This is a genomic window from Streptomyces morookaense, from assembly GCF_013030945.1.
Classification (GTDB): Bacteria; Actinomycetota; Actinomycetes; order Streptomycetales; family Streptomycetaceae; genus Streptomyces; species Streptomyces morookaensis.
On sequence record NZ_JABBXF010000027.1, the window covers coordinates 57672 to 159056 of the forward strand.

The 101385-nt window shown below is 72.1% G+C and carries 83 protein-coding genes, 3 tRNA genes and 2 pseudogenes; 48 read left to right on the top strand and 40 right to left on the bottom strand.

Annotation, left to right across the window (positions count from 1 at the left end; genetic code table 11):
- Window positions 1–103: 103 nt before the first annotated feature.
- Both HG542_RS13315 and HG542_RS13320 read right to left on the bottom strand, forming a co-directional pair.
- Window positions 104–2230, bottom strand: coding sequence for a GTPase (locus HG542_RS13315; RefSeq protein ID WP_373313195.1), 2127 nt, complete (start codon window positions 2228–2230; stop codon window positions 104–106).
- Window positions 2227–3879 carry a dynamin family protein gene (locus HG542_RS13320; RefSeq protein WP_171081103.1) on the bottom strand — a complete coding sequence of 551 codons (1653 nt, stop codon included), beginning with the start codon at window positions 3877–3879 and terminating at the stop codon, window positions 2227–2229. Before HG542_RS13320 ends, HG542_RS13315 begins: the two co-directional genes overlap by 4 nt.
- 303 nt (window positions 3880–4182) lie before the next feature.
- Between HG542_RS13320 and HG542_RS13325 the strand changes: the two genes are divergently transcribed.
- Window positions 4183–4255, top strand: a tRNA-Arg gene (locus HG542_RS13325).
- A 195-nt stretch (window positions 4256–4450) separates the two neighbouring features.
- Here HG542_RS13325 and HG542_RS13330 read toward each other — a convergent pair.
- A complete protein-coding gene (locus HG542_RS13330) occupies window positions 4451–4852 on the bottom strand; it encodes a site-specific integrase (protein WP_171080954.1) in 402 nt (133 codons plus the stop codon).
- A 38-nt stretch (window positions 4853–4890) separates the two neighbouring features.
- On the opposite strand from HG542_RS13330, the pseudogene HG542_RS34975 reads away from it, so the two are divergent.
- Window positions 4891–5058 (top strand): annotated as a pseudogene (locus HG542_RS34975) (integrase core domain-containing protein); the annotation flags it as partial.
- Window positions 5059–5375: 317 nt separating this feature from the next.
- Here the strand turns inward: HG542_RS34975 and HG542_RS13340 are convergent.
- The 5 genes from HG542_RS13340 to HG542_RS13360 form a co-directional block, all read right to left on the bottom strand.
- A complete protein-coding gene (locus HG542_RS13340; RefSeq protein WP_171080956.1) occupies window positions 5376–6371 on the bottom strand; it encodes a hypothetical protein in 996 nt (331 codons plus the stop codon).
- 551 nt (window positions 6372–6922) lie between these two features.
- Window positions 6923–7960, bottom strand: coding sequence for an ABC transporter ATP-binding protein (locus tag HG542_RS13345; RefSeq protein ID WP_171080958.1), 1038 nt, complete (start codon window positions 7958–7960; stop codon window positions 6923–6925).
- Window positions 7957–9531: an ABC transporter permease gene (locus tag HG542_RS13350; protein ID WP_171080960.1), complete on the bottom strand. Its 1575-nt coding sequence runs from the start codon at window positions 9529–9531 to the stop codon at window positions 7957–7959. Before HG542_RS13350 ends, HG542_RS13345 begins: the two co-directional genes overlap by 4 nt.
- Complete coding sequence (locus HG542_RS13355) at window positions 9528–10598, bottom strand: iron ABC transporter substrate-binding protein (protein ID WP_171080962.1); 1071 nt, start codon at window positions 10596–10598, stop codon at window positions 9528–9530. Before HG542_RS13355 ends, HG542_RS13350 begins: the two co-directional genes overlap by 4 nt.
- Before the next feature lie 487 nt (window positions 10599–11085).
- Window positions 11086–13173, bottom strand: coding sequence for a nuclease-related domain-containing DEAD/DEAH box helicase (locus HG542_RS13360; RefSeq protein WP_171080964.1), 2088 nt, complete (start codon window positions 13171–13173; stop codon window positions 11086–11088).
- A 196-nt stretch (window positions 13174–13369) separates the two neighbouring features.
- Here HG542_RS13360 and HG542_RS13365 point away from each other — a divergent pair, with 196 nt between their 5' ends.
- Window positions 13370–15100 (top strand): hypothetical protein, encoded by a 1731-nt coding sequence (locus HG542_RS13365; protein ID WP_171080966.1) that lies wholly within the window; start codon window positions 13370–13372, stop codon window positions 15098–15100.
- Here the strand turns inward: HG542_RS13365 and HG542_RS13370 are convergent.
- On the bottom strand, window positions 15090–17168 hold the full coding sequence (locus HG542_RS13370) for a tetratricopeptide repeat protein (protein WP_171080968.1): 2079 nt from the start codon (window positions 17166–17168) through the stop codon (window positions 15090–15092). The genes HG542_RS13365 and HG542_RS13370 overlap by 11 nt on opposite strands.
- A 152-nt stretch (window positions 17169–17320) precedes the next feature.
- Window positions 17321–17563 carry a chaplin gene (locus HG542_RS13375; protein ID WP_171080969.1) on the bottom strand — a complete coding sequence of 81 codons (243 nt, stop codon included), beginning with the start codon at window positions 17561–17563 and terminating at the stop codon, window positions 17321–17323.
- 249 nt (window positions 17564–17812) lie between these two features.
- On the opposite strand from HG542_RS13375, the gene HG542_RS13380 reads away from it, so the two are divergent.
- From HG542_RS13380 to HG542_RS13405, 6 genes are all read left to right on the top strand, one after another.
- Entirely contained in the window at window positions 17813–19051 is a 1239-nt protein-coding gene (locus HG542_RS13380; protein WP_171080971.1) for a styrene monooxygenase/indole monooxygenase family protein, read from the top strand.
- 48 nt (window positions 19052–19099) lie between these two features.
- Window positions 19100–19564 (top strand): fluoride efflux transporter CrcB, encoded by a 465-nt coding sequence (gene crcB, locus HG542_RS13385; protein WP_171080974.1) that lies wholly within the window; start codon window positions 19100–19102, stop codon window positions 19562–19564.
- Entirely contained in the window at window positions 19561–19905 is a 345-nt protein-coding gene (locus tag HG542_RS13390) for a DUF190 domain-containing protein (protein ID WP_171080976.1), read from the top strand. The genes crcB (HG542_RS13385) and HG542_RS13390 overlap by 4 nt, the downstream gene beginning before the upstream one ends.
- Entirely contained in the window at window positions 19902–20261 is a 360-nt protein-coding gene (gene crcB, locus HG542_RS13395) for a fluoride efflux transporter CrcB (RefSeq protein WP_171080979.1), read from the top strand. Before HG542_RS13390 ends, crcB (HG542_RS13395) begins: the two co-directional genes overlap by 4 nt.
- Window positions 20262–20326: 65 nt before the next feature.
- Window positions 20327–20773: a hypothetical protein gene (locus HG542_RS13400; RefSeq protein ID WP_171080981.1), complete on the top strand. Its 447-nt coding sequence runs from the start codon at window positions 20327–20329 to the stop codon at window positions 20771–20773.
- On the top strand, window positions 20770–21078 hold the full coding sequence (locus HG542_RS13405; protein WP_227723752.1) for a transcriptional regulator: 309 nt from the start codon (window positions 20770–20772) through the stop codon (window positions 21076–21078). The genes HG542_RS13400 and HG542_RS13405 overlap by 4 nt, the downstream gene beginning before the upstream one ends.
- Here HG542_RS13405 and HG542_RS13410 read toward each other — a convergent pair.
- Window positions 21075–21992, bottom strand: coding sequence for a LysR family transcriptional regulator (locus HG542_RS13410; RefSeq protein ID WP_171080985.1), 918 nt, complete (start codon window positions 21990–21992; stop codon window positions 21075–21077). The genes HG542_RS13405 and HG542_RS13410 overlap by 4 nt on opposite strands.
- Before the next feature lie 95 nt (window positions 21993–22087).
- Here HG542_RS13410 and HG542_RS13415 point away from each other — a divergent pair, with 95 nt between their 5' ends.
- Genes HG542_RS13415 through HG542_RS13425 form a run of 3 tightly spaced genes read left to right on the top strand, consistent with a single transcriptional unit; the run spans window position 22088 to window position 25493 of the window.
- On the top strand, window positions 22088–22795 hold the full coding sequence (locus tag HG542_RS13415; RefSeq protein ID WP_171080987.1) for a succinate dehydrogenase cytochrome b subunit: 708 nt from the start codon (window positions 22088–22090) through the stop codon (window positions 22793–22795).
- A 2-nt stretch (window positions 22796–22797) separates the two neighbouring features.
- Entirely contained in the window at window positions 22798–24744 is a 1947-nt protein-coding gene (locus HG542_RS13420; RefSeq protein ID WP_171080988.1) for a fumarate reductase/succinate dehydrogenase flavoprotein subunit, read from the top strand.
- Window positions 24741–25493, top strand: coding sequence for a succinate dehydrogenase/fumarate reductase iron-sulfur subunit (locus HG542_RS13425; RefSeq protein WP_171080990.1), 753 nt, complete (start codon window positions 24741–24743; stop codon window positions 25491–25493). Before HG542_RS13420 ends, HG542_RS13425 begins: the two co-directional genes overlap by 4 nt.
- A 25-nt stretch (window positions 25494–25518) precedes the next feature.
- Here HG542_RS13425 and HG542_RS13430 read toward each other — a convergent pair whose 3' ends face one another.
- From HG542_RS13430 to HG542_RS13440, 3 genes are all read right to left on the bottom strand, one after another.
- Window positions 25519–27120 (bottom strand): sigma-70 family RNA polymerase sigma factor, encoded by a 1602-nt coding sequence (locus HG542_RS13430; RefSeq protein ID WP_171080991.1) that lies wholly within the window; start codon window positions 27118–27120, stop codon window positions 25519–25521.
- 94 nt (window positions 27121–27214) lie between these two features.
- A complete protein-coding gene (locus tag HG542_RS13435) occupies window positions 27215–28744 on the bottom strand; it encodes a PH domain-containing protein (RefSeq protein WP_171080993.1) in 1530 nt (509 codons plus the stop codon).
- Window positions 28741–29247 carry a PH domain-containing protein gene (locus HG542_RS13440; RefSeq protein WP_171080995.1) on the bottom strand — a complete coding sequence of 169 codons (507 nt, stop codon included), beginning with the start codon at window positions 29245–29247 and terminating at the stop codon, window positions 28741–28743. The genes HG542_RS13435 and HG542_RS13440 overlap by 4 nt, the downstream gene beginning before the upstream one ends.
- A gap of 113 nt (window positions 29248–29360) precedes the next feature.
- On the opposite strand from HG542_RS13440, the gene HG542_RS13445 reads away from it, so the two are divergent.
- Complete coding sequence (locus tag HG542_RS13445) at window positions 29361–29966, top strand: TetR/AcrR family transcriptional regulator (RefSeq protein ID WP_171080997.1); 606 nt, start codon at window positions 29361–29363, stop codon at window positions 29964–29966.
- 3 nt (window positions 29967–29969) lie between these two features.
- Here HG542_RS13445 and HG542_RS13450 read toward each other — a convergent pair whose 3' ends face one another.
- The gene (locus HG542_RS13450) at window positions 29970–32066 is read right to left on the bottom strand and encodes an FUSC family protein (protein ID WP_171080999.1); all 2097 of its coding nucleotides are present in this window, start codon (window positions 32064–32066) and stop codon (window positions 29970–29972) included.
- 187 nt (window positions 32067–32253) lie between these two features.
- Between HG542_RS13450 and HG542_RS13455 the strand changes: the two genes are divergently transcribed.
- Window positions 32254–33078 carry an SGNH/GDSL hydrolase family protein gene (locus HG542_RS13455; RefSeq protein ID WP_171081002.1) on the top strand — a complete coding sequence of 275 codons (825 nt, stop codon included), beginning with the start codon at window positions 32254–32256 and terminating at the stop codon, window positions 33076–33078.
- A 35-nt stretch (window positions 33079–33113) separates the two neighbouring features.
- Here the strand turns inward: HG542_RS13455 and HG542_RS13460 are convergent, their stop codons facing one another.
- From HG542_RS13460 to iolC, 5 genes are read right to left on the bottom strand one after another with little or no spacing between them, the layout of a single operon-like run.
- On the bottom strand, window positions 33114–34607 hold the full coding sequence (locus HG542_RS13460; RefSeq protein WP_171081004.1) for a CoA-acylating methylmalonate-semialdehyde dehydrogenase: 1494 nt from the start codon (window positions 34605–34607) through the stop codon (window positions 33114–33116).
- Window positions 34608–34621: 14 nt separating this feature from the next.
- The gene (iolD, locus tag HG542_RS13465) at window positions 34622–36511 is read right to left on the bottom strand and encodes a 3D-(3,5/4)-trihydroxycyclohexane-1,2-dione acylhydrolase (decyclizing) (RefSeq protein ID WP_171081005.1); all 1890 of its coding nucleotides are present in this window, start codon (window positions 36509–36511) and stop codon (window positions 34622–34624) included.
- On the bottom strand, window positions 36508–37344 hold the full coding sequence (gene iolB, locus HG542_RS13470; RefSeq protein WP_227723757.1) for a 5-deoxy-glucuronate isomerase: 837 nt from the start codon (window positions 37342–37344) through the stop codon (window positions 36508–36510). Before iolB ends, iolD begins: the two co-directional genes overlap by 4 nt.
- Before the next feature lie 20 nt (window positions 37345–37364).
- On the bottom strand, window positions 37365–38249 hold the full coding sequence (locus HG542_RS13475) for a Cgl0159 family (beta/alpha)8-fold protein (protein WP_171081009.1): 885 nt from the start codon (window positions 38247–38249) through the stop codon (window positions 37365–37367).
- Window positions 38246–39169: a 5-dehydro-2-deoxygluconokinase gene (iolC, locus tag HG542_RS13480; RefSeq protein ID WP_227723867.1), complete on the bottom strand. Its 924-nt coding sequence runs from the start codon at window positions 39167–39169 to the stop codon at window positions 38246–38248. The genes HG542_RS13475 and iolC overlap by 4 nt, the downstream gene beginning before the upstream one ends.
- A gap of 254 nt (window positions 39170–39423) precedes the next feature.
- Between iolC and HG542_RS13485 the strand changes: the two genes are divergently transcribed.
- From HG542_RS13485 to HG542_RS13505, 5 genes are all read left to right on the top strand, one after another.
- Window positions 39424–40353: a sugar phosphate isomerase/epimerase family protein gene (locus tag HG542_RS13485; RefSeq protein WP_171081013.1), complete on the top strand. Its 930-nt coding sequence runs from the start codon at window positions 39424–39426 to the stop codon at window positions 40351–40353.
- Window positions 40354–40364: 11 nt separating this feature from the next.
- The gene (locus tag HG542_RS13490) at window positions 40365–41387 is read left to right on the top strand and encodes a Gfo/Idh/MocA family protein (protein ID WP_171081016.1); all 1023 of its coding nucleotides are present in this window, start codon (window positions 40365–40367) and stop codon (window positions 41385–41387) included.
- A 2-nt stretch (window positions 41388–41389) separates the two neighbouring features.
- Window positions 41390–42415, top strand: a complete 1026-nt coding sequence (locus HG542_RS13495; RefSeq protein ID WP_171081108.1) for a Gfo/Idh/MocA family protein — start codon at window positions 41390–41392, stop codon at window positions 42413–42415.
- 188 nt (window positions 42416–42603) lie between these two features.
- Window positions 42604–42810, top strand: a complete 207-nt coding sequence (locus HG542_RS13500; protein WP_171081018.1) for a helix-turn-helix transcriptional regulator — start codon at window positions 42604–42606, stop codon at window positions 42808–42810.
- A gap of 89 nt (window positions 42811–42899) precedes the next feature.
- On the top strand, window positions 42900–43127 hold the full coding sequence (locus HG542_RS13505) for a heavy-metal-associated domain-containing protein (protein ID WP_229922834.1): 228 nt from the start codon (window positions 42900–42902) through the stop codon (window positions 43125–43127).
- 411 nt (window positions 43128–43538) lie between these two features.
- Here HG542_RS13505 and HG542_RS13510 read toward each other — a convergent pair whose 3' ends face one another.
- The 5 genes from HG542_RS13510 to HG542_RS13530 form a co-directional block, all read right to left on the bottom strand.
- A complete protein-coding gene (locus HG542_RS13510) occupies window positions 43539–44828 on the bottom strand; it encodes a citrate synthase (RefSeq protein ID WP_171081022.1) in 1290 nt (429 codons plus the stop codon).
- A gap of 174 nt (window positions 44829–45002) precedes the next feature.
- Complete coding sequence (recD2, locus tag HG542_RS13515; RefSeq protein WP_171081023.1) at window positions 45003–47246, bottom strand: SF1B family DNA helicase RecD2; 2244 nt, start codon at window positions 47244–47246, stop codon at window positions 45003–45005.
- A 290-nt stretch (window positions 47247–47536) separates the two neighbouring features.
- Entirely contained in the window at window positions 47537–48370 is an 834-nt protein-coding gene (locus tag HG542_RS13520) for a sugar phosphate isomerase/epimerase family protein (RefSeq protein WP_171081024.1), read from the bottom strand.
- Window positions 48367–49485, bottom strand: coding sequence for a dihydrodipicolinate synthase family protein (locus tag HG542_RS13525; protein WP_229922843.1), 1119 nt, complete (start codon window positions 49483–49485; stop codon window positions 48367–48369). Before HG542_RS13525 ends, HG542_RS13520 begins: the two co-directional genes overlap by 4 nt.
- A 38-nt stretch (window positions 49486–49523) precedes the next feature.
- Window positions 49524–50693 carry a Gfo/Idh/MocA family protein gene (locus tag HG542_RS13530; RefSeq protein WP_171081026.1) on the bottom strand — a complete coding sequence of 390 codons (1170 nt, stop codon included), beginning with the start codon at window positions 50691–50693 and terminating at the stop codon, window positions 49524–49526.
- Between the two features lie 71 nt (window positions 50694–50764).
- Between HG542_RS13530 and HG542_RS13535 the strand changes: the two are divergent.
- A pseudogene (locus HG542_RS13535) lies at window positions 50765–51547 on the top strand (sugar phosphate isomerase/epimerase family protein); the annotation flags it as partial.
- Here the strand turns inward: HG542_RS13535 and HG542_RS13540 are convergent.
- Complete coding sequence (locus HG542_RS13540) at window positions 51429–52403, bottom strand: EamA family transporter (protein ID WP_438816694.1); 975 nt, start codon at window positions 52401–52403, stop codon at window positions 51429–51431. The pseudogene HG542_RS13535 and the gene HG542_RS13540 sit on opposite strands and share 119 nt — an antisense overlap.
- 100 nt (window positions 52404–52503) lie before the next feature.
- On the opposite strand from HG542_RS13540, the gene HG542_RS13545 reads away from it, so the two are divergent.
- From HG542_RS13545 to HG542_RS13555, 3 genes are all read left to right on the top strand, one after another.
- Window positions 52504–53409 (top strand): LysR family transcriptional regulator, encoded by a 906-nt coding sequence (locus HG542_RS13545; protein WP_171081030.1) that lies wholly within the window; start codon window positions 52504–52506, stop codon window positions 53407–53409.
- Window positions 53410–53468: 59 nt separating this feature from the next.
- Window positions 53469–54095 (top strand): TetR/AcrR family transcriptional regulator, encoded by a 627-nt coding sequence (locus HG542_RS13550; RefSeq protein ID WP_171081032.1) that lies wholly within the window; start codon window positions 53469–53471, stop codon window positions 54093–54095.
- A gap of 351 nt (window positions 54096–54446) precedes the next feature.
- Window positions 54447–55019 carry a hypothetical protein gene (locus HG542_RS13555; protein ID WP_229922835.1) on the top strand — a complete coding sequence of 191 codons (573 nt, stop codon included), beginning with the start codon at window positions 54447–54449 and terminating at the stop codon, window positions 55017–55019.
- 16 nt (window positions 55020–55035) lie between these two features.
- Here the strand turns inward: HG542_RS13555 and HG542_RS13560 are convergent, their stop codons facing one another.
- The 4 genes from HG542_RS13560 to speB all read right to left on the bottom strand — a co-directional run bounded on the left by HG542_RS13560 (window position 55036) and on the right by speB (window position 63839).
- On the bottom strand, window positions 55036–56496 hold the full coding sequence (locus HG542_RS13560; RefSeq protein WP_171081035.1) for a S28 family serine protease: 1461 nt from the start codon (window positions 56494–56496) through the stop codon (window positions 55036–55038).
- A gap of 132 nt (window positions 56497–56628) precedes the next feature.
- Window positions 56629–60423, bottom strand: a complete 3795-nt coding sequence (locus HG542_RS13565) for an ABC transporter ATP-binding protein (RefSeq protein WP_229922836.1) — start codon at window positions 60421–60423, stop codon at window positions 56629–56631.
- A 143-nt stretch (window positions 60424–60566) separates the two neighbouring features.
- Entirely contained in the window at window positions 60567–62717 is a 2151-nt protein-coding gene (gene kdpB, locus HG542_RS13570; protein ID WP_171081039.1) for a potassium-transporting ATPase subunit KdpB, read from the bottom strand.
- A 150-nt stretch (window positions 62718–62867) separates the two neighbouring features.
- Window positions 62868–63839: an agmatinase gene (gene speB, locus HG542_RS13575; protein ID WP_171081041.1), complete on the bottom strand. Its 972-nt coding sequence runs from the start codon at window positions 63837–63839 to the stop codon at window positions 62868–62870.
- 211 nt (window positions 63840–64050) lie between these two features.
- Between speB and HG542_RS13580 the strand changes: the two genes are divergently transcribed.
- On the top strand, window positions 64051–64830 hold the full coding sequence (locus tag HG542_RS13580) for a phosphatase (protein WP_171081112.1): 780 nt from the start codon (window positions 64051–64053) through the stop codon (window positions 64828–64830).
- A gap of 22 nt (window positions 64831–64852) precedes the next feature.
- On the opposite strand, the gene tesB is transcribed toward HG542_RS13580, so the two are convergent.
- The 3 genes from tesB to HG542_RS13595 form a co-directional block, all read right to left on the bottom strand.
- Window positions 64853–65740 carry an acyl-CoA thioesterase II gene (tesB, locus tag HG542_RS13585; RefSeq protein WP_171081043.1) on the bottom strand — a complete coding sequence of 296 codons (888 nt, stop codon included), beginning with the start codon at window positions 65738–65740 and terminating at the stop codon, window positions 64853–64855.
- Window positions 65741–65772: 32 nt separating this feature from the next.
- Window positions 65773–66930: an acyl-CoA dehydrogenase family protein gene (locus HG542_RS13590; RefSeq protein ID WP_171081045.1), complete on the bottom strand. Its 1158-nt coding sequence runs from the start codon at window positions 66928–66930 to the stop codon at window positions 65773–65775.
- Between the two features lie 168 nt (window positions 66931–67098).
- The gene (locus HG542_RS13595; protein ID WP_171081047.1) at window positions 67099–67719 is read right to left on the bottom strand and encodes an SACE_7040 family transcriptional regulator; all 621 of its coding nucleotides are present in this window, start codon (window positions 67717–67719) and stop codon (window positions 67099–67101) included.
- Between the two features lie 91 nt (window positions 67720–67810).
- Here HG542_RS13595 and HG542_RS13600 point away from each other — a divergent pair, with 91 nt between their 5' ends.
- The 7 genes from HG542_RS13600 (at window position 67811) to glmS (ending at window position 76860) form a co-directional block, all read left to right on the top strand.
- Window positions 67811–69442, top strand: coding sequence for a carboxyl transferase domain-containing protein (locus tag HG542_RS13600; RefSeq protein ID WP_171081049.1), 1632 nt, complete (start codon window positions 67811–67813; stop codon window positions 69440–69442).
- Window positions 69443–69459: 17 nt separating this feature from the next.
- Window positions 69460–71496, top strand: a complete 2037-nt coding sequence (locus tag HG542_RS13605; protein ID WP_171081051.1) for an acetyl/propionyl/methylcrotonyl-CoA carboxylase subunit alpha — start codon at window positions 69460–69462, stop codon at window positions 71494–71496.
- On the top strand, window positions 71493–72431 hold the full coding sequence (locus tag HG542_RS13610; RefSeq protein ID WP_171081053.1) for a hydroxymethylglutaryl-CoA lyase: 939 nt from the start codon (window positions 71493–71495) through the stop codon (window positions 72429–72431). Before HG542_RS13605 ends, HG542_RS13610 begins: the two co-directional genes overlap by 4 nt.
- A gap of 9 nt (window positions 72432–72440) precedes the next feature.
- On the top strand, window positions 72441–73601 hold the full coding sequence (locus HG542_RS13615) for an acyl-CoA dehydrogenase family protein (RefSeq protein WP_171081114.1): 1161 nt from the start codon (window positions 72441–72443) through the stop codon (window positions 73599–73601).
- A gap of 58 nt (window positions 73602–73659) precedes the next feature.
- Window positions 73660–74562 carry a DUF4429 domain-containing protein gene (locus tag HG542_RS13620; RefSeq protein WP_171081055.1) on the top strand — a complete coding sequence of 301 codons (903 nt, stop codon included), beginning with the start codon at window positions 73660–73662 and terminating at the stop codon, window positions 74560–74562.
- 97 nt (window positions 74563–74659) lie between these two features.
- Window positions 74660–74935, top strand: coding sequence for a hypothetical protein (locus HG542_RS13625; RefSeq protein ID WP_171081057.1), 276 nt, complete (start codon window positions 74660–74662; stop codon window positions 74933–74935).
- Between the two features lie 104 nt (window positions 74936–75039).
- Window positions 75040–76860, top strand: coding sequence for a glutamine--fructose-6-phosphate transaminase (isomerizing) (gene glmS / locus HG542_RS13630; RefSeq protein WP_171081059.1), 1821 nt, complete (start codon window positions 75040–75042; stop codon window positions 76858–76860).
- A gap of 353 nt (window positions 76861–77213) precedes the next feature.
- Here glmS and HG542_RS13635 read toward each other — a convergent pair whose 3' ends face one another.
- Window positions 77214–77735, bottom strand: coding sequence for a universal stress protein (locus HG542_RS13635; protein ID WP_171081062.1), 522 nt, complete (start codon window positions 77733–77735; stop codon window positions 77214–77216).
- Window positions 77736–78147: 412 nt separating this feature from the next.
- On the opposite strand from HG542_RS13635, the gene HG542_RS13640 reads away from it, so the two are divergent.
- The 4 genes from HG542_RS13640 (at window position 78148) to HG542_RS13655 (ending at window position 81004) form a co-directional block, all read left to right on the top strand.
- The gene (locus HG542_RS13640) at window positions 78148–78480 is read left to right on the top strand and encodes a hypothetical protein (protein ID WP_373313196.1); all 333 of its coding nucleotides are present in this window, start codon (window positions 78148–78150) and stop codon (window positions 78478–78480) included.
- Window positions 78481–78848: 368 nt separating this feature from the next.
- On the top strand, window positions 78849–80201 hold the full coding sequence (locus HG542_RS13645) for a helix-turn-helix domain-containing protein (RefSeq protein WP_171081065.1): 1353 nt from the start codon (window positions 78849–78851) through the stop codon (window positions 80199–80201).
- A gap of 5 nt (window positions 80202–80206) precedes the next feature.
- The gene (gene orn / locus HG542_RS13650) at window positions 80207–80812 is read left to right on the top strand and encodes an oligoribonuclease (protein WP_171081067.1); all 606 of its coding nucleotides are present in this window, start codon (window positions 80207–80209) and stop codon (window positions 80810–80812) included.
- A gap of 119 nt (window positions 80813–80931) precedes the next feature.
- Window positions 80932–81004 (top strand) — tRNA-His (locus tag HG542_RS13655).
- A gap of 81 nt (window positions 81005–81085) precedes the next feature.
- Here HG542_RS13655 and HG542_RS13660 read toward each other — a convergent pair.
- Both HG542_RS13660 and HG542_RS13665 read right to left on the bottom strand, forming a co-directional pair.
- The gene (locus HG542_RS13660) at window positions 81086–81646 is read right to left on the bottom strand and encodes a CAP family protein (protein ID WP_171081069.1); all 561 of its coding nucleotides are present in this window, start codon (window positions 81644–81646) and stop codon (window positions 81086–81088) included.
- A gap of 85 nt (window positions 81647–81731) precedes the next feature.
- Complete coding sequence (locus HG542_RS13665) at window positions 81732–82790, bottom strand: LacI family DNA-binding transcriptional regulator (protein ID WP_171081071.1); 1059 nt, start codon at window positions 82788–82790, stop codon at window positions 81732–81734.
- A gap of 157 nt (window positions 82791–82947) precedes the next feature.
- Between HG542_RS13665 and HG542_RS13670 the strand changes: the two genes are divergently transcribed.
- The 4 genes from HG542_RS13670 (at window position 82948) to HG542_RS13685 (ending at window position 87585) form a co-directional block, all read left to right on the top strand.
- Window positions 82948–84252 (top strand): ABC transporter substrate-binding protein, encoded by a 1305-nt coding sequence (locus tag HG542_RS13670; RefSeq protein WP_171081074.1) that lies wholly within the window; start codon window positions 82948–82950, stop codon window positions 84250–84252.
- Entirely contained in the window at window positions 84249–85256 is a 1008-nt protein-coding gene (locus HG542_RS13675; protein WP_171081076.1) for a carbohydrate ABC transporter permease, read from the top strand. The genes HG542_RS13670 and HG542_RS13675 overlap by 4 nt, the downstream gene beginning before the upstream one ends.
- A gap of 3 nt (window positions 85257–85259) precedes the next feature.
- Complete coding sequence (locus HG542_RS13680; protein WP_171081078.1) at window positions 85260–86123, top strand: carbohydrate ABC transporter permease; 864 nt, start codon at window positions 85260–85262, stop codon at window positions 86121–86123.
- A 64-nt stretch (window positions 86124–86187) separates the two neighbouring features.
- Window positions 86188–87585, top strand: a complete 1398-nt coding sequence (locus tag HG542_RS13685; protein ID WP_171081117.1) for a GH1 family beta-glucosidase — start codon at window positions 86188–86190, stop codon at window positions 87583–87585.
- Window positions 87586–87597: 12 nt separating this feature from the next.
- On the opposite strand, the gene HG542_RS13690 is transcribed toward HG542_RS13685, so the two are convergent.
- Window positions 87598–88467, bottom strand: a complete 870-nt coding sequence (locus HG542_RS13690) for a spermidine synthase (RefSeq protein ID WP_171081080.1) — start codon at window positions 88465–88467, stop codon at window positions 87598–87600.
- 31 nt (window positions 88468–88498) lie between these two features.
- On the bottom strand, window positions 88499–88963 hold the full coding sequence (locus HG542_RS13695) for a hypothetical protein (RefSeq protein ID WP_373313199.1): 465 nt from the start codon (window positions 88961–88963) through the stop codon (window positions 88499–88501).
- Window positions 88964–89267: 304 nt separating this feature from the next.
- On the opposite strand from HG542_RS13695, the gene HG542_RS13700 reads away from it, so the two are divergent.
- Entirely contained in the window at window positions 89268–90659 is a 1392-nt protein-coding gene (locus HG542_RS13700; protein ID WP_171081084.1) for an NsdA family TPR-like regulatory protein, read from the top strand.
- 139 nt (window positions 90660–90798) lie between these two features.
- On the opposite strand, the gene HG542_RS13705 is transcribed toward HG542_RS13700, so the two are convergent.
- Window positions 90799–91392 (bottom strand): histidine phosphatase family protein, encoded by a 594-nt coding sequence (locus tag HG542_RS13705; RefSeq protein ID WP_171081087.1) that lies wholly within the window; start codon window positions 91390–91392, stop codon window positions 90799–90801.
- A gap of 177 nt (window positions 91393–91569) precedes the next feature.
- On the opposite strand from HG542_RS13705, the gene HG542_RS13710 reads away from it, so the two are divergent.
- From HG542_RS13710 to HG542_RS13740, 7 genes are all read left to right on the top strand, one after another.
- Window positions 91570–92526: a phosphatase PAP2 family protein gene (locus HG542_RS13710; RefSeq protein WP_171081089.1), complete on the top strand. Its 957-nt coding sequence runs from the start codon at window positions 91570–91572 to the stop codon at window positions 92524–92526.
- On the top strand, window positions 92447–93586 hold the full coding sequence (locus tag HG542_RS13715) for a hypothetical protein (protein ID WP_171081091.1): 1140 nt from the start codon (window positions 92447–92449) through the stop codon (window positions 93584–93586). Before HG542_RS13710 ends, HG542_RS13715 begins: the two co-directional genes overlap by 80 nt.
- Window positions 93583–95091 carry a hypothetical protein gene (locus HG542_RS13720; protein ID WP_171081093.1) on the top strand — a complete coding sequence of 503 codons (1509 nt, stop codon included), beginning with the start codon at window positions 93583–93585 and terminating at the stop codon, window positions 95089–95091. Before HG542_RS13715 ends, HG542_RS13720 begins: the two co-directional genes overlap by 4 nt.
- 8 nt (window positions 95092–95099) lie before the next feature.
- A complete protein-coding gene (locus HG542_RS13725) occupies window positions 95100–96452 on the top strand; it encodes an AAA domain-containing protein (RefSeq protein WP_171081119.1) in 1353 nt (450 codons plus the stop codon).
- A gap of 200 nt (window positions 96453–96652) precedes the next feature.
- Complete coding sequence (locus HG542_RS13730; protein WP_171081095.1) at window positions 96653–97021, top strand: DUF8844 domain-containing protein; 369 nt, start codon at window positions 96653–96655, stop codon at window positions 97019–97021.
- A 139-nt stretch (window positions 97022–97160) separates the two neighbouring features.
- Window positions 97161–97706 carry a bifunctional DNA primase/polymerase gene (locus tag HG542_RS13735; protein ID WP_171081097.1) on the top strand — a complete coding sequence of 182 codons (546 nt, stop codon included), beginning with the start codon at window positions 97161–97163 and terminating at the stop codon, window positions 97704–97706.
- A 55-nt stretch (window positions 97707–97761) separates the two neighbouring features.
- Window positions 97762–97835: transfer RNA gene (locus HG542_RS13740), tRNA-Lys, on the top strand.
- A gap of 63 nt (window positions 97836–97898) precedes the next feature.
- Here HG542_RS13740 and HG542_RS13745 read toward each other — a convergent pair.
- Window positions 97899–99119, bottom strand: coding sequence for a M6 family metalloprotease domain-containing protein (locus HG542_RS13745; protein WP_171081121.1), 1221 nt, complete (start codon window positions 99117–99119; stop codon window positions 97899–97901).
- A 431-nt stretch (window positions 99120–99550) separates the two neighbouring features.
- Here HG542_RS13745 and HG542_RS13750 point away from each other — a divergent pair, with 431 nt between their 5' ends.
- A complete protein-coding gene (locus HG542_RS13750) occupies window positions 99551–101284 on the top strand; it encodes a putative bifunctional diguanylate cyclase/phosphodiesterase (RefSeq protein ID WP_373313197.1) in 1734 nt (577 codons plus the stop codon).
- Window positions 101285–101385 lie beyond the last annotated feature (101 nt).

Consider the following 101385-nt stretch of genomic DNA (forward strand, 5'->3'; position numbering starts at 1 on the left):
GTGTCGACAAGCGCCCACCAGCCTCTGTCGTCCCGTCAGCCCCTCACGTCCGGCCACCCCGATCCGGCCCGTCTCCAATTCGGCCCGTCCGCCTGGGCCGTCCTCACGCCTCGCCCGCCGCGATCACGAACTGCGCCCGCACCTCCTGGTACCGCAGCAGTTCCGCCGCCACCGGTTCGAGCACCCGCGCCCGTCCGCACCCCGCCGCGGCCTCGCGCAGCCGCCGCTCGATCTCCAGCCCGTACCGGCGGGCCGGCCCCCGCGCCGCCACCCGGCAGCACCACGCAAGGAGCGGCCCGCCGGCCGCAGCCCCCGCCAGCAGCAGCCCCGGCCCCCACCACGGCACCGCGAAATCCCCTGTCAGCACCCCCACCAGTCCGGCCACCCCGAGCAGTTGCAGCCCCAGCAGAGCCACCTGCCCCACGGCCACCACCGTCCACCACCGCGGCCGGGCCGCCCGTACGGCGCCGCCCCCGTGCGTACGCCATGCGGCGGCGCGTCCCACGCCCGTCCGCCAGCCCCGGGAGATACCCCGCACCCCACCCTCGTCCGCCCTCGTCAGCCAGCCCGCCGCGCGCCAGCTGCCGCCGGTGTGCCAGCCTCCCGGGCGCCGCACGACCGGGGCGGACGCCGCGGCGGCGGTCGCCTCGTCGAGCGCGTCGGCCAGCCCGTCGGCCCCGCGCACCGCGGCCTCGCGCACGGCCTGCGCCCAGGGGCCGGGCAGCCCGGTGGCCGCCTCGTGCGCCAGCGTCCGTACGGCCTGTTCGACCAGGGGCCGGGAGGCGGTGCGCCGCGCCGCCGCGGGCATCCCGGCCGCATCGACGGAGGCCTCTGCCCCGAGCGGATCGGAGGCGACGAGGGCGTCGACGTCGTGCCCGCCCCCCTCGTCGTACTCGTCCGCCGGAGCGAACTCGCTCGTGTCGCTGACGCCGCCCACGCCGTCGATCTCGTCCTCGTCCACGCCCGAGAACCCCAGCCACGGCCCCATCGCGCGCAGCCACAGCCACACCCGCGCGATCACGGCCCGGTACCAGCGCCGCGCCCGCCGCCACATCGTCGTGCACGCCCGCTCGGCGTCCCGCCGCCAGGCCCTTTCCGCCGCGAGGCCGGCTGCCTGCGCGCCCACCGACTCGGCCAGCCGGTCCTCGAACTCGAGCCGCGCCTGCTCGGTCAGCCCGGGCCGCCCGTCCGCCACGTAGGCCTGCCGCAGCCGCGCGGACACGCCGTCGACATCGGCCGTCAGCCGCAGCTCCGCCGCGGTCCGCCGGGCCGTGAACTGGCCGAGCAGTTCGCGCAGTTCCCCGATCCCCTCGCCCGTCAGTGCCGAGATCGCCATCACCACGGCCCCCGGCTCGCCGTGCTCGCCGAGGGCCAGCCCGTCCTCGTCCAGCAGCCGCCGCAGATCGTCGAGCACCTGGTCGGCGGCGTCCCTGGACAGCCGGTCGACCTGATTGAGGACCACGAAGGTCACCTCCGCGTACCCGGCGAGCGGCTGCAGATAGCGCTCGTGCAGCACCGCGTCCGCGTACTTCTCCGGATCCACGACCCAGATCACCGCGTCCACCAGCCGCAGCAGCCGGTCCACCTGCTCCCGGTGCCCGGCCGCGGCCGAGTCGTGGTCCGGCAGGTCCAGCAGGACGAGACCGTTCAGCGACCGGTCGTACGGGCGCACCGGCTGCCGACGCGCCCGCGCGGGGATGCCCAGGCGGTCCAGCAGCCCCTCGGCGCGGTCCGACCAGGCACAGGAGACGGGCAGCGCGGTGGTCGGCCGCCGCACCCCGGCCTCCGAAAGCTGCGCCCGGGCCAGGGCGTTGAAGAGGGTCGACTTGCCACTGCCCGTGGAGCCCGCGATGGCGACGACGGTGAGGTCGAGCGAGTAGCGCTGGCGGGCCGCGGCCTCCTCCAGCACGCGTCGCGCCTCGGCGAGCGTGCGCCGGTCCAGCCGCGCCCCGGACAGCCCCACCAGCTCGCGCAGGGCGTCCAGCCGGGGCCGCAGGGCGTGCCCCACGGAGGTCGGCGCGCTCCGGGGCGGAGCGGGGGGCATGGGGCTCACAGGAGGAGACGTGCGCTCCGGCGGAAGCGCCACAGCGGTCAGCGGGGACTGTGCGGGGCGCTCGGGCCGCGCCCGGCGCGCGATCAGACCGTCGTCCCAGACCCGGTCCTCGGAGTCGCCGTGGGAGCGGCCCTCGCCCCGTGCGTCGCAGCTGCCGGTGGTCTGCACAGCGGTCACCTCTCCTTCTGCAGGACGGACAACGCGGCGATCAGGTCGACCTGGTGCTCCGGCGTGACTTCGAGCGCCTCCAAGGGGGCCGCCCTGCGGTCCCGTTCGGCGTCTAGCACCTGCTCCAGGCAACCGGACAGCAGGTCCCCACCCCGGTCGTGCAGCCGCAGCGCGCCCTGCGCACCCAGCAGGTCGGCCAGCGTCTCACCCGCCGTACGCGCCCGGCGGCCGCCCAGCAGCGCTGCTGCGAGCAGTGCGGCGACATGTTCCGCGTCGAGGCTCGCGGCCCGCTCGGCGGCGCGCACTTCTTCTTCCGCGATCTCCTCCAGGCACCGCCGCCAGCGCCGTGCGGCCACGCCGATCCGCCCGGCGGCCCCGTCGGGGTCGCTCGGCGCGAGCACCGAACCGGTGGCCGGGTCGTCGCTGCAGGCCGCGGCGATCTCCTCGTCGGCGGCGTCGGCCGCACAGCTCAGCAGTGCGACGAGAGAGCCGGTGAGGGCGGTGAGCAGTTCATCCGGCGTACTGTCCTGCGGGTGTCCGCGCCAGTGCGTCAGAGCGTCTCCGGCGAGCATCTCGCCGGACTCGACGGCGAGCCGTACGCGCTCCACCGCACGCCCGTACGCGTCCTCCACTCGCTGCAGCAGACGGACGGCCGCAGCGTGCTGCACGGCCGACGCCCCGGCGAGCCCGGGCAGCCGTGCGCCCAAAGAGGAGAGCACTCCGGCGGCGGTCCGGGCGGTGGCCACCGTCCGGGCCGCCGGGTCCTGTGCCCGCTGGGCGAGCCAGGCGCGCAGCCCGGCGACGGCGGTGGCGGGCAGCAGTCCGCTGCCGCCGCCCGCGGACTCCGGGAGTTCGGGAATGGTGAAGCGGGGCACGTCGCCCAGGCCCGCATGTTCGAGCAGCGCGTCGTACTGGCGGGACACCTCGGCGGCAACCTGGTGCGGCACCCGGTCCAGCACGGTGACGAGCGTGACGTCGTACTCCTTGGCGGTGCGGAGCAGGTGCCAGGGCACGGCATCGGCGTAGCGGGTGGCGGTGGTGACGAGCACCCAGACGTCGGCGGCGCAGATCAGTGCGGCGGCGAGCTCGCGGTTGCGGGCGACGAGGGAGTCGATGTCGGGCGCGTCCAGCAGCGCGAGCCCGCGCGGCAGGGAACGGTCGGTCTCGATCCGCAGCGAGCTGAGCTCGTCGTCCGGCCCCTCCCCCTCGGAACCGTCGGACGCTTCCGGAGCCCCGGGATCCACTGCGTCGTCCATGCCGTCCGCCTCGTACGCGGCACCCTCCTGGGCCGGCACCCAGACCCGGTGCAGCCGCGGCAGCACCCGGGGCCCCGCGAACCAGTGGTGATCGTCCGGATGACAGACGAGAACTGGCGTGCGGGTTGTCGGCCGCAGCACCCCCGCCTCAGTGACCCTCCGCCCCACCAGCGAGTTGACCAGCGTGGACTTGCCCGCCCCGGTGGACCCCCCGACGACCGCGAGCAACGGCGCTTCGGGGGCGCACAGGCGGGGCACCAGATAGTCGTCGAGCTGCGCCAGGAGCTCGGCCCGGTTTCGACGGGCGCGGGCCGCGCCGGGGAGGGGGAGCGGAAAGCGTGCGGCGTCGACACGGTCACGCAGTGCGGACAGTGCATCGAGCAGCCGGGGCCGTACGTCCAAGGTCGCCACACGTGCAGAATGCCCAATTCTGGGGTGTTTTTGAAGCAAATCACCCCTGGCGCGCGAGGCGTGGCGCAAGGGGCCCAGGCATAACGAGTGCACAACACCCGTTGCACAGGGCGTCAAAAACGATGCGAAAATCGCACCTGCCTGCGATTATCAGGACCGCTTCACCGAACCTCCACATCGTGTCACGGAGGTGAAGCAACCGGGACGAGGTACGCGGAGCCCTATCCTTGTCCCGGCAAGGTCACGGCACCACCGAGCCCGGGGCTTCAGCCGTCCGACCGCAGCACAAGACCGGCCCCCGTAGCTCAGTGGATAGAGCAGGCGCCTTCTAAGCGCTTGGCCGCAGGTTCGAGTCCTGCCGGGGGCGCTCGCGCTCCACCCTTCGCCTCTCCCCTCCGGGAGGGGCGTTTTTGCTGGTCAGGGGCAAGTTAGTCGGGGCGGCGTAGCGGGGGCGTAAGGGTCGGGCCCGGCCCCGGCGACTGCGGGGAGGACCCGACCATGTCCGGCTGTCACCGGGTATCTGCGGGTAGCCACGGTGGATACACGGTGGCGTTTTCCTGACTCAGTCCGGCTCGGGCAGTTCGAGGAGATCCTCCTCGGCTTCCATCTCGGCTTCCATCCGGCGTTTCAGGTCCGGCAGCTGCCCTTCGATGCACCCGGCGTAGAAGGCCAGCAGGACGGCGACGCTGTTGCCGGCCCAGTAGGCGATCTGCGCGGGCGGCAGGCCCTGATTGAGCCACTCGGTCAGCCGGGTGTGCCGGATGTCGTAGATCCGCCTTCCCAACGGGGACTGGTACCCACATCCCGTCAGCTCCGCCTGGCGGGCGCCCCGCCAGGCCCTGCGCGTGACCGAGCCGGAGAGGATGCCCCCGTACTTGCCGGAGAACATCCGGTCACCGGGACTCAGGCCTTCGGCCCTGATGTACTCCCGCAGCCTCCGCGTCAGCGGCGGAGGACCCGGCACGACGCGCGTGTCCTGCTCGGCCCGCCCCTTGAAGCAATCTGGACCCGCCGTCCGGTGAGCAGCTGCGCGAGGTCATCCGCTACGAACACGAGCGCGTCGGCGACACCTCCGAGCACGAACGGCGCGTCGCACTCGCGGACTTCGTGAACTGCTACAACCACGACCGTCCGCACACCGCGCTCGGCGGCCGATCACCCATCAGCCGGACCGCCGGAAGCGACTACCCGCTCATCTTCGACCAGCCGCCCGAACCGCTCGTCGACAGCAGCTCAGCTTCGAGGACTTCGTGTAACCAATGTCCCGAGACACCACAACTAGCAGGATCTGACTTTCCACGTCAACGATCAAACCGCTTAGCACCCCAAGGCAACCACGTGGCCAACGCGCGAAGCGCCGCAGGTATGTCTTTCCGCTCGGCTCTGCAGATCGCTGTCAGGCCGATGACCAACAGCGACAAAATGAACAGGATTGAAACCCAAGCAGCCCCCGCAGAGAGCAGCTGAGCGACCTTACGCGCCACAGTTCACCGCTCCGACGGGATAGAGGCTTGAGCAGCCTGTACCGTTTCAGCCCCGAAGGCCTTCTCCATGGCTCTTTGAGCCTGTGCCCTTTCCTCTGGCGGCAGCCAATACAGCGGCGGGAACTCCTCATCATCGTCGTGTTCCACTGCTGTCAGAGCATTGATATACGACACGGCAGGAAGTCGGCGCGAGTCAAGCAGCCGGCCATCGGCACCCATCCAACGCAACCCCTGCAGCGCCATATCCAAGGCGGCCAGCATCTGCAACACACGCCATTCATGCGAGTCAGCCTTCGGATCATTCCTCCGACGGGCACGCGACTGGCCAATCACGTACCACGCTGAGCCCTTGTTAGGCATCAGAAGGCCTAGCAGACCCGCGCGGTAACTGAAGTCCTCGGCGTCTGGCATGTCGCGCCTTGAACGTTGCTGGAAGAGGTGCTGGTAGCGCGCCAGTGTCTCGCGGTTCAGAACATCAGCATTTACGACCGCGATCGCTCGGTTGAGACAACCCAACTCATCCATCATTTCTGACAAGCTATACAGGCAATGGCGGTACCAATCAGGATTCTTCTCTTGATGCCCCACGACGATGACTTGATTGAGACGGAGGAGTACATGGCCTACAGACCTCTGAACCTGTTCATGCAGCCACTGGGGAATGTATTCCAGGTCATCACTGGAGTATGAGGCGCCGTCAACGCGAGCCAGATCTGATGTTCGCAGTCGCTCAACATCGGAGCGGAGCAATCGTTGCACGCCCCGTGGATCCCGTCCCCCAGCGACCAACTCGGCAGCAATCACTCCTGTGAGGCGCCCAAGAGTGTCCATGGCGTCACTCGACCGATACATGCACATCCTGGCCCAGCCGTGCTCAGCTCGGTCTGGAGCACAGTAGCGCAGCACCTCCTCCAGGAGATTGATGACCTCCACCGCACAGGGCAATACGGCCTGGCGCAGATGTGCGGGCATGGCATCGCCGTGGTCACGCTGACCCATCACGTCATCCCTTCGCCTACCAAGATCCCGTGCCTCCGGGCAGGCGCAAAAGGGCGCAGCTGACCGCAGTGATCGCGATGAGTCCACTTCCGGCTGCTGGTGGTGTCATGGGCACGGGCCATGCCACAGCCGCGGCCGTCGCCACGGCCTCGCCGCAAGACTATAGGACCGCGCGGACGCGCATGCAGCGAATGAAGGAACCCGTCGAGCAGGCATGACCGGAGGACACGAACTCCGACCCCTCGATTTGGCGGGCCCCTAGGCTTGCCTCCGTCTCCGTGCGCGCCTACGGAAGAACCACTTCCGGTGAATACGCGGCGGGGCAGCAGACTTGAACCCCAGCAGCTCAGCGAAGCACCAGGTCAGGTGCTTGATCCAGTGTGAGCGCCGCAGCCTCTTCTAAGCGCTTGGCCGCAGGTTCGAGTCCTGCCGGGGGCGCTCGCGCACCGCCCTTCGCCTCTCCCTCCGGGAGGGGCGTTTTTGCCGGCACCGTCCCGGCGCATCTGCCACCCGCCCGGCCGCAGCCGAGCGCGCCCAACGGCCGGCCGCCCCTACGGCCCCTCCACCACATGCACCGCCCCCCGCGCCTCCACATACACCTCGCCCGTCGGCCACGGGGCGTCGGTGTACGCGATCAGGGTGGCCGGCAGGCCGTTCGGAGAATCCGCGGGAAGGAGTTCGACCCTGTGGTCGTGGCCGCGGAAGCGGCACGTCTGTACCCGGGCGCGGACCGCGCCCGGCGCCGGGGTGGCGTGGAGGCGGAGTTGACGTGGCCTCAGCAGCACCACGCCGTCCCCCTTGCCGTTCCGGGCCGTGGTCAACGGGAGCGTGCCGAAGACGGTCTCGGCCTTGCCGTCCGCCACGGTGGCCGGGATCAGGTTGGCCTCGCCGAGGAAGCGGGCGATGGCGGTGTCGGCGGGCTCGCGGTAGAGGTGTTGCGGGGCGGCCTGCTGCGCCGTGCGGCCGGCGTGCAGGACGGCAATGGTGTCGGCAAAGGACAGGGCCTCCTCCTGATCGTGGGTGACCAGGATCGCGGTCGCGCCGGCACGCCGCAGCGTCGCCGCGACCTCGGCCCGCAGGTCGGTGCGCAGGGCTGCATCCAGGGCCGCGAACGGTTCGTCCAGCAGGAGCAGTTCGGGCTCGGTCGCCAGCGCGCGGGCGAGGGCGACGCGCTGTTGCTGGCCTCCGGAGAGCTCGTGCGGGTGGCGCTTGGCCAGGCCGTCCAGGCCGACCAGGGCCAGGAGTTCGGCGACCCTCTCGCGGCGGCGGCCACGCGGCAGGCCGAAGCCGATGTTTCCGGCCACGGTCAGATGCGGGAACAGCGCACCGTCCTGCGGCACATAGCCGATCCTGCGGTGCTCGGCGGGCAGCCGTCGCCGCCCGTCGTCCAGCAGCCGACCGCCCAGGGTGACTTCACCCTCCGCGGCCGGATGGAAGCCGGCTATGACACGCAGCAGGGTGCTCTTGCCACAGCCGGACGGTCCGAGCACACAGGCCAGTGCCCCGTCCTCGACCGTCAGGTCGACTCCGGTGAGGATCTCGTTCCGGCCGTGTGCAGCACGCAACCCTTTGATCGACAGGCCACTCATCGCGTTGTCTCCGTACGGGGATCGGCGCCGAGCGTGCGGCGGGTGAGCAGGAGGACGGGCGGTACGGACAGGACCACCATCAGTGCGGCGTACGGTGCTGCGGCCCCGTAGGCGAGTCCGCTGGTGTACGTCCAGAAACGGGTGGCGAGGGTCTCGGTACCGGTCGGGCGGAGCAGCAGGGTGGCGGTCAGTTCGGTGCTGGCGGTGAGAGCGACCATGGCGGCGGCCGCGCCGAGGCCGGGCAGTACGAGCGGCAGGGTGATCCTCGCCAGCACCGCGACCGGACGGGTGCCGAGCGAGCGGGCCACCTCCTCGACGCCGGGCGGAACTTGGGCCAGGGCGGCCCGCACGGCCGTCAGAGCGAGCGGGAAGTAGAGCACCGCGTACCCGGCGACGAGCATCGGAGGCTGCTGATAGAGCGGTTGCGCGTAACGGATCGCGAAGTAGACGACGGCGAGCGCGACCGCGATGCCGGGGAGCGCCCGGGGGAGGTAGGCGGCGCGTTCGGCGGCCCGGGCGAGCCGACTGTCACGCCGCCAGGCGTACAGCGCGACGGGGACCGCTGCCGCGGTGGCGACGAGGGCGGCCGCGGCGGCGTAGCCGAGCGTGGTGAGGGCGGCGGTGAGCACCGAGGCCTGCGGGAGCGTGGTGGAGCTGCCGCGCACCAGCCAGTAGCCGAGGGCATAGACCGGCACGCCGAGCGCGGTGGCGACGAGGGCGGTCAGTGACGCCAGGGCCGGCAGCGTCCAGCGGCCGAGCCGGGCGGGGGTGGCACGCCGGCCCGCGGTGGCACGGCGGACGGTGCGGCCGCGGCGGCCCGTGGTCGCCTCCAGGAGGACGAGCAGCAGGGCGAGGGCGACGAGCACCAGGGTGAGCAGTGCGGCCGAAGCCGCGTCGAAGCCCAGCTTGTACTGGCTGAAGATGGCGGTGGCGAACGTGGTGAATCGCAGCATCGCGAACGCCCCGTACTCGCCGAGCAGATAGAGCGACACCAGCAGTGCACCACCGGCCAGCGCGGGACGGGTGAGCGGCAGGGTGACGCGCCAGAGGGTCGCGAACGGTCCCCGTCCGAGGCTGCGGGAGACCTCTTCGGCCGCGGTGTCGGCGCGGCGCAGGGTCGCGGCGACCGGTAGGAACACCAGCGGGTACAGCGAACAGGTCATCACGAGCACCGCTCCCCAGTAGCCGCGGACCGATCCGGTCAGCGAGACCCAGGAGTAACCGCGGACGAACTCGGGCACGGCGAGCGGGAGGGCGAGCGCGACGGTCCACCAGCGGCGGCCCGGCAGACCGGTGCGCTCCACCAGATACGCCGCGCCGAAGCCGAGGACGGCGGTGGCGAAGGTGACCGCGAGGGCCAGCGTGGCGGTGTTCCACAGCAGGGTGGCGACCAGCGGACGGCCGAACAGGCGGTGTGCCTGGTCCCAGCCCGCCTGGGCGGCCTGGACACCGACGAACACGAGCGGCGAGGCCACCGCGGCGACGACGGCGAAGGCGGCAGCGGGCAGCAGGCCGGCAGCCCGCCACCGCAGCAGCGGCGACGGACGACCGGGCGAACGGAGAGTGCTCACGCCAGGAGACCGGTGTCCTGGAGGAGCTTGAGGGCCTCCTTGCCGTCACCGAGATCGGCGACGTTTGCAACGGTGCCGATGGTGTCGAGTGCAGGCAGCTCGCTCTTGCCCTTGACGCCCGGCACGAGCGGGTACTCGTAGCTCTCCGAGGTGGCGATCACCTTCTGTGCGGGCGCACTGGCCAGGTAGGCGAGAAACGCCTGAGCGGCCTGAGCGTGCTTGCCGTGCTTGAGAGGAGCCGCACCCGAGACGTCGACCAACGCACCCGGGTCGCCCTTGGCGAAGTAGTGCAGTTTGGCGTGGGCCTTGGCGGCGGTCTGCTCGTCACGCAGGCGGTAGAAGTAGTAGTGGTCGATGACACCGCCCTCGACCTCGCCCTTGTTGACGGCAGCGGAGAGGTCCTCGTTGCTGTCGTAGGTCTTGGCGTTGGCCTTCAGGCCCTCCAGCCACTTCCTGGCCGCGTCCTCGCCGTCGGTCTTGATCATGCGGGTGACGACGGGCGCGAAGTCGGTCTCGCCGGGGGCGATGCCGAGGCGTCCCTTCCACTCCGGCTTGGCCAGGTCACGTACGGAGGACGGCGGTGCGGTGTCGGCGTGCTTGCCCTCGGCGGCAAGGAAGGCGGCGGTACGGGCGGAGATGCCGACCCAGTCGCTCTTGGGCGAACTGTCCTGGGCGGGGACGGCCTTGAGGGTCTCCGGCTTCACCGGGGCCAGCAGGCCCTTCTCCTCCAGGGTGGTCAGTGCGGGCGGGTTCTCGGCGTAGAAGACGTCGGCAGGGGAGGCCGCGCCCTCCTGGAGGATCTGGTTGGCGAGCTCTGCCTCGTCGCCGGAGCGCAGCTCGACCTTGATGCCGGTGCGCTTCTCGAAGTCGGCGGCCAGTGCCTTGACGGTCTGCTCGTGCTGACCGCTGTAAACCGTGACCGACTGACCCTTGAGGGACGTGCCATTCGACGCCGACGACGCGTTGCTGCCGTCTTCGCTGCCGGACGAACCACCGCATGCGGTCAGTCCGAGGAGGCATGCGGTCGTGAGCGAGAGTGCGGTGAAGGGCCTGAGGGATCGGAGCATGGTGGGGGGACCTCCGCAGTGGGCAGGGTTCGGCCGGTCGGCTCCACCCGGAAGGGCTGGATCCAGCCGGTGACGGGCAGTGCCGCGCGCCCGGGGAACGCGGCTCGTGGGGCGCCCGACCCCGGCGTGGTGCGCCAGAACCTAGGACAGGGAAGGTTTACCTAACAAGTTTTGAGCCGTCAGATTTCAGCCACGCATCGGCATGGCCAAACTTCGCCCGTCGAAGCCTCAAGTCCGCGCAAACGCCCGGGGGCACTCGTCCGGATGATTACGATTCACCCGTCATGCCCGTCTGGTGACCACCAGACGGTGCCTGCCGGCGCCCGCAGCCCGCGAGCCGGTCCCGAGGCGGTACACGCGGCAGTCCCGTCAGACGTCCTCGCCGAGGCCCACCAGGTCGTGGGGGAAGAAGTCGCTCGGCCGTCTGCGCCCCGCATGCTCGACGGCCTCGGAGCCGCATGCCCGCCAGTCCGTATCGGCCGGCTGTCTATCGCCGGCCGTCAGCTGCGACCGATCCCAGCCACAGCGTGTCCCGGGCACGCGTCATGGCGACGAAGAGCTGGGTCCGCCAGAGCTCCTGGCGCTCACGCATGACGTCCGCATCGGGTGCGTTGCTGTCGGCTGAGCCGTCGGTCCGGATGTCGTGGTCCGGCAGGTGGACGTGCTTGAACTCCAACCCCTTGGCACGGCGGTACGTACCCAGCTTCACGGCCGCCACCGGGTGACCGTCGTAGCGGTCCAGCGGGCACAGAGGAATGCCCGACCGGTTGAGCAGATCCCTGTAGTGGCTCGTCTCCCGGTGCGACCGGCAGAGGATGGCGGAGTCCGGCCAGCCGGACGGTCCGAGCGCGCGGAGAGCCTCCAGGAGCGCCTCGTCCTGCGCTGCTGCGGTACGGAAGACCGCCCTGGTGACCTTGCCGTCGTGATAGGTCAGATCGACGTCCCGGTGCCCGGCGGTGCGTGTGCCGTCGATGTCGTCGAACGCGTCCTCGGCGACGACCGCCAGTGCCGCGTCGAGGATTTCCTTGGCATTGCGGTAGTTGGTGCGCAGCACCTGGCCCCGGTCGCCCCGTACGTCGATTCCGGCGTCGGACAGGCGGAACCCGCCCGGGTAGACGGACTGCTGGCCGTCGCCGACCAGCAGCAGGCCGTTGGGCGTGTCGCCGACCAGGGCGTGCAGCAGGCGCACCCCCACCAGGGTCAGGTCTTGCACCTCGTCGGCTATCACCGCTGCATACGGCGAACAGCCGGGATTCTCCAGGCACTCGGCCAGGGCGAGGCTGAGGATGTCGTTGAAGTCGTGGACGCCGCGTTCGGTGCGGATGCGCTCGTATTCCTCGTACAGCTCCCAGACCGCTTCCCGGTGGGCGCGGCGGAGGTTGGTGCGGCGGCGGATGCGGCGCAGCGTCGCGTAGTCCTCGAAGCGCGTGATGCCGCGCCCTTTTATGACGTAGTCGATTTCCTCGCGCCAGTAGCCCGGCGAACGGTCGATTCCGGCCAGGACGCTGGGCCGGCCACGGCGCATCCAGGCGTGGCTGAACGCGGTCTCCGCCCGTTCGCCGTTCAACCGGTGGGCTGTGCCGCGCTCTTCGAGGAAGCCGCGGGCCCAGGAATGCAGGCTCCGGAATTCGACACGCTCGGCGACGGCGGGAGCCATCGTGCCGAGGAACGTGCTCTGCACCCGGGGAAGGTTGTTGGCGAACGTCACGTACAGAATGCGGCCGGTGGACCGCTGGGCGAGATGGGCTGCACGATGCAGGGCCACGACCGTCTTGCCCGTGCCGGCCGGGCCGCTGATGCGGGCCGGGCCCGACCAGTTGCGCCGCACCAGAGGGACCTGGTCGGCTGCGAGGAAGGTCATCCAACCCTCGATGGGGCCGTTGCGGGCCGCTTCCATGGCCGCGTCACGCAGGCCGGTGACGTCGAAGAGGGCTTCGGTGCCGGGTGCCTGCGGTTGCAGCGGTGTGCTGCTGCGCACCACCGACGAAGTCTCGTACGCGGGGAAGACCTCCTCCAAATGGTTGGCAAGCGCCTTCACTTGGGACGGCGTGAGCCGTACCCGCCAGGCCATCAGCGCCGGAGCCACCTCCTGATCGCCCAGCAGGCGCACACGGCCGACGCTCTCGGCGAGCGAGTGCCCTGCGAAGACCATCAACGGCTGCACCGCCACGGGCGACAGGCCCAGCGCGGCAACCGCGCCCTCCGCGACGTGCGTGACAGCCAGCAGCTTGCGCACCTCGCCGTCACAGCTCCGGCCGCCGGCCGTCAGACGGCCGTGCACGGCTTCCGGCGCGGATCTCCAGTTCTTGACGTCGATCACGAAAACGCCACCGGGGCCGACGAGCAGCATGTCGACATTGGCCGCGCGCGTGCCCGGCCAGCGGCGGTCCACGAGCAGCCGCCAGCCACGCTGCGCGAGCACCAACAGCTGGGTGTGCACGCGCTGTTCACCCTCGCCCGCCGCTTCCCAACGCCGGGCCTCCCGCTGCGCCGCCCACAGCTGTTCACGCAGCTCACGCTCATGCCGCCGGGCCTCCTGCGCCCTGTTCAGTGCCGAGCCGCCGGCCACCGTCATGCCCGCCCCCTCTTACGCTCCCCCTGTACGTAAAGTAATGATCATAGTGCGGATCGGAGTCACCGCACAGGGGTGCGGCAGGGAGGCCACGGGGGCGCAGCAGCAGCGGAAAGGCGCACGCGGGGCGCGCCGGAGCCGCCGGGTATCGTCTGCCGGAGCCGCCGGAGCGCGGCCGGAGCCGTGAGGGAGGAAGACCGTGCCGGACGCGGGACCGTCGCACATCCTGCTGCGCGAGGATGCCGCCGACTGGGAAACCGTCAAACCCGAACGCTTCGTGCTCGGCGTCATCCACAACGTCACGTCCGCGACCCGGCTGCTCGACCTTCTGAAGCCCTTCGAGGGTGATAGCCGCGTCCAGGTCCTCTTCGCCTGCACGGGGTCCTCGGCATTCACAGAGGGTCTGCGGGAATTCATCACCGAGCGCAAACTCCCCTGCATATCCTGGGAAGAAGCGAAGCGCGAGAAGTTCGACCTTGCGGTGAGCAGCAGCCGGGGCGGGGATCTGCACCAGCTCAACGCCCCGCTCGTCGGCGCCCCGCACGGCGCTGGATACAATAAATACTTGAGCCGGAAGCCGGAAGCCGGAAGCCGGAAGCCGGAAGCCGGAAGCCGGAAGCCGGAAGCCTTCGGCCTCGGTGCCGAATGGCTCGTGCACGACGGCGAGTTGATCCCCTCCGCCATCGTTCTCTCCCATGACGAGCAGCGCGAACGCCTGCGCCGCGGCTGCCCCGAGGCCGTCCCTTTCTCCGTCGTCGCGGGCGACCCCTGCATGGACCAGCTGCTCGCCGGCGTTCCCTTCCGCGACGAGTACCGCGCAGCCCTCGGCGTGCGCCCCGGCCAGAAGCTGCTCGTGCTGACCTCCACGTGGAAGGACCAGTCGCTCCTGGGAGCCCACCGCGCCGACCTGGAGATCATCCGCCGTTCCCTCGCCGAACTGCCCGCCGACGAGTATCGCGTGCTCCACGCCGTCCACCCCAACGCCTGGTTCACACACGGCGGCCATCAGATACGCGAATGGTTCGAGCCGTTCCTCCGCGCCGGGCTCCTCCTGCCCTCCCCCGAAACCGACATCTGGAAGGCAGCGCTCGTCGCAGCCGACGCCTTCATCGGCGACCACGGTTCGCTCACCCTGTACGCGGCGGCGCTCGGCGTGCCGGGTCTGCTGGGTGCGTTCGACGAGGACACGGTGGCCGAGGGCTCGCCCATGGACCTGCTGGGCCGGGAACTGCCGCGTGTCACACGGCACGAGCCCCTCGGGCGGCAATTGCAACGGGCCGCCGCGGCCCAGGCCGGGCCGCAGCGCGAGCGCCTCGCGGAGATCGGCGCCCTCGTGACCTCCCGCCCTCTCCAGGCGGCCGGGCTGCTGCGCAGTCTCTACTACGAGCGGATGAAGCTCGACGAGCCGCAGCACCCGGCCATCTCCCGCCCCGTCGCCCTCCCCCTGCCACTCCCGGCCGAACGCCGCCAGCCAGGCGCCGCAGCCGTGTACGCGGACATGCAAGGCGGCCGCCTGCGGCGCTACCCGGCCGAGCTCCAGGGCTCGCTCACCCACCACCTGCCCGACCCTTATCTGGTGGCCGCCTACGGCGAACCCGACCCGCGATGGGCACACGCGGCGGACGTGATCCTCGCGCGGTCGCTGCACTCCGGTGAGTCATGGGAGGACGCCGCCCGGCGCGTCTTCCGGCGCCATCCGGGCTGCGAGCTCGTCGCATTCCCCCAAGAGGCAACGGGCTGCCTGGCGTTCACCCGTGACAGACTTCAACGTCTGACCGCGCAGTGGCAGGACGGCGCACCGTCCTGGCCGTACGACTTCTCAGTGGCCGCATCGGCGCTCTACTCCACTTTGACCAGTCGGTCGGCTTCTTCCGTACGCGTCAGTGTCGTCGACGGGCTGCCGCCGGCCGTTCTCACCATCAGCCGGTGAGTCCACGGCCGCGTGCGGCCTGTTCCTGTTCGCCATGGCCCACGCATTTGTACAGCGCAGCCGCCTCGCGCCAGTCGGCGCCGGCCGCCTCCTGGTCCCCCAGTTCTGCTCGTACATCGCCGCGCAGCAGCAGTACGCCGGCCAGCTCCTTCGGGGCATCGCACGGGCGCAACAGGCCTACTGACGTGTCAAGCGGTTCCAGTGCTTCGTCCAACCGGTCTGCGCGCCGCCGCGCTTGAGCGTATTGCCACAGTGCCTTGGCCTCGTTGAAGGCATCGGGCAGCGCGGCGAACAAGGAACGGGCTTCCAGGAGCAGTTCGGCCGCTTCCTGGTGACGGCGCTCGGCACTGCGGGCACGCCCCAGGTGAAAGGTCAGCAGCGCTCTGCCCCGAGGATGGTCGATGCCCTCCAGCGCTTCGACAGCACGCCCGAAGTGGTCTGCCGCAACGGACGCTTCGCCGGCACGCAGGGCGAGCAGTCCGAGGCCTTCCAGGGCAGAGGAGACGGTGCGCCCGTGACAGGCCACCGTGGCCTCGCGCAGGGCGTGTTCGTAGTGTTCCCGGGCGTCGGCGCAGTCGTCGCCCTCACCCCGGTCGGAGAGCGCGAAGGCGAGCTCGTAGTGCATGCGCGCCACGGCGACCGGGTCGCCCGTCCGCTCGGCGGCGTCCAAACCCCGCCGGCACACCTCGATCCAGTCGGTGTGGTACTTGCGGCGGTAGAAGAAGCCGCGCAAGGCCTCGCACAGCTGCCATGCGGCTTCGTAGTGCCTTGTGGTGCAGGCGAGTTCGACGACGGCGACAGCATTGGCGCGGTCCTGTTCCAGCGCCCGGAGCGCCGCGCCGACGTCCCCGAAGGCGGGCAGGTCGGTGCGGGCGAAGACCTGTCCGTACCGCCAGCGGTCGGAAACAGCCCGCTCGACGGCGGCGGCCAGCATCAGGTACCAGTCGATGCAGCGGTCCACGGCGCCGTCCACCGCGTGTGCGTCGGCTGCTGCCCGCGCGTGGTCGTGCACAAGGCGGTGCATGCGCAGCCGTCCCTCCCCTGCGGGGTCGAGGAGCTTCTCCCGGACCAGCGTCCGTACGTCGCCCGGCCTCTGTGCGAGCCGTTCCGCGAGGCTGCGGGAGAACTCCGGTGTGGGGTGCAGGCCCAGTGCGCGGTAGAGGGCTGCTGCGTCCTTGTCGAGGGAGCCGTAGACGGCGTCGAATACCTGTGCAACCGAAAGGTCGTCCGGCACGGTGAGCGCCTCCAATCGGGTGCTCCGGTCGATGAGTTCACGGGCCAGTCCCGCCGGATCCTCCCCCATGTCGAGCAGCTCATTCGCTCTGGCTCCCGCGATCCGCACGGCCAGGGGAAGTCCGGCACATGCGTGCAGCACACCATCGAGCGAGGGCCGGTCCAGCACGCCCGCACCCGCGACGGCCTCGAACAGTTCCTCGCTGGCCTTGAGCTTCAGCGAGTCCAGGGGAACACGCACCAGGTCGTGCGAGGCCCGCAGGCCGGCGAGAGGCGAGCGGCTGGTGACGACGACCACGCTGCCGGGGTGCCCGGGCAGTAACGCGCGTACTTGTCCGGCGTTCACCACGTCGTCGAGCAGAACGAGCACAGGCTGGTCCGACGTGAGCGTTCTGTAGTGAGCGGCCAGTTCGTCCGGGTCGGTGGGCAGGGGCGCGTCCGGTTGATGCGATGTCAGCGAGCGGACGAAGCCCTGCAGGACGGCGACGGTGTCACGGGGGCGCAGGGGTCCCTGGGGGCTCATGTCGGCCTGGAGGTGGCCGCCGGGGAAGCCGTCGCTCACTCCGTGCAGCAGGCGCAGTGCAGTGGCGGTCTTCCCGACTCCTGCCATGCCGGTCAGCAGGACCACGAGAGGTGCGGTCCCTTCGGGCCGCTCCGTGACGGCCTGGGTGAGCGAGGCGAAGGTGCTGCGGTGGTTGACGTACACGTGTGGCGCCGGGGCGAGCTGACGTGGCGTCGGTGATTCGGAGGTGGCGTGGTACTCGACGTTCCGCCCCTGGATCACCACGCCCCGGATCGTCGTCCCGCCCGTGATGGTGTTCTCGGTGCTGTCCATGTGTCCCACACCCCCAGGTCCGTCACCGCCCGTCGCGGCGGCGGCAGGTGATCCTACGTGCGCGTGGCGCCCGCCGACACTGTCGGGGGCGCCACGCGCAGGACGGATCCCGGCTGAGGACCGTCCGGGGGACGACGCGGACTAGCCGTGCATCAGCCGTTGACGCAGGTGTTGCCGGAGGCCGCGTTGAGCAGGGCGATGATGTCGATGGAGTTGCCGCACAGGTTGATCGGCACGTGCAGCGGAATCTGGATGACGTTGCCCGAGATCACACCCGGGGAACCGGCGGCAACACCCTTCGCGCCGGCGTCGGCGACCGCGCTGCCGGCGGCGGCGCCGGCGAGAGTGGCGCCCACTGTGGCGGTGATGACTGCTGCCTTGGCGATTCGTGACATGGGGAGACACCTTTGCTTGGTCGTACGGGACAGGCTCCCCGGCCGATGAGGCCAGGAGTCCGGTAAAACGCCCATAAGCCACAAAGGTTTCGTCCATGAAGCGTCCGGGTGATCGACCCGTGGGCCGAATGGAGGTGCGAACAGGACGGCCCCCGCGACGGCTGCGCCGCCCGTATGCCGTCTGTACACGATGTGCTCTGTGCGCCTACAACGGGTGAGGGTGCCAACCGTTCGATGGGGGAGGCGGCAATGCGCAGGATCGCCATCGTGGGCGCGGGACAGGCAGGCCTGCAACTGGCCCTGGGGCTGCGGGCGGCCGGGTACGAAGTGACAGTGGTGGCCGCGCGGAAGCCCGAGGAGATCAGGGCCGGGCGCGTGACGTCCACCCAGCAGATGTTCGCTCCGGCGCTCGCCCTGGAGCGCGAGGCCGGGCTGAACCTGTGGGACGGCGAGGTGCCCTGGATCCACGGCGCCGCGCTGACCACGGTCGACCCGGAGCACGGCCGGAGGCCACCCGTCGCCGGTCCGCTCGTCGCGCCCGCCCAGTCCGTCGACCAGCGGGTCAAGACCGCCCGGTGGCTCGAGTTGCTCGAGGAACAGGGCGGCCGTGTGGAGTACCGCGAGGCATCCGCGGACGATCTGGCGGAGCTGGCCTACGCCCACGATCTGACGGTTGTCGCCACGGGGCGCGGGACGCTCGGGGAGGTGTTCGGGCGGGACGAGCGGCACAGCCCCTACGACCGACCTCAGCGCGTGGTCGCCGTCGTGTACGCACACGGGGTCGCCCCGGCGCCCGGTGATCCGTATCTGCGCATGGCCGGCTTCCCGGGCGTCGGCGAGTTCTTCGTGATGCCGGCGCTGACGCTGTCCGGGCCGTGCCATGCGGTGCTGTGGGAAGGAGTACCGGGCGGTCCGCTGGACTGCTGGCAGGAACTGCGCGGCGATCCGCAGGCCGTGCTCGCGCGCACGCTGGAGGTGCTGCGGGAGCGGGCACCCTGGGAGTACGAGCTGTGCGCGGACGCCGAGCCGACGGATGCGGGAGCCGCGCTGTCCGGTGCCGTCACCCCGGTGGTGCGGCATCCCGTGGCGGAGGTCGCACCGGACACGTATGTGCTCGGCATGGCGGACGCGGTCGTCGTCAACGACCCGATCACCGGGCAGGGCTGCAACAACGCGGCCCGGGCTGCGGCCCGTTACCTGACGGCGATCCGCGAGCGGGGCGAGCTGCCGTTCGACCGGGCGTGGATGCACGGCGTCTTCGCCGCGTACTGGGAGCACGCGCGGCACGGGACGTCCTTCACCAACCTGGTGCTGAGTGCGCCGCTGCCCGAGCACGTGCGGCGGCTGCTGACCGCGGCGGGCGAGCACCGGGAGATCGCCCACCGGTACGTCAACGGCTTCGCCGACCCCGCCGACTATCAGGACTGGCTGATGGACGAGGACCGGGCGGAGGCGTACCTCAAGGCCGTCACGGGAAGCGGGCGATAGCCTGGACCTCTGCAAGGAGTACGGCAGAGGCGGAGGCACAGAGCGCACGTGGGCACGTCACAGGCCGAGGCGGTCGCCTCGGCACAGAGCGGGCGCACACGCCGCGCCCGCCCCGCCGGACAGTGGCCGGTCGTGGCCGTCGTCTCCGTCGGAGGAGCCATCGGCGCAGTCGCCCGCTACGCCGCCGGGCTGCTCTGGCCGACGCCGGCCGGGGCCTTCCCCTGGACCACACTCCTCATCAATGCGGTCGGCTGCGCCCTGATCGGCGTACTGCTGGTCACCGTCTCCGAACTGGGCTCGGCGCACCGCCTGGTGCGGCCCTTCCTGGGGACCGGGGTACTGGGCGGCTTCACCACGTTCTCGACGTACACGGTGGACGCGCAGCAGCTGCTGCAGGCCGGCCGCGTGGCGAGCGCTCTGGCATATCTGGCCGCAACGCTGCTCCTGGCGATGGCCGCCGTGTGGGCGGCAGCGGCGACGACCCGCCGGTTCGTCCTCAGGAGGTCCCGTTGAGACTCCACGGCAATGCGCTGCGGGTGACGGCCTACGTCGGCGAGTCCGACACGGTCCACGGCCGCCCCCTCTACTCCGAGATCGTCCACCGCGCCCATGCCGCGGGCCTGGCGGGCGCCAGCGTCTTCCGCGGCATCGAGGGCTTCGGCGCCTCGTCCCTGATCCACACCACCCGGCTGCTGTCCCTCAGCGAGGACCTGCCGGTGGCGGTCGTGATCGTGGACACGGAGGAGCGGGTACGGGCCTTCCTGCCCGTCCTCGACGAGCTGGTGGGCGAGGGCCTGGTCACCCTGGACGAGGTCGCGGTCCTGCACTACCGGGGCCGGGAGGCGTCCGCGTGAACTGGGTCCTTGTCGTCGCGGGTGCGCTGGTCGGCGCCCCGCTGCGCTACCTGACGGACCGCGCGGTCCAGTCGCGGCACGACTCGGTCTTCCCCTGGGGCACCTTCGTGGTGAACGTCGTGGGCTGCCTCCTCCTTGGGATCCTGACCGCGGCCGCCCCGGCCGACGTGCGCCTGCTCCTGGGGACGGGCCTCTGCGGGGCATTGACGACATATTCGACGTTCTCCTACGAAACCCTCCGCCTGGCGGAGACCGGGGCCCGCGGCTACGCCGTGGCGAACGCCGCGGCAAGCGTGACCTGCGGGCTCGCGGCCGCTTTTGCGGGGGTCGCGGTGGGGGGCTGGGCCTGGGGGTGACGAGGCTTTCCACAACGGAAACTCTACTGTTGCCATGACGGAAAGTCCGTGCCAGACTTTCCGTCATGGCAACTGATGAGAACTCACGTCTGTCTCGCGAGAGCGCCGCGGAATCGCTGGCGCTCGCCGAGCAGGCGCAGGCGGCGGTGGATTCGATCAAGCCCCCGCGCCGGCACGAACTGACACTCGCCGCGTGCGTGGCCGCGGCCTTCCTCGCCAACCTGCTGCCCCGGCCGTACGACCTGGTCGCCATCGCGGTCTCGTTCGTGTGCATGATCACGATCGTCGTCCGGCAGGTGCAGGTCAGCGGCGTCAAGCACCGCTACACCCCGAAGGTGGGGCGGCAGATGCTCGGCGGCGCCGTGCTCGGGCTGCTGGGATTCGTGGGGGCGGACCTGCTGGACCGGCTCGCGGGCATGTCGTGGATATGGGTACCGGCCGCACTGCTGGTCGCAGGTGGCACCCTGGTCACGGACCGACTCCCCCGCAAGAAGGGCATACCCGCACCGTGACCGCCCCCGAAGACGGCTTCAACGAGACGATCCACGCGCCGAATCGGCTGCGGATCTGCGCCGCGCTCGACGCCGTCGAGGAGATCGAGTTCGGGACGATACGGGACACGCTGGGGGTCAGCCCCTCGGTGCTCAGCAAGCACGTGACGGTCCTGACGGACGCGGGCTACGTCGAGCAGCGGAGGGCCGTGCGCGAGACGCGCCAGCGGGTCTGGCTGCGCCTCACCAAGGACGGGCGTGCGGCCTACCGGGCACACCTCGCCGCGCTGCGGGCGATCGTCAACGCCGACCTGGGGGACGGCTAGGACACGCCCTGGAGGGGATCCGCAGCGGCGCCGGCGCCCAGGTGCTCCAGCAGCACCTTGCGCAACTCCCGTGCGGCGCGCGGCGGCGGGGCATCCTTGCGGTGGGCGACGGCCACCGTGCGGCGCATGCGGTCGCCCTCGAACGGGGTGACGCGCAGGCCGGACCGGGAGGCCACCATGCCGGGGACCACGGCCAGGCCCAGACCCGCGCGCACGAAGCCCAGCACCGCGTCCATCTCCCCGCCCTCCACCGTGAAGGACGGTTCGAAACCGGCCTCGCGGCAGGCGGAGATGGTGATCTCCCGCAGGTCGTAGCCCCGGCGGAACATGACCATGGGGAGGTCGCGGAGGTCCTCCACGCGGATGCGGCGCCGGCGAACAGGGGGCGGATCGGAGGGGGAGGTGACGACGACCAGGTCCTCGTGCAGGAGTTCCGTGGTGGCGAGGGCGGGGGCCGCGGCGCCGAGCGGGGTGATGATCAGGGCCAGATCGAGCTCGCCCGCGGCGAGGATGCGGACGAGATCCCGGGAGCCGCCTTCGTCGACGAGGAGGTCGATGCCGGGGTAGCGGGCGTGGTAGGTCCGCAGCACGTCCGGGACGAGGCTCGCGCAGAGGCTGGGCGGAGCGCCCAGGCGCACTCTGCCCCGGCGCAGTTGCGCGACCTCCTGGACCTCGCGGTGTGCGGTCTCCGCGTCGGCCAGGATGCGCCGGGCCAGCGGCAGGAGGGCCTCGCCCGCGTCGGTGAGGGCGATGTTGCCGCGGGCGCGATGGAAGAGCTCGGCGCCCAACTCCCGTTCCAGCGCCCGGATCTGCTGGGACAGCGAGGGCTGGGCGACGTGCAGCGCCTCCGCGGCCCGGGTGAAGTGGCGGAGTCCGGCGACGGTGGCGAAGTAGCGGAGCTGCTGGAGTTGCACAGCGACATGGTAGTGCGTGCATAGGAGATGCCTATCGAAACAAGGCTCATCATGTCTTGGACGGATCACCGAGGGGCGGCCTAGCGTCTCGGGTCATGGCACTGGCGACGACCCGGAGGGCACCTGCGTCCTCCTTCATCGGCTCCGTGTGGCGGTCGACCGTCGGCAAGAAGGCGGTCATGGCGGTCACCGGCCTGATCATGCTGGCGTACCTGGTCGCCCACATGCTGGGCAATCTGAAGGTGTTCTTCGGAGCCGGGGAGTTCAACCACTACGGGCAGTGGATCCGCACCATCGGCGAGCCGTTCCTGCACCACGAATGGTTCCTGTGGATCGCGCGGGTGGGCCTGACCGTCTCGGTCGGGCTGCACGGCGTGGCCGCGTACCAGCTCAGCCGCCGCGACCTCGCGGCGCGCCCCGCGAAGTACGTGCGCAAGCGGGCCCGCGCGAGTTATGCGACGCGCACGATGCGCTGGGGCGGGGTGATCCTCGGCCTGTTCATCGTGTGGCACATCCTCGACCTGACCACCCTCACCGTGAACCCCAATGCCCAGGAGGGGCACCCCTACGAGAACCTGGTGGCGTCCTTCGGCCGCTGGTATGTGGACGTGTTCTACATCGCCGCCATGCTGGCCCTCGGCCTGCACATCCGGCACGGCTTCTGGAGCGCGGCCCAGACGCTGGGCGCCAACTCCCCACGCCGCGACCGGGCGTTCAAGATCGTCGCGAATGCCCTTGCCGCCCTGTTGACCTGCGGATTCATTGCCATACCCATCGGTGTCATGACGGGAGTCGTGAGCTGACCATGAGCGAGTACCTCCAGTACGGGACCGGCGGTCCCGTCAGCGACACGAAGGCGCCCGGCGGGCCGATCGCCGAGCGGTGGGACCGACGGCGGTTCGAGGCGAAGCTGGTCAATCCGGCGAACCGGCGCAAGCACACCGTCATCGTCGTCGGGACGGGCCTGGCGGGCGGTGCCGCCGGGGCCACGCTCGCCGAACAGGGCTACCACGTCGTGCAGTTCTGCTACCAGGACTCCCCGCGCCGCGCCCACTCCATCGCCGCACAGGGCGGTATCAACGCCGCCAAGAACTACCGCAACGACGGCGACTCCGTGCACCGGCTCTTCTACGACACGGTCAAGGGCGGCGACTTCCGTGCCCGGGAGTCGAACGTGCACCGGCTGGCCCAGATCTCCGTCGAGATCATCGACCAGTGCGTGGCCCAGGGCGTGCCCTTCGCCCGCGAGTACGGAGGGCTGCTGGACACCCGCTCCTTCGGCGGCGTTCAGGTCTCGCGGACGTTCTACGCCCGCGGCCAGACCGGGCAGCAGCTGCTGCTCGGCGCGTACCAGGCGCTCAGCCGGCAGATCGATGCCGGAGCCGTCGAGATGCACGCCCGCACGGAGATGCTCGACCTGATCGTCGTCGACGGGCGGGCCCGCGGGATCGTCGCGCGCGATCTGATCACCGGGCGGATCGACACGTACGTCGCGGATGCGGTCGTGCTCGCCAGCGGCGGCTACGGGAATGTGTTCTACCTGTCGACCAACGCCAAGAACTCCAACGCCACGGCGATCTGGCGGGCCCACCGGCGTGGTGCGTACTTCGCCAACCCCTGTTTCACCCAGATCCATCCGACCTGCATCCCGCGGTCCGGCGATCACCAGTCGAAGCTGACGCTGATGAGCGAGTCGCTGCGCAACGACGGCCGGATCTGGGTGCCCAGGGCCCAGGGCGACACACGGCCGCCGGCCGAGATCCCCGAGGACGAGCGGGACTACTACCTGGAGCGGATCTATCCGTCCTTCGGCAACCTCGTCCCGCGCGACATCGCCTCCCGTGCCGCGAAGAACGTGTGCGACGAGGGGCGCGGCGTCGGTCCCGGCGGGCAGGGGGTGTACCTGGACTTCGCGGACGCGATCCGGCGCATGGGACGCAAGGCGGTCGAGGCCAAGTACGGGAACCTCTTCGAGATGTACGAGCGGATCACCGCCGAGGATCCGTACGAGGTGCCCATGCGCATCTATCCCGCCATCCACTACACGATGGGCGGCCTGTGGGTGGACTACGACCTGCAGACCACCGTCCCCGGTCTGTTCGCGATCGGCGAGGCCAACTTCTCCGACCACGGCGCCAACCGGCTGGGCGCCTCGGCCCTGATGCAGGGGCTGGCCGACGGCTACTTCGTACTGCCGTCCACCATCAACGACTATCTGGCCCGCCATCCGCACGACGACGTGCCGGGTGACCACCCGGCGGTCACGGAGGCGGTGAACGGTGTGAGCGACCGGTTGCGCCGTCTGCTGGAGAACGACGGTGACCGGACGCCGGATTCGTTCCATCGCGAGCTCGGCGAGCTGCTCTGGGACGAGTGCGGCATGGCCCGCACCGAGAGCGGGCTGCGCAAGGCGCTGGGCCGGATCCCGGAGATACGGGAGGAGTTCTGGCGCCGGATCACGGTGCCGGGCAGCGGTCAGGAGCTCAACCAGTCGCTGGAGAAGGCCAACCGCATCGTCGACTACCTCGAGCTCGCCGAGTTGATGTGCCTCGACGCACTGCACCGGGCCGAGTCCTGCGGCGGCCATTTCCGCGAGGAGAGCCAGACGCCGGACGGCGAAGCGGCGCGCAGGGACGAGGAGTTCGGCTACGTGGCCGCCTGGGAGTTCACGGGCACCGGTACGGCGCCCGTCCTCCACAAGGAAGACCTGCACTTCGAGTACGTCCACCCCACCCAGCGGAGCTACGCATGAACCTCACCCTGCGCATCTGGCGCCAGCGCACGGCCGATGCCTCCGGCGGTTCCGGCAGCATGGTCACGTACGAGGTGACGGGCATCAGCCCGGACATGTCCTTCCTGGAGATGCTCGACCACCTCAACGAGGAGCTCATCCTGCGCGGCGAGGAGCCCGTGGCCTTCGACCACGACTGCCGTGAGGGCATCTGCGGCGCATGCGGCATGGTCATCAACGGGCAGGCGCACGGGCCCGAGCGGACCACCACATGCCAGCTCCACATGCGGCACTTCGACGACGGTGACGTCGTCGACGTCGAGCCGTGGCGGGCCGGCGCCTTCCCCGTGGTCAAAGACCTGGTCGTCGACCGGTCCGCGTTCGACCGGATCATCGGCGCCGGCGGCTACGTGTCCGTCCCCACCGGCTCGGCGCCCGACGCGCACGCGACGCCGGTGCCGAAGCCCGTCGCCGACCTCGCGTTCGAGCATGCGGAGTGCATCGGGTGCGGTGCGTGCGTCGCCGCCTGCCCCAACGGGTCGGCGATGCTCTTCACTTCGGCGAAGGTGGTGCACCTGAACGTGCTCCCGCAGGGGGCGCCCGAGCGGGAGTCGCGGGTGCTCGGAATGGTCGGGGCGATGGACGCCGAAGGGTTCGGCGGCTGCACGAACACGGGCGAGTGCGCAGTCGCCTGCCCGAAGGGGATCCCCCTGTCGGCGATAGGCAGGATGAACCGCGAGTACCTCCGGGCGGCGACCCGGCCCCGGTGACGGCAGGCCGGGTCGCCGGCCCCGCCTACTTCGCGCCGAAGTCCTGTGTCCAGCGCGGGCCGCCGGGCGCCTGGTTGACGCCGACGCCGAGCTCCTTGAAGGAGCAGTTCAGGATGTTGCGGCGGTGGCCGTCGCTGTGCATCCAGGTGTCCATCACCGACGCCGGGTCGGGCTGGCCGTAGGCGATGTTCTCGCCGTACGTGCTCCAGTGGTAGCCGGCGGCGGTGATGCGCTCGCCCGGGCCCTGGCCGGAGGGGTTGGTGTGGTCGAAGAAGTGGCGGGCGGCCATGTCGTCGGAGTGGCCCTGCGCGGCGGCGTCCAGCTGGCTGTTCTCGGTGACGGGCGAGCAACCGGCCTTGGCGCGCTCCACGTTCACCAGGCTGATCACCTGCTGGACGAGGCCCCCGTCCACGGGGGCGGATTTCGGCTGCGGGGCCGGGCGGGCCGGGGCCTTGGGCGCCGGGGGCTCGGGGGCCTCGCTGGAGGGCTCGGCCTTCGGGGAGGCCGTCGTCGCACTGGGCGACGGCGAGGCGCTCGCCGACGGGGAAGCGGAAGCCGAGGCGGAGGCCGAGGCCGAGACGGAGGGGCTCGGCACGGCGGAGGTCTTGGAGTCCAGGGCCTTCACACTGGCCGGCACGTCGCCGGCGGCCTGCGTGCGGACCGTCTTGCCGTCGGACGAATCGGTGTAGAGGTACAGACCGCCCAGCACACCGGCGGCCACGAGCGCGGCGGCCGCGGCTCCGGCCACGGTGCGGCGGCGCCCGTCCTTCATGGCGCGGCGGCGGCCGGAGCCGGCCCGGTGGCCCCGCACCACGTGGCCGACCGGCTGGGCGTCGCGCAGGACGGCGCCGCTCCCCCACCACGCGAGCAGCCCGGCACCGAGCGGCACGAGACCGAGGCCGACGAGGAGCCGTTCGGCGGGGACGAGGGAGGACCAGGCGCCGCCGCAGGTGCCGCAGGCGCGCGCGTGGCGCGCGATCCGCTTGCGCCAGAGGGCGGACGGGGTGCCGTCCCAGTGCGAGACGAGCTCGGCGAGCTGCGCGCAGCGCGGCTGGGCGGCGAGGGCGCGTACGACGCCGCGGGCGACGTCGAGTTGCTCCTTGGTGCGCTGGACGCGCACGGCCGTGTGCTGCGGGGTGAGCTCCAGCGCGGCGGCGACCTCGGCGCGGGTCAGTTCGCCGGCGGCTTCGAGCCACCAGAGCGAGAGGACGGTCTGCTCGCCGTCGTCGAGCCAGCGGGTGGCCTCGGCCACCTCCTTGCGCTGGCCCTCCAGGCCGAGCCGGACGATGGTGAGGTCGACGAAGTCCGCCTCGGGATCCGGGACTTCGGCGACCTCCTGCAGACCACTGACGGGCGCCTCGGGGCGCTGCCGCCAGTGGGTGCGTATCTGGTTGGTCGTGATGGCGACGAGCCATGAGCGGAACCCGGCGGGGTCGCGCAGGCCGTCGAGGCCGTTGATGACGCGCAGCATGCTCTCCTGGACGACGTCGTCGACGTCGGCGTGGCCGTTGAGGGCCCGTCCGACGATGTTGTAGACGAGCGGCAGGTACGTGGCGACGAGCTCGTCCTGTGCCGCCGCGTCTCCGGCTCGCGCCGCCTCGACCACGGCCACGCTCTGACTCTTCACGCCCCGACCACCTCTTTCCGTTCGGTCCGACACATAGGAGACGCAGGGCGGACCGGTGGATAACAAAAACCGGGGACCAATTTTCGGACGGCTGTCAGATGTCCAGAAACTCCCTCAACATCCCTGACACAGCGGCGTCTGCGAAGCCTGCGGCCTCCGTGGCCGCCATGTCCCGAATGCGGTATCCGTCCTCGCCCGCCGCGACGGCCGCGGTCGCCGTGACGACTCCGGCGCGCCGGGAGAACGGGGTGTCCGTGAACGTCCAGGCAAGGACGGACGACCGGTCGAGGGTCACCGTTTCGCGCTGGAAGGTGCCGGAGCGGATGACGAGCCAGTTGCCGCGCAGTGCGTGTCCGAGTGAGCGGTAGGCGTCGCGGGCGAGGGCGTGGACGACCGGTGTGGCGAGTACGGCGTAGGCGGCTGCGCAGTAGAGGAGGACGGGGGTGAGGAGGGCGCCGAGGACGGCGAGTGCAACGGTCACGGGGGCCACGACCCACAGCAGGCCTCGGACGAAACGGCGGCGCAGTGCGGCGCGCGGGTGAGCAGTCAGCGGCACCTCCATCTGACCTGTCTGACCCGTCTGACCTGTCTGACCCATCCGACCCGTCCGACCGCCCTGTTGGCCGAGTACGTGCGTACAGACGCGCTCCGCCTCGGACTTGGGGGCGGGCGGGAGGATGACGCTGCGCTTGCGGTTCTCCTCGCGGTTGCCGAGCCCGCCGGCCACGGCGCGTACGCTCGCGCCGCCGCCTGCCCGCAGCAGCATCGGTTCGCGCAGGACGACGCCGCGCAGCCGGGCGCGTTCGATGGAGACGGAGCGGGTCGTGAACATGCCGCGGCGGACGCGGAGGGTGGCCTCGTCGGTCCATTCCAGGCGGTACTTCCACCAGTTCTCGGCGTAGAGGGCCATGGCGCCGACCACGCCGAGCGCGGTGACCACGAGGAGGGCGAGCGGGATCGTCAGCCAGAGAGCGCTCCGACCGAACCCCTCGAAGGCGTGGCGGACGAAGCCGATCCGCCAGGGCTTGATGCCGACACCGTCGAGAACACGCCAGATCGCGCCCACTGCGGCGAACACCCCTCCGAAGATCCAGAAAGTCAGCGGTGCGTAGCGCAGCCAGCGGGGATCGGCGGTGGAGACGACGGGGTCCTCGGCGTCCACGGCCCCTGCGCGGGCGAGGAGTTCGACGCGAAGCCGTTCCGCCGCGGGACGGGTGAGGGCTTCGAGGGAGAGTTCCGCGCTGCGGGTGCCGCCGCCCGTTCCGGCGCGCAGGACGGCGAGGCCGAGGACGCGCTGCACGGGGTTGGCGGTGAGGTCGACGTTGCGGATGCGGTGGAGGGGGACGGAGCGGACACGGCGGGTGAAGAGGCCCGTGTGCAGTTCGAAGGCGTCGGGGGTGACGCGGTAGCGCGTGCGGCGGTACGTGACGAGGCCGGCGGCGGTGATGACCAGGAAGACGACGGTGACGGTGCCGAGGGTGCTCCAGGCGCGGGCGCCGGGGTGCCCGCCGGTGGCCAGGAGCGTGAGGCCGAAGGAGCCGAGCGGGGCGCCGAGCCAGGCGCAGTGGGCCAGGAGTGTGCGCGGGGAGAGGGTGCGCCAGGGAGTTTCGGCATGGGTTGTCACGTTGCGTCCCCCGGCATCAACTGGGCCGCCTCACCGATCCGTTCGGCGAGGATGCGGGCATCGGCCTCGGATATGCCGGCGATCTTCACGTCGCCCGCCGTGGAGGCGGTGGTGACGACGACCGTGGCGAGCCCGAAGCGCTGCTGGAGCGGGCCGCGGTGGGTGTCGACCGTCTGCACGCGGGAGAGCGGGACGATGCGGCGCTTCTGCCAGAACCAGCCGCTGGCCGCGTAGACCGCGAACCCGCCGAGTTCCCAGGCGTGGACGCGGTAGCGCCAGGCCGGCATGACCAGTGCGTAGAGCAGCGCGGGCAGCACCAGGACGACGAGCGCCAGGGGTGCCAGCCAGGGCAGGGCGCCGGGGAAGAAGAGGGCGGAGAGGACGAGGAGTGCGGCGGCCGCCAGGAGGGCCGGGCCGCTGAGGGTCGTCCAGGCCTGGACGGCCCACCAGGTGCGGGCGCGGGGGTCCATGCGGTGGCGGGGCGGGCGGAGTACTGGCGGCATCGGTTCCCCGGTCCTTTGCAGGTCAGTTGTATGGCGAAGTGATGCCGCTAAGCTATAGCAATACGAACGACCTGTAAAACAGAACCGACTGTGAGACAAAGGGGCTGCTGCCCGTGCCCAAGCGCGTGGACCATGGAGAGCGCCGCCGGCGCATCGCCGAGGCGTTGTGGCGGATCGCGTCCAGGCAGGGGCTGGACGGAGCGAGCCTGCGGGACGTGGCGGCGGAGGCCGGGATCTCGCTGGGGCAGCTCCAGCACTACTTCTCGTCCAAGGACGCGATGCTGGTGTTCGCGCTGGAGCACATCAACGAGATGGCGACCGAGCGGATCCGGGACCGCATCACCGCGCTGAGCGACGAGCCGCCCGCGCCGCGGACCATCCTGCGGGAGATCGCGGCGGAGATGCTGCCGCTGAACGACGAGAGCCGGACGGGGATGCTCGTCCAGATCGCGTACTTCATCCGGGCCGTGCACGACCAGCAGTTGCAGAAGCATGCGCGGGAAGGGGCACCTGCGCTGCGGGAGTTCTACGCGGGGCTGCTGCGCTCGGCCGTCGAGCGGGGCGAGGTGGCTCCGGACCGGGATCCGGACGTGGAGGCGGCGTTGTTCATCGCGCTGGTCGACGGGCTGGGCAGCTATGCGCTGCTGGGGGTGCACACCCCCGAGGAGGCGATGGGGCTGGTGGACGCACACCTGGAGCGGCTGTTCGGGGGCCGCTGACGGTCACCCCCGCCGCTTCGCCCGGTTCTTCCCCTTCGTACCCGGCGACAGCGCCTCCCCCAGTTCCTCCAGTGCGTCCATCAGCAGCTCCGACGCACGCACCGCCACCCCCGCGTCGCCCTCCTTCTCCTGCCATGTGGTCAGGGCCGCGCGGGGTTTCGACCAGTCCAGGGCGTCCCGGACCCGTACCGCCTCCACCGCCGCGGGCAGGGCGATCCGCAAGGCGTTCGCGAACTGCTCGGCCGACGGGGAGGGTTCGGCCTCGCGGTCCGGGAGGTGGGCCTCCATCAGCATGGTCACGCGGCCCATCGTGATCAGGGCCGCCTCGGACGCGCGCTCGGCGCTGCGGGAGATGCCGCGGTGACGGACCGGTTCCTTCTGGGCCCGCGCCGCCGCCTCCTCCCATTCCAGGCGGGCGGCACGGCAGTCGAGCAGGGCCTCGCGCACCCGGCGCGGCCTGCGGTCGGCGGGGCGGGCGTGGGCTGCGAGGACGGCGAGCGTGTAGTCGCCGGTGGTGCGCAGCCAGTCGCCGAGGCGGTCGCGCAGCTTCGTCGTCTCCCAGACGGGGAAGAGCGCGTACGCGGCCATCGCCAGCAGCCCGCCCAGCAGGGTCAGGGCCAGCCGCGCCTGGACCGTCTGCGACCACGCCTCGCCGACGATGCCCAGCAGGAAGACGACGTACGCGCCGATGCACGCCGACACCACGAAGTAGCCGCTCTGCATCAGCAGATACAGCAGCCCCACGCACAGCACCGCCAGTCCGGCGCAGACATAGCGGCCGGGGTGGGCGAGGGCCGCGATCCCGGCGCCGATGAAGACGCCGACGAGGGTTCCGGCGAAGCGGGCGATGCCGCGCTGGTAGGTCTGGGCGAAGTCCGGGCGCATCACCATCACCGAGGTCATCGGCGCCCAGTAGCCGTGCCCGAGCGGGAGGGCGGTGCCGAGGACGTAGCCGGTGCAGGCGACCGCCGAGACGCGGACCGCGTGCCGGGCGATGGCGGAGGACCAGGTGGCCTCGCGCCTCAGGGCGCGCAGGGCGACGGGGACGAGCCGGGGGACGGTGGGGCGCAGCAGGTGGCGGCGCTCCTCCGGGGTGGTGGGCCGGGTGGGTTTCACGGGCTCGTCGCTGGCATCGACCACGTCCGCGAGGAGGGCCATCAGGCGGAGCGCGGACCGGCGGGCGGCGCCGTTCAGCCGGGGACCGTCGGCCGGTACTTCCAGCGTGGCCATGGTCTCCGGCGAGAGCCGTACCGGTTTTCCGGTGCGGATGGCGCGGGCGACGGCGTCGAGGACGCTGGCTGCGGCGCCCAGCAGTTCGCGGGCGCGGTCGCGTTCGGGGCCCTCGGGGGGTGCGCCGAGGACGGGGTCGGCGAGGGCGGCGAGCACGGGACGCAGCCGTTCGGCGACGCCGCGCGGGCCGGCCAGCTGGCGCGGCCGGCTGCGTGCCTGACGGGGCGTCAGCTCGGCGGCGTGCCGGGCGTCCATCAGGGGCTGGGGGTCGAAGGGGGCCACCGGGTCGTGCCGCAGCCTGCGGGCGTAGTCGGCCTCTGCGGCCAGCGCGTCGGCGAGCACGTCGCGCTGCCGGCCCCAGGGGCGGATGGGGAACAGGACGATGAGCGCGGCCTGGACGAGGCCGCCGAAGACGATCAGCGCGCCGTGCTGCGCGGCACCGGCGACGGAGGTGGGCAGGGTGACCGTGACGAGCATGACCGCCACCGTCTGGGTGGCGATGAGGCCGGAGACGGGTCCGATGGCCCAGGCCATACCGGCGAGCAGCGTCCAGACGGCCAGCAGCGTGACGAACACCGGGTGGCTGAAAGCGGCCAGGTAGCCCAGGAACGTGCTGACGCCGAGGCCCGCCGCGACCGCGAGGGCCAGGATGGGGCGCGGCCGCCAGCTGCGCTGGAACGTGGCGAGACCGGAGGCGAAGGCCCCGAAGGCGGAGGAGACGGCGAGCGCGGGCGAGCCGAAGGCCAGCAGGACGCCGATGACGATCGCGACACCGCAGGCGCCGCGGACGGCGACGAGGGGTTCGAGCGTGGTCCGCTCGACCGTCAGCCCGGCCCGGGCGGTGTCTTTCAGGGCGCTCGACCAGGTCATATGGCTGAGCGTAGTGTCCTGGCGAACGATAAGCGGAGCAGGGCCCGCCGATTTGGCGTGCTCTTGGCGGTTCGACGGTCTTGACCGGCGATCACGGGCGCTCCAGACTCCCCACGGTGCTCCCCCCACGGGCAGAGGCAGACGGGTGTGACCGTCACACCTGCGCGTGCAGAGGAGGGGATCCCCGATGAGGTTCCGCCGAACGGCCGTGTGCGCCGCCACCGCGACGGCGCTCGTGGCCGCCACCGCCGGCACCGCCCACGCCACCCCGCCCATTCCGACGCGGATGGCCGCGCTGGGCGACTCGCTGACCCGCGCCGCCGGCTCGTGCACGGTGGGCGGCGGCACACTGTGCGCCCGGAATTCATGGTCCACGGGCGCCAACCCGGCCGTCGGCAGCCACTATTCGCGCATCAGGGAGCTCAACCCGGAGGTGCTCCCCTACAACGAGGCCCGCGCCGGGGCCACCTCCGCCGACCTCGGGCGGCAGGTGCGGGCCGCCGTCGCGGAGGGCGGGATCGACTACGTCACCGTCATGATCGGCGAGGGTGACGCATGCGCGGCGTCCGAGGCGCGGATGACCTCGGTCGGTTCGTTCCGGAACCGGATCCGGGCGGCGCTGCGGACCCTGCACTCCGCGGCTCCCGAGGCATCCGTGTTCGTCGCGAGCGTGCCGGACCCGGTGCAGCTGTGGCAGCTGGGCAAGGACGACCCGGCGGCGGTCAAGGCGTGGAAGGACGGCGGGGTGTGCCAGGCGCTGCTGGCCGACCCGACGTCGCTGTCGGCGGGCGCCACGGAGCGGAGGGAGCGGGTCCGGGAGCGGGTGATGGACTACAACGCGGCGCTGGACCGGGCGTGCAGGGAGATTGCGGGGTGCCGCTATGACGGGGACGCGGTCTTCGACCACCGCTTCTCCGCGGCGGACATCAGCTCGGCCGACCACTTCCACCCCAGCCTGGCGGGGCAGCGGACGCTGGCCGAGGTGACGTACGAGGCCGGGTTCGACTGGTAGGGGGCGGGGCGCCAGGCCCCGCCCCGCACCGGGTGCTACCGGTGGCTCGGGAAGCCCAGGTCCACTCCCCCGTCCTCCGGGTCCGGCCACCTCGTCGTCACGACCTTGCCACGCGTGTAGAAGTGCACGCCGTCGTTGCCGTAGATGTGGTGGTCGCCGAAGAGCGAGTCCTTCCAGCCGCCGAAGGAGTGGTAGCCGACCGGGACCGGGATGGGGACGTTGACGCCCACCATGCCCGCCTGGACCTCCAGTTGGAAGCGGCGGGCCGCACCGCCGTCGCGGGTGAAGACGGCGGTGCCGTTGCCCCACGGCGAGGCGTTGATGAGGGCCACGCCCTCCTCGTACGTCTCGGCGCGGAGCACGCACAGCACGGGGCCGAAGATCTCGTCGCGGTAGGCGTCGGCGTCGGTGGGGACCTTGTCGAGCAGGGACAGGCCGATCCAGTGGCCGTTCTCGTAGCCCTCGACCGTGAACCCCGTGCCGTCGAGGACGACCTCGGCGCCCTGGGCGGCGGCGCCGTGCACGTACGAGGCGACCTTGTCGCGGTGGGCCTTGGTGATCAGCGGGCCCATCTCGGAGGCGGGGTCGTCGCCCGGGCCGATCCTGATCTTCTCGGCGCGCTCGCGGATCTTGGCGACCAGCTTGTCGCCGGTGTCGCCCACGGCCACGACCGCCGAGATCGCCATGCAGCGCTCGCCGGCGGAGCCGTAGGCCGCGGAGACGGCGGCGTCGGCGGCCGCGTCGAGGTCGGCGTCGGGGAGCACCAGCATGTGGTTCTTGGCGCCGCCCAGCGCCTGGACGCGCTTGCCGTTGGCGGTGGCGGTGGTATGGATGTGGCGGGCGATGGGGGTGGAGCCGACGAAGGAGACGGCGGCGATGTCCGGGTGCTCCAGGATCCGGTCGACAGCGGTCTTGTCACCGTTGACGACGTTGAGGACACCGTCCGGAAGCCCGGCCTCCGTGGCCAGTTCGGCGAGCAGGAGGGCAGCCGACGGGTCCTTCTCGCTCGGCTTGAGGACAAAGGTGTTGCCGCAGGCGATCGCGAGCGGGAACATCCACAGCGGCACCATGGCCGGGAAGTTGAACGGCGTGATGCCCGCGACGACGCCCAGCGGCTGGCGGATGGCGGCCACGTCCACGCGGCTGGACACCTGGGTGGACAGCTCGCCCTTGAGCTGGGTGGTGATCCCGCAGGCCAGTTCCACGATCTCCAGGCCGCGGGCGACCTCGCCGAGTGCGTCGGCGTGCACCTTGCCGTGCTCGGCGGTGATCAGCCGGGCGATCTCCTCGCGGTGCCGGTCCAGCAGCGCGCGGTAGGCGAACAGGACGGAGGTGCGGGTGGCGAGCGAGGAGGTGCCCCACGTCGCGAACGCGGCCTTTGCCGCCGCGACCGCGGCGTCCACCTCACCGGCCGAGGCGAAGGCGACCTGCGTGGTCCGCGCACCGGTGGCAGGGTCCGTGACCGGACCGTGGACGCCCGAGGTGCCCTCGACGGCCTTGCCACCGATCCAGTGGTTGACGGTCTTCATGACGTGCGCCTCTCTCACGTTCCAAGGTAGCGGTGACGGGCGGCGGCGTTGCGCTCGTACTCCTCCCGGGCCCGGACGGCCGCGGGGCGGGTCGCGGTCTCGGCGACAGGCACATCCCACCACGCCTGTGCGGGGGGCGCGCCGGACACTGTGTCGGCTGTTTCGGTCTCCACATAGACACATGTGGGACGGTCCGACGCCCGCGCCTCGGCCAGCGCCGCGCGCAGTTCCGTGACCGTCCCGGCGCGCAGGACCGTCATCCCGAGCGAGGCGGCGTTGGCCGCGAGGTCGACGGGCAGCGGGTCGCCGGTGTACGAGCCGTCGGGGGCCCGGAAGCGGTAGGCCGTGCCGAAGCGTTCGCCGCCGACGGCCTCCGAGAGGCCGCCGATGGAGGCGTAGCCGTGGTTCTGCAGCAGGACGACCTTGATGGCGATCCCCTCCTGCACGGCCGTGACCAGCTCGGTCGGCATCATCAGATACGTCCCGTCGCCGACCAGCGCCCACACCGGCCGGTCGGGCGCGGCCAGCCGCACGCCGATCGCCGCGGGGATCTCGTAGCCCATGCAGGAGTAGCCGTACTCCAGGTGGTACTGGCGCCGGGAGCGGGCGCGCCACAGCTTGTGCAGGTCGCCGGGAAGGGAGCCGGCGGCGTTGACGACGATGTCCTCGTCGCCGGTGACGGCCTGCAGGGCGCCGATCACCTGGACCTGGGTGGGGCGGGTGCCGTCGCCGTCCGGGCGGCGGGAATACGCGTAGTCGACGGCGGCCTCCCACTCGGCCTTGCCGGCGGTGTACGCGCTGGCGTAGTCGTCGGCGACGCGGTGACCGGTGAGGGCCTCGGTCAGGGCGTCGAGGCCGGTGCGGGCGTCGGCGACCAGGGGCAGGGCGGACTGCTTGTGGGCGTCGGATGCGGCGATGTTGAGGTTGACGAAGCGAACGCCCGGGTCCTCGAAGAGAGTTGCCGAGGCGGTGGTGAAGTCGCTGTAGCGGGTGCCGACGCCGATGACGACGTCCGCGGTACGGGCCAGGGCGTTGGCCACGGCCGTGCCGGTGTGGCCGATGCCGCCGACGTCCGCGGGGTGGGCGTGGTGCAGGGCGCCCTTGCCGGCCTGGGTGGAGGCGACCGGGATGCCGGTTGCATCGGCAAAGGCGCGCAGCGCTTCCTCGGCCTCGCTGTGGACGACGCCGCCGCCCGCGATCAGCAGCGGCCGGCGGGCCTGCCGCACCGCCCGTGCGGCGGCGGCGAGTTCGGCCGGGTCGGGGGCGGGGCGGCGTACGTGCCACACGCGGTCGGCGAAGAACTCCTCCGGCCAGTCGTACGCCTCGGCCTGCACGTCCTGCGGGAGCGCCAGGGTGACGGCGCCCGTCTCGACGGGGTCGGCGAGGACCCGCATGGCCTGGAGGGCGGCGGGGATCAGCGCCTCGGGGCGCACGATGCGGTCGAAGTACCGGGAGACCGGGCGGAGGCAGTCGTTGACCGACACATCGCCCGCGGCGGGGTGTTCGAGCTGCTGGAGCACCGGGTCGGCGGGGCGGGTGGCGAAGGTGTCGCCGGGGAGGAGGAGCACGGGGATGCGGTTGACCGTGGCCAGAGCGGCGCCGGTGACGAGGTTGGTGGCGCCGGGACCGATGGACGTGGTCACCGCGTGCGCGGAGAGCCGGTCGCTCTGGCGGGCGTAGCCGACGGCGGCATGCACCATGGCCTGTTCGTTGCGGCCCTGGTGGAAGGGCAGCGCACCGCCGGTCTCCAGCAGGGCCTGGCCGATGCCGGCGACGTTGCCGTGGCCGAAGATCCCCCAGCAGGCGGCGATCAGGCGCCGGCGGCGGCCGTCGCGCTCGGTGTACTGGTGGGCGAGGAACTCCACCAGGGCCTGGGCGGCGGTGAGGCGGCGGGACTTCGTCATTTCCGGCCTTCCCGGTACTCGTTGTAGAGGGGCAGCCTGGGATCCGTCTTCTGCTCCGGCCAGGTGGAGCGGATCCAGGCGTGGTCGGGGTGGTCGCGGATCAGCCACTCGCGCTCCGCGCGGGGGCCTGCCATGACGTTGAGGTAGTACATGTCGTGGCCCGGGGCGGCGATGGACGGGCCGTGCCAGCCGTCGGGGATGAGGACGGCGTCACCGGTGCGGACCTCGGCGAGGACCTCGGTTCCGCCGGGGCGGGAGGGGCTGACCCGCTGGTAGCCGAGGCCGGGGGTGCCGGTGGGGCCGTCGGCGATCTCGAAGTAGTAGATCTCCTCCAGTTGGGACTCCTCGCCCGGGTGGTGCTCGTCGTGTTTGTGGGGCGGGTAGGAGGACCAGTTGCCGCCGGGCGTGAGGACTTCGACGGCGATGAGCCGGTCGCAGGAGAAGGTGTCCGCGGCGGCGAAGTTGTTGACCTGGCGGGAGCAGGTTCCGCTGCCGCGGAGCTCGATGGGGACCTGGTCGGCTGCGCCGTGGCGGGCGGGGAGCCGGTTGTCGCAGCGGGCGCCGGCCGCCGCGAAGCGGCCGCCCTCCGGGGAGGTGACGGTGACGGTGGTGTCGCGGGGGACGTAGGCGAAGTCGGTCACGGCCGTGAAGACGGAGGGGCGGCCGCGGAGTCGGAAGGTTTCGCCTTCGGCGGTGGAGACGGTGCAGCTGCCGCCGAGGGGGAGGACGATCCATTCGTGGTCGGCGGTGGGGAACGTATGGCTGCCGCCGGCGGGGAGGGTGAGGATGTGGAGGGCACAGTGGGGGAGGGTGTGGCTCGTCGTGTTCGGCACCGTCGGACTCCTTCGCGTACTCACAGCAACCCCACCGCCGTATCCACTGCCCCCGCCACGTCCCCGTCCGCGGGGTACAGCAGGGCCCTCCCCACCACCAGGCCCCGAACCGTGGGCAGTTGCAATGCCACACGCCAGCGCTCGTACGCCGCATCCTGGTCGTCGCCCACGTCGCCGCCCAGCAGCACCGCCGGCAGCGTCGTCGTCTCCATCACCCGTGGCATGTCGGCGACGTCGTCCGTCACCGGCACCTTGAGCCACGTGTACGCCGACGTCGCCCCGAGCCCGGACGCGATGGTGATCGACTTCGTCACCGCCTCCGCCCCCAGGTCGTTGCGGACCTTTCCGCCGGCCCTCCGTGAGAGGAACGGTTCGACGAAGACCGGAAGCCGCCGCTCCGCCATCTCGTCGATCGCCCGTGCCGCCGACTCCATCGTGGCCAGCGAACCCGGGTCCTCGTAGTCGATGCGCAGGAGCAACTTGCCTGCGTCGAAGCCGCGTCGGCGCAGGTCCTCCGCACGCGGCCCGGTGAAGCGGTCGTCCATCTCGAAGGAGGCGCCGGACAGCCCGCCGCGGTTCATCGAGCCCATGACGACCTTGCCGTCCAGCGCGCCGAGCAGCAGCAGGTCGTCGAGGATGTCGGCCGTGGCCAGCACCCCGTCGACCCCGGGGCGGGAGAGGGCGAGGCACAGCCGTTCCAGCAGGTCGGCCCGGTTGGCCATGGCGAGCGCGCGGCTCCCGACGTCCAGTGCGCCCCGCGCCGTGTGGTCGGCCGCAATGATCATCAGCCGGCCGCTGTCGCCGACCAGCGGGCGGCGCACCCGGCGCGCCGCCGCCTCGGCGATCGCCTCGGGGTGGCGGCTCCGTACCGCGACCAGGTCCGGGATCCGGACGGCGGCGCTCATGCCGCGCCCCCGAGCAGCTCCGCGATCTCCGCGCGGTCCGGCATGGCGGACGAGCAGGCGAGCCGCGAAGCGACCAGCGCCCCGGCCGCGTTGGCGTAGTGCACCGTGCGCTCCAGGTCCCAGCCGGCGAGCAGCCCGTGGCACAGGGCGCCCCCGAACGCATCGCCCGCGCCCAGGCCGTTGACGACCTCGACCCGCACGGGCGGCACTTCGGCCGTCGTGCCGTCCCGGTGCACGGCGAGGACGCCCTTCGGGCCCTGTTTGACGACGGCGAGCTCGACCCCGGCCGCGAGCAACGCCCGTGCCGCGGCGTGCGGTTCGCGCTCGCCCGTGGCGACCTCGCACTCCTCGGCGTTGCCGACGGCGACCGTCGCGTGCGCGAGCGCCCGCTCGTACTGCCGGCGGGCCGCCGCGGGGTCCTGCCAGAACATCGGGCGCCAGTCGAGGTCGAAGACCGTGGTCCCGCGCCGGCCGCGGGCCTCGAGCGCGGCGAGCGTCGCGCCGCGGCTGGGCTCCTCGCTCAGGCCCGTTCCCGTCACCCAGAAGATCCGCGCGGCGCGGATCGCGTCGAGGTCCAGCTCGGGGGTGCGGATCTCCAGGTCGGGGGCCTTGGGGCGGCGGTAGAAGTAGAGCGGGAAGTCGTCCGGCGGGAAGATCTCGCAGAAGGTGAGCGGGGTGGGGTACGCGGCGACGGGGGTCACCCAGCGGTCGTCGACGCCGAAGTCCCGCAGGGCCTCGTGGAGATACTGCCCGAAGGGGTCGTCCCCGGTGCGGCTGATCAGGGCCGTGCGGCGGCCCAGCCGGGCCGCGGCGACCGCGACGTTGGCCGCCGAACCGCCGAGGAACTTCCCGAACGTCTCGACCTGTGCCAGCGGCACGCCCGCCCGGAGCGGGTAGAGGTCCACCCCGAGCCGGCCCATGGTGATCAGCTCGTGGGGACCGGCGTGCTCACAAGGCTCGTACGGGAGCGGATCGTTCGGGCCGTCCGGCCCGTTCGGCTGCGCACTCATGCAGGCCATCGTCGCGTCCCGCTCCGCACCACGTCAAGCATTTGTCCTTACATATAGACGTCATCAGGCATCCTTGACGTGACGTCCGTATGTCCGGACGAACTCTTGACACCCGTCCACCCGGCGGGAAGGCTACGGGCAACCCCCGAGAGGAGCGCCGCCGGATGTCCGCTGCCCACTCCCCCTCGCCCGCCACACCCGTGCTCGACCGGATCCGTGTCGGGTCGGCACCGGACTCCTGGGGGGTCTGGTTCGCCGAGGACCCGGCCCAGACCCCCTGGCGGCGATTCCTGGACGAAGTGGCCGAAGCCGGGTACGAGTGGATCGAACTCGGCCCGTACGGCTATCTGCCCACCGACCCCGGCCGGCTGCGCGAGGAGGTCGCCCGGCGCGGCCTGAACGTCTCGGCCGGCACGGTCTTCACCGCCCTGCACCGGGGCCCGGCCGTCTGGGACGAGACCTGGGAGCAGGTCTCCCGCGTCGCGGCGCTCACCCGGGCCATGGGTGCGGAACATCTCGTCGTCATCCCCTCCTTCTGGCGCGACGACAGGACCGCGGAGCTCATCGAGGAGCCCGAACTGACCGCCGGGCAATGGCATCACCTCGCCTCCGGCATGGAGCGCCTCGCCCGCGAGGTCCGCGACACCTTCGGGCTCGGCATCGCCGTCCACCCGCACGCCGACACCCACATCGACACCGAGGCGCACGTCGCGCGCTTCCTCGACGCCACCGACCCCGGCCTCGTCAACCTGTGCCTGGACACCGGGCACTACGCCTACTGCGGCGGCGACAGCGTCAAGCTGATCGAGACCTACGGCGAGCGCATCGGCTACCTGCACCTCAAGCAGGTGGACCCCGACATCCTCGCGGACGTCGTCCGGGACGGCACGCCCTTCGGGCCCGCGGTGGGACGGGGCGTGATGTGCGAACCGCCGCGCGGCGTACCGGAACTGGAGCCCGTCCTGGCCGCCGCGCAGGGGCTGGGCGTCGACCTCTTCGCCATCGTCGAGCAGGACATGTACCCGTGTCCGCCCGAGCAGCCGCTGCCCATCGCCCGCCGCACCCGCGCCTTCCTGCGCTCGTGCGGCGCGTGAGAGGAAACCTCATGACGTATCAGCACGCGCCGCTCGGCGTGGCCGTGATCGGCACCGGCCGGATGGGCTCGGACCACGTCCGGCGCATCGACGAAGTCATCAGCGGAGCGCGGGTGGCCGCCGTCGTGGACATCGACGGCGACCGCGCCAAGGCGGCCGCCGACCGCATCGAGGGCTGCACCGCCCACACCGACCCCGCGGCCGCGATGGCCTCCGCCGAGGTGGACGCCGTGCTGATCGCCTCGCCCGGCCCCGCCCACGAGGCGGCGCTGCTGGAGGCGTTCGCGCGCGGCCTGCCCGTCCTGTGCGAGAAGCCGCTCGCCCCGGACGCGGAGTCCGCCCTGCGCGTGGTGGAGGCGGAGGCGCGGCTGGGCAGACGACTGGTGCAGGTGGGGTTCATGCGGCGGTACGACGCCGAGTACCGGCAGCTCAAGGAGCTGCTGGACGGGGGCGGGATCGGGCGGACGCTGATGCTGCACTGCACCCATCGCAACGTCGCGACGCCGCCGGGCTACACGGGCCCGATGATGATCAACGACTCGGTCGTCCACGAGATCGACGTCACCCGCTGGCTGCTGGGCCAGGAGATCACCGCGGTGCAGGTGCTGCGGCCCGCGCCCACCGCGTCGGCACCGGCCGGGCTGAGCGATCCCCAACTGGTCCTCTTCGAGACCGCGGGCGGTGCCGTCGTCGACGTCGAGATCTTCGTCAACTGCGGCTTCGGCTACCAGGTGCGCTGCGAGGCGGTCGGCGAACGCGGCACGGCCCGCATCGGCGAGGCGCACGGGCTGTCGGTGGACGCGGCCGGGCGCTGGGGCGGGGCGATCGCGCAGGACTTCACCGAGCGCTTCCGGGCCGCGTACGACCGCGAGGTGCAGGACTGGGTGGACGCCACCCGGCGCGGGTACACCAGGGGCCCGAGCGCCTGGGACGGGTACGCGGCCGCCGCCGTCTGCGAGGCGGGCGTGCGGGCCCAGGACACGGGCGGGCGCACTCCCGTGCTGCTGGCCGAGCGGCCGGGGCTGTACCGGTGACCCTGCGGGTCGGGCTGCTGGGCGCGGGGCGGATCGGCTCCGTCCACGCAGCCGTGCTGGCCGGGCTGGACGAGGTCGGCGAGCTGCTGATCGGGGACGCGGATGCGGGGCGTGCCGCGGAACTGGCCGCGCGGACGGGCGGCGCGCGGGTGCGCCCCGTCGCCGCCGTCGACGACGCGTTCGCCTCCGGCGTCGACGCCGTCGTCATCGCCACCGCGACCGCCTCGCACGCCGCTCTGATCATCCGGGCGGCGCGGGCCGGCCTGCCGGCCTTCTGCGAGAAGCCCGTCGCCCTGGACGTGGCGGGCACGGCGGCCGCGCTGCGGGAGGTGTCGGCGGCGGGCACGCTGCTGCAGATCGGCTTCCAGCGGCGCTTCGACGCCGGGTACCGGGCCGCCCGCGAGGCGCTGCGCAGCGGCAGGCTCGGGCGGGTGCACACCATCCGGGCCGTCACCTCGGACCCCGCTCCCCCGCCCGCGGAGTTCCTGCCGCTGTCGGGAGGGCTCGTACGCGACTGCATGGTGCACGACTTCGACGCGGTGCGCTGGCTGACGGGGCGCGAGGTGGTGGAGGTGTTCGCGCGGGGTTCGGACGCGGGCGCGGCCATGTTCCGCGAGGCCGGCGACGTGGACACCGCTGCCGCGCTGCTCACGCTGGACGACGGCACGCTCGTCACCGCGACGGCGACGCGCTGCAACGGCGCGGGGTACGACGTGCGGATGGAGCTGTCCGGAGAGCTCGACCAGTGGGCCGTGGGTCTGGACGGGCGTACGCCCATGACCTCCGCGGAGCCGGGCGGTCCGGCTGCGCCGGCGCGGCCGTGGCCGGGGTTCCTGGAGCGTTTCGCGGGGGCCTACCGCGCCGAGCTGGCCGCGTTCGCCGGGGCGGTGGCGGGGGGCGGTGCGAGCCCGTGTCCCGGCGAGGAGGGGCTGCGGGCGCTGCTGGTGGCGGAGGCCTGCGAGCTCTCCCGGCGCGCCGACCGGCCCGTGCGGGTGGCCGAGGCGGCCGCCGCCGCGGGCCTCGCCTGACGGTCACGCCTCGGTAACGTACGTCACACGTCCGCACGCTCTGCGTCACAGGGGGGCAACTGCCGCCTGCACACGGTCACTCTGTGTCGCCACCTGGGGCCAGGCTCGGTGGGACCGAAAAGGCCGCGCCGCAGTCCCCCGACGGAACCCCCCTTCCGTGGCTGCGGTGCTGCGGAGAGGCGCGAGAGATGACCGACCGTCGACTCTGGTCCTACAAGGAGATCGCTGCACACATCGGCGTGCAGACGGACACCGTGCGCTCGTACCGGAAGCACGGGGTGATGCCCGCCCCGGACCTCACGGAGGGCGGCAAACCGTACTGGTTCGCCGACACGATCCGCTCCTGGGTGGCCTCGCGGCCCGGCAACAGCCCCCGGCGCCGGCTGCGGACCTGATCGCCCGTCACCTCATGACCCCCTGGGGGAAATACCCCCAGGGGGTAAGGTGTTGTCCACCGCGAGACGGTACGAGACACCGCCGCCCGATGAGGAGAACGCCCATGAGCACCACCACCTACAAGGTGACCGGCATGACCTGCGGCCACTGCGAGTCCGCGGTCAAGAGCGAGATTTCGGCCCTCGACGGCGTCACCGCGGTCGAGGCCGTCGCAGCCACCGGCCTGGTCACCGTCACCGCCGCAACCGCACCGGACGACGAGGCGATCCGCGCCGCCGTCGACGAGGCGGGCTACGAGCTCGTCGGCCGCGTCTGATTCCGGCCGTATCTCCGCACAACGACAGGCCCCGCTAAGACCGGATCCTTCACGAAATCTGCACGATCAACCTCTTGCCCTTTTACGTCCGTTTATGGCAGGAGACCTAGATCACATCGATTTGCAGGTAACCATTACCGGGGGTCGCTGGTCTAACCGGGCAGTGCTGGATCGTCTTGGGGGACGGTACCGGCCACGCGTGGCCGGGGCACGTACCCGGGGAGCTTTGAGCGGCCCTCCCGTCCGTACGTGTTCCGGCAGATCGCGCAGGCGTGAGCCCAGGCGTACCGAGGCTCCCGGACGGATCCCGTGGGGGGAATCCGGGCCGGGGTTACGGAAAAGCGCCCCGCTCCGACCCGTGGGGGGATCGGACGCGGGGCGCTTTTTCTCTGCCCTGGCGGGGTCAGGCCGTCAGCGCTGCTCCACCGGGACGAAGTCGCGCTCGACGACGCCCGTGTAGATCTGACGCGGGCGGCCGATGCGGGAGCCCGGCTCCTTGATCATCTCGTGCCACTGGGCGATCCAGCCGGGGAGCCGGCCGAGCGCGAAGAGCACGGTGAACATCTCGGTCGGGAAGCCCATGGCCCGGTAGATGAGACCGGTGTAGAAGTCCACGTTCGGGTAGAGGTTGCGCGAGACGAAGTAGTCGTCGCTGAGCGCGTGCTCCTCCAGCTTGAGCGCAATGTCCAGCAGCTCGTCGCTCTTGCCGAGGGCGGAGAGGACGTCGTGCGCCGCAGCCTTGATGATCTTCGCGCGGGGGTCGAAGCTCTTGTAGACGCGGTGCCCGAAGCCCATCAGGCGGACGCCGTCCTCCTTGTTCTTCACCTTGCGGATGAAGGTGTCGACGTCACCGCCGGAGGCGGCGATGGACTCCAGCATCTCCAGCACGGCCTGGTTGGCGCCGCCGTGCAGCGGGCCCCACAGGGCGTTGATGCCGGCGGAGATCGACGCGAAGAGGTTGGCCTGCGAGGAGCCCACCAGGCGCACGGTCGAGGTCGAGCAGTTCTGCTCGTGGTCCGCGTGCAGGATCAGCAGCTTGTCGAGCGCGCTGACGACGACCGGGTCCAGCTCGAACTCGGCGGCCGGCACGGAGAACGTCATGCGCAGGAAGTTCTCGACGTAGCCGAGGTCGTTGCGCGGGTAGACGACCGGGTGGCCGATCGACTTCTTGTAGGCGTAGGCCGCGATCGTGGGCAGCTTGGCGAGCAGCCGGATCGTGGACAGGTGACGCTGCTTCTCGTCGAACGGGTTGTGGCTGTCCTGGTAGAAGGTCGACAGCGCGCTGACCACGGAGGACAGCATCGCCATCGGGTGGGCGTCGCGCGGGAAGCCGTCGTAGAAGCGCTTGACGTCCTCGTGCAGCAGGGTGTGCTGGGTGATCTCCTGCTTGAAGGCCGCCAGCTCGTCGACGGTCGGCAGCTCGCCGTTGATCAGCAGGAACGCCGTCTCGAGGAACGTGCTGCGCTCGGCCAGCTGCTCGATCGGGTAACCGCGGTAGCGCAGGATGCCCTGCTCACCGTCGAGGTAGGTGACGGCGGATTTATAGGCGGCGGTGTTGCCGTAGCCGGAGTCAAGGGTCACCAGACCGGTCTGGGCGCGGAGCTTGCCGATGTCGAAGCCCTTGTCGCCGACGGTGCTCTCGATCACCGGGTAGGTGTATTCGCCGTCGCCGTACCGCAGTACTACAGAGTTCTCGCTCACGTCATCCCTCACCGACGTTGTGCCTCTTCTTCGAGGTGCCCTGACTACCCCTACCTTCCCCCATTTGGACGATGTACGTGCACTCGGGGTCGGCCATAGGGCCCAAGAACGGCACTCAGTGCCGTCCAACCCGCCCATCCTGCCCCCTTCGCCCTGATTGGTAAACCGTTCTGATCAGAGACGAACACCACCTCCTCCGCTTGTGAAGAGTCGGTGATCGAGGGCGGTACAGCGCCTGCCCGCCGAGACGGTGCGCACCGCCTGACCCAGGGCCCTCCGCGAGCCCACCAGTACCACCAGTTTCTTCGCCCTGGTGACCGCTGTATAGAGGAGATTACGCTGCAGCATCATCCAGGCACCCATAGTGACCGGGATCACCACCGCCGGATACTCGCTGCCCTGTGAGCGATGGATCGTCACCGCGTAGGCGTGGGCGAGCTCGTCGAGCTCGTCGAAGTCGTAGTCGACGTCCTCGTCCTCGTCGGTGCGCACGGACAGCTTCTGCTCCACCGCGTCCAGCGCCGTCACCACGCCCACCGTGCCGTTGAAGACGCCGTTCCTGCCCTTCTCGTAGTTGTTGCGGATCTGGGTGACCTTGTCGCCGACGCGGAAGACCCGCCCGCCGAAGCGGCGTTCGGGCAGATCGGGGCGGGCGGGCGTGACGGCCTGCTGGAGCAGGCCGTTGAGCGTGCCCGCACCCGCCGGGCCACGGTGCATGGGGGCCAGCACCTGGACGTCCCGGCGCGGGTCGAGCCCGAACTTCGCGGGGATGCGCCGGGCGGCCACGTCCACCGTCAGCCGGCCCGCCTCCTCGGTGTCCTCCTCCGCGAAGAGGTAGAAGTCCGCCAGCCCCTGAGTGATGGGCGGCACACCCGAGTTGATGCGGTGTGCGTTCGTCACCACGCCGGACTGCTGTGCCTGCCGGAAGATCCGGGTGAGCCGTACGGCGGGGACGGGGCTGCCGTCGGCCAGCAGGTCGCGGAGCACCTCGCCCGCGCCGACGGACGGGAGTTGGTCCACGTCGCCCACGAACAGCAGGTGGGCGCCCGGCGGAACGGCCTTGACGAGCTTGTTGGCCAGCAACAGGTCGAGCATGGACGCCTCGTCGACCACCACCAGGTCGGCATCCAGCGGCCGGTCCCGGTCGTACGCCGCGTCACCGCCGGGCTTGAGCTCCAGCAGCCGGTGGACGGTCGAGGCCTCCGCGCCGGTCAGCTCGGACAGCCGCTTCGCGGCCCGGCCGGTCGGGGCGGCGAGCACCACCTTGGCCTTCTTGGCGCGCGCCAGCTCCACCACCGAGCGCACGGTGAAGGACTTGCCGCAGCCCGGGCCGCCGGTGAGGACGGCGACCTTGCTGGTCAGGGCGAGCCGGACCGCCTGCTGCTGCTCGGCGGCGAGCTCCGCGCCCGTGCGTCCGGACAGCCACGCCAACGCCTTGTCCCAGTCGACGTCGTGGAAGGCGGCGAGCCGGTCCTCCCCGGCGCGCAGCAGGCGCGTCAACTGGCCGGCCAGCGACAGCTCGGCGCGGTGGAACGGCACGAGGTACACGGCCGTGACGGGCTCGCCGCCGTCCGGACCCGGGACGTTCTCGCGGACCACGCCCGCGCCGTCCTCGCCGTGGTCGTCGGAGGCCAGTTCGGCGAGGCAGTCGATGACGAGTCCGGTGTCGACCTGGAGCAACTTCACGGCGTCCGCGATCAGTTGCTCCTCGGGCAGGAAGCAGTGGCCCTGGTCGGCGGACTGGGAAAGGGCGTACTGCAGGCCCGCCTTGACGCGGTCGGGACTGTCGTGCGGGATGCCGACGGACTGGGCGATGCGGTCGGCGGTCAGGAAGCCGATGCCCCACACGTCGACGGCCAGCCGGTAGGGCTGATTGCGTGTCACGGAGATCGAGGCGTCGCCGTATTTCTTGTAGATGCGCACGGCGATGGACGTGGAGACGCCGACACCCTGGAGGAAGAGCATGACCTCCTTGATGGCCTTCTGCTCCTCCCAGGCGGCACCGATCGAGCGCGTGCGCTTGGGGCCCAGGCCGGGGACCTCGATCAGGCGCGCGGGCTCCTTCTCGATGATGTCGAGGGTGTCCGTGCCGAAGTGGCTCACGATCCGGTCCGCGATGCGCGGGCCCACGCCCTTGATCAGGCCGGAGCCCAGGTAGCGGCGGATGCCCTGGATCGTGGCGGGCAGGACCGTGGTGTAGTTCTCCACGGTGAACTGGCGGCCGTACTGCGGGTGGGAGCCCCAGCGGCCCTCCAGCCGGAGCGACTCGCCGGGCTGCGCGCCGAGCAGCGAGCCGACGACCGTGAGGAGGTCGCCGCTGCCGCGGCCGGTGTCGACGCGGGCGACCGTGTAGCCGTTCTCCTCGTTGGCGTAGGTGATCCTTTCGAGGACCCCTTCGACCACTGCCAGTTGCACCATGCCCCGACGGTACCGGTGCCGTCCGACAGGGCGTTCGGGGCTGGGGATATCCGCGGTTCCGCTTCCGCCCGGACGGAACGCCGGACGGAACACCCGGGCACCCGTGACGTATTCGAGGGGCCCGGTCCGTCGACCGGGCCCCTCGGGTCCCCCCTTGCAACGGCTTCCTCCGAATCCCCCCGGATCCCTCCCCAGGAAGCCTGATGCACAGTACGACCCACGGGAGCCGCGAACGGTTGCAGTCGATCCAAGGCGTTATGCTTCCGTTACGGAAGGTAGGGAACCCCAGTTCACAGCACATGCGTCCGATACCGTTCCAGCACTTCGGCGAGCACGCCGGCCCCGTCGCGCGCCCACAGCGCCGGGCTGAAGATCTCCACCTCGACCGGGCCCGTATAGCCCGCGGCATCGGCCCGTTCGCGGAACCACCGCAGGTCCACGGAGCCGTCGCCGAGCTGCCCCCGCCCCAGCAGCGCGCCCTCGGGCAGGGGCGTGATCCAGTCGGCGAGCTGGAGGGCCGCGATCCGTCCGCCCCGTCCCGCCCGCGCCAGCTGCCCGGCCACCGTGTCGTCCCACCACAGGTGATAGGCGTCGACGACCACGCCGACGCGCTCCGCCGGGAAGCGCTCGGCGAGGTCGAGGGCCTGGCGGAGGGTGGAGACCACGCTGCGGTCGGACGCGAACAGCGGGTGCAGCGGCTCGACCGCCAGCCGCACCCCGTGGGCCGCCGCGTACGGCGCCAGCTCGCCCAGCGCGTCCGCGATCCGCTCGCGCGCCCCGGACAGGTCCCGGCTGCCCGGCGGCAGCCCGCCGCACACCAGCACCAGCGTGCCGGTGCCGAGGACGGCCGCCTCCTCGATCGCCGCCCGGTTGTCGTCCACGGCGGCGATCCGCTCCGCAGGGTCGGCAGCCGTCAGGAAGCCGCCCCGGCACAGGCTGCTGACCGCCAGCCCCGCCTCCCGCACCAGCCGCGCCGCGGCCCGCAGTCCGTACGCGCGCACCGGCTCCCGCCACAGCCCGACGTACCGGACCCCGGCCGCCGTGCAGCCGGCCACCAGCTCGGGCAGCGACCACTGGCGAATGGTCTGCTGGTTGAGGCTGAACCGTTCGATGCCGCTGTTCACTGCTCCACCCCGTGCACGGCCAGCAGCCGTGCCATGCGCGCCTCGGCCAACTGCGGGTCGGGGAACAGACCCAGCCCGTCGGCGAGTTCATAGGCATGCGCGAGGTGCGGCAGCGACCGGGCGGCGTGCAGGCCGCCCGCCATGGTGAAGTGCGCCTGGTGACCGGACAGCCAGGCCAGCAGCACCACACCCGTCTTGTAGAAGCGTGTCGGAGGCGCGAACAGGTGACGCGCCAGCGGCACGGTCGGATCCAGCAGGGCCCGGCAGCCGGAGCCGTCGCCGGCGTCCAGCAGGCGCAGCGCCTGGGCCGCGAGAGGGCCCAGCGCGTCGAAGACGCCGAGCAGGGCGTCGCTGTGGTGTTCGCCGTCCCCTTCGACGAGTTCCGGGTAGTGGAAATCGTCGCCCGTGTAGCAGCGCACGCCGTCCGGAAGGGCGCGCCGCAGGGCCCGTTCACGCTCCGCGTCCAGCAGGGAGACTTTCACGCCGTCGACCTTGCCCGCGTGCTCGGTGACGATCGCGAGCAGCGTGCCGGTGGCCTCGTCCAGGTCGGTGCTGCCCCAGTAGCCGTCCAGTTGAGGGTCGAACACCGGGCCCAGCCAGTGCAGGATGACGGGTGCAGCAGTTTGGCGGAGCAAGCGGCCGTAAACCTCCCGGTAGTCGTCCGCAGTCGTGGCCACGGCTGCCAGCGCCCTGGAGGCCATCACGACTGCCCGCGCCCCCGCGCCCTCGACGGTCGACAGCTGCTCCTCGTAGGCCGCCGTGACGTCGGAGAGGGTCAGCGGGCCGTAGGGCGGGGCGAGTTGGTCGGTGCCCGCTCCGCAGACGAGCGATCCGCCGACGGCTGCCGCCTCGGCTGCCGTGCGGCGGATCAGTTCGGCCGCGGCCGGCCAGTCCAGGCCCATGCCGCGCTGTGCGGTGTCCATGGCCTCCGCCACGCCCAGGCCGTGCGCCCACAGGTGGCGGCGGAAGGCGAGCGTGGCGTCCCAGTCGAGGGCTGCCGGGCCGTGCGGCGTGGTGTTGCCGAAGGGGTCGGCGACGACATGGACGCCGGCGAAGGCCGTCCGGGAGGCCGGGGGCGGGCCCGGCGCCACCGGATGCGGCTCGGCTCTCGGCATGTAGCGGCGCAGTGCCCCCGTCGCGTCCGGCAGCCGGATCACCGGGCCGGCTCCGGCACGTCGAGCCTGCGGCCCTCGGCCGAGGAGCGCGCGCCAAGTTCGGCGAGCTGTACGCCGCGTGCTCCGGCGAACAGGTCCCAGCGCCAGGGCCCGCCCTGCGCCACGTGCCGCAGGAACAGCTCCCACTGCGTCTTGAAGGCGTTGCCGAACTCACCGTTGTCCGGCACCTCCTGCCACTGGGCGCGGAAGTCGTCGGCGGCCGGGACGTCCGGGTTCCACACGGGCCGCGGGGTGACCGAGCGGTGCTGCACGCGGCAACCGCGCAGTCCCGCGACGGCCGAGCCGTCCGTCCCGTCGACCTGGAGCTCCAGCAGCTCGTCCCGGTGCACCCGCACCGCCCAGGAGGAGTTGAACTGGGCGACGGCTCCGCCCTCCAGGCCGAAGACCGCATAGGCCGCGTCGTCGGCGGTCGCCTCGTAGGGCTTTCCCTGCTCGTCCCAGCGGCGCGGCAGGTGCGTCGACAGCTGCGCCTGCACGGTGCGCACCGGTCCGAACAGCTCCCTCAGCACGTACTCCCAGTGGGGAAACATGTCGGCTGCGATGCCGCCGCCGTCCGCCGCGCGGTAGTTCCACGACGGCCGCTGGGCGCTCTGCCAGTCCCCTTCGAAGACCCAGTAGCCGAACTCCCCGCGTACCGAGAGCACACGCCCGAAGAAGCCGCCTGCGACGAGCCGTTCCAGCTTGCGGATGCCCGGGAGGAAGAGCTTGTCCTGGACGACGCCGTGGCGGACGCCGGCAGCGTCCGCCAGGCGGGCCAGACGGATCGCGCCTGCGTGGTCACGTGCGACGGGTTTCTCGCAGTACACGTGCTTGCCCGCGGTGATGGCCCTGCGCACTGCGTCCTCACGGGCGCAGGTGGCCTGTGCGTCGAAGTAGACGTCGACGGACGGGTCGGACAGGACGGTGTCCAGATCGCAGGACCATTCGTCGATCCCGTACCGCCGGGCGAGCTCCGCGAGCTTGCGTGCGTCACGTCCGACGAGCACCGGTTCGGGCCGCAGGACGGTGCCGTCGGCGAGTGGCAGGCCGCCCTCGTCGCGCAGGGCGAGGACGGAGCGTACGAGGTGCTGGTGGTGGCCCATCCGGCCGGTCACACCGTTCATGGCGATGCGGAGGACCGTGCCGTCGGCCGACTCCCTGGCCGTCATCCCGCGAAGCTAGCACCCCCGTCTGCCGTACGGGGCGCATTCCGGACCGCCGGGCGGGGAAGCCGCTCTTCATGAAACTGGCTTTCTCCACCCTCGGTGTCCCCGGCCTTCCCCTCCCCGACGTGGTGCGCCTCGCCGGCGACTGCGGCTACGACGGCGTCGAACTGCGCACCCACCCGGAGGAACCCGTGCACCCGGGCCTCCTGCCCGTCGAACGCGCCGCGGTGACCGCGGCGTTCGCCGACGCGGGTGTGGAACTCCTGTGCCTCGCCGGATACGTCCGGGTCGCCGCGTCCGGCCCGGACGGCCCCGTGCTGGAGGACCTCGCGGAACTGGTGCGGCTGGCCGGCGAGCTCGGGGCGCCGTACGTACGTGTCTTCCCCGGCGCCGGCGAGCCGCCGGCCGCGGAGGCCGACACGGTCGCCGCGCGCCGGCTGGGGGCGATCGCCCCGCTCGCCGCGGACTCGGGCGTGCGGGTGCTGCTGGAGACCCACGACTCGCACAGCAGGGCCCAGGACGCGGTGCGCATCCTGGGCCCGGTGGGGCACGGCAGCATCGGCGCGCTGTGGGACGTGCTGCACACCTGGCGGGGCGGGGAGCAGCCGGAGTCCAGCCTCCCCGCGCTCGCCCCGCACCTGGGCTACGTGCAGGTGAAGGACGTCGCCTCCGCGGAGAACACGGCTCCGCTGCCGCTGGGCACCGGCGTGCTGCCGCTGGCCGGCTGCGTGGGCGCGCTCAGCGCGTCGGGCTGGGACGGCTGGCTGTGCTGGGAGTACGAGAAGCGCTGGTACCCGCAGGCCGCGGACTTCGCGCAACTGGCAGGCCCCGGGCGGGAGTACCTGCGGGGGCTGGTCGCCGCCGCCCCGGCAGCGAGGTGAGCGCGACCCCGCCCACCAGGAGGGCCGCCGCGCACCAGCGCAGCGGGCTCACCTCCTCGCCCAGCAGGAGGGCCGCGGAGGACATGCCGAACACGGGCACCAGCAGCGAGAAGGGGGCCACTGTCGTGGCGTCGTAGGTGCGCAGCAGGAACCCCCAGACGCCGAAGCCGAGCAGCGTGGTGATCCAGGCGACGTACACGACGGCGCCCACGCCGCTCCAGTCCAGCGAGCGCAGCGCCTCGGCGTCGGCGGCCGGGCCCTCGAAGAGCAGGGAGAGCAGCAGCAGGGGCAGCACCGGGACCGCGCTGACCCACACCATGAACCGCAGGGCGTCCGGCGGCGCGGCCTTGCGGGTCAGGACGTTCGAGACGCCCCAGAAGGCCGCGGCGGCCACCACCAGGGCGAAGCCGGTCAGCGGCCCCGAAGTCCCCTCGTCGACCGCGGCCACCACGATGCCCGCCAGGGCCACGCCCATGCCCAGCAGCCGGACGCGGCCGGGCCGTTCGCCGAGGGCGGCCATGGCGAACAGGGCGGTGAAAACCGCCTGGACCTGGAGCACCAGCGAGGACAGTCCGGCCGGCATCCCGGCATGCATCCCGATGAACAGCAGCCCGAACTTGGCCACGCCCAGCACCAGTCCGACCGCGACGACCCACCGCCACCTCACCCGGGGCGGGCCGACGAAGAGGACGGCGGGCACCGCTGCGGCGAGAAAGCGCAGCGCGCAGAACAGCAGTGGCGGGAAGTGGCCGAGGCCAATGTCGATGACGACGAAGTTGACGCCCCAGAGGGCGGCGACGAGCACGCCGAGGGCGAGGTGGAGCGGACGCATGCGATCAGCATCACGGCGCCCGACCGTTCAGCACCAGCACGGGCTGCTTCATGATGGGATTCAGCAACGCTCAACAATGGGACATCCGCCGGGGGCTCACATGCTGGACCTGTCACGTCTGAGGGCCCTGCACGCCGTCTCCGTGCACGGCTCGGTCAGTGCGGCGGCCCTCGCGCTGGGCTACACGCCCTCCGCGATCTCGCAGTCGATCACCAAGCTGGAGCGTGAGACGCGCACCACCCTGCTGGAGCGGCGCGGGCGGGGGGTGATGCTCACCGACGCGGCCGTCGAACTGGCCGAGACCGCACGGGAACTGCTGGCCATGGTCGAGCGTGCCGAGACGGACCTGGAGGAGCGGCGCGGGCAGCCCGCCGGACGGATCGTCGTCGGGGCGTTCGCCTCGGCCGCACGCGGCCTGCTGCCCGGTGCACTGGCCCGGCTCACCCGTGAACACCCCGCGCTGGACACCCGGTTGGTCGAGGTCGACCCCCACCTGTCGGTCGGCCTGGTGGCCCAGGGAGCCCTCGACGTCGCGGTCTGGCACGACTGGGACATCGTGCCGCACCCCACGCCGGAGCGCCTGGAACGGGCGAAGATCGGCGACGACCTGTGCGACGTGCTCGTACCGGAAGGACATCCGCTGGCCGGACGGGAACGGCTGGAGCGCAGCGACCTGGTGGGCCTGCGCTGGATCGGCAACCCGCCGGGCACGGTCTGCCACGACTGGCTGGTCCGTACGCTGCGCGCCCTCGGCAGCGAGCCGGACCTCGCCTACCAGGCTGCGGAGAACCACACGCAGGTCGCCCTCGTCGCGGCCGGGCTGGGCGTCGCCGTCATGCCCCGGCTGGGCCGCGGACCGCTGCCCGAAGGGGTGGTGGACGTGCCCCTGGAGCCCGCCCCGGTCCGCCGGCTGTTCGCCTACTGGCGCACCGGCGCCGCCCGCAGGCCCGCCATCAGGGAAACACTGCGGGTGCTGCGCGAGCAGTGGCCGCAGCGAGCCGCCTGACCGGTCGATTTGAGCGATCGATTGAACCGTATGATGAACGCTCGTCGAGAGGGCGGCACATGTCGGTGGAGACCAGGGAACGGCTGATCGCCGCCGCAGGGGCGGTACTGCGCACGCAGGGCTACGGCAAGGCCAGCGCGCGGACCATAGCCAAGGAGGCGGGCGTCAACTCGGCGCTGATCTTCTACCACTTCGGGGGCGTCGACCCGCTGCTGTTCGCCGCACTCGACCGGTCGTCCGACGAACGCATGGCGATGCACACCGCCACCGTCGCCGAATGCCGCACCCTGGAGGAGCTCGCCGCTGCCGCCACCCGCATCTACCGCGACGACCTCGAAGGCGGCCATATCGCCCTGCTCTCCGAGCTCGTGGCGGCGGCCGTGGCCAAGCCCGAACTGCGCGGGGAGATCAAGGTGCGGGTCGAGCCGTGGATGGCCTTCATGGAGGAGACCCTGGAACGGGTCATCGGCGGCACCGCGCTGGCCCGGCTCACTCCGCCGCGCGATCTGGCCAACGCCGCCTGCACGTTCTACCTCGGGGTCAACCTCTTCACCGTGCTGGACGCCGACCGGTCGCGCACCGATTCCGTCTTCGCGATGGTCCGGCGGCTCGCCCCGCGCGCAAGGCTGCTCACCCTGCGCCGTCCCGTACGCCTCCGCCGGGCACAGCACCGCGCAGCCCAGTAGGCCGCGGGGCACGGAACCGCTCCGGTGCGCCGTACGTCGAAGCGACGTGCAGCCGGGGAGCCTCCGCAGAGCGGTGTCGGCGTCGCTGACCGCCGCGTTGCTGACCACCCTCTCCGCCGCCTGCGGCCGGCCGCACCCCGCCGTCGGCGTACCCCCTCCCGACAGCGCCGGCGGTGGGCCGCCCCGCGGGCGCTGTCGGGAGGGACGGCCGGTCACCCTGCGCGAAGCCCGGCGCACGCCTGGCGTGTGCCGGTCGCGTCGGGTAACTGTGGGCCGGTTGCCAGGGGTTGGGGGATCATGCGTCGTCACTTGCTGTCCGCAGCGTTGCTCGCATCGGCCACGCTGTCGGGGATGTTCACACTGAGCGGCTGCCAGGAACAGCCGGTGCAGAACGCCGCCGCCTCCGGCAGCCGGACCCTGCAGGCGCGGCAGGGGCGTCCCGCACAGTTCCTGGCGCGGGGCACCTGCGCCGGACACGGCCGGGGCGGTGCGGCCTTCGGGGAGGTCGACTGCGCGGGCGACGAGGCCACCGCCAGCGTGCTGGCCCGCTACAACGGCCCGCAGGCGAGCGGGCCGCGCTGCCCGGACGACACCGACTTCGTCCTCCACATCGCAGCCGTCGACACGGGCACCTCGGAGCGGGAGAGCTCGCCCGAGGGCTACGCGTGCATGCGCAACCTGCGGCCCCCGCACCCCGGGGACCCCGGCATGGGCGGCGGGCCGCTCACGGTGGCGGGGGACTGCGTCTACACGGAGCGCGAAGGGGTGGTGAAGGAGACGGCGTGCGACGGCTCGACGGGCCACGCGCCGGAGTACCGCGTCGAGGAGACGGTGCCCACGCGGGACGACTGCCCGGAGCAGACGGACCTCTACGTGGACGTGGGCGGCAGGGCTCCCGTGGGATGCGCCCGCCGCCTGTCCTGACACGCCTGAGGCGGCTTCACGGCCGCAGCATGGCCTCCCGCTCCACCGGCTGGCGGTCCAGCTTGGCGTCGTACGGCGCCAGCGGCTTCGCGTGCCGCTCGTCCTTCCGGACGTCCGCGGGGGCGACGCCCGCCCACTTCAGGACCTCGGCCGTGGCCGTGGCCCGCTCGTCGGCCACCAACTGGGCGATATTCGAACCGTGGTTGCCGCCGGGGGCGACGAAGCGGTAGTCGTGCCGGGCCGCGGCGTCGCGGCCGAGGCGGAACGGTTCGGCACCCCAGGGGTCGTTCTGGCCGTAGACGAAGAGCATCTGCGTGCTGTCGTTGCGCACCCAGCGGTCGACGTCGGCCATGACGCCCGGCTTCCACTTCATCGGTATGTCGCGCGACACGTAGTTGCGCGGGGCGTAGATGCCCGGGTAACGCAACAGACCCTTCAGATGAGGCGTCTTGAAGGTCGGGGAGCCGAGTTCGGTGCCCGCCTGGTAGTAGTACGGGGTGAAGCGCTCAAGGCCCTGGTCCGTGTAGCCGTCGAAGCCCGAGATGGTGTCGATGAACTTGTAGAGCTCGTCCGTCGATGCGTTGGTCGCGGGGACGGATGCGCAGTCGCTCTGCAGGTGGTACTGCCAGAACGACCACACCAGGTCCAGGACGACGTTCTCGTACGCCTTGTCGGCGCTGCCGACCACCTTGAACGTCTTGCCGTTCTCGTCGGCCCACTTCTGGTAGCGGGCCACGATCTGGTCACGGCGGAGGAGCGCCTCCCGCTGCACCGAATTGAGCTGCGTGCGGCAGGCCTTGTCGCCGACGGTGGCGAAGAAGCGGTCGTACGGGCGGTCGTCGCCGTTGTGCACGTCGTTGGGCGCGACGTAGGCGACGGTGCCGTTCATGTCGTGCGGGAAGAAGCGGCGGTAGTAGGTGGCCGTCATGCCGCCCTTGCTGCCGCCCGTCGCCAGCCAGTTCTTGCCGTAGACGGTCTTCAGGGCCTGGTACAGGCGGTGCTGGTCGTTGGCCGCCTGCCAGATGTCGAGCGTGGACCAGTCGGCCGGCTGCGGCCGGGACGGGGTGAAGAAGCGGTACTCCATCGACACCTGGTTGCCGTCGACGATGCGGGTCGGCTCGCTGCGCGACGGGGTGGTGGAGACGTTGTACCCGGAGGTGTAGAAGACGGTGGGCCGGTCCGTGGACTTGTGCAGCAGGGTGAAGCGCTGCTCGAACGTCCCGCGGTCGGGATGCCGGTGGTCGACCGGCTGGGTGTAGGTGAGCACGAGGTAGCGGTAGCCCTGGTAGGGCTTCTCCTCGACGAAGTGCATGCCCGGGATCTGCAGGATGCGGTCCTTGATGTCCGCGGTGTCCTGTGTCTCCCCGGCGGTCGTCCCGGTGGCGGCCGTGGCCGCCAGGGCCGGTGCGGCGCCGGCGCCGGCGAGTGTGCCTATGCACATCACCAGCGCCGGCAGCCATCTGCGAGCCGTGCGCATGTTCCCTCCCCATGGGTTCGCAAAGGTCGCCGCGAACCTACCCAAGGGGGCAGGCGGCACGCCAGAGTTCACCCGTGAGAGAAGGGACGCCGGTGGTCCACGCCGTCTTCGCGGTCCACTCGGTCACACGGTCTACGCCGGGATGACCTCTCCCGTGAACGTGCGCCACAGCTGCGCGTACCGGCCGTCCTGCGCGAGCAGTTCGGCGTGGGTGCCGTCCTCCACCACACGGCCGTGGTCCAGGACCACCACGCGGTCGGCACGGGCGGCCGTGGTCAGGCGGTGGGCCACGACCAGCGTCGTGCGGCGGCCGGCCAGCCGGTCCGTCGCCTCGTTGACGAGCGCCTCCGTCGCCAGGTCGAGCGCGGCCGTCGCCTCGTCGAGCAACAGGATGTCCGGGTCGACCAGCTCCGCGCGGGCCAGTGCGATCAACTGCCGCTGGCCGGCGGAGAGATTGCGGCCGCGCTCCGTCACGGTGTGCAGATAGCCGCCGTCGAGCGTGGCGATCATCGCGTGCGCGCCCACCGCCCGCGCCGCCGCCTCGACCTCCGCGTCGGTGGCGTCCGGACGCCCGTAGGCGATCGCGTCGCGCACGGTGCCGGGGAAGAGGTACGGCTCCTGCGGCACGACGCCGAGCCGGTGCCGGTAGCCGGCCGGGTCCAGGTCCCGCAGATCGTGCCCGTCCACGCGCACCGCGCCCCCGGTCGGGTCGTAGAACCGCGCCACCAGCTTCACCAGAGTCGACTTGCCCGCACCCGTCTCGCCGACGAAGGCCACCGTCTGGCCCGCCGGTATGGTCAGCCGGACGTCCGACAGCGCGGCCTCGCCGTCATCCGCGGCACCGTACTGGAAGCGCACGCTGTCGAATTCGATCTGACCGCTCAGTTCGCCGACCGCGACCGGCTGTTCGGCCACCGGCGTGGACGTCGGTTCGCGCAGCAGGCCCTGGATGCGGCCCAGGGAGACGGTCGCCTGCTGGTAGCCGTCGAAGACCTGGGAGAGCTGCTGCACCGGTGCGAAGAACAGGTCTATGTACAGCAGATACGCCACCAGCGCACCCGCCGTGAGCGTCCCGTCGCTCACCCGTCCCGCACCCACGATCAGCACGGCGGCCGCCGCGACGGACGACAGCAGCTGAACGAACGGGAAGTACACGGAGATCAGGAACTGGCCGCGCACCCGGGCGTCCCGGTAGGACAGGCTGCGCTCGGCGAACCGCTGTCCGCCCGAGGCCTCACGGCGGAACGCCTGCACGATGCGCAGACCGGCAACGCTCTCCTGGAGGTCGGCGTTGACCACTCCGACGCGTTCCCGTGCGAGTTCGTACGCCTTGACGCTCTGGCGGCGGAAGTAGAAGGTGCCGATGACGAGCAGGGGCAGGGTCGCGAAGACGACGAGGGCCAGCTGCACGTCGATGACCAGCAGGGCGACCAGGATGCCGAAGAAGGTGAGCACGGAGACGACGGCGGTGACCAGGCCGGTCTGCAGGAACGACGACAGGGCGTCCACGTCCGTCGTCATCCGGGTCATGATCTTGCCGGTGAGCTCGCGCTCGTAGTAGTCCAGACCGAGCCGCTGGAGCTGCGCGAAGATCTTCATGCGCAGCGCGTACAGCACACGTTCGCCCGTCCGTCCGGTCAGCCGGTTCTCGGCGACCTGTGCGGCCCACTGGCCCAGGACGACGAGGAGGGCGAGGGCGGAGGCCGCCCACACCGCTCCCAGGGCCATGCGCTGCACTCCCTGGTCGATGCCGTGCCGGATCAGCACGGGCAGCAGCAGACCGGCGACCGCGTCGACGGCCACGAGCAGCAGGCTGACGGCCAGGGGTGCGCCGAAACCGTGCAGCAGCCGGCGCAGGCCGTAGGACTCCTCGGGGCGCGCGGCCTGCTCCTCGTCGATGTCAGGCGTGTCGGTGGCGGGCGGCAACGCGGCCACCTGGGCGAGCAGTTCGGGGGTGGCCGGCATCCCGGCGAGGGCGCCGTGCGCCTCCGGGGTGTCGGAGGTGTCCTTGCGCACCCACAGGTGCGGGGTGACCCCGTCGACGAGCTTCCGCCCGGCCCTCGCGGGCACGGCGACGGCCGGCGGCTCGGCGAGGCCGGTGGCCGCCGCCTCGCCGTCGAAGACGCCGGCGAGGGCGACCGTGCGGCTCTCCCCGGCCGCCAGGCCCGCGGGGTCCTTGCGCACGCCCGCGAGCTCCTCCGGGTCCGTCAGCAGGCGCCGGTACAGCTCGCAGCCGGCCTCCAGCTCCTCGGCGGTGCCGACCGCGGCCAGCCGGCCGCCGTCCAGGACGGCGATGCGGTCGGCCAGTGCGAGCGTGGACGCCCGGTGGGCGATGAGGAGGGTCGTACGGCCCGCCATGACGCCCCGCAGCGCCTCGTGGATCTCGTGCTCCACGCGCGCGTCCACGGCCGACGTCGCGTCGTCCAGGAGCAGCAGGCGCGGGTCGGTCAGGATCGCGCGGGCGAGGGCGATGCGCTGGCGCTGGCCGCCGGAGAGGGTCAGGCCCTGCTCGCCGACCGTGGTGTCGTAGCCGTCCGGCAGGTCGGAGATGAAACCGTCCGCCTGAGCGGCCTGTGCGGCCGCGCGGATCTGCTCGTCCGTGGCGTCCGGCACGCCGTAGGCGATGTTGGCGCGGATGCTGTCGGAGAACAGGAAGCTGTCCTCGGGGACCAGGCCGATGGCCGCGCGCAGTGATGCGTGGGTGAGGTCGCGGACATCCACGCCGCCGACCCGGACGGTGCCGGAGGTGGCGTCGTAGAAGCGCGGCAGCAGCAGCGCGAGGGTCGACTTGCCGCTGCCGGAGGCGCCGACGACGGCCAGCGTCTCGCCCGGTTCGATGCGCAGGGAGAGACCGTCGAGCACGGGCCGCTCGGAGTCGTATCCGAACGTGACGTCGTCGAACTCGACGGTGGCAGGGGCGTCCGCGGGAAGATCGCGCGCCCCGTCACGCTCCTGCACCACCGGTTCGGTGTCGACGAGTTCGAGGACCCGTTCCACACCGGCCCGGGCCTGCTGCCCGACCGTGAGCACCATGGTGAGCATCCGCACGGGACCGACGAGCTGCGCGAGATACGTGGAGAAGGCGACGAACGTGCCGAGGGTGACCTGTCCGCGCGTGGCCATCCAGCCGCCGAGGGCGAGCATGGCGACCTGGCCGAGGGCCGGTACGGCCTGCAGGGCGGGCGTGTAGCGGGAGTTGAGGCGCACGGTGCGCAGCCGTCCGGCGAAGAGCCTGCGGCCGACCTCGCGGAGCTTGCCGGTCTCCTGGGCCTCCTGGCCGAAGCCCTTGACGACGCGGACGCCCGTCACGGCACCGTCCACGACGCCCGCGACCGCCGCGGCCTGGCCCTGCGCGTACCAGGTGGCGGGGAAGAGGCGGGTGCGGCTGCGCCGGGCGAGGAACCACAGCGCGGGGGCGACCGCGAGGGCGACGACGGTGAGCAGCGGCGAGAGGACCGCCATCACCACGAGCGAGATGATGAACAGCAGGATGTTGCCGATCATCATCGGCAACATGAAGAGCAGGCTCTGGATGAGCTGGAGGTCGCTGGTGGCCCGGCCGACCACCTGGCCGGTGGAGAGCTCGTCCTGCCGCCTGCCGTCGAGCCGGGCGATGGCGGCGTACATGTCGGTCCGCAGATCGTGCTGGACGTCGAGCGCGAGCCGTCCGCCGTAGTAGCGGCGGACGTAGGTGAGCGCGTAGACGACGACCGCGGCGACGATCAGCAGGGTGGCCCAGGGGGCCAGGGGGCGCTGGTGGGAGCCTATGACGTCGTCGATGATCAGGCGGGGTATGAGGGGCACGAGCGCCGTGACGGCCATGCCGACGAGCGAGGATCCGAGCGCCAGCAGTACCGTGCTGCGGTACCGCCAACAGTAACCGGCGAGCCTCCTGGCCCACCCCCGACCGGTTGCGTCCTGCGCCACCACCCAGACCTCCTGTTGGTCTTCTCCCGCATTGCCGACGGAAGGCCCCAACGCTCCGGGCGGCCGATTTCATCCCGCTGCAACACACGCGACCGGAATGACCTCATCCGGTCGCCTGTGCCGCATCCTCGCCACAGGGCGGATCAGATCCCGGGGATGTACTGGATCAGCAGGTCGATCAGCTTGATACCGGCGAACGGGGCGACGAGCCCGCCGACCCCGTAGAGGCTCAGGTTGCGGCGCAGCAGCGCGTGGGCCGAGGACGGTGCGTAGCGCACGCCGCGCAGGGCGAGCGGAATGAGGGCCACGATGATCAGCGCGTTGAAGATGATCGCGGAGGCGATGGCGGAGGTCGGGCTGTGCAGGCCCATGACGTTGAGCTTCTCCAGGCCCTCGTAGCCGGCCACGCCGCCGAACATGGCGGGGACGATCGCGAAGTACTTGGCGACGTCGTTGCAGATGGAGAAGGTCGTCAGGGCACCGCGGGTGATGAGCAGCTGCTTGCCGACCTCGACGATGTCGATGAGCTTGGTGGGGTTGGAATCCAGGTCGACCATGTTGCCGGCCTCCTTGGCGGCCGGCGTGCCGGTGTTCATGGCCACGCCGACGTCGGCCTGGGCGAGGGCCGGGGCGTCGTTGGTGCCGTCGCCGGTCATGGCGACGAGGTTGCCCCCGGCCTGTTCCTCGCGGATGCGCGCGAGCTTGTCCTCGGGGGTGGCCTCGGCGATGAAGTCGTCGACGCCCGCCTCGGCGGCGATGGCCCTGGCGGTGAGCGGGTTGTCGCCGGTGACCATGACGGTCTTGATGCCCATGGCGCGCAGTTCGGCGAAGCGCTCGGCGATGCCGGGCTTGACGACGTCCTTGAGGTGGACGGCTCCGAGCACCCGGGCACCGTCGGGGTCCTCGATGGCGACGAGCAGCGGCGTGCCGCCGGCCGCTGCGATGGATTCGACGATCCAGGCGGCTTCCTCGGGTACCTGGCCGCCGCGTCGGGCGACCCACTGGACGACCGCGTTGCCGGCGCCCTTGCGGATGCGGCAGAAGTCGCCCTGGAAGGCGAAGTCGACGCCGCTCATGCGCGTCTGGGCGGAGAAGGGGACGAAGCGGCCGTGCGAGAAGTCCCCGTCGCTGTGGTGGATTCCGTGCTGCTTGGCCAGCTCGACGATGGAGCGGCCCTCGGGCGTCTCGTCGGAGAGGGACGACAACTGTGCGGCGTCGGCGAGCAGTTCGGCGGAGATGCCCTTGACGGGCACGAAAGCGGCTGCCCGGCGGTTGCCGAGGGTGATGGTGCCGGTCTTGTCCAGCAGCAGCGTGCTGACGTCCCCGGCGGCCTCGACGGCCCGGCCGGACAGGGCGACGACGTTGCGCTGGACGAGCCGGTCCATGCCCGCGATGCCGATCGCGGAGAGCAGCGCGCCGATGGTCGTCGGGATGAGGGTGACCAGCAGGGCGACCAGAACGGTGATGGTCTGCGGTGCGCCCGCCCAGTCGGCCATGGGCTGCAACGAGACGACGGCCAGGATGAAGATGACGGTGAGCGAGGCCAGCAGGATGTTGAGCGCCAGCTCGTTCGGCGTCTTCTGCCGGCTGGTCCCCTCGACCAGGGCGATCATCCGGTCGAGGAAGGTGTGACCGGGGCGTGAGGTGATCCGGACGACGATCCGGTCGGAGAGCACCTTGGTGCCGCCGGTGACGCCGGAGCGGTCGCCGCCCGACTCGCGGATCACGGGGGCGGACTCGCCGGTGATGGCCGACTCGTCGACCGATGCGACGCCGTCGACGACCTCGCCGTCACCGGGAACGGTCTCGCCGGCCGCCACGACCACGAAGTCCTGCGGCCGCAGATCGGTCGCCGGTACCTGTTCCTCCTCCCAGTCGTGGCTCTGGATGCCGACGCGCCAGCTGCGCAGCCGCCGGGCGACGGTGGTGCTGCGCGTGCGCCGCAGCGCCTCCGCCTGCGCCTTGCCGCGGCCCTCTGCGACCGCCTCGGCCAGGTTGGCGAAGATGACGGTCAGCCAGAGCCAGACACTGATCACCCAGGCGAAGACCGACGGTTCGAGCACCGCGGAGAGGGTCGTCAGGACGGAACCGACCTCGACGACGAAGAGCACCGGGTGCTTGACCATCACCCGCGGATGCAGCTTGCGGACGGCATCCGGGAGGGACGCGACCAGCTGTTTGGGATCGACGAGCCCGCCGCCCACCTTCCGGTGGCTGCGCCGCCGCCCTGGTCCGGGCGGGGGCGGCGGGGTCGGGGTCGCCTGTACGTCCTGGTCCGGCAGCAGGTGCAGCATCGGGGTGGCCTTAGCGGTCGGATGGCGTGAAATGACCGACTCAGCCAATCGTCTCCGGCACATCCGCCGGGTTCCCCTGACGGGCCTTTGTCGCAAGGCCCGTCAGGACTGACGCCCTTTTAGCGCCGGGGAAGGAACTGTGAGGGAACGTCAGCCCCGGGCTGCAGCGATCTGCCGCGACATGATGGTGGTCAGCTCGTACGCGGTGTGCGACGCGGCCACGGACGTGATCTCCGCGTGGTCGTACGCCGGCGCGACCTCGACCAGGTCGGCGGAGACCAGATGACAGTCGGCGAGCCCGCGGATGATCTCCAGCAGCTCGCGGGAGGTGAGGCCGCCGGCCTCCGGGGTGCCGGTGCCGGGCGCGTGGGCCGGGTCCAGCACGTCGATGTCGATCGAGATGTAGAGCGGACGGTCACCGATGCGCTGGCGCAGCTGGTCGGCGACCTCGTCCACGCCGCGGCGCATGACATCGGCGGACGTGACGATGCCGAAGCCCATCTTGGCGTCGTCGTCCAGGTCCTTCTTGCCGTACAGCGGGCCGCGGGTGCCGACGTGGGAGAGCGCGGAGGTGTCGAGGATGCCCTCCTCGACGGCGCGGCGGAACGGGGTGCCGTGGGTGTACTCGGCGCCGAAGTAGGTGTCCCAGGTGTCCAGATGCGCGTCGAAGTGCAGCAGGGCCACCGGGCCGTGCTTCTTGGCGACCGAGCGCAGCAACGGCAGGGCGATGGTGTGGTCGCCGCCGAGCGTCATCATGCGCGCGCCGGTGCCGAGGAGGTCGTCGGCCGCGGCCTCGATCGTCTCGACGGCCTCGTCGATGTTGAACGGGTTCGCGGCGATGTCCCCCGCGTCCGCGACCTGCGCCAGGGCGAAGGGGGAGGCGTCCTGCGCCGGGTTGTACGGGCGCAGGAGGCGGGAGGCCTCGCGAATGGCGTTGCCGCCGAAGCGGGCGCCGGGGCGGTACGAGACACCGGTGTCGAAGGGCACGCCGACGACGGCCACGTCCGCGGTGCCGACCTCGTCCAGGCGGGGCAGCCGGGCGAACGTCGCGGGGCCCGCGTAGCGGGGGATGCGGGAGGAGTCGACAGGGCCGCGCGGTTCACGGGGGGCGGGGGTGCTCATGCTGGGGCCTCTCGGGATCACGGACGGGTCACGGTCGCGTCGATGTGGTCACGTTCGCATCAACGTCGGGGCGGCCGCGGTGGCCGTACCCGAGGGTAGGCAGGGAGCCGGATTCCGCACATGTACGGATTGCAGGGTCCGGAACGTCCATATGGACACGACGTCCATCGCACGCCCGGGGGAGAATCACCACATGCCGAGCACTCCGACCATGCCGATACCCGGCCGCAGCGAACTGATCGACCACCTCGTCCGCGCCCGCATCGCGGGCGCCGTCGCGACCCCGCGGGAGAACAATCTCGACCACTACCGCAGGCTCGCGCAGGGTGACCGCAATTTCTGGTTCGGCCTGGAGCTCGGCGACCGCTGGGCGGACGAGCAGGACGTCCTGGCCGTCATGGCCGAGCGCTGCGGCGTCAGCGACGACCTCGAACACCGCTCCGGACAGGACACGATCGACCCGGAGCTGACGGTCGCGGCCCTGGAGCGCATGGCCGTGGTGCTGCGCAAGGCGGCCGAGGGCCGCCTGAGCGTGCTGCTGGCCACCGGTCACCCGGGCGGCCTGCTGGACGTCCACCGCACGACCGCCGCCGCGCTCCGGGCGGCCGGCTGCGAGATCGTCGCCGTCCCCTTCGGGCTGCGGGCGGACGACGGGAACGTGTACCAGGTCGCGGACGTGGCCGTGTACGAGCGCGGGGCGTCGCTGTGGCACACGCACTCGCCGCACCCGATGGCGGCGATCCTGGACGGTCTCGCGGCCGCGGGTCGCCCGCTGCCGGACCTGGTGGTCGCCGACCACGGCTGGGCCGGGTGCGCCGCGCAGCGCGGCATCGATGCGGTCGGGTACGCGGACAGCAACGACCCCGCACTGTTCCTGGCGGAGGCGGAGGGGACGCTGCAGGTGGCGGTGCCCCTGGACGACCACGTGGCCGACCCGCGGTTCTACGAGCCGATGACCGCCTACCTGCTGGGGGCGGCCGGACTGGTGTGACGGCGCGGTGCCCCGCGGCGCGTCACCCGCGGGGCACCCGCACCACGCCCTCCTGGATCACGGAGACCGCCAGCCGGCCGTCCGCCGTGAAGATCCGGCCCCTGGCCAGGCCCCGGCCGCCCTGGGCCGTCGGGCTCTCCTGGTCGTACAGCAGCCATTCGTCCGCCCTGAACGGCCGGTGGAACCACATCGCGTGGTCCAGGCTCGCCCCGACGACATCGCCGACCGCCCAGCCGCCCCGCCCGTGCGCGAACAGCACGGAGTCCAGCAGCGTCATGTCGGAGACGTACGTCGCCAGGCAGACGTGCAGCAGCCAGTCGTCGTCCAGCTTGCCGTTCGTCCGGAACCACACCTGCGACTTCGGCTCCCGCACCTCCCCCACGCTGGCGAACGGCGGTGCGTCCACGTAGCGCAGGTCCACCGCGTCCCGCGTGTCCAGGATCCGCTGCACGACCTCCGGCCCGCCGAGCAGATCGGTGTAGGCGGGCAGCATCTCGGCGGCCGTGGGGAGGGACAGCGGATCGGGCGCCGCCGGCATGGGCTCCTGGTGCTCCAGACCCTCCTCGTGCGCCTGGAAGGAGGCCGACAGGTGGAAGATCGGCTGCCCGTGCTGCACGGCGACCACGCGCCGCGTGGTGAAGGACCGCCCGTCCCTGATGCGGTCGACGGTGTAGACGATCGGCACGGCCGGATCGCCGGGCCGCAGGAAGTAGGAGTGCAGGGAGTGCGCGGGCCGGTCGCCCGGCACCGTCCGTCCGGCCGCCACCAGGGCCTGCGCGGCGACCTGTCCGCCGAACACCCGTGGTACGAGGGTGGGATGACTGGTGGTCCCGCGGAATATGTTCTCCTCGATCTGCTCGAGGTCGAGCAGACCGAGCAGTTCGTCCAGCGGGGTAAGGGGCTCGTTCATAGGGCCGGTGGTCCTTACAGGCCTTACAGGCCTTACAGGCCCATTGACTTGGCGACGATGGAGCGCATGACCTCGCTCGTGCCGCCGTAGATCCTGCTGACGCGGGTGTCCGCGTACAGACGAGCGATCGGGTACTCCATCATGTAGCCGTATCCGCCGTGCAGTTGGAGGCACTTGTCGATGACGACGGCCGCGCGCTCGGTGGTGAACAGCTTCGCGGAGGCCGCGTCGGCGGCGGTCAGCTCGCCCGCGTCGTGCGCGTCCAGGGCACGGTCGACGACCGCCTGCATCGCGTCGACCTCGGACTTGCAGTCGGCGAGCACGAACTTGGTGTTCTGGAAGGACGAGACGGTCTTGCCGAACACCGTGCGCTCCTGCACGTATCCGGTGGCGAACCGCACGGCCGCGGCGGACTGCGCGTAGGCGCCGACGGCGATACCGAGGCGCTCCTGCGGCAGGTTGTGCGTGAGGTACTCGAACGCCCTGCCCTCCTCGCCGAGGCGGTCCCCGACGGGCACCACGACGTCGGTGAAGGAGAGTTCGGCCGTGTCGGAGGAGTGCAGGCCGAGCTTTTCGAGCTTGCGGCCGACCGCGTAGCCCTCCGAGGAGGTGTCGACGACGAGGATGGAGATGCCGCCGCGCCGGTCCTCGGGGGTGGCGGGCGCGGTGCGGGCGCAGACGAGGACCCGGTCGGCCTGGACGCCTCCGGTGATGAAGGTCTTGGCGCCGTTGAGCACGTAGTGCGTGCCGTCGGCGGAGAGCTTCGCCGTGGTCCGCATGCCGGCCAGGTCGGAGCCCGTGCCGGGTTCGGTCATGGCGATGGCGGTCATCATGTCGCCGGAGACGAACGAGGGCAGCCAGCGCCGCTTCTGCTCCTCGCTGCCGTAGGCGAGGAGGTACGGCAGGCAGAGCGCGGTGTGCACGCTGCTGCCGCCGAAGCTGACGCCCGCGCGGGCGCACTCCTCGGTGATGACGGCCTGGTACTTGAAGCTGGTCTCGCCCGCGCCGCCGTACTCCTCGGGCACCTGGATGCCGAACACGCCCAGTGCGCCGAGCTTCTTGTAGAACTCGCGCGGCACGGCGCCGGCTTCGCGCCACTGGTCGTAGGACGGGACGACCTCGGCGGCGATGAAGTCGCGGATGGTCTCGCGGAACGCCTCGTGGTCCTCGTTGAACACCGTGCGACGCATCATCGCCTCCCCGGCTGCTGCACAGCTGTATAAGCGCTTGCTCAGCCAGAAGCTACTCGGGGGTCACCGGACCTGTCCAGATCCGGTTCCTCCGTGGCCCGATCGGCACCCCGGCCCGACACAGCCCCCGGCCGACCCCGATCGACCCCGCCGGGCCGCCCGGGCAGGTCAGTCCGAGAGGGCCGCCAGCGCCCCCAGCGCGAGGCGCCGCAGCAGGGCGGCGGTGGCCGCGCGGCCGGGCAGGGCGCCGGGGCGGCCGAGGTGCGGAGTGGAGTTGAGCAGCCCGAACACGGCGTGCACGGCCGCACGGGCCTCCGCCTCCGCGGCACCCGGGTGCAGCTCGCGCACGACCCCGACCCAGAGCTCGACGTACTGGCGCTGGAGCGAGCGCACCAGCTTGCGGTCGCTGTCGCGGAGCTGGCCCAGCTCGCGGTCGTGGAGGATGATCAGCGCCCGGTCGTCGAGGGCGAAGTCGATGTGCCCGTCGATCAGCGAGTCGAGCACGGCCGCCGGGCCCGCACCCGCCTCCGCCGCCTCGGCGACGCGCTGCCGGCCGCCGGCGAAGAGCCGCCCGCTGATCCCGACCAGCAGCTCGGCGAGCATCGCGTCCTTGCCGGCGAAGTGCCGGTACAGCCCGGGGCCGCTGATGCCGACCGCCGCCCCTATCTCGTCCACGCCGACGCCGTGGAACCCGCGCTCGGCGAAGAGCCGGGCGGCCTCCTGGAGGATCCGCTCGCGGCGGGTGGGGGCCGGGGCGGCGGGCTGGGGGCGGGTCGCTGCGTCCTTCACAAGACAATTCTAGACAGCCGGGTTAGCGCGCGTTAACGTGGGGAACAAGGATGTTAACGCTCATTAACACGAGCAAGGGGGCTCGAGGACGATGCAGCAGGCACCGGTGCTCGGGAGCGCCGCAGATCCGGCGTCCGACGCCTGGCGGGCCAACGAGGCCGCGCACCGCGAACTGGCCGAGCAATTGCGGCGGAAGCTCGCCGCGGCGCGGCTGGGCGGCGGCGAGAGGGCCCGCGAACGGCACACGGCACGCGGCAAGCTGCTGCCGCGCGACCGGGTGGACACCCTGCTGGACCCCGGCTCGCCCTTCCTCGAGCTCGCCCCGCTCGCGGCGGACGGCATGTACGAGGGGGCGGCCCCGGCCGCGGGTGTGATCGCGGGCATCGGGCGGGTGTCGGGCCGCGAGGTGGTGATCGTCGCCAACGACGCCACGGTCAAGGGCGGCACGTACTACCCGATGACGGTCAAGAAGCACCTCCGCGCCCAGGAGATCGCGCTGGAGAACAGGCTCCCCTGCCTGTACCTGGTGGACTCGGGCGGCGCCTTCCTGCCGATGCAGGACGAGGTCTTCCCCGACCGCGAGCACTTCGGCCGCATCTTCTACAACCAGGCACGGATGTCGGGAGCAGGGATCCCGCAGATCGCTGCGGTGCTGGGCTCCTGCACGGCGGGCGGGGCCTATGTTCCGGCCATGAGCGACGAGGCGGTGATCGTGCGCGGCCAGGGCACGATCTTCCTCGGCGGCCCGCCCCTGGTGAAGGCCGCGACGGGCGAGGTCGTCACGGCGGAGGAGCTCGGCGGCGGGGAGGTCCACTCCCGGGTCTCGGGCGTCACGGACCACCTCGCGGAGGACGATGCACACGCCCTGCGCATCGTGCGGACCATCGTCTCGACGCTGGGCGACCGCGGCCCGCTGCCCTGGCCGGTGGAGCCGGCGGAGGAGCCCAAGGCCGATCCCGCCGGGCTCTACGGAGCGGTGCCGGTGGACTCGCGGACGCCGTACGACGTGCGCGAGGTCATCGCGCGCGTGGTGGACGGCTCCCGGTTCGCCGAGTTCAAGGCCGAGTTCGGGCAGACCCTGGTGACGGGCTTCGCCCGGATCCACGGCCACCCGGTCGGCATCGTCGCCAACAACGGCATCCTCTTCTCCGAATCCGCCCAGAAGGGCGCCCACTTCATCGAGCTGTGCGACCAGCGCGGCATCCCGCTGGTCTTCCTGCAGAACATCTCGGGCTTCATGGTCGGCCGGCAGTACGAGGCGGGTGGCATCGCCAAGCACGGCGCGAAGATGGTCACCGCCGTCGCCTGCACCCGGGTCCCGAAGCTGACCGTCGTCATCGGCGGCTCGTACGGCGCGGGCAACTACTCCATGTGCGGGCGCGCCTATTCGCCGCGCTTCCTGTGGATGTGGCCCAACGCGAAGATCTCGGTGATGGGCGGCGAGCAGGCGGCCTCCGTCCTCGCCACCGTCAAGCGCGACCAGCTGGAGGCGCGCGGCGAGGACTGGAGCGCGGACGAGGAGGAGGCGTTCAAGGCCCCCGTCCGCGAGCAGTACGAGACCCAGGGCAACGCCTACTACGCCACCGCGCGGCTGTGGGACGACGGCGTCATCGACCCGCTGGAGACCCGGCAGGTGCTGGGCCTCGCGCTCACCGCGTGCGCCAACGCCCCGATCCCCCCTCGAGACCCGGCCGCCCCCGGCTACGGCGTCTTCCGGATGTGAGAGGACACGGACCCACGATGTTCGACACCGTACTGGTCGCCAACCGGGGCGAGATCGCCGTGCGCGTCATCCGTACGCTGCGGGAGCTGGGCATCCGTTCCGTCGCGGTCTTCAGTGACGCGGATGCGGACGCCCGCCACGTCCGGGAGGCCGACACGGCCGTGCGGATCGGCCCCGCCGCGGCCTCCGAGAGCTACCTGTCCATAGAGCGCCTGCTGGCGGCCGCCGGGCGCACGGGCGCCCAGGCCGTCCACCCCGGCTACGGTTTCCTCGCCGAGAACGCGGCCTTCGCCCGCGCCTGCGCCGAAGCGGGGCTGGTCTTCATCGGCCCGCCCGCCGCGGCCATCGAGCTGATGGGCGACAAGATCCGCGCCAAGGAGACGGTGCGCGCAGCAGGCGTTCCCGTGGTGCCGGGCTCGTCCGGCAGCGGACTCGGCGACGCCGAACTGATCGCCGCGGCACGGGAGATCGGCATGCCGGTGCTCCTCAAGCCCTCGGCGGGCGGCGGCGGGAAGGGCATGCGGCTCGTCCGCGACGAGGCGCTGCTGGGCGAGGAGATCGCCGCGGCCCGCCGCGAGGCGCGCGGGTCGTTCGGGGACGACACCCTGCTCGTCGAGCGCTGGGTGGACCGCCCGCGGCACATCGAGATCCAGGTGCTGGCGGACGGCCACGGCACCGTCGTCCACCTCGGCGAGCGCGAGTGCTCCCTCCAGCGCCGGCACCAGAAGATCGTCGAGGAGGCACCCTCCCCGCTGCTGGACGAGGCGACGCGGGCCGCCATGGGCGAGGCCGCGGTGCAGGCCGCGCGGTCCTGCGGCTACACCGGCGCGGGCACGGTGGAGTTCATCGTGCCGGGCGGCGATCCCTCCTCCTACTACTTCATGGAGATGAACACCCGCCTCCAGGTCGAGCACCCCGTCACCGAACTCGTCACCGGGCTGGACCTGGTGGAGTGGCAGATCCGGGTCGCCGCGGGCGAGCCCCTCGGCTTCGGCCAGGAGGACGTGACGCTCACCGGGCATGCGGTGGAGGCGCGGATCTGCGCGGAGACGGCACGGGTGAGCGGCGAGCGCGTCGACTTCCTGCCGTCCGCCGGCACGGTGCTCGCCCTGAACGAGCCGGCGGGCGAGGGCGTCCGGGTGGACTCCGGGCTGGCGGCCGGCAGCGCCGTGGGCACGTCCTACGACCCGATGCTCGCGAAGGTCGTCGCGCACGGCCCGGACCGGGAGACGGCACTGCGGAGACTGCGCGGGGCACTGGCCGGGACGGCCGTGCTCGGTGTGGACACCAACGCAGGGTTCCTCCGGAGGCTGTTGGAGCATCCGGACGTGGTGTCCGGCGCGCTGGACACGGGCCTGGTCGACCGGGAGGCCGCCGCACTCGTGTCGGCGACGGTGCCGGACGAGGTGTACGTGGCCGGCGCCCTGCTGGCGCAGGCGCGGATCTCCCCCGCGGACGACGGGCGCTGGGTGGACCCGTTCTCGGTCCCGTCCGGCTGGCGCCTGGGCGGTGAACCCGCGTGGACGGCACACCACTTCCGCGTCCCGGGCCACGCCCCGGTGACGGTCCACGTGCGCGGTACGGACGTCCTCCTGGGCGAGAAGGACGGTACGAAGCTCGACGGCGCCCGGCTGCTGCCCTCTCCGCGGCCCGGGGCCGTGAGCCTCGAACTCGACGGTGTCACCCACGTGTTCACCCACTCCCCCGGCCCGGAGGGCACCTGGCTCGCCCGCGAGGGCGACACCTGGCACCTCGCCCCGCACGACCCCGTCGACGCCACCGGCGGCGCGGCGGCCGCCCACGCCGGCACCCTCACCGCCCCCATGCCCGGCACCGTCACGGTGATCAAGGCGGCCGTGGGGGACAGGGTCACCGCCGGGCAGGGCCTCCTCGTCGTCGAGGCGATGAAGATGGAGCACCTCATCTCCGCCCCGCACGACGGCATCGTCACCGAGCTGGACGTCACCGCGGGCAGCACCGTCGCCATGGACCAGGTGCTGGCCGTCGTCACCCCGGAGACACCGGAACAACCGGAGCAAGGGGAAGAGTCATGATCAGCGGACTGCCGATGACCGTCCCGGACCCCGCCCTCCCGGACCGCGTCCGGATCCACGAGGTGGGCCCCCGCGACGGCCTGCAGAACGAGAAGGCCGTCGTCCCGGCGGAGATCAAGGCGGAGTTCATCCGCCGCCTCGCCGCCAGCGGCCTGTCCGTCATCGAGGCGACCAGCTTCGTGCACCCGAAGTGGGTGCCGCAGCTGGCCGACGCCGAGCAGCTGATGCCCATGCTGGCGGACGTCCCGGCCCGGCTGCCGGTCCTCGTGCCCAACGAGCGAGGTCTCGACCGCGCCCTCGCCCTGGGCGTCCGCGAGGTCGCGGTCTTCGCCAGCGCCACGGAGTCCTTCGCCAAGGCCAACCTCAACCGCACCGTGGACGAGTCGCTGGAGATGTTCGCGCCGGTCGTCGCCCGGGCCCGGGAGGCGGGCGGGAGCGTGCGCGGCTACCTCTCGATGTGCTTCGGCGACCCCTGGGAAGGTGCCGTCCCCGTCGACCAGGTGGTCCGCGTGAGCCGCCGCCTGCTGGACCTCGGCTGCGACGAGCTGAGCCTCGGGGACACCATCGGCGTCGCCACCCCGGGCCATGTCGCGGCGCTGCTGACCGCGCTCGGCGAGGCCGGGGTGCCCGCAGGGCGGCTCGCCGTGCACTTCCACGACACCTACGGGCAGGCCCTTTCCAACACCCTCACCGCCCTGCGCCACGGGGTGACCACCGTCGACGCCTCCGCGGGCGGCCTCGGCGGCTGCCCCTACGCCAAGAGCGCCACCGGCAATCTCGCCACCGAAGACCTCGTCTGGATGCTGGAGGGCCTCGGCATCGCCACCGGGGTCGACCTCGGCCTGCTCACCGCCACCAGCGTGTGGATGGCCGCCCACCTGGGCCGCCCCAGCCCCTCCCGCACCGTCCGCGCCCTCGCCCACCAGGAGCACTGAGCCATGTCGCTGGACCACCGCCTCACCCCCGAGCACGAGGAACTCCGCCGCACCGTCGAGGAGTTCGCACACGACGTGGTCGCCCCCAAGATCGGCGACTTCTACGAACGCCACGAGTTCCCGTACGAGATCGTGCGGGAGATGGGCCGCATGGGCCTGTTCGGACTGCCCTTCCCCGAGGAGTACGGCGGCATGGGCGGCGACTACCTCGCCCTCGGCCTCGCCCTGGAGGAGCTCGCCCGGGTGGACTCCTCGGTCGCGATCACCCTGGAGGCGGGCGTCTCGCTCGGCGCCATGCCCGTCTACCGCTTCGGCACGGAGGAGCAGAAGCGCACCTGGCTGCCGAAGCTCTGCACCGGCGAGATGCTGGGCGCCTTCGGCCTCACCGAGCCCGGCGGCGGCTCGGACGCGGGCGCCACCCGCACCACGGCCCGGCTGGACGAGGCCACGGGCGAGTGGGTGATCAACGGCACCAAGTGCTTCATCACCAACTCCGGCACGGACATCACCGGCCTGGTCACGGTCACCGCCGTCACCGGCCGCAAGCCGGACGGCCGCCCGGAGATCTCCGCGATCATCGTCCCGTCCGGCACCCCGGGCTTCACGGTCGCGGCCCCCTACTCCAAGGTCGGCTGGAACGCCTCCGACACCCGGGAGCTGTCCTTCTCCGACGTCCGGGTCCCGGCGGCCAACCTGCTGGGCGCGGAGGGGCGCGGCTACGCCCAGTTCCTGCAGATACTGGACGAGGGGCGGATCGCCATCTCGGCGCTGGCGACGGGCCTGGCCCAGGGCTGCGTCGACGAGTCGGTGTCGTACGCGAGGACGCGCGAGGCGTTCGGCAGGCCGATCGGGGCCAACCAGGCCGTCCAGTTCAAGATCGCGGACATGGAGATGCGGGCGCACACGGCCCGGCTGGCCTGGCGGGACGCGGCCTCCCGGCTGGTGCACGGCGAGCCGTTCAAGAAGGAGGCGGCGCTGGCCAAGCTGTACTCCTCGGAGATCGCGGTCACCAACGCCCGCGAGGCCACGCAGATCCACGGCGGCTACGGCTTCATGAACGAGTACCCGGTGGCCCGGATGTGGCGGGACTCCAAGATCCTGGAGATCGGCGAGGGCACGAGCGAGGTCCAGCGGATGCTGATCGCCCGGGAACTGGGGCTCACGGACTGACGGTCCGGCGGCTCCCGGACGGTTCGTGCCGGGCGGACCTGCTGGGAGAATTGCCCGCATGGTTGAAATCCTTCAGAAGGACGGCACTTGGGCGTTCGAGGGTGATGCGATACGCATCGTCCCGGGCTGGGACAAGGGGGTGCACGCCGCGCGGCAGACGCTCGGCGAGCTGACCGTGCCGCTGACGGCCGTCGCGGGCATCTCCTTCGAGCCGGGCCGCAAGGGCGGCCGGCTGCGCCTGCAACTGCGCCACGGGGCCGACCCGTTGACCCGGGCGTCCGGCGGCCGGCTGCCGGACGCCGCCGACCCCTATCAGCTGTCGGTCGACGCGTCGGTGGCGGATGTCGCCGGCTATCTGGTGGACGAGGTCCGGCAGGCGCTGCTGCTGGACCAGGTGCCCTCCGGCCCGGTGGACCGCTATCTGCTGCCGGGCCCCGCCGTGCCGCTGTCGGTGTCCGCCGGTGACGGCACGGTCCACTTCGACGGCGAGCACGTCCGGCTGGAGTGGAACTGGAAGACGGACGAGGACAAGCGGGCGGCCGGACCGACCGTGCTCCCGCTGGCGGAGATCCACGGCGTGGAGTGGCGGCCCTCGGCCGGTCTGGAGAACGGCTGCCTCCGGTTCACCACCGCCGGCGGCCCGAGCAGGCTCCCGGCCAAGCGGGATCCGCACGCCGTGGAGCTGTACGGCTTCAAGAAGGACCCGCTGATGGCGTTGGTCGCCGCGGCGGTCACCGCCCGGCTGCCGCATCCGTCGGGAAGATCGGAACCGGCCGCCCCTCTTCCGGCGTCCTCACCCGTGCAGCAGCTCGAAGCCGCGGCGCCCGAGGCCGCCGAGACCGGCGCCGATCACGACACCCTGCTGCGCCGCCTGCGCGAGCTGGGTGAGCTGCGCCATGCGGGCGTCCTCACCGAGGAGGAGTTCGCCGCAGCGAAGCAGGCCATACTTCGCCGCTTCTGACCGTTTCCTTTGCACTTCGACCGCCTTCCAACCCTGATCCTGCCCGATTTCGGGCAGGATTGTTGCGAAAGGCGTCGGCACCCCTCAGTATCGACGGGTGCTCGAACGCCGCATGACCCACGACGACCTGGTCGACCACCTGGTGCGCAGCACACCGCTGCAGCGCGGTGAGGCCGCCCGGGTGGTGCTGGACGTGCTGGCGTACTTCGACGAGACGACCGAGGAATTCGTCCGGCGCCGCCACCGCGAGCTGCAGTCCGGCGGCATGACGAACGCCGGAATCTTCGAGCGGATCGCGGCCGAGCTGCCGCACCGGGCGGTGTCACCGCCCGAACTCTCGCTGCGGCAGCTCCGCCGCATCGTCTACGGCTGAGCGCACAGCGGCCCGCACGCCGCACCGCCGCCACGGCCACTGCCGTCGCCCATCGTCATCGTCGTCGCCGGGCACCACCGATCGCTTACCTGGGAGGGTCATTTATGTGCGGAATCGTCGGATACATCGGGAAGCGTGATGTCGCACCGCTGCTCCTCGAAGGCCTCCAGCGCCTGGAGTACCGCGGCTACGACTCCGCCGGTATAGCCCTGCACGCGAGCGGCAAGACCGGCGGCCTGAAGGCGGCCAAGGCCAAGGGCCGCGTCCGCGAGCTCGAGGCCCGCCTGCCCAAGCGCTTCAACGGCACCACCGGCATCGCCCACACCCGCTGGGCCACCCACGGCGCCCCGAACGACGTGAACGCGCACCCCCACCTGGACACCGAGGAGAAGGTCGCGGTCGTCCACAACGGCATCATCGACAACGCCGCCGACCTGCGCACCCGGCTGACCGCCGAGGGCATCGCCTTCGTCTCGGACACCGACACCGAGGTGCTCGCCCACCTCATCGGCCGCTCCCAGGCCGCCACCCTGGAGGAGAAGGTCCGCGAGGCCCTCCGCCACATCGAGGGCACCTACGGCATCGCCGTGCTGCACGCCGACTTCCCGGACCGCATCGTCGTCGCCCGCAACGGCTCCCCCGTGGTGCTGGGCATCGGCGAGAAGGAGATGTTCGTCTCCTCCGACGTCGCCGCCCTGGTCAGCCACACCCGCCAGGTCGTCACCCTGGACGACGGCGAGATGGCCACCCTCAAGGCCGACGAGTACCGCACGTACACCACCGAGGGCTCCGCCACCTCGGCCCAGCCGACCACCGTGGAGTGGGAGGCCGAGTCGTACGACATGGGCGGCCACGACACGTACATGCACAAGGAGATCCACGAGCAGGCCGACGCCGTGGACCGCGCGCTGCGCGGCCGCATCGACGACCGCTTCTCCACCGTGCACCTCGGCGGCCTCAACCTCGACGCCCGCGACGCCCGCGCCGTGCGCCGCGTCAAGATCCTCGGCTGCGGCACCTCGTACCACGCCGGCCAGATCGGCGCCCAGATGATCGAGGAGCTGGCCCGGATCCCCTCCGACGCCGAGCCCGCCTCCGAGTTCCGCTACCGCAACCCGGTCGTGGACCCCGACACGCTGTACATCGCGGTGTCGCAGTCCGGTGAGACCTACGACGTCCTCGCGGCCGTCCAGGAGCTCAAGCGCAAGGGCGCCCGCGTCCTGGGCCTGGTCAACGTGGTCGGCTCGGCGATCGCCCGGGAGACCGACGGCGGCATCTATGTGCACGCCGGCCCCGAGGTCTGCGTCGTCTCCACCAAGTGCTTCACCAACATGGTGGTCTCCTTCGCGCTGCTCGCCCTGCACCTGGGCCGCATCCGCGACCTGTCCGTCGCCGACGGCAAGCGGATCATCGAGGGCCTGCGCAAGCTCCCCGCCCAGATCGCCGAGATCCTGGACAACGAGGAGCAGATCAAGAAGATGGCCGAGGAGTACGCCGACGCCAAGTCGATGATGTTCATCGGCCGGGTCCGCGGCTACCCCGTCGCCCGCGAGGCCTCGCTGAAGCTCAAGGAGGTCTCGTACATCCACGCCGAGGCCTACCCGGCCTCCGAGCTCAAGCACGGCCCGCTGGCCCTGATCGAGCCCGCGATGCCGACGGTCGCGATCGTGCCGGACGACGAACTGCTGGAGAAGAACCGCGCCGCGCTGGAGGAGATCAAGGCCCGCAGCGGCCGCATCCTCGCCGTCGCGCACCGGGAGCAGGAGAAGGCCGACCACACCATCGTGGTGCCGAAGAACGAGGACGAGCTGGACCCGATCCTCATGGGCATCCCGCTCCAGCTGCTCGCCTACTACACGGCGAAGGCCATGGGCCGCGACATCGACAAGCCGCGCAACCTGGCGAAGTCCGTCACGGTCGAGTAGCCGCCGGACCGGCCCCCACCGGGGCCATGAACTCTCGTACCTGTCCGCACCTGTCCGCGACAGGTCCGAGAAGGACGGTCCTCCCTGCGCGTGCCACCACGCGCGCGGGGAGGACCGCCTCCCCTGTGCCGGCGTCGCCCTCGCGCCGGCGGTGATGCCGCCGGGGCCCGGGAACCGTCACCTCCCGTCCGGCAGCACGCAAGCGTCCTGTTGCCGGATGCCTACCCCCCGGAACGGCGCCTGCCACCTCTACGCGCGAGTAGATTCCGGAAGCCGTATCCTCCCCCGCCCTCATGTCGCCGACGGCATGGGGGAGTTGACGTACCTGCAGAAAACGACAAGCGGGGCACCGCTCAGGGGATCACGACCACAGGGCGCTGCGCGCGCCGGGCCAGCCGCCCCGCCACCGAGCCGAAGATCCGGCCCACCAGGCCGTGCGTGGAGCCGACGACGATGGCGTCCGCCGCGTACTCCCGCCCGACTTCCTCCAGTTCGTGGCAGATGTCCCCGCCGCGCTCCACCAGGATCCACGGCACCTCGGACAGATGGTCCGCGCAGGCGAGTTCGAGGCCGAGCACCTCGGTGCGGTGGTCGGGGACGTCCACGAAGACCGGCGGCTCGCAGCCCGCCCAGACGGTCGTCGGCAGCCGGTTGGCCACATGGACGATGATCAGACCCGAGCCGGAGCGCCGGGCCATCCCGATTGCATACGCAAGCGCCCGCTCGCTCGACATGGAACCGTCGAAGCCCACCACGACGCCGTGCTGGAACGCCGGATCGCAGGAATGACGTGTTTCTTCCGCCGCTTCGGGATCCGCCATCTGATCGGCGATCCGCTTGCGGTCCGCGGGTTCGGAGAATTCGTGACCGGCCATCGGTGTCTCGGCGAAGGAAGTCCTCGGACGGAGGGATCGGCAGTGGGCTGGTTGAAGTTGTCGACGGAGCTGAGGGGCGCTGCCCGCAGATGGATCATGGACGGCAAAATCCGTCCGGGATTCATCTTTTCAAGTGCTTACCCCCAGGGTACGGCGCCACTCCCCGCCTGCCCAGATGCCTGCGGATGATGCGTGCCCCCCGGAACCGGCCGTTCGGCGCCGGGCGCGCGGCCGCACGGGACACGGCACCCGGTGCCCTTGGCCAAGGCGCGCGGGCGTTCCCCGGAGCATGCACGAGGGCGGCGCGCAGCGCAATGGGCCGGGCTTCCCGGAGATGCCCGTGCCCCCAGTGACCCGGGCGGCGGGAGCGGCGTTGTAGTACCGCCAGCAGCCGCCAGCAGGGAGCCGCTCCGTGCCCGGAACCCGTGACCACACCCGCGACGACGACGCCGAGGGGGAATCCCCCGATCCGGTGAGCGATGTCGTGCGCTGGGCGGCGTTCAGCTGCGCCCTGGTCCCGGTCGTTCTGCTGATGTGCGGTCAGTCCTTCGGCGGTGCGGTCGGCAGCGCGGCCGGACTGGTGGCCCTCACCTGCGTCTGTCACGCCCTGCTGCGCCAGTCCGAGCGCACCGCCGCACGGGTCGCCGCCGACCGCACCGCGCCGCACCGCGGACGGCACGGCAGAACGGGCGCCGGCACGCACCGGGGCGCACGCCATCCGGGCACCGGACACCCCCTCGACTGACGCTCTCGTACGCCTGCACCCGTAGGTTTTCAGCCAACTTCAGGCCGAACTCCCCACCTTGGCCGCAGCCGCTCCCAACAGCCGGTCGACCAGCAAGGAAAGGACCACGGAGGGCGGTTGCCGCCTACGCTGTGTGGGCAGGGGCGGGAGGCGTACTTTTCACCGCGCCCTGCAAGTGCAACGCTTCGTGATCGAACGCTTCGCGCCAAGTTGTCATGTCGACATAGAGCCGGGTGGTGAACTGGTCACCGCGTCTCCATGCGACGCAGTAGATTCGATCTTGGCCATGACCGGCGGGGGAACCGTTCAGGACCGAGGGGAAACGTGCAGGACCGAGAGGACTCGACCGCCGAGGGGGGCTTAGCGCCATGAGCCAGGACTCCACGACCGTACCGGAGACCGCGCGCAAGCTCTCCGGACGCCGCCGCCGGGAGATCGTCGCAGTGCTGCTTTTCAGCGGCGGCCCCATCTTCGAAAGCTCCATCCCGCTCTCCGTCTTCGGAATCGACCGACAGGACGCGGGAGTTCCCCGCTACCGATTGCTGGTGTGCGCGGGCGAAGATGTGCCATTGCGAACGACCGGCGGCTTGGAATTGACCGCACCGTACGGCCTGGAGGCACTCTCCAGGGCCGGCACCGTCGTCGTACCGGCCTGGCGGTCGATCACCCAGCCGCCGCCCGCCGCCGCACTCGACGCACTGCGCCGTGCCCATGAGGAGGGCGCCCGCATCGTGGGGCTGTGCACCGGGGCCTTTGTACTGGCCGCGGCGGGGCTGCTCGACGGCAGGCCCGCCACCACCCACTGGATGTACGCGCCCACGCTCGCCAAGCGCTATCCGTCGGTCCACGTGGACCCGCGGGAGCTCTTCGTGGACGACGGCGACGTACTGACGTCCGCGGGCACCGCGGCAGGCATCGACCTGTGCCTGCACATCGTCCGCACCGACCATGGAGCCGACGCGGCGGGGGCCCTGGCCCGGCGTCTCGTCGTGCCGCCGCGCCGCAGCGGAGGACAGGAGCGCTACCTCGACAGGTCTTTACCGGAGGAGATCGGCGCCGACCCGCTCGCCGAGGTCGTCGCCTGGGCGCTGGAGCACCTCCACGAGCAGTTCGACGTGGAGACCCTGGCCGCCCGCGCCTATATGAGCCGTCGCACCTTCGACCGGCGGTTCCGTTCGCTCACCGGGAGCGCTCCCCTGCAGTGGCTGATCACTCAGCGGGTGCTCCAGGCGCAGCGGCTCCTGGAGACCTCGGACTATTCCGTGGACGAGGTCGCCGGACGCTGCGGCTTCCGCTCGCCCGTGGCCCTGCGGGGTCACTTCCGCCGGCAGCTGGGGTCCTCCCCCGCCGCCTACCGGGCCGCCTACCGGGCGCGCCGCCCGCAGAGCGGTGCGGACGGCAGGCCGGAGCGGAGCGAGCGGCCGGAGCGGGGCGACCGTGGCGAGCGGTTCGACCGGCCGGAGCCGGTCGAACCACGGCCGGGGGATCCTTCGCTGGCGGCGATGCGGCGGGCGGCCATGGCCACCACGGCCCATGCCGTCACCGGGGCGCCGCTGGGAGCTCCGCCGCCTCATGGAGGTCATAGCAGACATACAGGACATATCGTTCATGACCCCGGTTCCGCCGGAGGTCATCTCACCGGTGGGCCGGAGCCGGGCAAGCCCGACACCGACCTCTACACTCCGCGCCTGCCCGGTCAGCGGGAGCGCCCCGTAGGGTGAGATGCATGAACGATCGCATGGTGTGGATCGACTGCGAGATGACCGGACTCTCGCTGTCGGACGACGCACTCATCGAGGTGGCCGCCCTGGTCACCGACTCCGAGCTGAACATCCTCGGCGACGGCGTGGACATCGTGATCCGCCCGCCCGCCGAGGCCCTCGCCACCATGCCCGAGGTGGTGCGCCAGATGCACACGGCCTCCGGGCTGCTGGCGGAACTGGACGGCGGGACCACGCTCGAGGAAGCCGAGCAGCGGGTCCTGGCGTACATCCGCGAGCACGTCCCGGAGCCGGGCAAGGCCCCGCTGTGCGGAAACTCGGTCAGCACCGACCGCGGATTCCTGCTGCGGGACATGCCCGCACTGGAGGGCCACCTGCACTACCGGATCGTGGACGTCTCCTCGGTGAAGGAGCTGGCCCGGCGCTGGTTCCCGCGCGCGTACTTCGGCAGTCCCAAGAAGAACGGCAACCACCGGGCACTGTCCGACATCCGCGAGTCGATCGCCGAGCTCCGCTACTACCGCGAGGCGATCTTCGTGCCCCAGCCCGGCCCGGACTCGGACACCGCGAAGGCCATCGCGGCCAAGCACGTCCTGCCCGCCGAGGGCTAGCCCCGGCAGAGTGACGCAGCTCGCTCCCGGCCAGGGCGAAAGCCGGGAGCGAGCACCCCTCCGGACCCTGTACACTTTTTCTCGGCCGGTGGGAAACACGGAAACAAACGCCGGACATGGTGGGTATAGCTCAGCTGGTAGAGCACCTGGTTGTGGTCCAGGATGTCGCGGGTTCGAGTCCCGTTACTCACCCTGAAGCCGAGGGCCCGGTCTGCGGAAGCGGACCGGGCCCTCGGCGTTGTGCGTATCGGACGGACCGTCAGACGGACCCGTTCACCGCCGCGGGAGGACGTTCTCCCGGAAGGCCCCGTCCACATTTCCCGGCGGGGCGAACGCGAAGACCACATAGGTCTCGGTGCGGCCGCCGGCCGTGCCGCTGACCCGGGCGGCGCCGAGCCGGTCCGAGGCCTTCCACACCAGCTGGGTGAAGTCGCCGGTGGCCGCGCTGAAGCCCGGCTTCCGCCAGTCGTACGAGCGTGCCTCGGCGTACCAGGTCTCGACGGCCTGTGCCGCGCCCGCGGCCGGGGCGCGTTCGCCCCCGGCCGACGACCAGAAGAGGTCCTCGCCCAGCCGCTGGTCCGCCCCCTCGGTGCTCAGCCGTCCGGGGGCGCCGCGGGAGAGTTCCTGGGCGCGCTTCCTCGCGTAGGCGGTGAGGGCGGGGTCGAGCGCCAGGGGGCGGACGCCGTGCTGTGCGCGGTGGCGATTGGCCGCGGCCACGGCTTCCCTGAGGAAACCGCCGTCCGTGGTGTCCGGCAGCGGCGGACGGGCGGTGGCGGGGACGGCGGGTGCGGTGAGCGCCAATACGGCGGCGGGCAGCACGAGTTTCTTCCACATGCCCCCGACCCTGCCCGCCCGGGCGCCTCTCCCCCGGTTGCCCGGCGGGGTGTTCACCCGGATTGACCGCCGGGCCGACGAGGCGTCAGGTCGATTCCCGCACGACGAGTTCGGTGGGCAGGACGATCCGGGGGCCGGCCGGCGCCGCGGGGTCCTGGATCCGGGCGAGCAGGACCGCGGCCATCGTGCGGCCCACCGCCTCGGTCGGGCGGCGGACGCTGGTGAGCGGCGGGTCCGTGTGGCGGGCGACGGCGGAGTCGTCGAAGCCCGTCACGGCCACGTCGGCGGGGACACGGCGGCCGCGGGCGCGGAGCACCTGGAGGGCTCCGGCGGCCACCGCGTCCGAGGCGGCGAGGACGGCGTCCAGGCCGGGGCGCCGGTCGAGCAGGGCCCGCATGGCGTGGCGGCCGCCGGACTCGGTGAGGGCGGCGGCCTCGACGAGGGCGGCGTCCGGGGCGGAGCCCAGCGCCTGCCGGCATCCGTCGAGAAGGCGCCGGGCCGCATCCGTGCCGGGCGGGCCGGCGATGACGGCGACGGTGCGGCGGCCGCGGGCCAGCAGGTGGCCGAGCGCGGCCCGGGCGCCTCCCGTGTCGTCGGAGTCCACGCAGGTCAGGGGCAGGCCGGCGGGCCTGCGGCCGGTGAGGACGGCGGGCACACCGAGCTCCGCGACGAGGCCCGGCAGGGGGTCGTCGTCATGGACGGAGACCAGCAGCACGCCGTCCACGCGCCGCGCGGCGAGCTGGTCCGCGCACCGGCGGCCCTCCTCCGGGGCGCGCAGGAGGGAGAGCTGCAGCTGCAGGCCGCTGTCGGCGAGCCCGGCACCCACACCGCGCACGAGGTCGGCGAAGTACGGGTCGGCCGGCAGGCCCGATCCGGGCTCGGGGAGGACGAGGGCGACGGCGTCCGCGCTGCCCGCCGCGAGGGCACGGGCAGCGCGGTTGGGTATGTAGCCCAGGTCGGCCACGGCCTGTTCGACGGCCGCCCGGGTGCGGGCGCTGACCCGCGGCGAGCCGTTGATCACCCGGGACGCCGTGCCCCGGCCCACACCGGCGCGGGCGGCCACCTCCTCCAGGGTGGGAACGGTGCGGCGCGGGCCGCCGCCGGCGGTGTCCGTGCTGCGGGCTGATTCTCCGGTCCGGGACATCGGGCGCCTCCATGGCACGTCGCGCGCCGCGTCCTTGACACCCTGCCAGGTTGCGGCAACGCTTCGACTTGTCGTTCTGGGAGCGCTCCCACCGTACTGCGGGCCCGGCGGGCCCTTAAGGCCTCACTCCGGCACGGCAGTTGACCGGGAGGACGCGATGCCGCGCAGCACCCGCACCGCCCGCCGCACCTTCTGCCGTGCCGTCGCAGCGGCCGTGGCCCTCGGCGCCGTCCTGCTCGCCGGCTGCGCGCGGCACGGCGACGAGGGCGGGAGGACCACGGTCACCATCGGCACCTTCGGCGTCTTCGGCTACAAACAGGCCGGTCTCTACCGGGAGTACGAGCAGCTGCATCCCGGCATCGCCATCAAGGAGAGCGTGGTCGAGCGCAACGACACCTACTACCCGCAGCTCCTCACCCACCTCGCCGCCGGCAGCGGACTGGCGGACATCCAGGCCGTCGAAGTGGGCAACATCCACGACGTGGCCACCGGACAGGGCCACCGCTTCGAGGACCTGTCCCGCGCACCGGGCGTCCGCAGGAGCGACTGGCTGGACTGGAAGTGGGCGCAGGCCACCACCCCCGACGGCCGGACGATCGGCCTCGGCACGGACATCGGCCCCCTCGCCGTCTGCTACCGCAAGGACCTCTTCCGGCAGGCCGGTCTCCCCACGGACCGGGCGGCCGTCGGGAGGCTGTGGGCCGGCGACTGGCAGAAGTTCATCGACACCGGCAAGGCGTACATGCGCCGCGCCCCCGCCGGCACCGTCTTCACCGACTCGGCCGCCGGGATCTACAACGCGTCCGTGCACGGTTATGCCGAGCGCTACTACGACCGGCGCGGCAGGCCCGTCTACCGCAACAGTCCCGCGGTCACCGCCTCCTGGGGTCTGGCCGTGCAGGCGGCACGCGGCGGACTGACCGCCCGGCTGCGGCAGTTCGAGAAGCCCTGGGACCAGGCGTTCGCCAACGGCCGCTTCGCCGCCGTGGCCTGTCCGCCGTGGATGCTCGGCTACATCAAGGAGAAGTCCGGCGACGCGGGCCGGGGCGCGTGGGACGTGGCCGCCGCGCCCCGGCCCGCCAACTGGGGCGGTTCGTTCATCACCGTGCCGAAGGCCGCGCGGCACAAGGCCGCCGCGATCGCCCTCGCGGTCTGGCTGACCGCCCCGGCCCAGCAGGCCCGGCTCTTCGCACGGCAGGCCGGCGTCCCCTCCACCCCGGCCGCGTACGCCATGCCGGAGGTCAGGGACGCCCGCAACCCCTACTTCGGCGACGCGCCCGTCGGCGAGATCTTCGCCGCCGCGGCCCGGGGCGTGCCGACCCTCGTCTTCGGCCCGATGGAGCAGCAGATCGGGACGGCCTTCACCGACGTCGGCATCCCGCAGGCCGAACAGCAGGGCAAGCCGCCCGCGGAAGCCTGGCAGGCAGCGCAGAAGGAGATCGAGAACGCGGTGGACGAATGACGGCCACGACCGCAGCGGTCGAGGACCCGGAGGCGGGACCGCCCGGACCGCACGACGACGACCGCATCCCCGGCAAGTTCCCACCGCCACGGGGCACTTGGCGCAGTCAGCTGCACCGCTGGGACGTGCGCTACAGCCCCTACGCCTTCGTGGCGCCGTTCTTCCTGTTCTTCGCCGCATTCGGGCTCTTCCCCCTCCTGTACACGGGCTGGGCCTCCCTGCACCGCGTGGAGCTCACGGCGCCGGACCGTATGACCTGGGTCGGACTGCACCACTACGCGCGGCTGCTGAGCAGCCCCTTCTTCTGGAACGCCCTGTGCAACACCCTCACCATCGGGCTCCTGGCGACCGTGCCCCAGCTGCTGATGGCCCTGGGCCTCGCCCAGCTGCTGCACTACCGGCTGCGCGCCGCCACCTTCTGGAGGGTCGCGCTGCTGACCCCGTACGCCACCTCCGTCGCCGCGGCCACGCTCGTCTTCGTGCTGCTCTACGGACGGGACTACGGGATGGTCAACTGGGCGCTGGAGACAGTGGGTTTCGGGCCTGTCGACTGGCAGAGCGGCACCTGGAGTTCGCAGATCGCGGTGTCCTCGATCGTCGTCTGGCGGTGGACGGGCTACAACGCGCTGATCTACCTGGCGGCCATGCAGGCCGTCCCGGACGAGCTGTACGAGTCCGCCGCACTGGACGGGGCCTCGCGCGGGCAGCAGTTCCTGCACATCACCGTGCCGGTGCTGCGGCCGACGATCCTGTTCACCGTGGCCGTCTCCGCGATCGGGGCGACCCAGCTCTTCGGCGAACCGCTGCTGTTCGGCGGGGCGGCCGGGCAGAAGGGCGGGGCCTCGCACCAGTTCCAGACGCTGGGGCTCTACCTCTACGAACAGGGCTGGTTCGACTTCCACCTCGGGCGTGCCTCGGCCGTCGCCTGGACGATGTTCCTGATCCTGCTGCTGATCGCCGCGGGGCAGCAGGCGGTCGCCCGGCGGCTGCGCAGGGGCAGGTGAGCCATGCCGTCCCGTACCCGCACCCGGACATCCGCGCACCGTGCCGGACGGCAGCTGCACGGCGGGCCGTTCGCCTACGCCGTGCTCGTCCTCTTCGCGGCCGGTTCCCTCTTCCCCCTGCTCTGGACGGCCGTCGCCGCCTCGCACGACAACACCCGCCTGGCCAGGACGCCGCCGCCCTTCTGGTTCGGCGGCAACCTCGGCAGGAATCTGCGCACCGCCTGGGCCGACGCCGGACTGGGCCCGGCACTGGGCAACACGCTGCTGGTGGCCGGCAGCATCGCGCTGGGCACGGTGCTCTTCTGCACCGTCGCCGGGTACGCCTTCGCCAAGCTGCGGTTCCGCTTCCGCGGGCCGCTGCTGGCGCTGGTGATCGGCACGATGATGGTGCCGCCCCAGCTGGGCGTGGTCCCCCTCTTCATGATCACCGCCCGCCTGGGGTGGACCGACCGGCTCCCGGCCGTGGTGATGCCGACCCTGGTCAGCGCCTTCGGGGTGTTCTTCATGCGGCAGTACCTGGTGGAGGCCCTGCCCACCGAACTGATCGAGGCCGCCCGCGTCGACGGCGCGAACAGCCTGCGCATCGTGCGGCACATCGTCCTCCCCGTGGCCCGGCCGGCGATGGCCGTGCTGGGAATGCTCTCCTTCGTCCAGGCGTGGAACGACTTCTTCTGGCCCGTGATCGCGCTGACCCAGGAGAACCCCACCGTGCAGGTGGCCCTGACCGGGCTCGGCCGCGGCTACGTGCCGGACCAGGCCGTGGTGATGGCCGGCGCGCTGCTGGGCACGCTGCCGCTGCTGCTCGTCTTCGCCGTCTTCGGCCGGCAGATCGTCGGCGGCATCATGCGCGGCGCCGTCAAGGGCTGATGCCCTGTCGACTGCCCTATGAACTCTCATGTCCCTTTCCCCCCACACCTTCCGGAGCATGTCCATGAGCGCGAACTTCCCGCCCGGCTTCCTCTGGGGCGCGGCGACGGCCGCGTACCAGGTCGAGGGAGCAGCACAGGAGGACGGCCGCACCGACTCGATCTGGGACGTCTTCTCCCGCACACCCGGCCGGGTACTGGACGGCGACACCGGTGACATCGCCGCCGACCACTACCACCGCCGCGCCGCCGACGTGGCGCTGATGGCCGAACTGGGCCTGGGCGCCTACCGCTTCTCCGTCTCCTGGCCCCGCGTCCAGCCCACGGGCCGCGGTCCCGCCTCGCAGCGGGGCCTCGACTTCTACCGGCGGCTCGTGGACGACCTGCTCGGCCACGGCATCCGGCCGCTGCTCACCCTCTACCACTGGGACCTGCCCCAGGAGCTGGAGACGGCGGGCGGCTGGCCGGCCCGGGAGACGGCACACCGCTTCGCCGACTACGCGTACCTCGTCGGCGAGGCCCTGGGCGACCGCGTCGGGATGTGGTGCACCCTCAACGAGCCCTGGTGCAGCGCGTTTCTCGGCTACGGATCCGGCGTGCACGCCCCGGGCCGCACGGACCCGGCGGACGCCCTGCGCGCGGCCCACCACCTCAACCTGGCGCACGGCCTCGGGGCGCGGGCACTGCGCTCCGTGCTCCCCGCCGGGGCGCAGCTGACGGTGGCCCTCAACACCGCGGCCGTCAGGGCCCGCACGCCCTCCTTGCAGGACCTGGACGCTCAGCGACGCATCGACGCCCTGTCCACCCGTATCTTCACCGAGCCCATGCTCAACGGCACATACCCCGCCGACCTGTTGGCGGACACGGCGCGGATCACGGACTGGTCGTTCGTCCGCGACGGCGACCCGGACATCGTCAAGCACCCCCTGGACGCGCTCGGCATCAACTACTACGCACCCACAGTGGTATCAGCGGGCACTGACAACGGCCCCTCGCGCGCCGACGGCCACGGCGGAGGCGAGCACTCCGCCTGGCCCGGCGCCGACCGTCACGTCACCTTCCACCGGCCCCCCGGCAGCCGCACCGCGATGGACTGGAGCGTGGACGCCACCGGCCTCCACGACCTGCTCATGCGCTTCACCCGCGAACGGCCCGGCCTGCCATTGCTCGTCACCGAGAACGGCGCGGCCTACGACGACAAGCCGGACGCGGAGGGTGCGGTGCACGACCCGGAGCGCATTGCGTATCTGCGCGCCCACCTGGAGGCGGTGCTGCGTGCTGTCGCCGACGGCGCGGACGTACGCGGGTACTTCGTGTGGTCGTTGCTCGACAACTTCGAATGGGCCTACGGGTACAGCAAGCGGTTCGGGGTGGTGTACGTGGACTATGCGACGCAGGCGCGTACGCCCAAGTCAAGTGCCCGGTGGTATGCGGAGGTTGTGCGTTCGGGGCGGCTGGGGTGATCCCCGCACCCCCTACTCGAAGACCGACGGCGGGGGAACCGGCGACGGGCGGGCCGTTGCGTCCGTCACCGGGGTCGCGCCTCCCGTGAAGTCCGCGAGCGCACGGCCGTGTTCCACGCGCCCCTGGTTCGGGTCCGTCGCGGCGCGCCGGGTGAGCTCCGCGACCGGCAGTTCCCGGTCCGAGGCCAGCAGTACGGCGTTGCCGAAGCGCTTGCCGCGCAGCACCGCCGGGTCGGCGGTCAGGCACAGTTCGGGAAAGACCATCCGTACCGTAGCGATCTGCGCCTTGAGGTGGGCGAGCGGCGGGCCGTCGGCGAGGTTGGCGACGTAGAAGCCGCCGGGGCGCAGGGCGCGGCGCACCTCGGCCGCGAACTCCGTGCTGGTCAGGTGCGCCGGGGTGCGGGCGCCGCCGAAGACGTCCGCGATGATCAGGTCCGCCCAGCCGTCCGGCACCTTGGCGAGCCCCTCGCGGGCGTCGCCGCCGCGGACCCGGATCCGCCAGCTGCTGTCCAGCGGCAGCTCGGCACGTATGAACCGGACGAGCGGGGCGTCGATCTCGACGATCTGCTGCGTCGACCGGGGCCGCGTCGCGGCTATGTAGCGCGCGAGCGTGAAGGCGCCGCCGCCGAGGTGGAGCGCCTGGACGGGCCTGCCGGGCGGCGCCACGAGGTCGGCGATGTGCCCGATCCGGCGCTGGTAGGCGAATTCGAGGTGGGCGGGATCGTCGAGGTCCACGTGGGACTGCGGCGCCCTGTCGATCAGCAGGGTCCGGCCGCGGGGACGGTCGCGATCGGGCACGAGTTCCGCGAGACCGCCTGCCACCTGCGCCGATATCGGTTCCGCCGCGCGCCCGCGGCCTTGCTTCTGCTTGCCCTTTGCCACACGGCAAGTATCCCGCGGGCGGCACGGGCGGCTATCTGCAGCGGTCGACGGCCTCGATCGTGCGGGCCGCCTCGCCGAGCGCCGCGCGCAGCACGACGGGGTCCGTGGCCGAGGTGAAGGCCGCGTCCGGGGCGACGAGCCAGCCGGTGCCCGTGACCGGCGGCTCGGCGACGCCGTCGGGCGCGCCCGTACGCAGGCCGCGCCCGTAGGTCTGGGTGCAGGCGCTGCCCGGCATGTCCCAGGCGGCGGCGGTGCCGGGCGGGACGAGGAAGCCCAGGGTGTCGCAGTCGCCGTCGTGCAGCACGGGCCCCACGCCGTCGCGCAGCCGCAGGATGTCGACCGCCTCCAGGCCCTGCCGCGCGGGGACGGTGACGAGGTCGCACGGACCGCTCTCCGTACCCGCCGCCGACGGCGGGTACGGGGAAGCGCTGCGGTCCTGACGCGGCTGGTGCAGTGCCGTCGTTCGCGAGCTGCCGATGTCCACTCCGGCCTCCACCACGGGAAACCCCTCCTCCGCACAAGTCCGCTCCGCATCGAACGGACCGTCCGCGGGCCCCGCTCACGGGCCTGCTCCAGTCCGTTCACCCGTGTTCAACGCCCGTGCGGTGTCAACGGCTACGGCGCCGCGCCGCCGCAAAGGATGGCAGTTCATGGCGGATGGCAGGTGAGATATCCGTTTTGTAGAGAAACCAGGCGTAGTGGGCCTGCGACAGCCGGTACGGTCATCACGCCATACGGCAGCACAGCCACCCGTCCCGCAGGCACCTCGCGGGGCGGTTCGCCAGGGAGAGGGTCCGGCCATGGCGTCGTCTCGCACATCTTCCTCCGCGTCCTCGCCGCGCCGTCCGAACACGGCCTTCCGCCTGCTGCGGGGGCAGCGCTCACCAGGGGAGTTCGCGGCGGAAGTGCGGCGGGCGGCGCGGGAGATCGGCGAACACGTCTCCTGCGACGCGCGCTACATCGGGCGCGTCGAGTCGGGCGAGATCCGCTGTCCCAACTACGCCTACGAGCGAGTGTTCCGCCATATGTTCCCCGGCTGCGAACCGGCGGACATGGGGTTCGCGCCGCGGGAGGCGGTGCGCGGACGGGGGGCGCGCGACTCGGGCAGTGCGCCGTCCGATTCCACAGAGAGCCCCTCGGGCGGCCGCATCCCGGGCAACGGGGGCGGTCCCCTCGACCGCTTCGACAGCAGCAAGGAGAGCGACGTGTTGCGTCGCGCGTTCATTTCCTCCGGCCCGGCCGCCGTGGCCGCCGCCTCCCTGGGCGGAGCGCCGGGAACCCGCACGCCCCGGCGCGCGGGCGAGGCCGAGGCCTGTGCCCTCGAGCAGGCGGTCCGGCGGATCCGGCTGCTCGACGACCGGCACGGCGCCGACCACCTCTACCGGCGCGCTGCGCAGCCGCTGCGGGCGGCGTACGAACTGCTCGACGCGGAGACCAGGCGGCAGACGGTGGCGGACCGGCTGCACGCGGGCGCGGGCGAACTCGCCATCTCCGTCGGCTGGCTGGCCCACGACTCCGGGCGCTTCGGCGACGCCCGCTCCCACTACGCGGAGGCCCTCGCGACCGCACGGGTCGCCGGGGACGCGGCGCTGGAGGCGCACGCCTTCTGCAACACCGCCTTCCTCGCGCGCGACGCCGGCCGGCCGCGGGAGGCCGTCCGCGCCGCACAGGCCGCACAGCGGGCAGGCCGGCAACTGGCCTCGGCACGGCTGATGTCCCTGCTGACCCTGCGGGAGGCCGGCGGCTGGGCGCAGCTGGGCGACCGGCCAGCCTGTGAGGAAACGCTGCTGCGCGCGCGGACGCTCTTCGAGCACGGACGGAGCGAGGACGACCCGGAGTGGATGACGTTCTTCGGCGAGGCCGAGCTGGAGCTGCTGGAGGCGCAGTGCTGGTCCGCCCTCGGCGACTGGCGCAGGGCGGCGGAGCACGGCGGGCGGGCCGTCGAGCTGGCCGACCCGCACTTCGCCCGGAACGTCGCGCTCTACACGGCGCAGCTGTCCGGGGACCTGGCGCAGGGGGGCGCCGTGGCGGAGGCGGCGGTGGCCGGGGAGCGGGTCCTGGACCTGCTGGCGCAGGTCCAGTCGGCGCGGATCCGGGGGATGCTGGCCTCCACGGCGCGGGTGCTGCGCTCCCACGCGCGCGTGCCTGCGGTCGGCGCGTTCCTGACGCGGCACGACGCGCAGGCCGTGTGACAGGCCGTGTGAGGCGTGTGAGGCCCCGGACGCGAACCTTGTGAGGATCCGGACGCTGATCATGTGAGGCTCCGGACGCTCCGGACTCGGAACGTGTGACGCCCCCGGACGTCAGGATCCTGGCGTCCGGATCCTGGCGTCAGGCCAGATGCCCGGTGTCGTTCCAGCGCTCGATGGCCGGTTCGCCGTACGCCCAGCCCAGGATCGACAGCGACGTCGGGTCGAGACGGATGCGCGCCGCGAACGACGCGTCCTGGCCCAGCCAGCGGGAGCCGATCACACGGAGGATGTGGCCGTGCGCGAAGACCATGACGTCGCGGTCCGCCGACTTCGCCCACGCGACGACCTCGTCCGCACGCGCCGACAGCTCGGCCAGCGCCTCGCCCTCCGGCACGCCGTCGCGCCAGATGAACCAGTCCGGGCGGCCGGACTTGATCTCGGCCGGGGTCATGCCCTCGTACGCGCCGTAGTCCCACTCCATCAGCGCGTCCCACTCGGCCGCCCGGCCCCCGAAGCCGGCCAGCTCGCAGGTCTCCTTGGCGCGCACGAGCGGGCTGGTGCGGATCTCGACGTCCGGCAGGCCGTCCCACGGGGCGCGGTGCAGGCGCTCGCCGAGCAGCTTGGCGCCGCGCCGCCCCTCGTCGAGGAGCGGGATGTCCGTGCGGCCGGTGTGCTTGCCGGAGAGCGACCATTCGGTCTGTCCGTGCCGGGCCAGCAGGATGCGCGGTGCCATGGGGTGGGCCCCTTCACGAGTGTGCGGTGACGTTCCTCTCCATCATCACTCACACCCTCACCAGGCAACCCTTGGGGCGACTGGGACGTCTCCCTTCCCGCGCCCCGGGGCGGTGTGCGGCCTGTGTGGCGTACACCGTACGGTTGCATGTCCGCTTGTTGTTGGCCGCCTGAACACATGGAGAGCGTCCGGATGTACCGCACCGCACCACTCGGGAAGCGGCCGCGCTGGTGGACCGAGCTGCCCCTGATCGCCGTCGTCTACGGCCTCTACTCGGCCGGCCGGCTGCTGGTGCGGGGTGACGTGCAGACGGCCGTCGACCACGGCCTGTCGATACTCGATCTTGAAAAAACGTTCCGAATAAACATCGAGCACCCGCTCAACCGGCTCTTCACCGATCACCCGGCGATCGGCATACCCGCCGACTTCGCCTACGCGTCCCTGCACTACCTGCTCACCCCCGCGATCCTGATCTGGCTGTTCAGACGCCGGCAGGAGCACTACCGCCGGCTGCGGACCTGGCTGATGATCTCCACCCTCATCGGCCTCGTCGGTTTCACCCTGCTGCCCACCTGCCCGCCCCGGCTGCTGGAGGCCGGCTACGGGTTCGTCGACACGATGGCCCAGTACGGCTCGTACGGCTGGTGGGGCGGCGACGCGAGCGCCCCGCGCGGGCTCGGCGGGCTCACCAACCAGTACGCGGCCATGCCGAGCCTGCACGTCGGCTGGGCCCTGTGGTGCGGGATCGTGCTCTGGCGGCACGCGCGCAGTGTCTGGGCCAGGGTCGCGGGCGCGGTCTACCCGCTCGCCATCGCCCTCGTGGTGATGGGCACCGCCAACCACTACCTCCTGGACTGCCTGGCCGGGGCGGCCGTCATGGGCGTCGGGTATCTCCTGTCGCGGCCCGCGCTGCGCCTCGCCGCACGCATCCGGGCCCGCTTCACCGGCCCGGAGGACGCGGAAACCCGTGAGGTGCCCGCGGTTGTCAGTGGCGGATGCGAGACTGCGGCGCGTACGGCGGATACAGCGCACCGACTTCGCGAGGCGGACGCCAGTGACCAGATCCCTCGACAGCCGGCCCGGGACGGAGCCGGAGACAGCCGCACCGACGGCGCTGCGACAGCAGCTCGCTGAGCTGCGCGGCCCGGAGGCCGCGCAGCATCCCCTGGACGCCCGCGCGCTGGCGGCCCTGGCCGCCAATCCCGGCTGCCGCCGCCGGGCCCTGCTCGACGGTGCCGGGGTGGACAAGGCGGCGCTGGCCCGGGCGCTGGGGGCGCAGGTCACGTTCGGGCAGTCGCAGTTCGCGTTCGTGCGCGGCCACGCCTTCGAAGCACGGGTGAAGGCCGACGGCGGGGCGGAGCTGGTGCGGCTGCTGTGCGGGCAGCTGCGCGAGGCGGAGCCTCCGGAAGCGGACGCCGTGGACGTGCCCGACCTGTCGGCCGCCGGCCCCGAGGGCCGCACGGCGCGGACGGCCCTGGCCCTCCGCGAGGCCACGGCAGCGGGTCGCTGGGCGCTGCTGGACCACCCGATGCTGAGCCTGACCGTCGCCGGGACGCCCGCCTTCCTGGAACCGGACGCGGTGATCGTCCACCCCGACGGGGGCCGGACGGTCGTGGAGATCAAGTCCTTCGCCATGGTCGACGGGGCCGCGGACGCCGCCAAGGTGGGCGCGGCGGCGCGGCAGGCGGCGGTGTACGCGCTCGCGCTGGAGGCCCTCGGCGGGCGCGTCCGCCCGGAGGTGCTGCTCGTCTGCCCGAAGGACTTCTCCAACCTGCCGGCCGCGGCGCTCGTCGACGTCCGCCGCCAACTGGCCGCCACGCGGCGCCAGCTGGCCCGGCTGGAGCGGGTGGCGGACATCGCCGCCGCGCTGCCGCCCGGTCTCTCGTTCGCGACGGACCGGCCGGCGGCCGAGCTGGGCGCTGCGCTGGGCGCGGTCGAGGCGGCATACGCACCGGAATGCCTGGCGGCGTGCGAGCTCGCCTTCCACTGCCGGGAGCGGGCACGGGAGGAGGGGGCCGTGACGGTGCTCGGGCGGGGGCTGCGGGCCGAATTGGGGGACCTCACGACGGTCGAGGCGGTGCGGGGCGCTGCGCTGAGCGGGGCGGGGGATGCGGGGGACCCGGTCGTTGCCGCGTTGCGGCGTGCCGCCGGGCTGCGGGCCGAGGCGCTCAGCAGTGCGGAGGAGCTCGTATGAGCCTCCTCACCACCCTCGCCCGTATCGAAGCCGTTCAGGCCGGCAAGGCCCGGCCGCTTGCCACCGTGCGGCATCGGCATCTTTCCGAGCGACCGCTCGTGCTCGTACTGCTCACCACCGCCGGTGAGGCGGGTGCGCCGCTCGGTGCGATGGTTGGGACCGGGCGGGACGCCCCGCGGCTGCTGGCCGTGCCCCAGCCGCGCGACAGGGACCTGCGGTTCGCGTTCCTCGCCGAACTGGCCGACGTGATGCTGCCGTACATCGAGCAGTACGGCGAAGAGGACTGCGGCGAGGGCGAGGAGCCCTGCTCCGACGCGCCGCAGATCCTCGTGCCCAATGCGCCCGGCGTGGAGTACGTCCGTCTGCTCGGGCGCTCCATGCGCTTCCGCCGCACCGCCGAGCAGGACCCCGAGGCCCCGTATCCCGCGCCCCCGCGCGTCCCGCTGCTGGGCCGGTGGCTCACGCACGCCGGGGAGCGGGCGCGGGTGCCGGGGTCGTCCCTGCTGCTGCCGATGACGCACCTGCTGGGCCGGCACTGGGCGACGGGCCAGAGCCGTCTGGAGGATCAGCACCTCGGCGCGCTGCTCGCCTGGATCGATCCCCCGCCGGGGACGACGGGCGCCGAGGCCGCTCTGCGCGCGGAGACCGGGCGTGGCCCCGACGGGCTCCTCCACCACCCTCCGGCCGGGCCCGCCACGGATCCGGCCTTCGACAACAAACGCCTGGCGCCCGCCATTTCACGCCATGACCTCGCGCGCACCGCGGCGCAGCGGTCCGCCGCCGAGGAGGAGATCCGCGAGCTCCTCGCCTCCCAGCTCCGCCCCACATGGGAGGCGATGTGGCGCGGCATCGACCTGGTGCGCGCCCTGCCGGAGGGCGCCCGGGTCGCCGACCGCTGGAAGCGGGACCGCTGGTCGTACACCGCCCACCGCGACCGGATCCGCGCGGGCGAGCCCCCGCAGCCCCGGCGGGACGACGCGGTGACGGCGGCCCGCAAACTCGCCGCGCGCGAGAGCGCGCTGGCGCAGCTGGACGCCCAGGAGGCGCTGGACGATCCGCTGGTGATGGCCGAACGGCGGCTGGCCGGCGAGGCGTTCGCGGGTGAGGTCACCGAGGTGGTGATGGAGTACTCGGAGGCGAAGGTCCCGCGCCCCCGCCCGCTGGTCACGGTGCGCACGGAGGACGCCCCGCACCTCGCCGAGGGCGTGAAGCTGTACCGGGCGCTGCCCGACGGCCGTGCCCAGACAGGGGAGTTCGTGTCGTACGGACCGGACGGCGCGCCGACCGTGCGGCTGACCGGCGGGATGGGCCGCGGCAAGGTGCCCGAGCCGGGTTCGGTGCCGGAGAAGGGCGACCGGGTCTGCTGGACGCTCTTCGAGCACGCGCCCCGGGGCGGCCCCGAGCTCCCCGACCCCGAGCGCACGCCCTGGACCCACGGCGGCCCGCCTGACCCGGCGGCGCCGCCCGACGCACCCGATCCCGTGACCGCGGAGGACCGGCTGTGAGCGTACGCATGGCGCGCGGACGCGCCTTCGACCCGGCCAAGGCGGCGGCCGAGGCCACCGGGGCGATCCTGCACGACACCCTGCACAGCCCGCACCGCGGCGTCGTCGTGGACTCCCCGCCCGGCGCGGGCAAGTCCACGCTCGTCGTCCGGGCGGCCCGCGAACTGGCCGCGGCCGGGCGGCCGTTGATGATCGTCGCCCAGACCAACGCCCAGGTCGACGACCTGGTGCTGCGCCTGGCCGAGGCGGAGCCCGGGCTGCCGGTCGGCCGGCTGCACAGCAACGAGCGGCGTCCGTACGACCCGGCGATCGCCGGACTGGACTCGGTGGTGACGTCCGCGAAGGCGGCCGACCTGGCCGGGCTGGACGTCGTGGTCTCCACGGCCGCGAAGTGGGCGCACACCAAGGCGGCGGAGCCGTGGGGGCACGCGATCGTCGACGAGGCGTACCAGATGCGCTCGGACGCGCTGCTGGCCGTGGCGGGCCTCTTCGAGCGGGCGCTGTTCGTCGGCGACCCGGGCCAGCTGGACCCGTTCAGCGTGGTCGGGCCCGGGGGGTCGGCGCAGTGGGCGGGGCTGTCGTACGACCCGTCGGCGAGCGCAGTGACGACGCTGCTGGCCCACAATCCGGGCCTGCCGCAGCACCGGCTGCCGGTGTCCTGGCGGCTGCCCGCCTCCGCCGCGCCGCTGGTGTCGGACGCCTTCTACCCGTACACGCCCTTCCGCAGCGGCACGGACCACGGGGACCGGCGGCTGGCTTTCGGGGTGCCGTCCGACGGCTCCGGGCCGGACCGGGTGCTGGACGAGGCGGCGGAGTCGGGCTGGGGCCTGCTGGAGCTGCCGGCGCGCCATACGCCGCGGACGGATCCGGAGGCGGTGGCCGCGGTGGCGCTGGTGGTCCGGCGGCTGCTGGACCGGGGCGGGGCGACGACCAGCGAGCGAGCGCCGGACCCGGTGCCGCTGACGGCGGACCGGATCGCGGTGGGCACGGCCCACCGCGACCAGGCGGCGGCCGTGCGCGCGGCGCTGGCGGAGCGCGGGGTCGGCGGCGTCACGGTGGACACCGCCAACCGGCTCCAGGGCCGGGAGTTCGACGTGACGGTCGTCCTGCACCCGCTGTCGGGCCGCCCGGACGCGACGGCGTTCCACTTGGAGACGGGCCGCCTGTGCGTCCTGGCCTCGCGGCACCGGCACGCGTGCGTGGTGGTCTGCCGGGCGGGCGTCGACCGCCTGCTGGACGACCATCCGTCGACGGAGCCGGTGCAGCTGGGGGTCACCGTGAAGTTCCCGGACGGGTGGGAGGCGAACCATGCGGTGCTGGCGCACCTCGGCGAACACCGGGTGCGGTGGGCACCGCCGTGAGGGGTCGGGGGCTTCGCCCCGGGCCCCTGCGGAGCGCGGGCCGGGAAGGCGCGGGCCGGAAGGCGCGGTCCCGCCGCCCCGCCGGGTGCACGGCGGCCCCGGTACGGCGGCGTCCCCCGGCGGGGACCGCCCTCCTCGACCGCCCCCTTGCACGGCGCAGGAGAATGGATGGCGGTGCAGACGATCCTGGAGGTATGTACATGTGCGAGCCGAAGCAGGCTCCCGGCGCGCGTGACAGCAGTGGACCGCGTCGTCTGAAGCCCGCCCAGCTGCTCTTCGAGCCGCCCGAGGCCGTCGCCGATCCCGAACATTTCTTCGATCTCGAATCGATCGAGGACCCGCGCGAGCTGCTGGCCCGCTCCACCGAGCTGGCGCTGGCCTTCCGCGCGGCGGCCGACCGTGCGACCGAGTACCAGGCGGTGGCGGCGGCCCAGCTCGCCGACCCCCGGCGCTTCGACCGGCTGCCCACCGCCGTGATCGCGGAGCGGGCCGAGTGGAGCGAGGACTACACCAGGAAGATGGTGGAATTCGGCCGCGGACTGCTGCGCGACGGCAGCGTCGTCGAGTAGCGGGACGAATGCGGCCCGTGGTCCGGCGACCATGGGCCGCTGGCATATGCGGCGCACAAGGTAGCGCACCGCCCGCCGCCCTGTCCCGGATTCGGGCAAGCACCGCGGGGGCCGGGTCTGTGACGCAGATCATGGATCCATGACCACCCGAGAGCACTCGCCGCGTCCCCCTTACGCCGCACCGGCCGCCGCCCGGGTCACCCTGGCCGGTGCCGACTGGCTGGCCTCCGCCAGCAGGTACCCGCGCAGCGTCCACGCCCTGTGGGCCGACAGCCCGGGGTCCTCGGTCATGCTCCCCTGCGGCACCGTCTTCGACGTGATCGGCTTCCCCGCGCTCTTCGGCCGCCGTGTGCTGGACCGGCTGTGGGCGGCGGGGCCGGGCTCCGGCCCGGTCGCGGCCCAGCGCGGCCGGCTGCTGCTCTTCGCCGCCCCCGGCACCGCCCAGCGGCTCCCCGCGCTGCTGAGCTGGGAGGAGTGGGGAGGCCGCGACCGCCGGGTGCCCCCGCTGCTGTGTCACGGCACGGGCGACACGGTGGCCGTCCCGCCGCTGTTCCCGGCGGACGAGACCGAGCCCGTGCCTCCCGCCTCCCGCTGGCTGGTCGCCCCGGAGACCCGGGACCCCTGGCTGCCGGGGCCCGACGTCCTGCTCTGGGCCTGCGTCCGGGCCGCCCGCGCAGCGGTTTAAACATCCGGATTTTCTTTCCACCGGATCAGGGTGCTAAAGTCTTCCACGTCAGCAGGCGCCGCTAGCTCAGTTGGTTAGAGCAGCTGACTCTTAATCAGCGGGTCCGGGGTTCGAGTCCCTGGCGGCGCACAGACAGAGGAAGGCCCTCGCACTCCGGTGCGGGGGCCTTCTTCCTTTCCTGCCGCCCCCGTGTCACTCGCGCCGCACCCGCACGGTCCAGGCCCCGCCCGCCGTGCGTGCCCGGACGCTCACCTCCACGCCGTCCGCGTGCTCGGCCGCCAGCGTCTCGCCCACGCCGAGCGGCGCGTCCGCCAGCTGCGGATTCACGGACTCGCCCCAGCAGGCCTGCCGCCCCGGATGGCCGTCCAGCACCTGGATCGGCCCGCTGCCCGAAGGAACGTCACTGCGCACCCGGTAGACCAGCACGCCCTCGGTGCAGGTGGAGGCGTCGTTGCCGGAGGCGCCCCGCGCCTCGACGACGATCGCGCTGTTCAGGCCCGTACGCACCACCACCAGCCGGGCGCGGGGGTCGGTGCCCGGCACCATCGGGGCCTCGACCGGCTGGAGGGTGTGCAGCGTGCTGCCCCGGCCGAGGACGCAGTCGACCTGCCGGGTGGTGAGCCAGCCCAGCTTCCACTTGTGCCAGCCGAAGGGGTCGGAGGCGAGCCCGAACTGGCTGCCCATGAGGTCCCAGTCGCCGACGTGGGTGTCCCAGTCGCCCTTGCCGTCCTCGGGCCGGTGGTAGAGGTCGGGCAGATCGAGGGCATGGCCGGTCTCGTGGGCGAGTACGTTGCGGTCCGGCGGGTGGTGCTCGAAGACGGTGACGACGCGGCGCAGGTCGGTGTTGTCGACATGGATCGGCTGGTCGAGATTGACCACCTTGGTGGCATCGGAATCCACGCCGGGGGCGTCGGGGTCGGCCACGAGGTAGACGAGCCCGTAGCGGCTGAAGTCCACCTCGCCGTCGGCCGCGGCGATGGCGTCCTTGAGATAGGCGGAGCGCAGGTCGCCGTCCCAGTCGCGCTGTATGCGGTAGTCGACCGAGGGCCGGGGCATGCGGATCCACTTCTTCAGCGGGTGGACGCGCAGCGAGAACTGCCCGTAGGAGGCCCGCTCGAAGAAGCGGGAGGTGCCGGGGAAGTGGTCCGCCGCGAGCCGCTCCGGGGTGACGTAGGGGCGGGAGTCGGGAAAGGACAGGAAGACCATCACGGCGTCGAGCCGGCCGACCGGGCGCGGAAAGGCCGGGTTCCAGGTGTCGAGCCCCTCGGAGTGATGGGCCTCGCTGCGCGGCAGCGCGCACGGGCCGCCGGGCCCCACGGCATGTGCGGGCCCGGTCGCGATCGTCGTGGCGATCGCACACAGGGAAGTGATCACAGCCCCGGCACGACGCAGCCGGGGCCGGTCCACTCCCATGGGTGTCTGCGGACGCACCACGTCGACCTCCGGGGACGGAATCGGGAGACCTCCACCACCCTCTTGTTATTTGCGGTGTTATGCCCCGTTTCACTACCCCAGTCGAGTGACTAAGCCGACTTCTGGGTACATCACACTCAGTCACGGTCAGTCAATCGGGAAGCCGCTGTCATGCAGCCCCGGACATGAGTGCGCATGGAAGGGCAAGGACGAACGGAATCGATCACCCCGCGGCCGGCGGCTGCGCCGCTCGCGGCCGGACCGCTGGAACGGGCTCTGCGCGAGCCCTATGATCGCCACATTTCCAGCACGGAAACCCCCCTACAGACGGCCATTCAGCCCCATTTCGACCACTCGTACGACCCACGCACACGATCCGAAGACCCCTGCACTCCAGCAGTGCGGACCCCGATGCCACGCGGGAGCGAGCGGTGAGCGGACCCCTCGACGGCCAGGGCGGCACCTCCGGCACCATGCCGCCCGTCGTCACACAAAGTAATCTGACCCCACAGGAATTCCGGGCTGCCTTCCGGGCCGCGCACCTCGGCATGGCCGTCGTCGGCCGCGACGGCCTCGTCCGCACCGCCAACGACGCACTCGGCGTCCTGCTCGGCACCGACCCCGCCCGGCTCCAGGACTCCCCCGCCGCCGAGTTCACCGGACTGCGCGACGACACCCGGACCTGGCTGAAGTACCGCGAGGTGCTGCTGGGCCGCCGCGACCGCCTGCACTGCACCCGGCGGTTGAGACAGGCCGGCGGACGGGGGCTGTGGGCCGAGGTGACCGTCACCCAGCTCCCCGAGAGCCACGACGCGCTGCTGTCGGTTGCGGATGTGAGCGACCGGCGCGACCTGCGGGCCCGGCTGCGGCACGTCCGGATGCACGACCCGGTGACCGGACTGCCCAACCGGAGCCTGTTCTTCGAGCGGCTGGCCGGCGCGCTGGCCGCCGCCACGGCCCTGCCGGGCGGGACGGGCCGGATCGGGCTGTGCTACCTCGACCTCGACGGCTTCAAGGCCGTCAACGACACCCTCGGCCATGGCGCCGGCGACCGGCTGCTGACCGCCGTGGCCGGCCGGCTCACGGCCTGCGCGGCACCGGGCGGGCACCTCGTGGCCCGGCTCGGCGGCGACGAATTCGCCCTGCTGGTCGAGGAGTCCGCCGGCACCCAGCAGCTGATCGACCTCGCGGTGACCGTACAGACCGCGCTGCAGCGGCCGTTCGAGACGGCCGGACAGCAGCTGTCGGTGTCGGCGAGCATCGGCGTGGTCGAACGCCCGGCCGCCGGGACGCACGCCACCGAGCTGATGCAGGCCGCGGACACCACGCTGTACTGGGCCAAGGCCGACGGCAAGGCCCGCTGGACCCTCTTCGACCCCGAGCGCAACGCCCACCGGATGACCCGGCAGGCGCTCTCCCGCACGCTGCGCCCGGCGGTCGAGCGAGGGGAGTTCGCGCTGCAGTACCAACCGCTGGTGGGACTGGCCGACGGCGTCGTACGGGGGGTGGAAGCGCTGGTGCGCTGGTGCCACCCGCAGCTCGGCACGCTCGGCCCGAACCGGTTCATCGGGCTCGCGGAGGAGACCGGCGCCATCGTCCCGCTCGGCCGCTGGGTGCTGACGACCGCCTGCCGGCAGGCCCGGCACTGGCAGCTGGAACGGCCGGACGGGCCGCCGCTGGTCGTCAGCGTCAACGTGGCGGTACGTCAGGTCTGGGACTCCGACCTGGTCGCGGACGTGGCCGCGGCCCTCGCCGGCACCGGACTGCCGCCGCACCTGCTGCAGCTGGAGCTCACCGAATCGGCCGTGATGGGCACGGCCGGACGGCCGCTGCAGCAGCTGCGGGAGCTGAGCGACATGGGCGTCGCCATCGCCATCGACGACTTCGGGACCGGGTACTCCAACCTCGCCTACCTCAGCCGGCTGCCGGTGTCCGCGCTCAAGCTGGACGGCACGTTCGTGCACGGCCGCAATCCCGCGGACGAGGCGATCGTGGAGGCGTTGGTGCAACTGGCGCACCGGTTGGGGCTGACGGTGACGGCGGAGTGTGTGGAAAGTGCGGAGCAGGCTGAACGCCTCGGTCGCATGGGATGCGACACCGGGCAGGGATGGTTCTACTCCCGCCCGGTGCCGGCCGACCGGATCTCGGCGCTGTTGGGGGCCTGAGCGGTCGGTGGTCGGCCGCGGGCCGCCCGTGGTTGCTCGCGCAGTTCCCCGCGCCCCTTACGGGGCGCGGAACCCCTACATCTCGTACGCGTCCGCGATCA

What these genes read in the sequence shown, in the direction of transcription:
- HG542_RS13475 (WP_171081009.1), bottom strand. Translation starts at nt 38,249, where the DNA reads ATGAGCGCCGCCGTCCGGATCCCGGACCTGGTCGCGGTACGGAGCCGC.
- HG542_RS13425 (WP_171080990.1), top strand. Translation starts at nt 24,741, where the DNA reads ATGAACCTCACCCTGCGCATCTGGCGCCAGCGCACGGCCGATGCCTCC.
- speB (WP_171081041.1), bottom strand. Translation starts at nt 63,839, where the DNA reads ATGAGCACCCCCGCCCCCCGTGAACCGCGCGGCCCTGTCGACTCCTCC.
- HG542_RS13545 (WP_171081030.1), top strand. Translation starts at nt 52,504, where the DNA reads ATGCTGGACCTGTCACGTCTGAGGGCCCTGCACGCCGTCTCCGTGCAC.
- HG542_RS13530 (WP_171081026.1), bottom strand. Translation starts at nt 50,693, where the DNA reads ATGACGGCCAGGGAGTCGGCCGACGGCACGGTCCTCCGCATCGCCATG.
- HG542_RS13730 (WP_171081095.1), top strand. Translation starts at nt 96,653, where the DNA reads ATGTGCGAGCCGAAGCAGGCTCCCGGCGCGCGTGACAGCAGTGGACCG.
- HG542_RS13455 (WP_171081002.1), top strand. Translation starts at nt 32,254, where the DNA reads ATGAGGTTCCGCCGAACGGCCGTGTGCGCCGCCACCGCGACGGCGCTC.
- HG542_RS13555 (WP_229922835.1), top strand. Translation starts at nt 54,447, where the DNA reads ATGTTCACACTGAGCGGCTGCCAGGAACAGCCGGTGCAGAACGCCGCC.
- HG542_RS13340 (WP_171080956.1), bottom strand. Translation starts at nt 6,371, where the DNA reads ATGGGTCAGCGTGACCACGGCGATGCCATGCCCGCACATCTGCGCCAG.
- HG542_RS13505 (WP_229922834.1), top strand. Translation starts at nt 42,900, where the DNA reads ATGAGGAGAACGCCCATGAGCACCACCACCTACAAGGTGACCGGCATG.
- HG542_RS13460 (WP_171081004.1), bottom strand. Translation starts at nt 34,607, where the DNA reads ATGAAGACCGTCAACCACTGGATCGGTGGCAAGGCCGTCGAGGGCACC.
- glmS (WP_171081059.1), top strand. Translation starts at nt 75,040, where the DNA reads ATGTGCGGAATCGTCGGATACATCGGGAAGCGTGATGTCGCACCGCTG.
- HG542_RS13590 (WP_171081045.1), bottom strand. Translation starts at nt 66,930, where the DNA reads ATGCGTCGCACGGTGTTCAACGAGGACCACGAGGCGTTCCGCGAGACC.
- HG542_RS13375 (WP_171080969.1), bottom strand. Translation starts at nt 17,563, where the DNA reads ATGTCACGAATCGCCAAGGCAGCAGTCATCACCGCCACAGTGGGCGCC.
- HG542_RS13710 (WP_171081089.1), top strand. Translation starts at nt 91,570, where the DNA reads ATGGAGAGCGTCCGGATGTACCGCACCGCACCACTCGGGAAGCGGCCG.
- orn (WP_171081067.1), top strand. Translation starts at nt 80,207, where the DNA reads ATGAACGATCGCATGGTGTGGATCGACTGCGAGATGACCGGACTCTCG.
- HG542_RS13665 (WP_171081071.1), bottom strand. Translation starts at nt 82,790, where the DNA reads ATGTCCCGGACCGGAGAATCAGCCCGCAGCACGGACACCGCCGGCGGC.
- HG542_RS13685 (WP_171081117.1), top strand. Translation starts at nt 86,188, where the DNA reads ATGAGCGCGAACTTCCCGCCCGGCTTCCTCTGGGGCGCGGCGACGGCC.
- HG542_RS13415 (WP_171080987.1), top strand. Translation starts at nt 22,088, where the DNA reads ATGGCACTGGCGACGACCCGGAGGGCACCTGCGTCCTCCTTCATCGGC.
- HG542_RS13600 (WP_171081049.1), top strand. Translation starts at nt 67,811, where the DNA reads ATGCAGCAGGCACCGGTGCTCGGGAGCGCCGCAGATCCGGCGTCCGAC.
- HG542_RS13675 (WP_171081076.1), top strand. Translation starts at nt 84,249, where the DNA reads ATGACGGCCACGACCGCAGCGGTCGAGGACCCGGAGGCGGGACCGCCC.
- HG542_RS13540 (WP_438816694.1), bottom strand. Translation starts at nt 52,403, where the DNA reads ATGCGTCCGCTCCACCTCGCCCTCGGCGTGCTCGTCGCCGCCCTCTGG.
- HG542_RS13345 (WP_171080958.1), bottom strand. Translation starts at nt 7,960, where the DNA reads ATGAGTGGCCTGTCGATCAAAGGGTTGCGTGCTGCACACGGCCGGAAC.
- iolD (WP_171081005.1), bottom strand. Translation starts at nt 36,511, where the DNA reads ATGACGAAGTCCCGCCGCCTCACCGCCGCCCAGGCCCTGGTGGAGTTC.
- HG542_RS13440 (WP_171080995.1), bottom strand. Translation starts at nt 29,247, where the DNA reads ATGCCGCCAGTACTCCGCCCGCCCCGCCACCGCATGGACCCCCGCGCC.
- HG542_RS13745 (WP_171081121.1), bottom strand. Translation starts at nt 99,119, where the DNA reads ATGGGAGTGGACCGGCCCCGGCTGCGTCGTGCCGGGGCTGTGATCACT.
- tesB (WP_171081043.1), bottom strand. Translation starts at nt 65,740, where the DNA reads ATGAACGAGCCCCTTACCCCGCTGGACGAACTGCTCGGTCTGCTCGAC.
- HG542_RS13560 (WP_171081035.1), bottom strand. Translation starts at nt 56,496, where the DNA reads ATGCGCACGGCTCGCAGATGGCTGCCGGCGCTGGTGATGTGCATAGGC.
- HG542_RS13720 (WP_171081093.1), top strand. Translation starts at nt 93,583, where the DNA reads ATGAGCCTCCTCACCACCCTCGCCCGTATCGAAGCCGTTCAGGCCGGC.
- HG542_RS13485 (WP_171081013.1), top strand. Translation starts at nt 39,424, where the DNA reads ATGTCCGCTGCCCACTCCCCCTCGCCCGCCACACCCGTGCTCGACCGG.
- HG542_RS13605 (WP_171081051.1), top strand. Translation starts at nt 69,460, where the DNA reads ATGTTCGACACCGTACTGGTCGCCAACCGGGGCGAGATCGCCGTGCGC.
- HG542_RS13420 (WP_171080988.1), top strand. Translation starts at nt 22,798, where the DNA reads ATGAGCGAGTACCTCCAGTACGGGACCGGCGGTCCCGTCAGCGACACG.
- HG542_RS13360 (WP_171080964.1), bottom strand. Translation starts at nt 13,173, where the DNA reads ATGACGGTGGCCGGCGGCTCGGCACTGAACAGGGCGCAGGAGGCCCGG.
- kdpB (WP_171081039.1), bottom strand. Translation starts at nt 62,717, where the DNA reads ATGCTGCACCTGCTGCCGGACCAGGACGTACAGGCGACCCCGACCCCG.
- HG542_RS13610 (WP_171081053.1), top strand. Translation starts at nt 71,493, where the DNA reads ATGATCAGCGGACTGCCGATGACCGTCCCGGACCCCGCCCTCCCGGAC.
- HG542_RS13705 (WP_171081087.1), bottom strand. Translation starts at nt 91,392, where the DNA reads ATGGCACCGCGCATCCTGCTGGCCCGGCACGGACAGACCGAATGGTCG.
- HG542_RS13580 (WP_171081112.1), top strand. Translation starts at nt 64,051, where the DNA reads ATGCCGATACCCGGCCGCAGCGAACTGATCGACCACCTCGTCCGCGCC.
- recD2 (WP_171081023.1), bottom strand. Translation starts at nt 47,246, where the DNA reads ATGGTGCAACTGGCAGTGGTCGAAGGGGTCCTCGAAAGGATCACCTAC.
- HG542_RS13620 (WP_171081055.1), top strand. Translation starts at nt 73,660, where the DNA reads ATGGTTGAAATCCTTCAGAAGGACGGCACTTGGGCGTTCGAGGGTGAT.
- HG542_RS13670 (WP_171081074.1), top strand. Translation starts at nt 82,948, where the DNA reads ATGCCGCGCAGCACCCGCACCGCCCGCCGCACCTTCTGCCGTGCCGTC.
- HG542_RS13660 (WP_171081069.1), bottom strand. Translation starts at nt 81,646, where the DNA reads ATGTGGAAGAAACTCGTGCTGCCCGCCGCCGTATTGGCGCTCACCGCA.
- HG542_RS13645 (WP_171081065.1), top strand. Translation starts at nt 78,849, where the DNA reads ATGAGCCAGGACTCCACGACCGTACCGGAGACCGCGCGCAAGCTCTCC.
- HG542_RS13400 (WP_171080981.1), top strand. Translation starts at nt 20,327, where the DNA reads ATGGCAACTGATGAGAACTCACGTCTGTCTCGCGAGAGCGCCGCGGAA.
- HG542_RS13700 (WP_171081084.1), top strand. Translation starts at nt 89,268, where the DNA reads ATGGCGTCGTCTCGCACATCTTCCTCCGCGTCCTCGCCGCGCCGTCCG.
- HG542_RS13680 (WP_171081078.1), top strand. Translation starts at nt 85,260, where the DNA reads ATGCCGTCCCGTACCCGCACCCGGACATCCGCGCACCGTGCCGGACGG.
- HG542_RS13550 (WP_171081032.1), top strand. Translation starts at nt 53,469, where the DNA reads ATGTCGGTGGAGACCAGGGAACGGCTGATCGCCGCCGCAGGGGCGGTA.
- HG542_RS13370 (WP_171080968.1), bottom strand. Translation starts at nt 17,168, where the DNA reads ATGGACAGCACCGAGAACACCATCACGGGCGGGACGACGATCCGGGGC.
- HG542_RS13490 (WP_171081016.1), top strand. Translation starts at nt 40,365, where the DNA reads ATGACGTATCAGCACGCGCCGCTCGGCGTGGCCGTGATCGGCACCGGC.
- HG542_RS13500 (WP_171081018.1), top strand. Translation starts at nt 42,604, where the DNA reads ATGACCGACCGTCGACTCTGGTCCTACAAGGAGATCGCTGCACACATC.
- HG542_RS13725 (WP_171081119.1), top strand. Translation starts at nt 95,100, where the DNA reads ATGGCGCGCGGACGCGCCTTCGACCCGGCCAAGGCGGCGGCCGAGGCC.
- HG542_RS13735 (WP_171081097.1), top strand. Translation starts at nt 97,161, where the DNA reads ATGACCACCCGAGAGCACTCGCCGCGTCCCCCTTACGCCGCACCGGCC.
- iolC (WP_227723867.1), bottom strand. Translation starts at nt 39,169, where the DNA reads ATGGGCCGGCTCGGGGTGGACCTCTACCCGCTCCGGGCGGGCGTGCCG.
- HG542_RS13355 (WP_171080962.1), bottom strand. Translation starts at nt 10,598, where the DNA reads ATGCTCCGATCCCTCAGGCCCTTCACCGCACTCTCGCTCACGACCGCA.
- HG542_RS13380 (WP_171080971.1), top strand. Translation starts at nt 17,813, where the DNA reads ATGCGCAGGATCGCCATCGTGGGCGCGGGACAGGCAGGCCTGCAACTG.
- HG542_RS13525 (WP_229922843.1), bottom strand. Translation starts at nt 49,485, where the DNA reads ATGCCGAGAGCCGAGCCGCATCCGGTGGCGCCGGGCCCGCCCCCGGCC.
- HG542_RS13635 (WP_171081062.1), bottom strand. Translation starts at nt 77,735, where the DNA reads ATGGCCGGTCACGAATTCTCCGAACCCGCGGACCGCAAGCGGATCGCC.
- HG542_RS13450 (WP_171080999.1), bottom strand. Translation starts at nt 32,066, where the DNA reads ATGACCTGGTCGAGCGCCCTGAAAGACACCGCCCGGGCCGGGCTGACG.